This window comes from Micromonospora echinospora (assembly GCF_014203425.1).
GTDB lineage: Bacteria > Actinomycetota > Actinomycetes > Mycobacteriales > Micromonosporaceae > Micromonospora > Micromonospora echinospora_A.
In genome coordinates, this window is sequence record NZ_JACHJC010000001.1 from 5888257 (window position 1) to 6000374 (window position 112118).

General features: G+C 71.3%; 114 protein-coding genes, 1 tRNA gene, 1 other RNA gene and 3 pseudogenes (2 of these 119 only partly in view). 43 read left to right on the forward strand and 76 right to left on the reverse strand.

The features are described from left to right. The 5 genes from FHU28_RS26265 to glnA form a co-directional block, all read right to left on the reverse strand. A protein-coding gene (locus FHU28_RS26265) for a M28 family peptidase (protein WP_260413105.1) crosses the window boundary here: on the reverse strand, nucleotides 1–303 show its 5' portion. Its footprint begins 1056 nt before the window's first position; the window shows 303 of its 1359 coding nt (coding positions 1–303); it begins with the start codon at nucleotides 301–303; its stop codon lies beyond the left edge, outside the window. A gap of 375 nt (nucleotides 304–678) precedes the next feature. Beyond that, nucleotides 679–1044, reverse strand: coding sequence for a VOC family protein (locus tag FHU28_RS26270; RefSeq protein ID WP_184687044.1), 366 nt, complete (start codon nucleotides 1042–1044; stop codon nucleotides 679–681). 97 nt (nucleotides 1045–1141) lie between these two features. After that, entirely contained in the window at nucleotides 1142–1834 is a 693-nt protein-coding gene (locus FHU28_RS26275; protein ID WP_184687053.1) for a helix-turn-helix transcriptional regulator, read from the reverse strand. Nucleotides 1835–1866: 32 nt separating this feature from the next. Further along, nucleotides 1867–2292: a DUF350 domain-containing protein gene (locus tag FHU28_RS26280; RefSeq protein ID WP_184687055.1), complete on the reverse strand. Its 426-nt coding sequence runs from the start codon at nucleotides 2290–2292 to the stop codon at nucleotides 1867–1869. A 77-nt stretch (nucleotides 2293–2369) separates the two neighbouring features. Next, nucleotides 2370–3719, reverse strand: coding sequence for a type I glutamate--ammonia ligase (glnA, locus tag FHU28_RS26285; RefSeq protein ID WP_073831925.1), 1350 nt, complete (start codon nucleotides 3717–3719; stop codon nucleotides 2370–2372). Nucleotides 3720–3927: 208 nt separating this feature from the next. On the opposite strand from glnA, the gene FHU28_RS26290 reads away from it, so the two are divergent. Together FHU28_RS26290 and panB are read left to right on the forward strand one after the other, a co-directional pair. Continuing rightward, nucleotides 3928–5688, forward strand: coding sequence for an NAD+ synthase (locus FHU28_RS26290; protein ID WP_184687057.1), 1761 nt, complete (start codon nucleotides 3928–3930; stop codon nucleotides 5686–5688). A gap of 119 nt (nucleotides 5689–5807) precedes the next feature. Beyond that, nucleotides 5808–6653, forward strand: coding sequence for a 3-methyl-2-oxobutanoate hydroxymethyltransferase (gene panB / locus FHU28_RS26295; RefSeq protein WP_184687060.1), 846 nt, complete (start codon nucleotides 5808–5810; stop codon nucleotides 6651–6653). Between the two features lie 124 nt (nucleotides 6654–6777). On the opposite strand, the gene npdG is transcribed toward panB, so the two are convergent. From npdG to FHU28_RS26325, 6 genes are all read right to left on the reverse strand, one after another. Continuing rightward, on the reverse strand, nucleotides 6778–7476 hold the full coding sequence (gene npdG / locus FHU28_RS26300) for an NADPH-dependent F420 reductase (protein WP_116507680.1): 699 nt from the start codon (nucleotides 7474–7476) through the stop codon (nucleotides 6778–6780). A gap of 66 nt (nucleotides 7477–7542) precedes the next feature. After that, entirely contained in the window at nucleotides 7543–8979 is a 1437-nt protein-coding gene (locus FHU28_RS26305; protein ID WP_184687062.1) for an RNB domain-containing ribonuclease, read from the reverse strand. An 87-nt stretch (nucleotides 8980–9066) separates the two neighbouring features. Next, a complete protein-coding gene (locus FHU28_RS26310; RefSeq protein ID WP_184687064.1) occupies nucleotides 9067–9825 on the reverse strand; it encodes a histone in 759 nt (252 codons plus the stop codon). Nucleotides 9826–9903: 78 nt separating this feature from the next. Further along, nucleotides 9904–10107 (reverse strand): hypothetical protein, encoded by a 204-nt coding sequence (locus tag FHU28_RS26315; protein WP_018787041.1) that lies wholly within the window; start codon nucleotides 10105–10107, stop codon nucleotides 9904–9906. 123 nt (nucleotides 10108–10230) lie between these two features. Then, the gene (locus tag FHU28_RS26320) at nucleotides 10231–11196 is read right to left on the reverse strand and encodes a hypothetical protein (protein ID WP_311773657.1); all 966 of its coding nucleotides are present in this window, start codon (nucleotides 11194–11196) and stop codon (nucleotides 10231–10233) included. After that, nucleotides 11190–11519 carry a PadR family transcriptional regulator gene (locus FHU28_RS26325; protein ID WP_174536416.1) on the reverse strand — a complete coding sequence of 110 codons (330 nt, stop codon included), beginning with the start codon at nucleotides 11517–11519 and terminating at the stop codon, nucleotides 11190–11192. Before FHU28_RS26325 ends, FHU28_RS26320 begins: the two co-directional genes overlap by 7 nt. 68 nt (nucleotides 11520–11587) lie before the next feature. Between FHU28_RS26325 and FHU28_RS26330 the strand changes: the two genes are divergently transcribed. From FHU28_RS26330 to FHU28_RS26340, 3 genes are all read left to right on the forward strand, one after another. Next, nucleotides 11588–12655: a DNA glycosylase AlkZ-like family protein gene (locus FHU28_RS26330; RefSeq protein WP_184687069.1), complete on the forward strand. Its 1068-nt coding sequence runs from the start codon at nucleotides 11588–11590 to the stop codon at nucleotides 12653–12655. Between the two features lie 217 nt (nucleotides 12656–12872). Beyond that, entirely contained in the window at nucleotides 12873–13244 is a 372-nt protein-coding gene (locus tag FHU28_RS26335) for a hypothetical protein (RefSeq protein ID WP_030504201.1), read from the forward strand. Beyond that, nucleotides 13241–13726 carry a roadblock/LC7 domain-containing protein gene (locus FHU28_RS26340; RefSeq protein ID WP_184687077.1) on the forward strand — a complete coding sequence of 162 codons (486 nt, stop codon included), beginning with the start codon at nucleotides 13241–13243 and terminating at the stop codon, nucleotides 13724–13726. The genes FHU28_RS26335 and FHU28_RS26340 overlap by 4 nt, the downstream gene beginning before the upstream one ends. A 165-nt stretch (nucleotides 13727–13891) precedes the next feature. Here FHU28_RS26340 and FHU28_RS26345 read toward each other — a convergent pair whose 3' ends face one another. Beyond that, a complete protein-coding gene (locus FHU28_RS26345) occupies nucleotides 13892–14851 on the reverse strand; it encodes a threonine/serine dehydratase family protein (RefSeq protein WP_221453294.1) in 960 nt (319 codons plus the stop codon). 196 nt (nucleotides 14852–15047) lie between these two features. Beyond that, nucleotides 15048–15443: a VOC family protein gene (locus FHU28_RS26350; RefSeq protein WP_184687081.1), complete on the reverse strand. Its 396-nt coding sequence runs from the start codon at nucleotides 15441–15443 to the stop codon at nucleotides 15048–15050. A gap of 63 nt (nucleotides 15444–15506) precedes the next feature. Between FHU28_RS26350 and FHU28_RS26355 the strand changes: the two genes are divergently transcribed. After that, nucleotides 15507–15839, forward strand: coding sequence for a zinc finger domain-containing protein (locus FHU28_RS26355; protein WP_184687083.1), 333 nt, complete (start codon nucleotides 15507–15509; stop codon nucleotides 15837–15839). A 73-nt stretch (nucleotides 15840–15912) separates the two neighbouring features. Here the strand turns inward: FHU28_RS26355 and FHU28_RS26360 are convergent, their stop codons facing one another. The 12 genes and pseudogenes from FHU28_RS26360 to FHU28_RS26415 all read right to left on the reverse strand — a co-directional run bounded on the left by FHU28_RS26360 (nucleotide 15913) and on the right by FHU28_RS26415 (nucleotide 26351). Next, a complete protein-coding gene (locus FHU28_RS26360) occupies nucleotides 15913–16239 on the reverse strand; it encodes a DUF6331 family protein (protein ID WP_184687085.1) in 327 nt (108 codons plus the stop codon). A 605-nt stretch (nucleotides 16240–16844) separates the two neighbouring features. Next, nucleotides 16845–17417: a hypothetical protein gene (locus FHU28_RS26365; protein ID WP_184687087.1), complete on the reverse strand. Its 573-nt coding sequence runs from the start codon at nucleotides 17415–17417 to the stop codon at nucleotides 16845–16847. 363 nt (nucleotides 17418–17780) lie between these two features. Next, nucleotides 17781–18233, reverse strand: a complete 453-nt coding sequence (locus tag FHU28_RS26370) for a hypothetical protein (protein WP_260413106.1) — start codon at nucleotides 18231–18233, stop codon at nucleotides 17781–17783. A 380-nt stretch (nucleotides 18234–18613) separates the two neighbouring features. Next, entirely contained in the window at nucleotides 18614–19729 is a 1116-nt protein-coding gene (locus tag FHU28_RS26375; RefSeq protein WP_184687089.1) for a hypothetical protein, read from the reverse strand. Between the two features lie 211 nt (nucleotides 19730–19940). After that, nucleotides 19941–21146: pseudogene (locus tag FHU28_RS26380) on the reverse strand (tyrosine-type recombinase/integrase). After that, the gene (locus tag FHU28_RS26385; RefSeq protein WP_184687091.1) at nucleotides 21146–21325 is read right to left on the reverse strand and encodes a helix-turn-helix transcriptional regulator; all 180 of its coding nucleotides are present in this window, start codon (nucleotides 21323–21325) and stop codon (nucleotides 21146–21148) included. The pseudogene FHU28_RS26380 and the gene FHU28_RS26385 overlap by 1 nt, the downstream one beginning before the upstream one ends. Then, a complete protein-coding gene (locus FHU28_RS26390) occupies nucleotides 21325–23076 on the reverse strand; it encodes a replication initiator (protein WP_184687092.1) in 1752 nt (583 codons plus the stop codon). The genes FHU28_RS26385 and FHU28_RS26390 overlap by 1 nt, the downstream gene beginning before the upstream one ends. Beyond that, complete coding sequence (locus FHU28_RS26395; RefSeq protein ID WP_184687096.1) at nucleotides 23073–23618, reverse strand: DUF2637 domain-containing protein; 546 nt, start codon at nucleotides 23616–23618, stop codon at nucleotides 23073–23075. The genes FHU28_RS26390 and FHU28_RS26395 overlap by 4 nt, the downstream gene beginning before the upstream one ends. Further along, a complete protein-coding gene (locus FHU28_RS26400; protein WP_184687099.1) occupies nucleotides 23615–23806 on the reverse strand; it encodes a hypothetical protein in 192 nt (63 codons plus the stop codon). The genes FHU28_RS26395 and FHU28_RS26400 overlap by 4 nt, the downstream gene beginning before the upstream one ends. Before the next feature lie 5 nt (nucleotides 23807–23811). Continuing rightward, on the reverse strand, nucleotides 23812–24066 hold the full coding sequence (locus tag FHU28_RS26405) for a hypothetical protein (RefSeq protein WP_184687101.1): 255 nt from the start codon (nucleotides 24064–24066) through the stop codon (nucleotides 23812–23814). Next, on the reverse strand, nucleotides 24063–25601 hold the full coding sequence (locus FHU28_RS26410) for an FtsK/SpoIIIE domain-containing protein (RefSeq protein ID WP_221454544.1): 1539 nt from the start codon (nucleotides 25599–25601) through the stop codon (nucleotides 24063–24065). Before FHU28_RS26410 ends, FHU28_RS26405 begins: the two co-directional genes overlap by 4 nt. Before the next feature lie 354 nt (nucleotides 25602–25955). Beyond that, entirely contained in the window at nucleotides 25956–26351 is a 396-nt protein-coding gene (locus tag FHU28_RS26415) for a transcriptional regulator (protein ID WP_184687103.1), read from the reverse strand. 194 nt (nucleotides 26352–26545) lie between these two features. Here FHU28_RS26415 and FHU28_RS26420 point away from each other — a divergent pair, with 194 nt between their 5' ends. After that, nucleotides 26546–27004 carry a hypothetical protein gene (locus tag FHU28_RS26420; RefSeq protein ID WP_184687105.1) on the forward strand — a complete coding sequence of 153 codons (459 nt, stop codon included), beginning with the start codon at nucleotides 26546–26548 and terminating at the stop codon, nucleotides 27002–27004. Between the two features lie 3 nt (nucleotides 27005–27007). Here FHU28_RS26420 and FHU28_RS26425 read toward each other — a convergent pair whose 3' ends face one another. The 5 genes from FHU28_RS26425 to FHU28_RS26445 form a co-directional block, all read right to left on the reverse strand. Beyond that, a complete protein-coding gene (locus FHU28_RS26425) occupies nucleotides 27008–29605 on the reverse strand; it encodes an SEL1-like repeat protein (RefSeq protein WP_184687107.1) in 2598 nt (865 codons plus the stop codon). A 268-nt stretch (nucleotides 29606–29873) separates the two neighbouring features. Further along, on the reverse strand, nucleotides 29874–30653 hold the full coding sequence (locus FHU28_RS26430; protein WP_311773658.1) for a glycosyltransferase family 2 protein: 780 nt from the start codon (nucleotides 30651–30653) through the stop codon (nucleotides 29874–29876). Further along, the gene (locus tag FHU28_RS26435; RefSeq protein WP_184687110.1) at nucleotides 30641–31462 is read right to left on the reverse strand and encodes a GntR family transcriptional regulator; all 822 of its coding nucleotides are present in this window, start codon (nucleotides 31460–31462) and stop codon (nucleotides 30641–30643) included. Before FHU28_RS26435 ends, FHU28_RS26430 begins: the two co-directional genes overlap by 13 nt. 133 nt (nucleotides 31463–31595) lie before the next feature. Continuing rightward, complete coding sequence (locus FHU28_RS26440; RefSeq protein ID WP_260413107.1) at nucleotides 31596–31940, reverse strand: hypothetical protein; 345 nt, start codon at nucleotides 31938–31940, stop codon at nucleotides 31596–31598. Further along, a complete protein-coding gene (locus FHU28_RS26445) occupies nucleotides 31933–32274 on the reverse strand; it encodes a hypothetical protein (protein ID WP_260413109.1) in 342 nt (113 codons plus the stop codon). Before FHU28_RS26445 ends, FHU28_RS26440 begins: the two co-directional genes overlap by 8 nt. A 482-nt stretch (nucleotides 32275–32756) precedes the next feature. Between FHU28_RS26445 and FHU28_RS33290 the strand changes: the two genes are divergently transcribed. Continuing rightward, on the forward strand, nucleotides 32757–33236 hold the full coding sequence (locus FHU28_RS33290) for a GntR family transcriptional regulator (RefSeq protein ID WP_376700832.1): 480 nt from the start codon (nucleotides 32757–32759) through the stop codon (nucleotides 33234–33236). Between the two features lie 157 nt (nucleotides 33237–33393). Here the strand turns inward: FHU28_RS33290 and FHU28_RS26455 are convergent, their stop codons facing one another. From FHU28_RS26455 to FHU28_RS26470, 4 genes are all read right to left on the reverse strand, one after another. Then, nucleotides 33394–34578, reverse strand: a complete 1185-nt coding sequence (locus FHU28_RS26455; protein WP_184687115.1) for a hypothetical protein — start codon at nucleotides 34576–34578, stop codon at nucleotides 33394–33396. Between the two features lie 644 nt (nucleotides 34579–35222). Continuing rightward, nucleotides 35223–35631, reverse strand: an RNA gene (rnpB, locus tag FHU28_RS26460) — RNase P RNA component class A. 296 nt (nucleotides 35632–35927) lie between these two features. Then, nucleotides 35928–37574 (reverse strand): hypothetical protein, encoded by a 1647-nt coding sequence (locus tag FHU28_RS32865; protein WP_260413110.1) that lies wholly within the window; start codon nucleotides 37572–37574, stop codon nucleotides 35928–35930. Next, the gene (locus FHU28_RS26470; protein WP_184687117.1) at nucleotides 37571–38101 is read right to left on the reverse strand and encodes a SigE family RNA polymerase sigma factor; all 531 of its coding nucleotides are present in this window, start codon (nucleotides 38099–38101) and stop codon (nucleotides 37571–37573) included. The genes FHU28_RS32865 and FHU28_RS26470 overlap by 4 nt, the downstream gene beginning before the upstream one ends. Before the next feature lie 122 nt (nucleotides 38102–38223). Between FHU28_RS26470 and FHU28_RS26475 the strand changes: the two genes are divergently transcribed. Further along, nucleotides 38224–38985 (forward strand): sulfite exporter TauE/SafE family protein, encoded by a 762-nt coding sequence (locus FHU28_RS26475; RefSeq protein WP_184687120.1) that lies wholly within the window; start codon nucleotides 38224–38226, stop codon nucleotides 38983–38985. Between the two features lie 19 nt (nucleotides 38986–39004). Here the strand turns inward: FHU28_RS26475 and FHU28_RS26480 are convergent, their stop codons facing one another. After that, nucleotides 39005–40228, reverse strand: a complete 1224-nt coding sequence (locus tag FHU28_RS26480) for an MFS transporter (protein WP_184687122.1) — start codon at nucleotides 40226–40228, stop codon at nucleotides 39005–39007. 56 nt (nucleotides 40229–40284) lie between these two features. On the opposite strand from FHU28_RS26480, the gene FHU28_RS26485 reads away from it, so the two are divergent. Then, a complete protein-coding gene (locus tag FHU28_RS26485; RefSeq protein WP_116511573.1) occupies nucleotides 40285–40752 on the forward strand; it encodes a MarR family winged helix-turn-helix transcriptional regulator in 468 nt (155 codons plus the stop codon). 55 nt (nucleotides 40753–40807) lie between these two features. Here FHU28_RS26485 and mctP read toward each other — a convergent pair whose 3' ends face one another. The 7 genes from mctP to FHU28_RS26520 all read right to left on the reverse strand — a co-directional run bounded on the left by mctP (nucleotide 40808) and on the right by FHU28_RS26520 (nucleotide 47467). Beyond that, nucleotides 40808–42460, reverse strand: a complete 1653-nt coding sequence (gene mctP / locus FHU28_RS26490; protein WP_184687124.1) for a monocarboxylate uptake permease MctP — start codon at nucleotides 42458–42460, stop codon at nucleotides 40808–40810. Continuing rightward, nucleotides 42460–42702, reverse strand: a complete 243-nt coding sequence (locus FHU28_RS26495; RefSeq protein ID WP_073831908.1) for a DUF3311 domain-containing protein — start codon at nucleotides 42700–42702, stop codon at nucleotides 42460–42462. Before FHU28_RS26495 ends, mctP begins: the two co-directional genes overlap by 1 nt. Nucleotides 42703–42828: 126 nt before the next feature. Beyond that, nucleotides 42829–43980, reverse strand: coding sequence for a bifunctional RNase H/acid phosphatase (locus FHU28_RS26500; protein ID WP_184687128.1), 1152 nt, complete (start codon nucleotides 43978–43980; stop codon nucleotides 42829–42831). Nucleotides 43981–43985: 5 nt separating this feature from the next. After that, nucleotides 43986–44723 carry a zinc ribbon domain-containing protein gene (locus FHU28_RS26505; protein WP_184687129.1) on the reverse strand — a complete coding sequence of 246 codons (738 nt, stop codon included), beginning with the start codon at nucleotides 44721–44723 and terminating at the stop codon, nucleotides 43986–43988. Next, nucleotides 44713–45549, reverse strand: coding sequence for a Nif3-like dinuclear metal center hexameric protein (locus FHU28_RS26510; protein ID WP_184689945.1), 837 nt, complete (start codon nucleotides 45547–45549; stop codon nucleotides 44713–44715). Before FHU28_RS26510 ends, FHU28_RS26505 begins: the two co-directional genes overlap by 11 nt. 110 nt (nucleotides 45550–45659) lie before the next feature. After that, a complete protein-coding gene (locus tag FHU28_RS26515) occupies nucleotides 45660–46241 on the reverse strand; it encodes a flavoprotein (RefSeq protein ID WP_184687130.1) in 582 nt (193 codons plus the stop codon). Beyond that, on the reverse strand, nucleotides 46238–47467 hold the full coding sequence (locus FHU28_RS26520) for a helix-turn-helix domain-containing protein (RefSeq protein WP_184687131.1): 1230 nt from the start codon (nucleotides 47465–47467) through the stop codon (nucleotides 46238–46240). The genes FHU28_RS26515 and FHU28_RS26520 overlap by 4 nt, the downstream gene beginning before the upstream one ends. A 216-nt stretch (nucleotides 47468–47683) precedes the next feature. On the opposite strand from FHU28_RS26520, the gene FHU28_RS26525 reads away from it, so the two are divergent. Next, entirely contained in the window at nucleotides 47684–48355 is a 672-nt protein-coding gene (locus FHU28_RS26525) for a bifunctional DNA primase/polymerase (RefSeq protein WP_184687132.1), read from the forward strand. A 281-nt stretch (nucleotides 48356–48636) separates the two neighbouring features. On the opposite strand, the gene FHU28_RS26530 is transcribed toward FHU28_RS26525, so the two are convergent. From FHU28_RS26530 to FHU28_RS26550, 5 genes are read right to left on the reverse strand one after another with little or no spacing between them, the layout of a single operon-like run. Then, nucleotides 48637–49374: an FAD:protein FMN transferase gene (locus FHU28_RS26530; RefSeq protein ID WP_184689947.1), complete on the reverse strand. Its 738-nt coding sequence runs from the start codon at nucleotides 49372–49374 to the stop codon at nucleotides 48637–48639. Between the two features lie 38 nt (nucleotides 49375–49412). Then, the gene (locus FHU28_RS26535) at nucleotides 49413–50009 is read right to left on the reverse strand and encodes an FMN-binding protein (protein ID WP_184687138.1); all 597 of its coding nucleotides are present in this window, start codon (nucleotides 50007–50009) and stop codon (nucleotides 49413–49415) included. Nucleotides 50010–50020: 11 nt separating this feature from the next. Further along, complete coding sequence (locus tag FHU28_RS26540) at nucleotides 50021–51436, reverse strand: ferredoxin reductase family protein (RefSeq protein ID WP_184687149.1); 1416 nt, start codon at nucleotides 51434–51436, stop codon at nucleotides 50021–50023. Next, on the reverse strand, nucleotides 51433–52806 hold the full coding sequence (locus tag FHU28_RS26545; protein WP_260413656.1) for a DUF1501 domain-containing protein: 1374 nt from the start codon (nucleotides 52804–52806) through the stop codon (nucleotides 51433–51435). Before FHU28_RS26545 ends, FHU28_RS26540 begins: the two co-directional genes overlap by 4 nt. Nucleotides 52807–52820: 14 nt before the next feature. Beyond that, nucleotides 52821–54887, reverse strand: a complete 2067-nt coding sequence (locus FHU28_RS26550) for a DUF1800 domain-containing protein (protein WP_184687153.1) — start codon at nucleotides 54885–54887, stop codon at nucleotides 52821–52823. Nucleotides 54888–55330: 443 nt separating this feature from the next. Here FHU28_RS26550 and FHU28_RS26555 point away from each other — a divergent pair, with 443 nt between their 5' ends. Beyond that, entirely contained in the window at nucleotides 55331–55588 is a 258-nt protein-coding gene (locus FHU28_RS26555; RefSeq protein ID WP_043329246.1) for a DUF3040 domain-containing protein, read from the forward strand. Between the two features lie 51 nt (nucleotides 55589–55639). Here FHU28_RS26555 and FHU28_RS26560 read toward each other — a convergent pair whose 3' ends face one another. Then, a complete protein-coding gene (locus tag FHU28_RS26560; RefSeq protein ID WP_184687156.1) occupies nucleotides 55640–56605 on the reverse strand; it encodes an SWIM zinc finger family protein in 966 nt (321 codons plus the stop codon). Then, nucleotides 56602–59823: a DEAD/DEAH box helicase gene (locus tag FHU28_RS26565; RefSeq protein WP_184687158.1), complete on the reverse strand. Its 3222-nt coding sequence runs from the start codon at nucleotides 59821–59823 to the stop codon at nucleotides 56602–56604. The genes FHU28_RS26560 and FHU28_RS26565 overlap by 4 nt, the downstream gene beginning before the upstream one ends. A gap of 84 nt (nucleotides 59824–59907) precedes the next feature. Here FHU28_RS26565 and FHU28_RS26570 point away from each other — a divergent pair, with 84 nt between their 5' ends. Continuing rightward, nucleotides 59908–60768: a carbohydrate kinase family protein gene (locus FHU28_RS26570; RefSeq protein ID WP_184687159.1), complete on the forward strand. Its 861-nt coding sequence runs from the start codon at nucleotides 59908–59910 to the stop codon at nucleotides 60766–60768. 4 nt (nucleotides 60769–60772) lie between these two features. Here the strand turns inward: FHU28_RS26570 and FHU28_RS26575 are convergent, their stop codons facing one another. Next, entirely contained in the window at nucleotides 60773–61294 is a 522-nt protein-coding gene (locus tag FHU28_RS26575; RefSeq protein WP_184687161.1) for a DinB family protein, read from the reverse strand. 85 nt (nucleotides 61295–61379) lie between these two features. Here FHU28_RS26575 and FHU28_RS26580 point away from each other — a divergent pair, with 85 nt between their 5' ends. Continuing rightward, nucleotides 61380–61586, forward strand: a complete 207-nt coding sequence (locus FHU28_RS26580; protein ID WP_184687164.1) for a hypothetical protein — start codon at nucleotides 61380–61382, stop codon at nucleotides 61584–61586. Nucleotides 61587–61595: 9 nt separating this feature from the next. Here the strand turns inward: FHU28_RS26580 and FHU28_RS26585 are convergent, their stop codons facing one another. Continuing rightward, a complete protein-coding gene (locus tag FHU28_RS26585; RefSeq protein WP_184687173.1) occupies nucleotides 61596–62741 on the reverse strand; it encodes a polysaccharide pyruvyl transferase family protein in 1146 nt (381 codons plus the stop codon). An 83-nt stretch (nucleotides 62742–62824) separates the two neighbouring features. Next, on the reverse strand, nucleotides 62825–63403 hold the full coding sequence (locus tag FHU28_RS26590; protein WP_184687175.1) for a TetR/AcrR family transcriptional regulator: 579 nt from the start codon (nucleotides 63401–63403) through the stop codon (nucleotides 62825–62827). A gap of 92 nt (nucleotides 63404–63495) precedes the next feature. On the opposite strand from FHU28_RS26590, the gene FHU28_RS26595 reads away from it, so the two are divergent. Both FHU28_RS26595 and FHU28_RS26600 read left to right on the forward strand, forming a co-directional pair. Further along, nucleotides 63496–64071 carry a dihydrofolate reductase family protein gene (locus tag FHU28_RS26595; RefSeq protein ID WP_184687177.1) on the forward strand — a complete coding sequence of 192 codons (576 nt, stop codon included), beginning with the start codon at nucleotides 63496–63498 and terminating at the stop codon, nucleotides 64069–64071. Between the two features lie 41 nt (nucleotides 64072–64112). Then, nucleotides 64113–65044 (forward strand): annotated as a pseudogene (locus tag FHU28_RS26600) (phosphotransferase family protein). A gap of 135 nt (nucleotides 65045–65179) precedes the next feature. Here FHU28_RS26600 and FHU28_RS26605 read toward each other — a convergent pair. Next, a complete protein-coding gene (locus FHU28_RS26605; RefSeq protein WP_184687180.1) occupies nucleotides 65180–66394 on the reverse strand; it encodes an ROK family transcriptional regulator in 1215 nt (404 codons plus the stop codon). Nucleotides 66395–66532: 138 nt separating this feature from the next. Here FHU28_RS26605 and FHU28_RS26610 point away from each other — a divergent pair, with 138 nt between their 5' ends. Together FHU28_RS26610 and FHU28_RS26615 are read left to right on the forward strand one after the other, a co-directional pair. Next, a complete protein-coding gene (locus FHU28_RS26610) occupies nucleotides 66533–67036 on the forward strand; it encodes a SigE family RNA polymerase sigma factor (protein WP_073831933.1) in 504 nt (167 codons plus the stop codon). Beyond that, nucleotides 67033–68376: a TolB family protein gene (locus FHU28_RS26615; RefSeq protein ID WP_184687183.1), complete on the forward strand. Its 1344-nt coding sequence runs from the start codon at nucleotides 67033–67035 to the stop codon at nucleotides 68374–68376. The genes FHU28_RS26610 and FHU28_RS26615 overlap by 4 nt, the downstream gene beginning before the upstream one ends. Before the next feature lie 67 nt (nucleotides 68377–68443). Here the strand turns inward: FHU28_RS26615 and FHU28_RS26620 are convergent, their stop codons facing one another. Further along, nucleotides 68444–69295 carry a universal stress protein gene (locus FHU28_RS26620; RefSeq protein WP_184689949.1) on the reverse strand — a complete coding sequence of 284 codons (852 nt, stop codon included), beginning with the start codon at nucleotides 69293–69295 and terminating at the stop codon, nucleotides 68444–68446. A gap of 131 nt (nucleotides 69296–69426) precedes the next feature. Between FHU28_RS26620 and FHU28_RS26625 the strand changes: the two genes are divergently transcribed. Continuing rightward, on the forward strand, nucleotides 69427–69885 hold the full coding sequence (locus tag FHU28_RS26625) for a MarR family winged helix-turn-helix transcriptional regulator (protein ID WP_184687186.1): 459 nt from the start codon (nucleotides 69427–69429) through the stop codon (nucleotides 69883–69885). A 74-nt stretch (nucleotides 69886–69959) separates the two neighbouring features. Continuing rightward, the gene (locus tag FHU28_RS26630) at nucleotides 69960–71387 is read left to right on the forward strand and encodes an MFS transporter (RefSeq protein WP_184687188.1); all 1428 of its coding nucleotides are present in this window, start codon (nucleotides 69960–69962) and stop codon (nucleotides 71385–71387) included. A 1-nt stretch (nucleotide 71388) separates the two neighbouring features. Here the strand turns inward: FHU28_RS26630 and FHU28_RS26635 are convergent, their stop codons facing one another. Further along, nucleotides 71389–72186, reverse strand: coding sequence for an alpha/beta fold hydrolase (locus tag FHU28_RS26635; protein ID WP_184687190.1), 798 nt, complete (start codon nucleotides 72184–72186; stop codon nucleotides 71389–71391). 52 nt (nucleotides 72187–72238) lie between these two features. After that, on the reverse strand, nucleotides 72239–72823 hold the full coding sequence (locus FHU28_RS26640) for a helix-turn-helix domain-containing protein (protein ID WP_184687192.1): 585 nt from the start codon (nucleotides 72821–72823) through the stop codon (nucleotides 72239–72241). Between the two features lie 79 nt (nucleotides 72824–72902). Here FHU28_RS26640 and FHU28_RS26645 point away from each other — a divergent pair, with 79 nt between their 5' ends. From FHU28_RS26645 to FHU28_RS26665, 5 genes are all read left to right on the forward strand, one after another. Beyond that, nucleotides 72903–73868: an NAD(P)/FAD-dependent oxidoreductase gene (locus tag FHU28_RS26645; RefSeq protein WP_184687194.1), complete on the forward strand. Its 966-nt coding sequence runs from the start codon at nucleotides 72903–72905 to the stop codon at nucleotides 73866–73868. A 75-nt stretch (nucleotides 73869–73943) separates the two neighbouring features. Continuing rightward, nucleotides 73944–75791, forward strand: a complete 1848-nt coding sequence (locus FHU28_RS26650) for a glycoside hydrolase family 15 protein (RefSeq protein ID WP_184687196.1) — start codon at nucleotides 73944–73946, stop codon at nucleotides 75789–75791. 201 nt (nucleotides 75792–75992) lie between these two features. Continuing rightward, on the forward strand, nucleotides 75993–77708 hold the full coding sequence (locus FHU28_RS26655) for an ATP-binding cassette domain-containing protein (RefSeq protein ID WP_311773659.1): 1716 nt from the start codon (nucleotides 75993–75995) through the stop codon (nucleotides 77706–77708). A gap of 131 nt (nucleotides 77709–77839) precedes the next feature. Then, nucleotides 77840–78178: a hypothetical protein gene (locus tag FHU28_RS26660; RefSeq protein ID WP_184687198.1), complete on the forward strand. Its 339-nt coding sequence runs from the start codon at nucleotides 77840–77842 to the stop codon at nucleotides 78176–78178. Further along, nucleotides 78151–78348, forward strand: coding sequence for a hypothetical protein (locus FHU28_RS26665; protein ID WP_184687200.1), 198 nt, complete (start codon nucleotides 78151–78153; stop codon nucleotides 78346–78348). The genes FHU28_RS26660 and FHU28_RS26665 overlap by 28 nt, the downstream gene beginning before the upstream one ends. Nucleotides 78349–78352: 4 nt before the next feature. On the opposite strand, the gene FHU28_RS26670 is transcribed toward FHU28_RS26665, so the two are convergent. Beyond that, a complete protein-coding gene (locus FHU28_RS26670; protein WP_184687202.1) occupies nucleotides 78353–78592 on the reverse strand; it encodes a hypothetical protein in 240 nt (79 codons plus the stop codon). Then, complete coding sequence (locus FHU28_RS33135; protein ID WP_311773709.1) at nucleotides 78589–78927, reverse strand: hypothetical protein; 339 nt, start codon at nucleotides 78925–78927, stop codon at nucleotides 78589–78591. Before FHU28_RS33135 ends, FHU28_RS26670 begins: the two co-directional genes overlap by 4 nt. Nucleotides 78928–79216: 289 nt before the next feature. Here FHU28_RS33135 and FHU28_RS26675 point away from each other — a divergent pair, with 289 nt between their 5' ends. Both FHU28_RS26675 and FHU28_RS26680 read left to right on the forward strand, forming a co-directional pair. Further along, nucleotides 79217–79975 carry a helix-turn-helix domain-containing protein gene (locus FHU28_RS26675; protein WP_184687204.1) on the forward strand — a complete coding sequence of 253 codons (759 nt, stop codon included), beginning with the start codon at nucleotides 79217–79219 and terminating at the stop codon, nucleotides 79973–79975. 129 nt (nucleotides 79976–80104) lie between these two features. After that, complete coding sequence (locus FHU28_RS26680; protein ID WP_184687206.1) at nucleotides 80105–80662, forward strand: RDD family protein; 558 nt, start codon at nucleotides 80105–80107, stop codon at nucleotides 80660–80662. On the opposite strand, the gene FHU28_RS26685 is transcribed toward FHU28_RS26680, so the two are convergent. Next, a complete protein-coding gene (locus tag FHU28_RS26685) occupies nucleotides 80582–81409 on the reverse strand; it encodes a GNAT family N-acetyltransferase (RefSeq protein ID WP_184687208.1) in 828 nt (275 codons plus the stop codon). The genes FHU28_RS26680 and FHU28_RS26685 overlap by 81 nt on opposite strands. A 142-nt stretch (nucleotides 81410–81551) precedes the next feature. On the opposite strand from FHU28_RS26685, the gene FHU28_RS26690 reads away from it, so the two are divergent. Beyond that, entirely contained in the window at nucleotides 81552–82010 is a 459-nt protein-coding gene (locus tag FHU28_RS26690) for a hypothetical protein (protein WP_184687210.1), read from the forward strand. Between the two features lie 39 nt (nucleotides 82011–82049). Here the strand turns inward: FHU28_RS26690 and FHU28_RS26695 are convergent, their stop codons facing one another. After that, nucleotides 82050–82268 carry an e9imm peptide gene (locus FHU28_RS26695; RefSeq protein WP_184687212.1) on the reverse strand — a complete coding sequence of 73 codons (219 nt, stop codon included), beginning with the start codon at nucleotides 82266–82268 and terminating at the stop codon, nucleotides 82050–82052. A 123-nt stretch (nucleotides 82269–82391) separates the two neighbouring features. On the opposite strand from FHU28_RS26695, the gene FHU28_RS26700 reads away from it, so the two are divergent. Beyond that, complete coding sequence (locus FHU28_RS26700; RefSeq protein WP_184687213.1) at nucleotides 82392–82598, forward strand: hypothetical protein; 207 nt, start codon at nucleotides 82392–82394, stop codon at nucleotides 82596–82598. Between the two features lie 218 nt (nucleotides 82599–82816). Continuing rightward, nucleotides 82817–83578, forward strand: a pseudogene (locus FHU28_RS26705) (IS5 family transposase); the annotation flags it as partial. Between the two features lie 38 nt (nucleotides 83579–83616). Here FHU28_RS26705 and FHU28_RS26710 read toward each other — a convergent pair. The 4 genes from FHU28_RS26710 to FHU28_RS26725 all read right to left on the reverse strand — a co-directional run bounded on the left by FHU28_RS26710 (nucleotide 83617) and on the right by FHU28_RS26725 (nucleotide 86220). Next, a complete protein-coding gene (locus FHU28_RS26710) occupies nucleotides 83617–83853 on the reverse strand; it encodes an IS3 family transposase (protein WP_116509107.1) in 237 nt (78 codons plus the stop codon). 25 nt (nucleotides 83854–83878) lie between these two features. After that, entirely contained in the window at nucleotides 83879–84949 is a 1071-nt protein-coding gene (locus FHU28_RS26715) for an IS110 family RNA-guided transposase (RefSeq protein ID WP_116509105.1), read from the reverse strand. Between the two features lie 201 nt (nucleotides 84950–85150). Next, entirely contained in the window at nucleotides 85151–85864 is a 714-nt protein-coding gene (locus FHU28_RS26720; RefSeq protein WP_184687217.1) for an IS3 family transposase, read from the reverse strand. After that, a complete protein-coding gene (locus FHU28_RS26725; RefSeq protein ID WP_083791297.1) occupies nucleotides 85861–86220 on the reverse strand; it encodes a transposase in 360 nt (119 codons plus the stop codon). Before FHU28_RS26725 ends, FHU28_RS26720 begins: the two co-directional genes overlap by 4 nt. 2012 nt (nucleotides 86221–88232) lie before the next feature. On the opposite strand from FHU28_RS26725, the gene FHU28_RS26730 reads away from it, so the two are divergent. The 3 genes from FHU28_RS26730 to FHU28_RS26735 all read left to right on the forward strand — a co-directional run bounded on the left by FHU28_RS26730 (nucleotide 88233) and on the right by FHU28_RS26735 (nucleotide 89631). After that, nucleotides 88233–88862 (forward strand): hypothetical protein, encoded by a 630-nt coding sequence (locus FHU28_RS26730; protein WP_184687219.1) that lies wholly within the window; start codon nucleotides 88233–88235, stop codon nucleotides 88860–88862. Between the two features lie 161 nt (nucleotides 88863–89023). Next, nucleotides 89024–89158, forward strand: coding sequence for a hypothetical protein (locus tag FHU28_RS32875; protein WP_260413122.1), 135 nt, complete (start codon nucleotides 89024–89026; stop codon nucleotides 89156–89158). After that, entirely contained in the window at nucleotides 89152–89631 is a 480-nt protein-coding gene (locus FHU28_RS26735; RefSeq protein WP_311773660.1) for a site-specific integrase, read from the forward strand. The genes FHU28_RS32875 and FHU28_RS26735 overlap by 7 nt, the downstream gene beginning before the upstream one ends. A gap of 78 nt (nucleotides 89632–89709) precedes the next feature. Here the strand turns inward: FHU28_RS26735 and FHU28_RS26740 are convergent. The 6 genes from FHU28_RS26740 to FHU28_RS26765 form a co-directional block, all read right to left on the reverse strand. Further along, nucleotides 89710–89781, reverse strand: a tRNA-Val gene (locus FHU28_RS26740). 82 nt (nucleotides 89782–89863) lie between these two features. Then, a complete protein-coding gene (locus FHU28_RS26745; protein ID WP_184687221.1) occupies nucleotides 89864–90331 on the reverse strand; it encodes a peroxiredoxin in 468 nt (155 codons plus the stop codon). Between the two features lie 8 nt (nucleotides 90332–90339). Then, complete coding sequence (locus tag FHU28_RS26750) at nucleotides 90340–90774, reverse strand: DUF3052 domain-containing protein (protein ID WP_073831298.1); 435 nt, start codon at nucleotides 90772–90774, stop codon at nucleotides 90340–90342. Between the two features lie 111 nt (nucleotides 90775–90885). After that, nucleotides 90886–93693: a transketolase C-terminal domain-containing protein gene (locus FHU28_RS26755; RefSeq protein WP_184687223.1), complete on the reverse strand. Its 2808-nt coding sequence runs from the start codon at nucleotides 93691–93693 to the stop codon at nucleotides 90886–90888. 51 nt (nucleotides 93694–93744) lie between these two features. Beyond that, nucleotides 93745–94227: a MarR family winged helix-turn-helix transcriptional regulator gene (locus FHU28_RS26760; protein ID WP_184687225.1), complete on the reverse strand. Its 483-nt coding sequence runs from the start codon at nucleotides 94225–94227 to the stop codon at nucleotides 93745–93747. A gap of 57 nt (nucleotides 94228–94284) precedes the next feature. Further along, nucleotides 94285–94689: a secondary thiamine-phosphate synthase enzyme YjbQ gene (locus FHU28_RS26765; RefSeq protein ID WP_184687227.1), complete on the reverse strand. Its 405-nt coding sequence runs from the start codon at nucleotides 94687–94689 to the stop codon at nucleotides 94285–94287. 190 nt (nucleotides 94690–94879) lie between these two features. Here FHU28_RS26765 and aceE point away from each other — a divergent pair, with 190 nt between their 5' ends. Then, a complete protein-coding gene (gene aceE, locus FHU28_RS26770) occupies nucleotides 94880–97624 on the forward strand; it encodes a pyruvate dehydrogenase (acetyl-transferring), homodimeric type (protein WP_184687229.1) in 2745 nt (914 codons plus the stop codon). A gap of 136 nt (nucleotides 97625–97760) precedes the next feature. Here the strand turns inward: aceE and FHU28_RS26775 are convergent, their stop codons facing one another. Further along, nucleotides 97761–98207, reverse strand: coding sequence for an SRPBCC family protein (locus FHU28_RS26775; RefSeq protein WP_073831293.1), 447 nt, complete (start codon nucleotides 98205–98207; stop codon nucleotides 97761–97763). Between the two features lie 201 nt (nucleotides 98208–98408). Here FHU28_RS26775 and FHU28_RS26780 point away from each other — a divergent pair, with 201 nt between their 5' ends. From FHU28_RS26780 to gltX, 3 genes are read left to right on the forward strand one after another with little or no spacing between them, the layout of a single operon-like run. Continuing rightward, the gene (locus FHU28_RS26780; protein WP_184689953.1) at nucleotides 98409–99722 is read left to right on the forward strand and encodes a GH1 family beta-glucosidase; all 1314 of its coding nucleotides are present in this window, start codon (nucleotides 98409–98411) and stop codon (nucleotides 99720–99722) included. Continuing rightward, on the forward strand, nucleotides 99719–100996 hold the full coding sequence (locus FHU28_RS26785; protein WP_184687230.1) for an MFS transporter: 1278 nt from the start codon (nucleotides 99719–99721) through the stop codon (nucleotides 100994–100996). Before FHU28_RS26780 ends, FHU28_RS26785 begins: the two co-directional genes overlap by 4 nt. A gap of 50 nt (nucleotides 100997–101046) precedes the next feature. Further along, the gene (gltX, locus tag FHU28_RS26790) at nucleotides 101047–102456 is read left to right on the forward strand and encodes a glutamate--tRNA ligase (RefSeq protein WP_073831290.1); all 1410 of its coding nucleotides are present in this window, start codon (nucleotides 101047–101049) and stop codon (nucleotides 102454–102456) included. Between the two features lie 185 nt (nucleotides 102457–102641). Here the strand turns inward: gltX and FHU28_RS26795 are convergent, their stop codons facing one another. Then, complete coding sequence (locus tag FHU28_RS26795) at nucleotides 102642–103244, reverse strand: copper resistance CopC family protein (RefSeq protein WP_184687232.1); 603 nt, start codon at nucleotides 103242–103244, stop codon at nucleotides 102642–102644. A 191-nt stretch (nucleotides 103245–103435) separates the two neighbouring features. On the opposite strand from FHU28_RS26795, the gene FHU28_RS26800 reads away from it, so the two are divergent. Beyond that, the gene (locus FHU28_RS26800; RefSeq protein ID WP_184687235.1) at nucleotides 103436–104098 is read left to right on the forward strand and encodes a hypothetical protein; all 663 of its coding nucleotides are present in this window, start codon (nucleotides 103436–103438) and stop codon (nucleotides 104096–104098) included. An 81-nt stretch (nucleotides 104099–104179) separates the two neighbouring features. Here FHU28_RS26800 and FHU28_RS26805 read toward each other — a convergent pair whose 3' ends face one another. Further along, nucleotides 104180–104509 (reverse strand): hypothetical protein, encoded by a 330-nt coding sequence (locus tag FHU28_RS26805; RefSeq protein ID WP_184687238.1) that lies wholly within the window; start codon nucleotides 104507–104509, stop codon nucleotides 104180–104182. A 100-nt stretch (nucleotides 104510–104609) separates the two neighbouring features. Here FHU28_RS26805 and FHU28_RS26810 point away from each other — a divergent pair, with 100 nt between their 5' ends. From FHU28_RS26810 to fabF, 5 genes are all read left to right on the forward strand, one after another. Further along, nucleotides 104610–105884, forward strand: a complete 1275-nt coding sequence (locus FHU28_RS26810) for a PucR family transcriptional regulator (RefSeq protein ID WP_311773661.1) — start codon at nucleotides 104610–104612, stop codon at nucleotides 105882–105884. Nucleotides 105885–105981: 97 nt separating this feature from the next. Further along, the gene (locus FHU28_RS26815; protein ID WP_184687243.1) at nucleotides 105982–107151 is read left to right on the forward strand and encodes an acyltransferase domain-containing protein; all 1170 of its coding nucleotides are present in this window, start codon (nucleotides 105982–105984) and stop codon (nucleotides 107149–107151) included. Next, the gene (locus FHU28_RS26820; protein ID WP_184687246.1) at nucleotides 107152–108096 is read left to right on the forward strand and encodes a beta-ketoacyl-ACP synthase III; all 945 of its coding nucleotides are present in this window, start codon (nucleotides 107152–107154) and stop codon (nucleotides 108094–108096) included. Nucleotides 108097–108179: 83 nt separating this feature from the next. Continuing rightward, complete coding sequence (locus FHU28_RS26825; protein WP_007072348.1) at nucleotides 108180–108419, forward strand: acyl carrier protein; 240 nt, start codon at nucleotides 108180–108182, stop codon at nucleotides 108417–108419. Nucleotides 108420–108421: 2 nt separating this feature from the next. Further along, nucleotides 108422–109648 (forward strand): beta-ketoacyl-ACP synthase II, encoded by a 1227-nt coding sequence (gene fabF, locus FHU28_RS26830; RefSeq protein ID WP_184687248.1) that lies wholly within the window; start codon nucleotides 108422–108424, stop codon nucleotides 109646–109648. Nucleotides 109649–109737: 89 nt separating this feature from the next. On the opposite strand, the gene FHU28_RS26835 is transcribed toward fabF, so the two are convergent. The 3 genes in view from FHU28_RS26835 to FHU28_RS26845 are tightly spaced (at most 58 nt apart) and all read right to left on the reverse strand, a layout consistent with a single transcriptional unit that may run on beyond the window. After that, nucleotides 109738–109959, reverse strand: a complete 222-nt coding sequence (locus FHU28_RS26835) for a hypothetical protein (protein ID WP_184687251.1) — start codon at nucleotides 109957–109959, stop codon at nucleotides 109738–109740. 58 nt (nucleotides 109960–110017) lie between these two features. Next, the gene (locus tag FHU28_RS26840) at nucleotides 110018–111742 is read right to left on the reverse strand and encodes a glycoside hydrolase family 3 protein (protein WP_184687253.1); all 1725 of its coding nucleotides are present in this window, start codon (nucleotides 111740–111742) and stop codon (nucleotides 110018–110020) included. A gap of 33 nt (nucleotides 111743–111775) precedes the next feature. Further along, nucleotides 111776–112118, reverse strand: the 3' portion of a protein-coding gene (locus tag FHU28_RS26845) for a DUF3145 domain-containing protein (protein WP_184687255.1). Its footprint extends 149 nt past the window's final position; the window shows 343 of its 492 coding nt (coding positions 150–492); the start codon falls outside the window, past its right edge — the gene reads right to left on this strand; the stop codon is at nucleotides 111776–111778.

The window sequence follows — 112118 nt, forward strand, 5'->3', positions numbered from 1 at the left end:
GAGGAACTTGTCCGCCACCGCGAACGGCTCCAGCCGGACCTGGTAGCCGAGGCGGTCGAGCTGCTTGGCGATGTAGTCGGCGGCGCGCCGCTCCGAGGCGGTCCCGCCGATACGCGGTCCGATCTCCTCGCTGAGCACGCGCAGGTGCGCCAGGGCCCGCTCGGCCGAGACCTGAGCGATGATCTTGCGATCGTCCGACGTGAGTGCCGGCGCCCGCCGGGAGCCCGGTCGCTTGTCGTCGGCCGCCCAGGCGGGCGTGGGCAGGGCAACGGTGGCGGCGCCACCGAGAGCGATAGTCAGCATGCGGCGTCGGTTCACAGTGGATCCGATGATGTCCGTGGCGGGGGAAGAGGGGTAACCGTCGTTGGTCATACGCTTCTCCTGACTGTGCGAGTCGGGCGGTCGTCGCCCGCCCGACTCGGAGGATCTTGAACATAACCCGAGGTCGGGGGCGTATCCAAGATCCTCTCCGGTGATCGCCGGACCGACCGGCGCAGCCGGCTACCGCCCTGGCCGATCCGGACATCGACCGGTCTCTTGCCCGCCGCTGCTTCACGGTGCCGGCCGGCACGACGGTCCGGGCGGCCGCCGTCGCGACCGCCCGGACCGACGTGGCCCCGCCCCACCGACGCCGTCGTGTTCGGACGGACCGCCACGGTGTCACCGGCCGACCCGGGGTCAGCCGCCGACCGGCGGGGTGAAGACGCCGAGCAGATTGCCCGACGGGTCGCGCAACAGGGCCCGCACCAGACCAGCCGGCGTGGTCACCGGCGCCGTCACCACGGCGCCGCCGGTCGCCTCGGCCCGGCGGCAGATCTCCGCGACGTCCGCCACCTCGGCGTAGAAGATCGCGTAGTTGCCGGTGTCGGTGCCCCGGATCGCGCCGCCGATCCCCCGCTCACCGCCGGCCGCCGTCTGCCGGTACGACCCGGCCGGGCCGCCCTGCTCCTCGAAACTCCAGCCGAACAGGTCGGCGTAGAACCGCTGCGCCTCGTCCGGGCGGTCGGAGCCGATCTCGAACCAGGTCACGGGCGTGCTGGACATGCTTCCTCCTGAGGTTCGCGCCGGCGGTCGGCCGGCGTCGTCAGGATTCAGCGTGGTGCCGGGACACGACAGCGTCCTGTCGGTGTTTCCCCCCGAATCAGACCAGGGTGAGCGGGCGCACCCGGTCGACCGGCACGTCGAGGTCGCCCGGACGCCATTCCCGGGTCACCGGCTCGGCCAGCGGGCGCACCGTACGGATCCGGTCGGTGCGGAAGCAACGCACCCCGTCGCGCAGCCGGCACCAGGCGACCAGGTACCAGTGCACCGAGTTGCCCAGGTAGGCCAGCGGCTCCACGTCGCGCAGAGAATCAGCGCCGCCGCGGTCGGCGTACCCCAGGCGCAGCACCCGCCCGGCGGCGACCGCGTCGGCGACGACGGCCGGGACGGGCGAGCCCGGCCCGTCGCCCACCAGGTGCACCCGGCCGGCGAGCCGGTGCGCCTCGGCCACCGCGGCCGGCGGCATCACCGCGACCAGCTTGCGCAGCGCGGCGCCGGCCGCCGCGGCGAACGGGGAACCGCCGAGCCGGTGCAGCGCGACAGCCATCGCCACCGCCTCGGCCGCTGTCAGGTTGACCGGCGGGAGCGTGCGCGCCCGGTCGACCACATAGCCGCCGGTGCGACCCGGCTCGGCCCAGATCGGCACGCCCGCGCCCTGCAACGCGGAGATGTCCCGCTCGACGGTGCGGGTGCTGACCTCGAAGCGGCCAGCCAGCCAGCTCGCGCTGCGCGGGCGCGGCGACACCGCCCGCAGCTCCTCGACCAGGGCGTAGAGGCGGTCGGTGCGGTTCACCCCCGGAAACTAACCCCGGGGTACGACACCGCTCAGGCGATGCAGGCGCAGACGATCAGCGCGGCGCCGAAGTGGGTGGCGGCGCTGACCTTGGCGGCCGGGTGCGGCTCCTCGGCCGCGATGACGTCGCCCAGCCGGCCCGGGGTGAGCAGGTCCAGCACCACGAAGGCCAGCGCCATCACCAGCAGGCCGACCAGCCCGAAGACCACAGTGGAGGCGATCCCCTTGGTGAACGAGCTGTAGCTGGTCAGCACGGCGGTGAAGACGATGCCGGCGATGCCGAGCTGGTTCGCGGCGAGCAGCAACGCGGCGTTGCCGTTGCGGCGCACCCAGATCAGCTCCCGCAGCTTCCCCGGGGTGAGCAGATCCACGAGCAGGAACCCGGCGGCCATCAGCGCCACCCCGACGATCCCGAACACGATGCTCTGCCACGCCCCGTCGAGCAGGTCTCCCAGCACCAACGCCTCCCCGGCTCACCCGCCCGGCGAGGTGCCGGCGCGGTGCCGCAGACGATAGCGGCACCGCGCCAGGTGATCTAGAGAGACAGGTAGCGCTGCCGCTCGTACGGAGTGACCTCGCGGCGGTACTGCTCCCACTCGGCCCGCTTGTTGCGCAGGAAGAAGTCGAAGACGTGCTCGCCGAGCACCTCGGCGACCAGCTCGGAGCCGGCCATCACGTCGATCGCCTCGGCCAGGTTCTCCGGCAGCGCCTCGTAACCCATGGCGCGGCGCTCCGCGCTGCTGAGCGACCAGACGTCGTCCTCGGCGCCCGGCGGCAGCTCGTACCCCTCCTCGATGCCCTTGAGGCCGGCGCCGAGCATCACCGCGAACGCCAGGTAGGGGTTGGTCGCCGAGTCCAGCGAGCGGACCTCGACCCGGGCCGAGTTCGGCTTGCCGTACGCGGGCACCCGCACCAGCGCGGACCGGTTCAGGTGACCCCAGCAGACGTACGCGGGGCTCTCGGTGATCCGGTCCGGCAACGCCTGCGGGAACAGCCGCTTGTACGAGTTGACCCACTGGTTCGTCACCGCGGTGTACTCCCGCGCGTGGGTGAGCAGCCCGGCGATGAACGACTTGGCGACCTTCGACAGCTTCATCGGGTCACCGGCGTCGTGGAACGCGTTGCGCTCCCCCTCGAACAGCGACAGGTGGGTGTGCATGCCGTTGCCGGGCTGGTCGGTGAACGGCTTCGGCATGAAGCTGGCCTGCACGCCGGTGGAGAGCGCGACCTCCTTCACCACGTGCCGGAAGGTCATGATGTTGTCGGCGGTGGTGAGCGCGTCGGCGTAGCGCAGGTCGATCTCCTGCTGGCCGGGGGCGACCTCGTGGTGGCTGTACTCCACCGAGATGCCGATCCGCTCCAGCGCCAGCACCGCCTGGCGGCGGAAGTCCCGCGCCACGGCGTGCGTGGTGTGCTCGAAGTAGCCGCCGGTGTCCACCGGGACCGGCACCGAGCCGTCCTGCGGGCCGTTCTCCAGCAGGAAGAACTCGATCTCCGGGTGGGTGTAGAACGTGAAGCCCTTGTCGGCGGCGCGGGAGAGCATGCGGCGCAGCACGTGCCTCGGGTCGGCCCAGGACGGGCTGCCGTCGGGCAGCGAGATGTCGCAGAACATCCGGGCGCTCTCACCGCTGACGCCGCCCTCGAACGGGAAGACCTGGAACGTCGTCGGGTCCGGCATGGCGACCATGTCCGACTCGAAGACCCGGGCGAAGCCCTCGATCGCGGAGCCGTCGAAACCGATGCCCTCGTCGAAGGCCGCCTCCAGCTCCGCCGGGGCCACCGAGACGCTCTTGAGCGTGCCGAGCACATCGGTGAACCACAGCCGGACGAAACGGATGTCCCGCTCTTCCAGCGTACGGAGGACGAACTCCTGCTGACGGTCCACTTCCACCCCTCGTTACACGTACGTCCGCGCCGGCGCCGGGGCCGGCTCGGCCTGACCGCCCAGTCTCCACCGGGCTCGTTACGCCGACGTTACGCCTTCCCCGGCCGGCCGTCCCGCCGTGTCCGCCGCGCTGGGACGCGCGGGGCCGGCACGCCTGTCTGCCCCAACCGGTCGGATTCGGCCGGGACGGCTGGGGGAAGATGGGGACATGCCCACCCTGCGTCTCGCCCTGTGCCAGGTCAACCCGACGGTAGGCGACCTCGCCGGCAACGCCGGCCTGGTCCGCGAGTGGACCCGCCAGGCGGCCGGCTCCGGCGCCCAGCTCGTCCTGTTCCCCGAGCTGATGCTGACCGGCTACCCGGTCGAGGACCTGGTCTTCCGCCGCTCGTTCGTCGCCGCGTCCCGGGCCGCGCTGCACCGGCTCGCCGCCGACCTGGCCGCCGACGGCCACGGTGACCTGCCGGTGATGGTCGGCTACCTGGACGCCGACGGCCCGCCGCAGGTCAGCTCCGACGCGGAGCCGGGCCGGGGCGCCCGGAACGCGGCGGCGCTGCTGCACCGGGGCGAGGTCGTCGCCACCTACTTCAAGCACCACCTGCCCAACTACGGCGTGTTCGACGAGGACCGCTACTTCGTGCCCGGTGACACGCTCACCGTGGTGCGCGTCGGCGGGGTGGACGTGGCGCTGACCATCTGCGAGGACCTGTGGCAGGCCGGTGGGCCGTTCGCGGTGGCCCGGCAGGCCGGCGTCGGGCTGGTGCTGAGCATCAACGGCTCCCCGTACGAGCTGAACAAGGACGACGTGCGGCTGCCGCTGGTGCGCCGGCGCGCCGCCGAGGCCGGGGCCACGATCGCGTACGTGAACATGGTCGGCGGCCAGGACGAGCTGGTCTACGACGGAGACTCGATGATCGTCGCCGCGGACGGCACGCTGCTGGCCCGGGCGCCGCAGTTCGTCGAGCACCTGGTGGTGCACGACCTGGAACTGCCGGCGGCGGCGGACGCTCCCGGCGAGACCGGTGAGCCGGCCGGCGGGATGCGCGTGGTCCGCCACGAGGTCCCGGCGATCCCGCCCGCACCCGCCGGGCCGGCGGCCGACGGCGGCATCATCGAGCCGGTCGCCGACGAGGCCGAGGTGTGGCACGCGCTGGTGCTGGGCCTGCGCGACTACATCGACAAGAACCGCTTCCCCTCGGTGGTGCTCGGCCTGTCCGGCGGCATCGACTCGGCGGTGGCGGCGGCGATCGCTGTCGACGCGGTCGGCCCGGAGCGCGTCGTCGGCGTCTCGATGCCCAGCCAGCACTCCTCCGAGCACTCCCGCACCGACGCCGAGGACCTGGCGAAGCGGACCGGCCTGGACTACCGGGTCGAGCCGATCCAGCCGATGGTGGACACGTTCCTGGCGAACATGTCGCTGTCCGGGGTGGCGGTGGAGAACCTCCAGGCCCGGGTACGCGGCGTGATCCTGATGGCGTTGTCGAACCAGGAGGGCCACCTGGTGCTCACCACCGGCAACAAGAGCGAGCTGGCGGTGGGCTACTCGACGCTCTACGGCGACTCGGTGGGCGGCTACAACCCGGTCAAGGACGTCTGGAAGACGCTGGTGTGGCGGCTGGCGAAGTGGCGCAACGCCGACGCGGTACGGCGCGGACAGACGCCGCCGATCCCGGAGAACTCGATCGGCAAGCCGCCGTCGGCCGAGCTGAGCCCCGGCCAGCTCGACAGCGACACGCTGCCCGACTACGACGTGCTGGACCCGATCCTGATCGGCTACGTCGACGGTGACCTGGGCCGCGACGGCCTGGTCGAGTCCGGCCACGACCCGGCCGTCGTGGACAAGGTGCTGCGGATGGTGGATACCGCCGAGTACAAGCGACGGCAGTCCGCACCCGGCACCAAGATCTCCATGAAGGCGTTCGGGCGGGACCGGCGGCTGCCGATCACCAACCGGTGGCGCGAGGACGGCTGACCGCTCCCCCGGCCGGGGAGTGACATCCTCCACTCCGATCTGCCCGCGGGCCGTCGCCCGGTGCGACGATCGCGGGGAACCCGGGGACCGCGTGCGCGGCCTCGAGGAAGGAGATTGTCATGGTGGAGTCCACCCCGGCCGAGGTGACCGCCCTCTACGGCGGGCCGGCCACCCGGCGGGTACGCACCCGCGACCTGATCGCCGCCAAGGAGCGCGGCGAGCGCTGGGCGATGCTCACCTCGTACGACCAGTACACGGCCTCGATCTTCGACCAGGCGGGCATCCCGGTGCTGCTGGTCGGCGACTCGGCGGCGAACAACGTGTTCGGCTACGAGACCACGCTGCCGGTGACCGCCGAGGAACTGCTGCCGCTGGTCCGCGCCGTGGTACGGGCCACGAAGCAGTCGCTGGTCGTCGGCGACCTGCCGTTCGGCTCGTACGAGGAGGGCCCGGCGCAGGCGCTGCGCACCGCGGTGCGGTTCATGAAGGAGGGCGGCTGCCACGCGGTGAAGCTGGAGGGCGGGCGGCGCTGCGCCGCCCAGATCGAGGCGATCAACGGCGCCGGCATCCCGGTGATGGCGCACATCGGCTTCACCCCGCAGAGCGAACACACGCTCGGCGGCTACCGGGTGCAGGGCCGGGGCGAGGCGGCCGAGGAGGTGCTCGCCGACGCGCGGGCCGTCGCCGACGCGGGCGCGTTCGCCGTGGTGCTGGAGATGGTGCCGGGTGAGGTGGCCAAGCGGGTCACCGCCGAGTTGGCCATCCCCACCGTCGGCATCGGCGCCGGTCCGGACACCGACGGGCAGGTGCTGGTCTGGCAGGACATGGCCGGGCTGCGGACCGGCCGGGCGCCCCGTTTCGTGAAGCGCTACGCCGACCTGGCCGGCGCGCTCACCGACGCCACCCGCCGGTTCGCCGACGAGGTACGCGGCGGCGAGTTCCCCGCCGCCGAACACACCTTCTGAGGGTGTAAGGAAGGGCCCCTTCTTAACGCCTGGCGTAGAGGAGGGGCCCCTTCTTAACACGCGCCGCCGCCGCGCCGCGCCGAGCGCGCCACCCGCGCCCACGCGACGGCGCGCGGCGCGCGGTTCAGAGGTCGGTGACGCGGATGCCGGCGTGCGCCTTGTAGCGCTTGTTGATCGCGATCAGGTTGGCGGTGAACGCCTCGATCTGGTGGGCGTTGCGCAGCCGTCCGGCGTAGATGCCCCGCATGCCGGGGATCCGCGCGGCCAGCGCGGCGACCACGCCGGCCACCTCCCGGTCCTCGGTGCAGATCAGCACGTCGAGGTCGATCCGGTCGATCTGCGGGTCGGCCAGCAGCGGCGCGCTGACGTGGTTGAACGCGGCGCACACCCGGGACTCGGGCAGCAGCCCGGCGGCCTGCTGCACGGCGCTGCCCTCGGGCACGTCGAGCGCGTACGGGCCCTGCTTGTCGAAGCCGAGCGGGTTGACGCAGTCCACCACGATCTTGCCGGCCAGCGGGGCGGCGAGCGCGGCGACGGTGGCCGCGTGCCCGTCCCACGGCACCGCCACGATCACCACGTCGCTGCGCCGGGCCACGTCCTCGTTGTCGCCGCCGGAGACGACGGCGCCCTCCGGTACGCCGGGCAGGGCGGCGATCTCGGCGGCGGCCTGATTGGCCCGCTCTGCGGTGCGGGAGCCGATCAGCACGGTCTGCCCGGCGCGGGCGAACCGGTAGGCGAGACCTCGTCCCTGGTCGCCGGTGCCACCGATGATGCCGACGGTCAGCCCGGAAACGTCGGGCAGCGTGGTCGCGTCGTAAGCCATGGGCTCATCCTCGCAAAGCGAGGCCGCGTGCGGTGCATCCCGATGCTGTGACAATGGCCGCGCTGGTCACGCCCGTTCGAAGGCGACCCGGCGCTGGGCCGGGTCGGCGACGGTGAGCCGTACCCGGACGCGCTCGCCGAGCGGCAGCTCTCCGGTGCAGCGGGCGCGGACCGGCGGCTCGTCCAGCGCGATCGTGCCGCCGGGTGGACGGCCGGGCCGGCCGTTGCCCGCCGGGCGCGGTTCGTCCACGTCGAGCACCGCCGCCTCGAACGTCTCCCCCACCCGGTGCGCGAGCAGCACCGCCTCGGCCAGTTCCACGGCGCCCCGGCTGGCCGCGCCCGCGGTCCGGTCGGTAGTGGCCATCACCTCGGGCAGCTTCGGCAGCGCGGCCCGGACCTGCTCGGGCACCTCCCGGCCCTCGTGCAGCGCCAGGCAGACCTCGGTCGCGTACCGGTCGGCCAGCCGCCGCAGCGGCGCCGTGACGTGCGCGTACGCGGCGGCCACCCCGCCGTGCTCGGGCTGCTCGGGCAGGGCGCCGTCGAAGGCGGTGTACGCCGCGCCGCGCATCAGCTCGGCGGCCTGGTCGACGAAGGCGGCCACCCGGGGTTGGGAGGTGTCCAGCCCGTCGAGCACCTGACCCACTGGTGTGCCGTCCGGCCAGGGCACACCCAGCGGGCCGGCGGCCGTCCGCAGCCGCTGCACCGCCTCCGGGCGGGGGCGCGGCATGGTCCGCAGCAGCCCGATGCCGCCGGCCAGCATGATGTCGGCCGCGGCCATCCCGGTCAGCAGCGAGATCTGGGCGTTGTGCTCCTCCATCGGGCCGGGCCCGCGCAGCACCAGCCGCCACCCGTCGCCGTCGGGTTCGACGTCCTGCTCCGGCAGCGGCAGGTTGATCGCGCCCCGGCTCAGGCCACGGGCGGTGAGCAGCGCCCCGATCTCGGGCAGCAGGGCGATCGGCTCGGGCAGCCGACCGGCGTCGGCGTCGCGCTGCACGCCGCCGTAGTCGAGCTTGGCCCGGCTGCGCACGAGAGCCCGCTCCAGCGTGACCGCGACGGTGCCACCGTCGGCGTCGAGGTCGACGGTCCACAGCACCGCGGCCCGGTCGACGTCGGGCAGCAGGCTGGCCGCTCCCTCGCTGAGCGTGTGCGGGTGCAGCGGCACGTTGCCGTCGGGCAGGTAGACCGTCTGCCCCCGGCGCCACGTCTCGGCCTCCAGGTCACCGCCGAGGCGTACGTGGGTCAGGACGTCGGCTATCGCGTACCGGACGCGGTAGCCGCCACCGGGACGGCGGGCGAGGTGCATGGCCTGGTCGAGGTCGCGCGAGGTCGCCGGGTCGACGGTGACGAACGGGACGTCGGTCCGGTCGGCGACGGCCGGTGGCGGCGCGGCGGCGGCCGTGTCGGCCTCGCGCTGCGCCGCGGCCGGGAAGCTCTCGGGCAGTCCCAGCTCGCGGCGCAGCGCGCCGAAGTCGATGCGGGGCGCCAGTACGCGTCGGATCACCACGTGGTCAATCCTGACAGCGCCCCGCTCGTTCCGCCCTCCGGGGCGAGCGCCGTGTCCGCCCGGCGCCGCGCGGGAGGGCGGCGGGGGTCAGGCGCGGCGGGCCGGCGCCTTCCGGGCGGTGCTCTTGGCGGCGGTGGTCTTGCGGGCGGGCGCCTTCTTGGCCGCTGTGGTCTTCTTCGCCGCAGTGGTGGTCTTGCGCGCGGTGGTGGTCTTGCGGGCGGGCGCCTTCTTCGCCGCCGCCTTGCGCGCCGTGGGACGGGTCGAGGCGGTGGCCTTCTTCGCCGGAGCCTTCTTCGCCGCTGTGGTCTTCTTGGCGGCGGTGGTCTTCTTCGCCGCCGCGGTGACCTTCCGCGCTCCGGTCGTCTTCGTCGCCGCCGCCGTCTTCTTCGCGGTCGTCGTCTTACGGGCCGGCGCCTTCTTCGCGGTGGTGCTCTTGCGCGCGGTGACCGTCGACTTCGCCGCCGTGCTCTTGCGGGCGGCGGTGGTCTTCTTCGCCGCCGCCGTCGTCTTCTTCGCCGTCGTCTTCTTCGCGGTGGCCTTCTTGGCGGGCGCGCTCTTGGCGGCGGCCCGGCCGGCCGGCGCCGTCCGGGTGCCGGCCTTCTTCGCTGTGGTCTTCTTGGCTGTCGTCCTGGTGGTGGCCTTCGTGGCCGGGGCCCCACGGACCGCCGACACGACCTTCTTGGCGGCAGTCTTCTTCGCCACCGCCTTCTTCGCCGGCGTCCGTCCGGCGCCGGCGCCCGAGGCGTTCGGCGACGCCTTGGTGACCGTCGTCGACCTGCCCGCGGTGGTCCTCTTCGCGGTCGTCCGTTTCGCGGCCGGGCGGGTGGCCTGCTGTGCTTCGGCCATCTCGGTTCCCTTTCCTGGGGACGTGCTCCCGCCCTCGCGGAAGCACGGATCACCTCGACGCGGGCCCTCCCGCGCCGTCTAACGGCCCTCCCCGGCCCAACGGGCGTCCTCGGCGTCCCACGCGTCGTTCCGCTCCCGCACCGTCTGCAGGGCGTTGTCCGCGTCGGCGGCTGAGGCGTACGGTCCGAGAACGTGCCGGGCGGGACACACGTCGGCATCGGTCTCGACCCGGTGGTGTCGCGTGCACCAGTAGTAGTGCCCACCACTTCCGTCGTCGCTCATGCGATCACTGTGCACTGGTAACCGCCCGCCCGCCACCGGAACGGCCCAAATAGTCACGCTTCTCCACATTAGACCTGGTCGGGGCGGTTGTGGTGGGTAACCGCGGAAGACCTTCGGGCCGGCTCAGGCGGGCGCCGGGACGGGCTCCGAACCGGGTACGGCGGCGGTCGCCGGCCGGGCCGCCGCGATCGCGTACGCCAGGGCGTAGGGCGTGCACGCCAGGTAGAACATGGGCTCGACGAGCACCCGGTCGGTGATGAGGAACCGTTCCCACCCGGTCGGCCGAGGCAGCCCGAACGACGAGTCGGTCCAGCAGGTGAACAGCCACAGCGGCGCGGAGATCCGGTCCACCGAGTCCGGCGGCATGCCGTCCACCACCGGTGCGGTGGCCGGGATCGAAGTGACCACCGCGAGCACCACCGCCACGTCGGCCGCGACAAGCGCGCCCAGCAGGCCCACCAGCCAGGCCGCGCGGAACCGGCCCTGGCGCGCCAGTGCCCCGGCGGCCCACAGCGCCGCCGTCAGCAGCGCCAACCAGAGCAGCAGCCCTGGTGCGCTCTCCCACACCCGGCTCTCGCCCCGGCCGGCCAACAGCGCCAGCGTCGCGGTCACCGTCGCGCCGACCGGCAGCACCACGCCGAGCGCCGTGGGCAGCGCCCCCACGCGTACGGTCCGCCGGGCGGCCCGGGTCACGACGAGCGCGAGCGCCACGCCGAGCAGCGCGGTGAGCCCGGACCAGGTCGGCAGTTGCGCCGCGGTGGCCCACGGCACGCGCATCTCCAGCCAGCCGTGCGCCAGACCCATCGTCAGGCCCGCGAACACGAGGACCGCGAGGCAGAACGGCGGCGCGAGCAGCAACACCCCGGCGGTACGCCACAGCCGCCGCGCCCCGGCCCGGTCGGCGAGTGGCGTGGCCACCCGGCTGACCGCCAGGCTCCCGGCGAACCGGAGCATCCCCCATCGCCGGTCGGTCCGGGCCAGCTCGTGCAGCTCGGCGGCCCACTCCCGGGCCAGGTCGGCGCGCAGCTCCACCGGCCAGCGGCGCACCGCGACCCGCAGCAGGAGAACCGCGACCCGCCGGGTCACCACGCCGGCGCCCCGGCCGGGCCGGCGCCGCTACCGGCACGTTCCCCGGGTACGAGGGCGCGCAGCTCGGCCAGTGCCAGCCGGGCCGACCGGATGCCCTCGCCGGTCAGGCGGTAGTAGCGGCGGGCCGGACGGCCGGCGGCGACCGGGTCGACGTCCTCCCAGTCGGCGGCGAGCCAGCCGGCCGCCTGGAGGCGGTGCAGCACCGGGTAGAGCGTCCCGCTGGGCAGGCCGGTGAGGCGCATCAGGTCGAGGCCGTAGCGCGGCGCCTCGGGCTCGGCGAGCAGCGCCGAGAGCACCTTCGCCACCGGGATGGTCAGTCGCACAGCCGTACTCTATCGGAACTCTACATAGGGTGCTGTCCTCGGCGGGCCGACGGACTAGCCTCGCGGCTGTGACCCCGCACCGGCTCGACCGCGCCACCGCCCGCCGGATCGCCGTCCGCGCTCAACTGCTCGACGCCCACCAGCCGGCCGACCTGCTGTCGACGGTGGACCGGCTGACGTTCCTGCAGATCGACCCGACCGCCGCTGTCGCACCGAACGCCGACCTGGTGGCCTGGACCCGCCTGGGCGCCGGCTACCACCCGAGCGACCTGGTCCGCGCCCTCGAACAGAAGCGCAGCCTCTTCGAGCACCGGGCCATGATCAGGCCGATGGCCGACCTGGCCCTGCACCTCGCCGAGATGGCCGCCTGGCCCACCGACGCCCGACGCCGGGACTGGCTGGCCGCCAACGACAGCTTCCGCCGCTACGTGCTGGACGCGCTGCGCGATGCGGGCCCCCGGCTCAGCCGGGACATCGAGGACCGCAGCGTGGTGCCGTGGCCGTCCACCGGCTGGACGAACAACCGCAACGTCACCCAGATGCTGGAGTTCCTCGCCGCCCGGGGCGAGGTCGCCGTCGCCGGGCGGGTCGGCCGCCAACGCACCTGGGACCTGGCCGAACGGGTCTACCCGGCCACCGCCGCGGTTCCCGCCGAGGAGGCCGCGCGGCGGCGCGCGGAACGACAGCTGGGTTCGCTCGGCGTCGCCCGGGCGGCCGTGGTCGGCGACGCGGGCGAGCCGGCGCGGATCGAGGGTACGTCCGACGTCTGGCGGGTCGACCCGGCCGCGCTGGACGACGCGCCGTTCACCGGGCGTACCGCCCTGCTCTCCCCGTTCGACCGGCTCGTGCACGACCGGGTCCGCGCCAAGGACCTGTTCGACTTCGACTACCGGCTGGAGATGTACGTGCCGAAGGCGCGGCGGCGCTGGGGCTATTTCGCCCTGCCGGTGCTGCACCACGACCGGCTGGTGGGCAAGGTCGACGCGACCGCCGACCGCAGGGCGTCGGTGCTGCGGGTCGACGCGATCCACCCGGACGTGCCCTTCACCCCGGAGCTGACCGCCGCCGTGCACGCCGAGCTGGCCGCGCTCGCGTCCTGGTCGGGCCTGCGCGACCTGCGCCTGCCGACCGGCTGAGAACGGCGTCGTAGCAGCCCAGCCTGGAATCGGCCATCGGACGGCGCGTCCCCTTTACGGGGACCGGTGGCCGGTCCGGCGGGGACCGCTCAGGTGGATCATGGACCGCCCGGATGCAGGCCGGGACTCCATATGCGAGCCTCGACGGACCATATTCGCTGTCCATCCGCTACACGGTGGACAGCGGCCTTTCCCGTCAGAGCTGGGGAGAAGAATCGTGGGCAACCTCGACATCGCGCTGAAGAACGCGATGAACATCGACGGCGCGATCGGCGCCGCGCTCGTCGACTACACAAGTGGCATGACCCTCGGCGTCGCCGGGGGCACCGGCGAGATCGACCTGACCGTCGCCGCCGCCGGCAACACCGACGTGGTACGCGCCAAGCTGCGCACCATCGAGATGCTCAAGCTCGACGACGAGATCGAGGACATCCTGATCACGCTCGGCAGCCAGTACCACCTGATCCGGCCGCTGAGCAACCGCACCGGCAAAGGGCTGTTCCTCTACCTGATGGTGAGCAAGAGCCGGGCCAACCTCGCGATGGCGCGGCACCAACTGCGCATGATCGAGGAGAGCCTGGAACTGTGAGCCGGGTGGACGACCTCCCCCGCCGTGCGCGCGCCCAGACCGGCACCCTGCCGCCACCACGCGCGCTTCCGCCCTCGCTGGCCGGCAACCCGGCCCTGCCGTACCCGGCCATCGCCCAGGAACTGTCCGCGCTGCGGCTGCAGATCCCGGGCGTGCACGGGTGCGTCCTCGGCGGCGTCGACGGCCTGCTCGTCACGCACAACCTGCAGAACGGCGCCGACCCGGACGACCTGGCGGCACTCGCCGCCACCACGTACGGACTCGGCCGCCAGGTCGGGCTCCGGCTCGGACAGGGCGACTTCCAGCAGTCCACGGTGCGCAACGCGGGCGGCTACCTCAGCGTGTACGCGATCAACGGCCAGGCCCTGCTCGCCGTGGTCGGCACGGACAGCATCAACGTGGCGCGCCTGCACCTGCACGCCCCGACCACCGCGGCCAAGCTCGCCGAACTGCTCGACGAGGTCAGTCCGGCCACGTCCTGACGTACGCCGGCCGCTCGGTCCCACCCGTCCGAACCGAGCCGGCCGGCGTACCCCAGGTTCTGCGGCTCGTGCGCGGCGGTCGCGCGCCGTGGCGCGGTGGTCCCGTGCGCGGCGCGCCGGCCCGCGCGGTCGCGACGGTCACACCGGCCCGCGTGTCGCGGCGGGTCAGACGCCGAAGCGGCCGGCCCACGTGGTCACGTCGGCCACCGTGGCGTTGCCGCCGCAGACCACCAGGCCCAGCCGGGCGTCGCCGCCCACCCGCTCGACCACCCGGCGGGCGGCGGGCAGCAGGCAACCGGCGGCCGGCTCGGCCCACACCTTGGCATGCTCCGCCAGCTCCAGCGTGCCCCGCACCGCCTCGGCGTCGGAGACCACGAGGACGTCGCTGACCAGCGCTGTCACATGGTCGTAGGTGAGCTGCGAGACGGTCGGCGCGCTGAGCGTGGTGACGATCGAGGACAACGGAACCTCGACCGGGCCGCCCTTCGCGAGGGCCTGCGACATCGCCTGCGCGCCCTCGGTCTCCACGCCCCAGACGCGTACCCCCGGCCGGCGCGCCCGCAGCGCCGCCGCCACGCCCGAGATCAGCGCGCCCCCGCCGATGCTGACCAGCACGTCGGTCAGCTCACCGGCGTCGTCGGCCAGCTCCAGCCCGACAGTGCCCTGCCCGGCCAGCACAATCGGGTCGTCGAACGGGTGCAGCAGCGTCACACCCTCGTCCCGCAGCCGGTTCATCAGCGCGAACGCGCCGGCCATGTCCTCGGTCAACCGGACGTCCGCCCCGGCCGCGCGGGCGACCTCGACCGCACGGGCGGGCGCGCTGCGTGGCATCACCACAGTCGCCGCCACCCCGAGCGCGCCGGCCATCACCGCGACGGCGATGCCGTGGTTGCCGCCGCTGACCGCCACCACCCCGGCCGCCCGCTCCGCGTCGTCGAGCGCGAGCAGCTTGGCCGCCGCGCCCCGGGCCTTGAACGAGCCGGTACGTTGCAGCAGCTCCAGCTTGGCGGTGACCGGTACGCCGAGCAGCTCGGTCAGTCCCGGGCTGGGCAGGGTCGGGGTGTGCACCACGACGTCGGCGATCCGGTCGGCGGCCGCCTGGATGTCCGCAAGCTCGATCACCATCGCAGCGTGCCACACGTAGCCCGCCAGCCCGCTCGCCACCCGCACGGCGCCCCGCCGCCCTTGCCCTTCGCCGCTCTCCCCCGTCGATCTTGGAGTTGTGGCACCTGCCGAACTTCGCGGAACGGATGTTCTGGGCGCCACAACTCCAAGATCGCCGAAGCCGGTCGGGCGCCTCGGCGCCTGGGCTCGATCGCTGTCACGGCCGGGTGGCGGCCACCTCGGCGTCGCTGCGGAGGATGCAGAACTCGTTGCCCTCCGGATCGGCGAGCACCACCCAGCCGGTGCCGTCGTTCTCCCGCCGGTCGGCCACCACTGTCGCACCCAGCCCGGTCAGCCGGGCCAGTTCCTCGTCGCGTGTCCCCTCGACCGGGCGCAGGTCGAGGTGGATACGGTTCTTGACCTGCTTCGCGTCCGGCACCTCGATGAAGAGCAGGCGGTGCCGCCCGTCGCGCGAATAGATCATGCACTCCTCGTGGCCCGGCTCGTTCGGGTCCTCCGAGTCCTCCCGGTAGTCGAGGACGGCCGCCCACCAGCGGGACAGGGCGTAGGCGTCGGCACAGTCCACGGTGGTGTGGGACACGTAGGAGGTCACCACCTGATCATCGCAAGTCTGGAGGGAGAGGTTCCACCACGCCGAGGGCGGGTATTCCCGATCGTGCGTATCGACATTGACGAGCCGATGGCCGCAGAACTGTTCTGGGAGGGCATGCGGGAGGTGGCAGCCGGTGCCGCCCGGCATCAGGACGACGACCTGTACCGGGCGATCGTCAAGATCGGCCGGGATGCGCTGGCCCAGGGCAGCGAGTTGGTGCCGCAATGCGGCCTGTTCCTCCAGTGCCCGGTCTGTGAAGCGGTGGCGGGTCAACGGTGCATCAACGTGCCCGGCAACCCCCTCTCCGACGACGTACTCCACCCGGAGCGCGTTGAACTGGCCGAGATGGCGCTGCGGGGAGATGCGCCCCTTCCCCCGCCGCTACGGGATGAGTGAGCCGGCTTGAGGTCGAACGGCGACGCGACTCATCACCGACGTGAATCGAGCCCGGGTCGACAGGCTCGACCGCTCACGATGCGTCGCCGGCTGCCAGTCCGGCATCGAGCGCGGTCAGGAAGTCCAGCAACTCACGCCGTGCGGCCTCGTCATGTGTGCGGTGGTTCAGGAAGTCCGACGTGACGCAATGGGATCTGTCCTCGACCACCTCGATCAGCTCGGCTAGCTGAAGGCGGGCCTCGATCACCGCGGCCGAGCCCACCTGACGGCACCAGTCCCCGATGAGGGCGGGATCGGTGGAGACGGCGTCGATCCCGCAGCACAGGCGAACGCACTCGACTTCGCAGAAGATGACGCATTTGCGCAGGGGCGACGGCACGTCGACCGACACGTCCGCCATCGCCGCTCCCTTCCTGAGCCCGCCGACGGTGACGGGGTAGCCGATGCTAGCGCCGCCACCGCGCACCGCTCCTGCGAATTCGGCGGCCGATCCGGAGCCATAGCCTGGTGATCGTCGAGGAGGGCGCCGGGTGAACATCTCGTGGAGTGCCACGTCTCCGACGTCAGGCAGGTTCGTGCCGATGGAGCGGTCGGACGTCGCCGGTGAGCTGATGGGCGACGGACGAGTCGACCTGCACGCCGGACACTGGACGCAGCACCGGCGCTGAGCTGCGGAAGCACCACCGCAACCACCCGTCAGGGCGTCTGTAGGGCGTCACGCCTCCTCCTCGCCGCCGAACAGCTCGTCCATCGCCCGTCTTGTTCGCTCCTCGCTCGACAGCATCAAGGCGGCGCCGGCCCGGCCCCGGCCTGCTGGCGACCTCCGGCCGGCATCGGCCGGCCACGCTTGGGAATGACCAGGACCTTGAAGACCTCGGGGCTCGCCCCGAACCCCGACCCTCCTCAGAGATGCCGCCGCAGATCACCTCGCCGGGCACCACAAGGGCTACCAGCCTCCCCCGACGGGAAGATCCGCTTCAGCGCTTGGCCTTGGTTCGTTACGCGTCAGCCCACCGCGCCTATGCGTGAACACCTGCTCAGAGCATCGCGCTCCCAGTCGCTTCCGACGAGAGCGACGGGGTAGCTGACCTCTCTGCCTTGCTTGTCATCGGTCTCGACCGATAACCCTAGCGGCAGCGGCTCTCGCTGGAGGCGTGCGACCGAGCACTCGAACCACAGCTCGACCGCGAGCTGACCGGTGCTGCCAGCGGGTAACAGCCGGGGCGATCCGATGCTGTGTATGACGACGCCCGGCCTCTTTGCATGAACCCGACGAACGGTGATCGGCCCGGGGCCGGCGTTGGCCAACGCCAAATACCCGGACAGTCGGACGGATCCCTCGGAGGCCGCACTTCCAGAGTCGGCCGATTGAGGGAAGGCCACGAATGCGACCACGGCGTTCCGCTCCCGCTGATCACGCGAGTCCCGCAGTTGGCTGACACCGAAGCCGCCAAGCACAACGCCGACCACGAAAGCGGCGACGAGCCGCAGCGTCATCTTCTGTCGGACCACGAGACGGTCATGGACGCTGGTACCCGACTCCGCCGACTGGTGATTGTGCTCGTCCAGGTCGATCACCGCATGCTCCACGACATGGACGTCAGCCTAGGTCTCTTCACACCAGCAGGTCGCCCGGCCGTAGAGCCGCCCGTACAGCCAAGGCCATCCGCAGACGCCGACCAGGCCCGACAACGTTGGACAGGTTGACCAGGCGTGCAGTCGGCAGGGCTGCTCTGGTCGAATGGTCGGGGCTTCCGTCTACCGCGCCAGTCCAACCCCGGGACTGGCTTGCCACCGGATCAGCGAGTCGCGGCACCAGCTCCACCGCCAGGAGGTGCCCGGCCCTCCCCCACAGCCGACGGCTCCGCTCCGGAACCATCGAACGCCGGCCCTCAGGCGGCCCGCAGCGCCATAGCCAGTCCGACTCGGGAAGAGATCCCACTAGCTGCCGACACTGATGACCTTCCCGCCGAGCCCGGACCGGGACGTGGGCTGGCCGACCAGCTCGACGAGCACTTCGTCGCGACAATCCTCGCCGAACACGGCAGTAACGGCTTCGGTGAAGGCGGAGACGAGTTGTGCGATGACTCTGGCTGCGTCCTCTCGCGCGAACACTTCCTCCCGCATGCCGAAGGTGACCGAGGGGGCTGCTGCAGCGACCGCCGCTCCGCCGCGGGCCCATCGACCGGTAGGAACGCCGATCAGCCTGACATCCACCGAACTTCTAGCCCACGCGCCATACACGGAGGCGACGGCGTTGGTCAGTTCCTCGATGAGGTGGGGTTCATGCCCGACCAGTTCCTCTTCAAGCGCGTAAAGCGTCACGTGGGGCATCGGCAACTCCTCGGTGTCGGATTGCAGCGGCGGGCCAGTGACCGGATCGTCTGCGAGCAAGCAGGGTAGGGCCCGTCGTCCGCATGCCGGAAGCGATTTCCATCCTGTCGCCGAACTGAGCCGGCGCTCAGGGCGTCAGGGCGTCGTCATGGCATCAAACGCCCAATGTTGACCATGAACGACCATCGACACCCGAACATAGAACCAGCTCATAGCCTTGATCAAAGCTCTGAGCTGGTGGGCGACGGACGAGTCGACCTGTACGCCGGATTGTGGGTGTGAAACACCTGCTACCTGGGGCGAAGTCCAGCGGCAACCACTGTAGGCCGTCGCCAGGCCGTCAGACGTAGAACGAAGACCTCCTCAAAGCGTGACCGGCTGTCGCGTATCACAGATCAACCTTGATGAGGCCAGTGCAGCCGGCACCAACCTCAGTCCCGCTATGGACGGGAAGAAGGCGAGAGGAGCCACGCCACAACTCGCTTCAGCCATTGCATAACCATGATCATTTTCGCTCCGATGCCAGCCAGCGCCACACCCAGCGCTACCAGGGAGACAGTTAGTACGGTTCGGCGAGCAGAGAAAGCTATTACAGCTCCGAACAACGAAACCACGCTGCCCATCAAAAGGGTGACACCAGTCCAGGCTGGCCGCAGGGGAGCGCAGATCAGCAATGCCATCTGAAATACTCCGATGCTGATGAGCGGCCAGCCGATCTCGGGGGAACCAGGGGCGTGAGCGACACCGATACCAACAAGCAGCGCACTGAAGATGCCAGCAAGGGGAACGGCAAAGATAGCAAAAACTACAGCCAGATCCAAAGGAAGAGTGTCAAGCACTGACACGAATTCCTCCTCATCATCAAGCTCGCCAGAATCAAGCCACTCCGAGTACCACAACATCGCGTTTGCCGCAAGCAGCCCGACAAGCCCGGCGTCGAGCGCCGCCAGAGAGAACCCCCAATAGCCGTTGGCGAGCAGGAAGATGCCGATGCCTGCGATTGCGAAGCTGCTTGCTCCAAGCAGGGCCGAAGTGCATTTAGTCGCAAGCCCTCCGATCGCCAAACCTGCCACCACGCCAAGCAAGCCGATCGAAAGTGCCCCTAATCCAAGGGCCACGCTGCGCTGAATCACCGATGCCCCGTACCCGGCTACCGCAACGCCCGCTCCAACAAAGCCCACACCTAGGACGACAAAGGTGGCAGAGAGTGGGTCAGACGTCATCAAGACCGCAAGCATGACCAGCCCAACCGCCACGATAAGTAGATATGTCGCCGCTCGGGAATCAACCAAGACGATGATCGCCAGCAGAAGGGCCAACACCAGCGATCCGTACTGCGCCAGCTTGGCCAACCGGGTACGGGGGGCGCGTTGGCGGATCCATCTGGCAGCCATCAGGGCACCTGCCGCCACGAGCGCGGAAGCGAGTGCCGGAAAGCCGATACGGTCGCTAGCCAGATTAATCGCTATTCCGCCGGCAGCGCCGAGCGTGAGTGTCACCCACCTGTCGATAGGAACCGACTGGTACGAGGGATCTCTTTTATTGACCTCCGTCACGGCTGACAGCCTATGGTGCCGGCACCACAATCTGCTTGCGCCTTGCAGCGGGCGCCCTGGAGATGCCCGCTTTGTTCTATCTTGCAGCAGAAGCGATTCAGACCCTCTGGACCGGTGAAAGCGCGACACAAGCGGCGCGGCTAAGAGCCGGGCCATGCCCTGATGCACCGGCACGACGGCGCCGTCTATAGGCGAAGTACCGCCGCCCAGCTCAGGCATGCTGTCCATGAGGGTCGAATAGGTCGTCGATCGCGTTCCGGGTGCGTTCCTCGCTGGCGGGCATCAGGTGGGTGTAGACGCGAAGAGTGAACCCAGGGTCGGCGTGGCCGAGGTACGACGCCAGTGCCTTGATGCTCTCCCCCGCGTCGAGCAACGCCGAAGCGTAGAAGTGGCGCAGCGCGTGCATGCCGGTGGCCCGGGTCGGCGTGATGCCGGCGGCCCGGACGGCGGGGCGCCAACTCTTGTCGTCGAAGGTGTGCCGGTTGATCGCACCCCGCCGGGTCGTGGTGAACAGCAGCGGCACCCTCACCCGCTCCTCGTCGGCCGGGTTCTCCTACGGCAGGGTGAGCGACACCGGCGGGAAGTCGTCGATGTGCTGACGCAGCACCAGGGCGACGGAGTCCGGCAGCGGTACCCGGCGGTCCCGGTCGTTCTTGGGCAGGCCGAAGACGAGCCGGGAGCGGACGAGCTTGACCTGACGCGAGACGTGCACCCACCCGGCGTCAAGGTCGATGTCGTCGACGCCGAGCCCGAGGATTTCGCCCTGCCGCAGACCGCAGCCGGCGCCCAGGTCGACCATCGCCCGGTACCGCTGGGCGAGGCCACCGCGGATTGCCGAAACCTGGTCGTAGCGCAGCGGCACCACCCGACGCTGCACCGGTCGCGGCGCGGTGACCGACTTTGCCGAACACGGATTCTTCGCGATCCGTTCGTCGTCAACGGCCGCGCCGAGGATGGTGCGCAGATGCGCGAAGATCACGGCCCGGGTCGCCGGGGCCAGCTTGCCGACCAACGCGGCGTCCCACTCCCGGATGTGACCCGGCTTGATCGCCCCCAGTTGCCGAGAGCCGAAGAACGGCAACAGGTGCTTGCGTACCCGATGCTCGGTGACCTCCCGCGTCGACTCATCGAAGGAACGCGTGCGAAGCCAGGATTCGGCGTACTCGGCGAAGGTCAGGCGGCCGGCGGACGGGTCGACGTAGGAGCCCCGCAGCTTGTCCGTCTCGGTGGAGACGAGAAACGCGTCAGCGTCGCGCTTGGCCCGGTCCGGGAAGGACTGGCTGCGTTCCCGGCCGTCCGGGCCGATGTAGCGGACCCGATAGCGCATCCCCTTGCCGAACAGATCCGACTTGACCCGCTCCTTCCGGCCGCCGGGATGTTTGATCACCTTGTACCAGCGATCCTCGACGTGTCCCATCAGGCCGCCGCCTGCTCACGTACCCAGGCCCGGACCGCTTCCGGCTCGTAGCGCAGGTGTCGGCCGACCCGAGCCGCCGGCGGACCGTACTTGACCTTGCGCCAGCGGTACAGCGTCTCCTGCGGCACCCGGAGGTACGCCGACACGTCCCGAACCGTCCACAGCTCGTCCTCCACCATCACAGCCCCTCCCCCGTCTTGTCCGCTTCCGTCGTCGAGGAGTCCTCGGGGAGCTGGGCCGCGCGGTCCCTGGCAGCGAGCAGTTCGGAGCGCCAGCGGGCACGTTCGCTGATCGACCGCAGCAGCCGGTGAGCCATCGCCGGCACGTCGGGATCATCGGGACGGGCCAGTTCCCAGGCGTGGCGGACCGGTTCGACGGTGGCGCCCTGGTCGTCGACGCCATCGAGTCCGACGGTGACGCCGAGCAGCGCCCGCACCCAGGCCCGCACGTCGTGCTTGTGGTCGCTGAGCGTCTTGCCGGACCAGTCGCGGGAGATGAGGATGCGCCGACCGCCGATGCCGAGGGTGTCCCGCTGGTGGACCTTGCCCTTGCAGCGGCCCGGCTTGAGCTTCGCGTGCGCCTTCTTCGGCTGGACGCCGTAGAGCAGCCAGTTAGCGCACCGGTCGGTGCAGGGGATTACACGCAGTTCCCGCCACAGCCGGTCGAGGTGTGCCCGTTGCCGGTCGGTGGTCGCCTTGTGGCAGTCGCCGGTGTGCTTGGTGATGTACTTCGTGACGTACCGGATGGTCCGTTCGGCGTCCTCGGTGCCGGGCATGACGCCGCGGGCGTCGACCTGGGCGCCGAAGCGCACCACGTGCACCGGTTCCGCGTCGGGGTCCTCGTCGATGGCGTCGAGGGCTTCCGTCCAGGTCGTCAGCGGCTGGCGGGTGTCCGGGTCGACCCACGTCGAGGCGTCCTCGTCCCACACCGGGGGCCGCTCGACGGTGTACCGCTGGACGTCGACCGCCGGCCACCACACCTGGTGATACGTGGCCGCCGCGACGGTGCGCAGGATGTCCCGGGGGATCGTGCCCCGGATGGCGAAGTGCGCGTGCGGGGCCAGTCGGCGTTGCGGCTCAACACAGCCGGCGTACTGGACGTTCCAGCCCTCACAGCGCCGCAGGTTCTGCCAGAACCGATCGAGCAGCCGAGGGAAGTGCACCGCGTCCCACGCCGCACGGCGGTAGTCGTACCGATCGGGGTTGAGCGGCGTGCCGTCGGGACGGACCGGGCCGTAGGAGTCGAGGGTGAGCGTCAGCCACATCGACGGCCGGTAGGTGGCCCCGTCCGCAGCGGTGTACGTCCTGCCGACCGTGCGCGCCTCCACCTTGCGCCGAGGCAGTTCCGGGGCATCCTGCCGCCGCCGGGTAGAGCGCTTACGACGCGGGCCGGCGTCGTCGTCGCCCTGGTCCTCGTCGGCGCTCGCGTGCGGAGGGGCGACCCGTCCCCGGAGCCCTTCAGCCGCGATCGCCTCTTCCACTTCGCGGATCGCCTCGTCGAGGTCGTCCACCTGGTCCCACTGGCACGTCCGAGACGCCTCGTCACGGGAGAACTCCAGGTGCCCGCGCATCAGGACGAGCGCCCTCTGTTCCTCGGTCGCCGGCTCCGGTGGCGGTAGCGGCTCGTCGTCGCGGTGCCAGCCCTCCCGGATCTGGGCCTGCCGCAGCCGGCGGTTCTTCTTCGCGCACGGCGCGCACTTGTCCTCCCGGGTCGCCCCGCACGGCAGGTCGATGACCTCGGTCAGGCCGGTGTCGAGATCCGTGCGGCGCATCGCCAGGGGGCGCACGCAGACGCCGTACTCGGCGGCAATTTCCTTGAGCACGTCGACCGAACGAGGTAGCGCCATGCGGGCCGCCCGCGACCCCGGCCGAGGAGCAGCAGCCGGGGTCGGGGCGGCCGGCGCGAGGCCGGGCAGGATCGCAGCGGTCATCGAATGATCCCGACGACGTGCGGCCGGTTGGACTGGACAGCGCGCGGAGGCAGCACCGCCGAGACGACGGGCGACGTCGGCACAGTCGGGCGGACCGGTTCGACCTCGGTGGCTTCCGCCGGCTCTTCGTACCGGTACGCGCCCGGCTGGTCCGGCTCGACAGCCGGCGGCGTGACCGGGGCGTTGGACAGGACGACCTTCACCAGGGCGAGGAAGGCCAGCGACGGCACCGCCGCCACGACCCAGCCCCACACCGACGATTCGGCTTCCGCGACCTGGGCCGCGAGGGACAGCAACGCGAACGCCACCAGCAGCGAGCCCACCAGGCCGACCGGTCGACCGGCACGACGGCGGGCACGCAGCTCCAGGCCGAGGTAGATCGTCATCAGCTCGACCGCCACGGCGTTGGCCCAGCCGATCCAGTTCGGTTGGCCGTGGGCTACGGACAGGTCATGGACGTGGGTGAAAGCGGCGGCGCCGGCCATGGCGGCGATGGCGAGCAGGATCACCAGACGTACGCCCGATTCGGTGCGCTCGGTCATCGCCACTCCTGCAACGGCTTCTCGCGGATGGTCAGGTCGATGCGGATACGCCGGTCGGCCATGTCGGGGCGGCGGTTGACCATGTGCGCCAGGCCGTGCAGGGCGGCGGCGGTCTGGTCGGCCGGGCCAACCAGGCGGATGCGCAGCGGACGACGGAGCCGGTTGACGATGCGGGTGAGGGTGGTCATCGCGGTTACCTCCTGGCCGGTCGGATGTCGGTGCGGATGTAGTCGGGAGGGGCGCCGAGCGTGGCAACCGCTTCGGAGAGGCAGCGCCACAGCGCCCACGCCTCGTCGGGGGTCAGGGACATCCGTCGCCGGCCCGCACCGACCGCCAGATACACCGGGTACGGGTCGGGCCGTTCCGGGTCGACGCGAACGGACACGGCGGTGACCGGTTCGGGGGTTCGCAGCCGGTAGAACCGGCGACCAATCGGGGAGGTGGTCACCGCGGCTCACCCCCGCCGTCGGAGTCCAGGAGGTTGCGCAGCGCGTCGGGCAGCAGCGGCCCGGACGGCTTACGCGGCAACGGAAGGCGTACCGGTTCGGTGGCGGTTTCCCGGCCGACCTGGGCGAGGATGTCCGACGCGTCAGCCGGCGCCGGGAACTGCTGCGCCATGTCGCGGATGTCGTCGTCGCTGACGTACGAGAACCGGACCCGCATCGGGTCAGGGGTGCCGTCGAGGATCACGTACCCGACGCCCTTCGCCCACCGGGGCATCTGATCCGCCAACGCGCCCCGGTTGCGGGCACCGTCACCGAGGACCATGTCGACCTGTGACGCCTCGGTCAGGCCGAGCGCGATGCGGGTCGGGAACAGGTCCCGGAACGGCAGCACCTCCTTACGGGGGTCCTGCAACGCCGCCACCACGAGGACGCCGACGCCGGCACCCTGCGACAGCAGCAGCCCCAGCGAGCCGGTGATGCGCTTGCGCAGCTCGACATCCTGCAAATAGGCGGTCAGCGCCGCCATCTCGTCGACGACGACCACGACCAGGGGGTCAACCTCGGTCGGCGTGTGCACCCGCACCGTTCCCGCCAGGCGGGTCTGACGCTCCCGCAGCACCGTCACGGCCTCGTCGAGCAGGTCCGCCATCGCCTCGAACGACTTGCAGGCGAACCGGGCGAACATCGGCCGGCCGAGCGCGAACTCCATCCCGCCCTTCGGGTCGACCACCCACAGCCGCACCAGCCCGGAAGCGACACCGCCGCCGAGGACCCGGACCAGCGACCACAGCACCGAGCCCTTCCCCGACCGTGTGGCGCCGCCCACCAGGACGTGAGTCGCCAGCAGATGCAGCGACCAGGGACGCAGGTCCTCCCGCCGGGCCAACGGCAACGCGGTGAAGTCCGGCACCGCCGGCACCGGGAACGGCGGCACCACCGTGCGCAACGCATCGGTACGCACCAACGCCACGTAGACCACCGTCGGCCGGTCCCGATACCGCACCCGATCCACCAGCCGCAGCACCCAGCCCCATCGGCCGGCACGCGTCGGCGGGTCCCCCGGACGTTCCGCGTAGACCCGGGCATGCCGCCGGCCAAACGCGTACGCCAGATTCGCGCTCACCCGCTGGAAATGCTCCGGCGTCTGCCCCCGGACCATCCGCACCGTCAGCACATCCAGGGCCTGATCCGAGCGGACCCGCAACAGCTCAGGGAGCACGCGCCGCCGGTCGAACGTCTCGGCGAGCCCGCACAGCGTCATGGCCTCACGCCACACCCGTCGGTAGACGAACACCCGCCGAAACGCCCCCAGCAGCGGACCCGCCAGCCACGCCCACCAGGACGACTCATCCCGCCAGCGCCACACCGCCGACACCGCCGACACCACCACCAGCGGCACCACCAGGCCCAGCCAGTCGAACTCGACGTACAGCCACAGCGCCAGGACCACCGAGCCGGTAGCCACCGGATGCCGCAGGCACCACCACAACACCCGTCCGGACCAGCGCAGCACCAGGCCGAGCACGACCATCCACATCGGCAGCTCGAACCGCCTCGGACGGAACACCAGCAGGTCACCCGCCGAGGTGGTCACCACCTCACCGCGAGGCCGCCCGATCACTTGACGCCCCGCAGCGACACGAACCGGCCCGACGCATCCCGGACCGGAGGAAACGGAAGCACGAGCTGCCCCACGCAGCCCTCACACCGACCATCGGCACCCGTCGCCGGATCGAACCGCGACTGACACACACCACACCGAGGCCAGCCACGGCCAGCCGGACGCATACCCTTGGACACGTCACTACCTCTCTCGACAGAGCAGGGGAAGAGACAGAGGGCGGGGCTGCCGTCCGCCAAGACCTGACAGCCCCGCCCCCACCAGATGCGACTACGCCGCCGCCTTCTTGGCCACGCCCGCCGGGGCACGCAGCCCGGTCGCGCGCAGCGAGTACGCCATCCGGTTGTTGTTGCTCACGTACGGCGTGACCGTCATCCCGTCGAACTCCACCGCCTCGAACGGCGCACCCGTCGGCGGCACCGGCTGGTAGTCGGCGGAAATCTTCACCGTCGTCTCACGCGACCGCTTCCCCAGCTCGGGATCCAGGTCCATCACCCGGACCTGCCACACCCGCTGGCCGGTCAGCTTGTCCTTGGCCGGGGTCCGCCGGCCGGTCTTCTCGTCGTAGTCCTCGACCTCACCCATTGACTCGGGCACCAACGCGCACCCCGCCGGGAACACGTCTTCGAACCGCACGGCGAACCGGGTTCCGCCTCGCAGAGCCATCGCTCAACCTCCACGTTGTTGGCATGTCTGCCAAGTTGAGACTCCAAGGTAGACGGCACTTGGCAGACAAGTCAACGAGTTTGGTGCGCCGCTTGATGAACCCCGTACCGCAGGAGCTCTCGCCCCTGGTCCAGCCCGGTCCGACCTGACGATCCGCGCGGTATCAATCCTCGATCTCGGGTACGTGGGTCCCTATGCCAGGTGATGAGAGATCAGTGGATGAGGAACGCTCGCGGCCTGCGGGAGTCGACGACACGACCGTTGTGGCGCTGGGCGAGTTGAGCAAGGCGCTGGAGACGATCCACCGGGTGCGCGGCCACCTCTACTCCGCGCACCAGCTCGTCGGCGGCGCGGATCTCACCCTCGACCGGGTGGTGAAGCTGTTCCGCGAGGCCGGGCACGACGAGACGGCCGACCGAGTCGAGCACGAGCTGTTGGGGCGTAACCTACTGCCCGGCCGATGGACTTTCCAGATCATGGAGGAGTTCGATGACGGTTACTACGCCGCGTTTCAGGAGATTGAGCGGGATGCTCGGGAGATGCTTGCCGACGGCCGGCGCCACATCTATGAATCAGAGATGAAACAGCGCCGAAGAACTCACGGGAGAGTCGGCCACGAGGCAACGCCAAGAGATGCAACCGAGATGAGCTGAATACTAGGAGCAAGGCAGCTCTGCCAGCATGCGTTCCACACGCGCTTCCGCTTCAGTGAATCCCTTAGATTTGCACCAACCCGCAAGCTCATCGAGGCCTTCTCTATCCATTGCATGCACGAGCATAAACCCGAATCCGTATACCCAGTCCAGGTCTCCTGTCGATGCTGAGCGCCGCACACATACTCTGGACGATTCCAGTCTGCCCACATGCCGCAGCGCCTCGCAGGCAATGAGAAGCAATCCGCGTGATTCTTCTAAATCGGCCTCGGTCACCCATGCTTCCAACAGCTCTGCGCCTGTCGAATCTTGCACAAGCGAGCTAATCAGCATGGCGGCCAGCGAAGATTCTTTACTAGATATATGGCCGGCGACAGCCGCCAGACCTACAAACTCTCGAAGGACGACGCTCGCCCTCAGGCGTTTCACAAGAACAAAGGATAGGATAACAGCAAGTGTTACATTAAGTTCGCTTACGGAATCACGGAACCAGCCAACAGGAATCTCATCATTTCCGCTGGCTAGGTAAATTTTAGCGAGCGTCAGCGTTCCCAGTGGGCAGCCCTGATCATGCGACCGCTGAAGCCAATCCAACCCTTCTTCTAGTCGCTCTACACGCAACAGGCTAATACCAAGGTTGGCCATCGCTCGGGAATCACCAGCACGGGCTCCTGCCTCATAGCTCTGCAGGGCTTCTTGAGTACGGCCAGCGCGCTCCAAGATCCGTCCAAGATTGTTATGGGCTTTAATTTCGCCCAATTTCGCAGCGTCCGTATACCATCGAATCGCTTCGTCGAAGTCACCCCTATCGCCAGCAATGTTGCCGAGGCCTAGCATTCCGCCCGGATAGCTTTGGTGCGCCGCAAGGGTAAACCAACTCGTCGCCTCGTCAATATCTCCGCGCTTCTTGGCAATGACGCCCAGATTCGACATCGCCAAGGCGCTTCCAGCGTTAGCGGCAGACCTATAGAGTGTCTCGCTTCGCTCCAAATCGCCCTTTTTGTGCAAGATGTAGGCGAGGTTCACCTCCGAGTCAACATCCCCGAGCGAAGCGGCCCGTGCGTAGAATTCAACCGCCTCGGCTTCCTTTCCTAAATCCGTGTACAGAATGCCCAAATTGAACATAGCTCGCTGGCTTCCGTTGTCCGCAGCCCTTCTGTACCATGCCTCTGCTTCAGAGTTATTCGCCCTTTGCTGGAAGTGCAACCCGAGCTCAGTGGCACTGTCCGTCTGACCCGACTCCCATGACTTCTTGTGCCAGTGCAGGAAGTCATCCCGGTTGCCTTCCTGTTCAGCTAGCTTCGCTAGGTTGTACATCGCCGCAGACTCGCCACCTTCAGCCGCCTTCAGCCATGCCCGACGACAAGCAGACGTCATTCCCTCTTGGTAAGCGGCCCAACCTATTGACACACAAGAGTTGGCAGCGCTTTCGTCAATTAAATAGTCCCGAACGCTGGCTAAGCGGGCTCCATGTCCGCCAACGGCCTTCTGCGCAAAGTCAACCAAAATATCAGAGACGAAAACTCCATCGAGCCGACCGACTTGCGAAGCCGCAGGCTGCAATGCACGCACATCGCCGGATACGGGATGCAGCGCCCAGGACAAGGCTTCTTTAAACCAGTCCCTGGAGGCAGAAAGCCTTTGATTATCGTCCATGTAGAAGCGCTCCACGACTTTTGCTAGTAGATCTGGAGCCACCGGCGGCGGGTAACCCACAGACCTAAAGTCGATAGCGGCGGCCAATACAGCATGACCGAGATCGTCGTCGGGTGATGTCAGCTTGAGCAGGAGGGCAGGAGCCGCTGCCAAGATTCGAGTTATTTGTCCGTCATTACCAGCCAAATCAACAGCCTGAGCGATTCTCGGATCCAGTGCTGCCTTTACTTTGGCTCTCGCCAGCTCGCGTTCGCTGAATTGAGATGAGAGAAAGAAGGTTCGAGCAACCTTGGTTAGATCATTTGCCAGAAACTGTCCTTCAAGGTCGACGCTGGCTACCTCCACCTCCGGCTCGTTAAGTGCCGCATCAGTCGATGATGCCACGTCGACAGGTCGAACAGAGCGACGATTAGGCCTAGACGCCATCTCCGCATAGAACTTCGGCCACATTGTGGCAATAAATATGAGCCGACTTCGTCCACGGCTAATAATCGAACCCCGAATCAATCGACTAAGATTAGGCGACGAAGGGAGGAACCGCTCCGCATCGTCGATCCAAATCAATGCTTCCGTAGGCAACATCCCCTCCGCCACTAAGTATTCAAGTTCAGTCGGGGATGTTGGCACAACCAAGGGCCAATCGGGAAGGGATCTCAACGCGGCCTCATATGCGACGCGGGATTTCCCCGAAGCAGCGGGACCGACAAGGATTAACATACCCCCTGTTTCACTCAACGAGTGAAGCGCGTCGTCGATCTCTACATCAACGTCTCTTTCGATATAGAGCGGCAGACCTTCATCCAGGATGCCGGCCTCTGACGTAAGAGGTATTGCGGGATGCACCTCAAGCAGAGCCAGAAGCCGAGCGTCTCTGACGCGCGGGAATTTACCTTTGTGTCCGGCTAATTGGTTGAGAGAGGAGTTGGCCCGCCGGGAACGCTCCAACCGGCCGGCTGCTTCTTTGGTGATCGCCGATGACTGAGCAGCGACACGAGGAGCGACGAGTGAGAGGATCCCTCCGGAGCACGCCCCAAGTAGGGGGATGACCCATGCTGGAGAGCCCTGAGGCACCAAAGCCGGCAAAGTGGGCGCGAGGGCTGTCAGGGCGGCACCAAGGAACAGGCCCGCACTTGACCCGACGAAGATTCGCTGCGGTCGCACCTCTCTAGCATCGTCAATGACGGCCGAAAGGTCACGTCATGTCAGCCGCCAGCTATGGCCGCAGAGGGAGCATCTCGAGGCCTGCCGGGAGCATGCGAGCAAGGGCCTCAGCCCGTGCGCCGATGATCCGCATCCGCCCCACGTACTCAGTAGGCTCCCGGTGGGCGGCCTGGCTGGTGACCTGGCCGGGCCACTTGCGATAGAGCAGCCCGTACTCCCGCGTGAAGTAGCCGGCGCTGACGGCGTTCGCGGCGAGCAGCAGGCCCGTGTCCTCGGAGGCTGGAAGCGCCATCCAGCCGCCCAGGGCGAAGACGAGATCCCGCCGCAGGCACAGCGTGGCCGGGTGTACCGATGCCCGGTAGCCGTTGGCTTGCCAGAACGACAGGACCGTACCGCGGTCGACGACCCCGCCGGCCGGGTCCTTGTCCCAGCCGGCGGTTGACCCGTCGGGCAGCAGATCGAGTACCCGCGAGGTGGTCCAACCGATCTGCGGGTGAGCGTCGAAGGCGGCGATGTCCCGGGCGAGCGCGCCGGGTGTCAACTGGTCGTCGGCGTCCAACACTTTGATCAGGTCGCCTGAAACCCGGGAAAGGGCGAGTGTACGGGCGACGCCAGGCCCACCGGGGCGGCCGGTGCCGAGGCTGATCCGGGGGTCATCAGGCAGCGCGTCGGCCAGGGCGCCGGTTTGCCCGTCCTCCTGAACGAGCCATTGCCAGTCCCACCCGGTGGGCATTACCTGCTTGGCCAAGGACTCGTAGGCGCCAGCAAGGTGCTCGATGCTAGGCGCGTGGACCGGAGTGACGACCGAGACGAGCTGCGTCAAGTTTTCCACCGCTGGAGTTTGTGCGAGTAGACAAGCTCGGTGCGATCACCCGGCATTACGACGTCGGCAACCTCGACGACCCGGCCAGTGGTGTCGACAGAGGTCTTCCGAACGGTAAGGACGGAGACGCCCGGATCGATGTCCAGAAGCTCGGCCTCGTCCGGCGACGGCGGGCGGGCGCGGATCTCGTCGTCGATCCGGTCCAGCTCGATGCCAATCGTGTAGAGCTGGTGCTGTGTACCGCCCGGCCACGGCTCCTTGCCCTCGTCGAGAAGGTCCGGGTTCGCGGCCACCAGGTCGTACGGCAGGTACGAGTACGACACCGTCAGCGGCGCGTTCTCGTGCCGGGAGGAAGTCCAGTAGACCCGGCGCAGCAGCGTCGTGCCCGGGTCAACCTGCAAGGCCGCCGCCATCTCCGCATCAGCCTGCACGCGCGTGTACTCGGCGTGGAACTTGAGATCGTCAACGGTCAGGCCGGTGTCGTGCTCGGTCGCACCGGTCTTCAACCGCTCGTCCTCGTCGAGCAGGACACGGTCCTTTTCCCACTGGTAACGCTCGGCGTTGCGTCGGCGTACGCGTTGGCGGGGTGCCCGGACGTAGGTGCCGCGTCCCTGCTCGGCGCGGACCAGGCCCCACTCGCGGAGCTGTCGGATCGCGTTGCGCACGCTGGTGCGGGACAGGCCGGAGGAATCGGCAAGCTCGGTCTCACTCGGCATCAGGGTGCCGGGGGCCAGTTCGCCGCCCATGATCTTCGCCCGCAACTCCTCCGCGAGTTGCAGGTAGCGAGGGCGCCAGTCCCGGCCTTGCACACCGGTCACCGTACCCCCTAGACGTTCCAACGTCTGCCAGGTGGTCCCTCCGGCCGGGCGTTCGGGGACGGGAGCGACTGGCGCCGCAGGCCGCTTGGTCTGTCGCCCAGTAAGCGAGGAAGCCCGGCCGGGGCGCAGGCGGTCAGGAGTGCTCATCATGCTCTTCCAGATGCTGACCCTTGGTCATCATCACTAGCCGGGCATAGGTCAGTTCGTAGATGAGCCGGTCCAGACGGATCCGATCAAGCAGGACGGCTTGCGTCGCGCCGTTGCGGGTGGCGTCGAGCTTCACGACCAGGTCTCGCCGCGCGAACCGGTCAAGCAGCATCTGAACGTTGACCCAACCGGTTCGTTCATGGCCAACGGTGGCGAGGAAGCCTCGGTGCATCGGGTCGTTCGGTCCGCACCCTCGGCACCACGCCGGACATCCGAGAGCGCCCGTCACCGATCTCATGCCGTTCTCCTGCTCGCTCTTCCGCTCAGTCACTGTGGCTCCCGGGACCTCTACCGGCCTCGACCACCAGGCCGCTGAGGCGCTCGATCAGTTGGGCGGTCTGCGTCAGGGACAGTTCAGCCCAGCCGATGCCGGCCCGACACGTCGCATGCACCGCGATCAGGGGCGTCCGAGCGTCAACGCCGATGAGGTAGGCGACCACCATCCCGCCCGCGCGAGCCTCGCCGATCCGGTGCGTCGGACCGCGATGGTGGCGGGCCATCTCCGACATCAGCGGCGGGACCAGGTGACCGCAGCGATCAGGGGCACACCAGTCCGGATGGTTCACGACGTCGGCGCGCTTGTTCGTAGGCGTCACCGTGGCCACCGCCCGGCACCGTCCCGGTAGATCTGAACTCGCGTGATCGGCGGGCTGAGCCGCAACATCGACGACTGCTCCGTCTCTTCCACCGACCATCGCAATGCCGGTGGGAAAACCGCCGGCCGCGTGCGCGGTGGGACCTTCCCTCTGGCTGGACGCGCGGGGTGCCGCTTCCGGGGCCACCACGGGAAGAGCCGGCGGCGTCGATGAGGACGGCTGGACATCGCACCTCCACAGGTAGAAGAGAGCCGGTGGCCGACTACGGGGGAATGCAGCCGGCCACCGGCTCGAATGAAGGCACGGCGCACCGCCCGACGGGGAACGGGTCGGGTATCGCCGAGCCAACTTGTCCGCGCGGCTACCGCAACCGGTCCGACAGGACGCCGCGCGTCAGATGCGACCAGGGCTGGCGCGAGACCACCCCTGACACGAGCCGTCACCCTGGCCGCACACTACGAAGCGTATCTACAAGTGGACGAGTTGTCTAGATGTCGAATCAGCGCTTCTGGTTGGCACTTGGTAAGACAAGTGCCAGGTACGGTAAGCAGGTGCCCACCCCGCACTACAGACAGCCCCGCTACCGCGCCATCGCTGACGCATTGAGAGAGCGAATCGAAGGTGGCATCATCCCGCCAGGCGGCCTCCTGCCGGCTGAAAGTGTCCTCACTGCTGAGTTTCGGGCAAGCCGCGGCACCGTCCGTCAAGCCATAGCTGTCTTGCGGGATGAGGGCGTAGTTATCACTCAGCACGGCAGAGGCACATACGCTGACCCACGTCAACAAGGGTGGGATCCCACTGACGATACTGAGCCGGAGGCACGGCAGCGCCGGATCATTGCGGATAGGGAACTCGCTGAGCTATTCGCGGTTGAGGTCGGCACTACGTTGATTGAGCGAGAAAGCGTCACTCGATCAGATGGAGTTGTGCACCTGGTGGTCAGGGCGTACCGCTTACCTCGGACCGAATAGTCTTTTAAACATTCTATCCTTGCTTCCATTGCCGGCATCCGCGACTCGGGAGTCAACTCCCGGCATCCAGACTCACGGTGCCACGACAACTTCCACGACAGGGCGGCAAGTTACGCATATCCGCAAAGGGACGAGCCCTGATCGCCGCTCCCATCCACTACTTTGCAATCCCTACGAGTGAGTCAAGACTGAGCTTGCCAAAGGCAAACGCAGCCAGGGCTAGAACGATTACGATCGTCTTCCAAGAGTCCTGCACGAAGAGATTGACTTGGTTGACAAGTCTCCCAAATTCAATAAGTGACTGCTTGAAGCGGCCAGGATATGGTGCCGTTTGGAGCGCCCGAGGCTTACCCTCCTCATCGAACACATCCAAATGTCGCGTGAGGTAGTTCCGCCATGTGGGCGAATCTGAAATGCTCACCGCTTCAATCGATATTAGAATCGCTACCATCGAGAATGGAAGCGTGCTGTTTAGCGACGCGGGTGAGGCACAGTATCGTCGCATATGGTCGGCAGCTGCCTTGTAAAGTGCAGCAAGAGGGTGGTGCGACCCTAGGCCAGCACCTGAATCGACGCGGCGCGCTAGGCGCTCTAAGATCCGCGCAACGCGAATCATTTCAGACCTCCCCCAGCCGAATGGGTCAGACTTCCGCCGACTTATGGATATGCGATGCTCCTGCGATTTGGAGTTCGCTGACACTAGATAATTGACTTTGGCCAACAACGCAGCCTGGGACGGATAATTCAGAATAAGCTCCCTTGCCCAGGTCGCAACCACTGCGGCAATAGCCAAGCCGGCTAAGAAGATCCAAACAGCTTCGACATCCGGCGTATCGGAGGAAGATCCTCGCGCCGCAAGCATAAGATGACAGGGAAGCAGGGCAAACACGCAGAACGTTGTGGCAGTGTTAAGAGTAAACAAGCGAATCCAGAGGTGTCTAACCACTTGAGGGTTATTTCTATAGATAGGCTTGGGGAAGATGAGCGAGCTGCGACCGTTAAATTTTGTCACACCCGTCATGCTGTAGTGGAAAGTTAAACCCATAATCAGCAGGCTCAAACTGGCCAAAATGCCGATAATCCAAAGCTCGGCTACATGCCTGACGCCTGGCTCGACCATTGCACTTAGAACAGGCGCCACTACTTTTCGATCATATTCCCACACTGCCGCGATACCAAGCATTGCAGAGAGGAGGCTCAATTGCTTGCCATCCAGGATGCCACGGACGATGCGCGTCTGAACAAAATAGAGTATGCCCAAATGCGCCATCAGAAGAACCAGCGACAAAAGCCAGATAAGCAGTGGAGCTAAGAGCAAGAGAACAGCTCTGCCAACGGTCATCGGACTCTTCTATCACTGTTGTCGCCATCTTGACAATCAACAAGGCGACAGCGGATAGTCCGGATCTCCTGCTCCAAGCTCCGTGCCCCAAGCTCAGGCCCCAAGCGGTTGCCGATTTCCTCTGTTCTGGATCAAGGCACCGCGCTCCGCGCGGTGCGGGCGGCAAGCCCGGCCGGCGGCAAGCCGCCCCGGTCGCCTACGGCGCCGGGGCGGTGAGCCACCGACAGCCGCCGGGACACCGCCCACAGGTGAAGGAACCAGCCTCAGCGAGGCCGTGACGGAAGCCGGCGGGGCGATCTGGTCGGATGTCAGGGCTTCCGCCTGCCGCGCCAGTCCAACCCCGGGACTGGCTTGCCACCGGATCACCGGGTCGCGGCACCAGCTCCACCGCTAGGACGTGCCCGACCTCCACGACAGCCGGCGGCACCCGCAGCAGAGCCACGCACCGCCGGAAAGGCCCTCAAGACCAAGCCGCGGAGTAGACCGCATCCGAGGTCCGCTGAGCCGGCACTCAGGCCGTCGCCAGGCCGTCTCAGGCCGTGGCCAGGCCGTCAAACGCCACCCAACGATGACCAAGGTCAACCAACGGCACCAGACAAAGAACCAGCTCAGAGCCTTGATCAGGTCTCTGAGCTGGTGGGCGACGGACGAGTCGACCTGTACGCCGGATTCTGTGCCCGGCACGCCCGTAGGCGCACCGGCGGCGGCCATCCATCTCGGCCTGCCGTTGCCGGCAGGCTCCAGCGGCCTACCCGCAGACATCGGGCGGGCAGCCCTCAAGCGTCTGCGCGGGTCGTCATCTTGCGGTGACGGCCCTTTCTTGGCCTTGCTCCGGGTGGGGTTTACCGAGCCACCCCGGTCACCCGGGGTGCTGGTGGGCTCTTACCCCACCGTTTCACCCTTACCGTCCCGTTACGGGGCGGCGGTCTGTTTTCTGTGGCACTGTCCCGCGGGTCACCCCGGGTTGCCGTTAGCAACCACCCTGCCCTGTGGAGTCCGGACGTTCCTCGGCGACGGGCCGGAGCCCGTCGACGCGACCGCCCGGTCGACTCGTCCGTCGCGCCCTCATCCTAACGACGCTCCCCCGGCCGGCGATTCCGCCCCGAGGCGCACCGCGGTTCAGCGGGCGTCGGCGCGGACGACCTGCTCCAGCAGCGCAAGCGAGCCTGCCACTGCTCGCGGTGGTCGTCGTTGTCGGCAGTGACGGCGACGACGCGGTCCCGGTCGGGCAGGACACACAGGCGCTGGGGCCGACCCGTTGGGCTCCGTCCGGCCGATCGCGCACCCGCATCCTCCCGTACGACATCCACGCTCGCCATACCGGATCCGGATCAACCGGTACGGGGTTCTCATCCCCAGTCGGAGATGAGCGGCTCTTCGAAGAGTTGCGGCCCGGCGGAGCCGTCGCTCACGCCGCGAAGGGCGATGACGACGTTGTCCCGGTCGAGCACCAGTAAGGTGAAGGGCCCCGCCCCGGGCGGCGAGGTGAGGATCGCGGAGCCGTTCGCCAGCGGTGCCACCGTCGAGGCGCCGTCCGGCCCGATCAGTTTGACCCGTACCGCGTCCGCGGCTTGCGACACCACCAGCAGGCGATCGGTGAGGACTGCCTGTCCGTCGGACCAGGCGGGCACCCGTACAGCGGTCAGGTCATTGGAGCCGCCGACAGCGGTCGCGGCCAGCGCCCAGCCGGCGCGGCTGGCGCCGCGGGTGCCGGTGTCGTCCGGGCGGGCGTTCGCGGCTGACGCCGTGGCCAGGAGCGTGTCATGGCTGGCGCCCACGTGCAGGACGACCGGGCCGACGCCGGAGGCCGAGCCGGAGATCGAGGCCGGTCGGCCGTCGCCGGGAAGCCGGCCGGACCAGCGACGGACCGGGGCCGGGCTGGTCGGCAGCCCGGCCGCCGCGGCGAGCAGGAGATGATCGCGTATGGCTGCCTGCCCCGTCCGCCGGACCTCGTCGCTGTCCGGTGCTTCGGTGGCCGTCCCGTCGGGCAGGGGCAGCTTGCTGCTGAGTTCCCCGTCGCGCAGGGCGACAGGGCCCTGCTCCCGGATGGTCCCGTCGCACTCGACCCGCCACCAGCCGCGCGGGTGCTCCTCGTTGAGCAGGACATAACCAGGCGTGAGGGCGGGTTGCCAGCCTCGCCGGATCCGGCCGGTCTCGCCGACCGGCTGCCGGTCTCGGGCCTCGTGAGCGACGGTCGCGGTGGGGGCGGTGGAGACCGCGCAGCCGGCCGGGGCGAGGCCGAGGTGCCAGCGGACGCCGTCGAGGCTGTCGTCGAGCACGGTGAACGGTGCCACCGGCAAGTTCACCAAGCCGCCCGCACGGACCAGTTCCAACGGTCTCGAGCCGATCGGGGCGGTCTTCGCGACCAGACCGGCAGCGCGGTCGGAGCGATAGGCGACCACCACGACGCGTACCCCGGTGGAGTCGTCGGCGAAGAGGATCCTCACGGTCGGCAGCGACGCGCTCATCCCGGCTTCGTCGCGATCGGCGTCGAAGACCCGGGTCAGCTCGCCGACCAGGGACCGGTCACCGGCGAGGCTGCCCCGAGTCGGCGAGTCGAGCAGCCGTCGGGCCCAATCGTTGGTGATCGCATATCCGGTGCCGCCTTCGGGGTCGCGGAACCAGGTGCGGAGGTCTCCGACGCCGATCGCCGGCCCGGCCACGGCGGCGGCGAGCAGAGCGGCGAGGAACGCGCCGACGCCGGCCCCCCACCGGCTGCGGCGGCGGCGCCGCGCGTGACGCAGCACCGACGTGTACGGGTCGGCGTCCGCCACGACCGTTCCGGCGAGCCGGGCCAGTCCGGCCCGCAACTCCTCCAGGCTCATGCCGTGCCGGCTGGGCATGCCCTCACGGCCGTCGCTTCGCTCGGTGCGTTCGCTCATGCCGTGCCCGCTGGGCATGCCCCCACGGCCCTCGCTTCGCTCGGTGCGTTCGCTCATGCCGTGCCCGCTGGGCATGCCCCCACGGCCCTCGCTTCGCTCGGTGCGTTCGCTCATGCCGTCCCTCCCAGAATTTCGCCGGTCAGCCCGGCCCGCTCCCCGTCCAGCACGACGCGGAGCCGGGCCAGCCCTCGCGCCGCCTGGCTCTTCACAGTGCCCACCGCGCATCCCATGACGGCCGCGACCTCCGCCTCCGGCAGGTCCTCCCAGTAGCGCAGGACCAGCACCGTGCGCATCCGGACCGGCAACCGGTCCAGCGCGGTGAGCAGTTCGTCGCGTACCGCGACGTGCTCGGTGCTGTCCGGACCCGGTCGCTCCGGCACGCTGGAGGTGAGCAGCTCGCGCAGTCTGAGCCGTCGCCACCGGCTGGTGCGTTCGTTGACCATCGCGCGGCGGACGTACGCCATCGGCTCGTCCATCCGGCGCCAGTTCCGCATCACCTTGATCAGCGCTTCGTGCACCAGGTCGGCCGCGGCGTCGCGGTCGCCGGTCAGGAGGTACGCGGTACGCGGTACGCGGTACGCGGTACGCAGCAGGTCGGTGTAGCGGACTTCCACGAAGTCGCGGAATCCCGCGTCATCCATCGGCCTGTCCCCCGTCGTGACACTGCACGGCGCGCTCCCCTCGTCCGGCTCCGTCACCGGGAAGAACGCCGGCCGGTGCCGGAAGGTTGAGTTACCGACGGGCCGTACTAGCCTCGGGGACCATGGATTTCTCCGACGCCGCGCTCCTGCTCGCCGCCGGTCTCGCCGCGGGCACTGTGAACGCGGTGGCCGGAGGTGGCTCACTGATCACGTTTCCGGCGATGATCGCGACCGGCCTGCCGCCGGTGGCGGCGAACGTCTCCAACTCGGTGTCGGTCTTTCCCGGGTACGTGGCGAGCGTGGCGGGCAGCCGGGTGGACCTGCCGCGCGGGCGGGAACTGTGGTCGCTGCTGCCCACCGCGGTGCTCGGCACGATCGCCGGGTGCGCGCTGCTGCTGGCGACCCCCGCGCGCGCGTTCGAACTGGTGGTGCCGTTCCTGGTGCTCGGCGCGACCGCCGTACTCGCGTTCCAGGGTCCGCTGCGCCGGCTGGTCGGCCATCCGGAACGGCTGGGCGCGCGCCGCCGTACCGTCACGGTTCAGACCATGGTCGCGCTCGGCACTGTGTACGGAGGCTACTTCGGCGCGGCCCTCGGGGTGATGCTGGTGGCCGGTTTGGCGCTGGTGCTGGACGCGACGCTGGCCCGGGTGTCGGCGGTGAAGAACCTGCTCTCGGCCGTGGTGGGGTTGACCACGCTCATCGTGTTCGCCCTGTTCGGCGCGGTGAACTGGGCGGCGGTTGCGGTGGTCGCGCCGGCCACCCTGTTCGGTGGGTACGCGGGCGCGCGGCTGGCCCGCCGGCTTCCGCAGGTGGTGTTGAAGACGGTGATCGTCGTGTTCGGCACGGTCATCGGGTGCTACCTGCTGTGGCGGGCGCTGACCTGACGCCCCCGGGCCGGGCCGGTCAGTAGGCCTCCCCCACCGGCTCTTCCGGGGCGTGCTCGGCGCGGCGGGCGGCCCGGTTCCAGATCACCCGTTCGCCGTAGCCGGCCGCCATCAGGTGGCCGAACGCCAGGTAGACCAGCACACCGGCGGCGAGCACGCCGAAGCCGACCCAGAACGGCAGCGCGAGGCTGTGCTCGGCCAGCTTGCCGGAGATGATCGGCGCGGGCGCGGCGGCGCCCCAGCGGACCAGGTTGAACGCGCCGGTGGCAACGCGGCGGTCGGCGGAGCCGAGCCCCAACGCCAGGTCGGTCAGGTTGGCGTTGGCGAGGCCCATGAACAGGCCGGCGACGACCAGGACGACGAGCGACATGGCGGTGCCGGTGGAGGTGGCGAACAGGACCATGCAGACCAGCAGGCCGAGCAGCGCGACGCCGACGGTCTGCACCGCGCCGATGCGGTGGGCGAGCCGGTGCCCGATCAGCAGGATGCCGGCGGCGAGGCCGAGGCCCCAGCCGGTGAACGCCAGGCCGAGCGGGATGACGTCGAGGCGCAGGAACAGCGGCGTGTAGCCGAGTACGACGAAGAAGACGAAGTTGTACGCGGCGGTGACCACGCAGAGCGTCACGAACGCGGGCTTGCGGTAGGTGGCGAAGATCTGGCCGAGGCGTACCGGCTGTTGCTTGTGGGCCGGTTCGCGCAGCTTGCGGGCGGCGACGCCGAGCGCGAGCACCATGAACACGCCGCAGACGAAGAACGGCAGCCGCCAGCTCACCTGGCCGAGCAGGCCGCCGATCAGCGGGCCGACGGCGAAGCCGAGGCCGAGGGCGGTCTCGAACAGGCCGACCACCCATTCCCTGTCGTTCGCCAGGCTGACCAGCACCACCATGGCGGTGGCGAAGAACATCGCGTTGCCCAGGCCCCAGACGCCGCGCAGCACGGAGAGCTGCACGATGTCGTTGCTGAACGAGGCGCCGATGGCGGCGAGGCCGACCACGGAGACGCCGGTGACGAGCACCGGCTTGAAGCCGAACCGCCCGCTGGCCAGCGTCGCCGGGATCATGCCGACGGCCATGACCGCGATGTACGCGGTGAAGAGCAACTCGACCTGCCAGGCGGTGACGCCGATCGCCTCACCGATGGCGGGCAGGATCGGGTCGACGACGGCGATGCCGGCGATGGCGAGGAACGCGACGAGCGTGGTGGCGTAGATGGCACTGCGGTTGGGCTCGGATCGGCGATCCACTCCGCAACCTCCCAGATAGCTGTATCATACAGGCATTTTCCTTGTATGATACAGCTATGAGCGGTGACGACCACACCCACGAGGCCACCCTCGGCCGGATCGAAACCGAGGTCGCGTTGCTGATGCGGCTGGGCGAGGCCACCCGCCGGGGCACCGGCACGACGGAGCACCGGCTGCTCGACCGCGCCGCCTACGTGATCCTGCGACACCTGGACGCGGCCGGCCCGCAGAACGTCTCGGCGCTCGCCGCGCGGCTGAGCCTGGACGGCTCCACAGTCACCCGGCAGGTCTCCGCGCTCCAGCGCGACGGCCTGATCTCGCGTACCCCCGACCCGGCCGACGGGCGCGGCACGGTGATCTCCGCGACGGCGGCCGGCCTCCAGCGGATGGCCGCCGTGCGGGCGGCCCGTACCCGGCTGTACGGCGACATCCTCGCCGCCTGGCCCGAGGCGGACCGGGAGACGCTCGCGGACATGTTGCACCGCCTCAACGAGGCGCTCGACGCACGCAACCGCCGCCGCTGAGGTGTTAGGAAGGGCCCCTTGTTATGCAGAATGCGTTAACAAGGGGCCCTTCCTTTCACGCGACCGGTTCCGGGGCGGAGTCGGCGCGATCGGCGGAGGCCGTGACGCGCGGATCGCCCTCGTCGGCGAAGTAGTCGTCCGGCGTGGTGCCGTCGGGGCCGTCGGCCACCTTCGCGGCGCGCAGCACCAGCGTGAGCAGCGCGGCCACCACCAGGTTCACCAGCACCGCCACGACGCCCACGTAGATGGTCTTCGGCGTGTCGAAGCCGAACTTCTCCAGCGGGAACGCCGACCCGGCGAAGTGCTTCTTCCCGGTCGCCGGGTTGCCGATCTGGTAGAGCATCCACATGCCCAGGCCCATGCCGGCCGCCCAGCCGGCGATCAGCGCGCCCCTGTGGAACCAGCGGGTGTAGAGGCCCAGCGCCACCGCCGGCAGCGTCTGGAGGATGATCACGCCGCCGATGAGCTGCAGGTCGATGGAGAACTGCGGGTCGAGGAAGACGATGCAGGCCACCGCGCCGACCTTCACCACCAGCGAAGTGATCTTCGAGACGTTCGCCTCCTGCGCCGGGGTGGCGTCCCGCTTCAGGTACTCCTTGTAGATGTTGCGGGTGAACAGGTTCGCCGCCGCGATCGACATGATCGCCGCGGGCACCAGCGCGCCGATGCCGATGGCGGCGTACGCCACCCCGGCGAACCAGTCCGGGAACTGCTGGTCGAACAGCAGCGGCACGACGGTGTTGCCGTCGGTCGTGCCCTCCTTCGCCCCGGGCAGCGGCTTCACGTTCGCCGCGATGGCCATGTAGCCGAGCAGCGCGATCAGCCCCAGCAGCAGGCTGTACGCGGGCAGCGCGGACATGTTCCGCTTGATCACGTCGCGGTTCCGGCTGGCCAGCACACCGGTGATGCTGTGCGGGTAGAGGAACAGCGCCAGCGCCGAGCCGAACGCCAGCGTCACGTACTGGATCTGGTTGTTCTGGTTGAGCAGGATGCCGTCGCCGGGCGCCGGTGACGCCTGGAACTTCGCGTCGGCGGCGTCGAAGATGGCGCCCCAGCCGCCGAGCTTGTACGGCAGCCAGATCACCGCGACCAGGATCACGATGTAGATCAGCGAGTCCTTGACGAACGCGATCAGCGCCGGGGCGCGCAGCCCGGACTGGTACGTGTACGCGGCCAGGATCGCGAACGCGATGATGATCGGCAGGTGCCGGGCCAGCGCGCTGTCCCCGGTGACGCCCATGGTCTTGAGCACCGCCTCGATGCCGACCAGTTGCAGCGCGATGTACGGCATGGTGGCGACGATGCCGGTGATCGCGACCAGCAGCGCCAGGATCGGCGAACCGAACCGGTTGCGGACGAAGTCGGCGGGCGTGACGAAGCCGTGCCGGTGCGAGACCGACCAGAGCCGGCACAGCACCAGGAACACCAGCGGGTAGATGACGATCGTGTACGGCACCGCGAAGAACCCCGCCGCGCCGGCTCCGAAGATCAGCGCCGGGACCGCCACGAACGTGTACGCGGTGTAGAGGTCACCGCCGACCAGGAACCAGGTGATCCAGCCGCCGAAGCTGCGCCCACCCAGTCCCCACTCGTCCAGGTGGGCCATGTCTCGTGGTCTGCGCCACCGGGCCGCCACGAAGCCCATGGCGCTGACCAGCAGGAACAGCAGCGTGAAGACGATGATCTCGGTGAGGTGGTCCCGCCACATCAGCGGTCACCCCGCTTCTTGGTCATCTGGTAGACCAGCGTGGTGGTGGCGACACCCAGCAGGATCCAGGCCAGTTGCAGCCAGTAAAACCGCGGGAAGCCGAACAGCCGGGGCGAGTCGGCGTTGAACAGCGCCGGGATCAGCGGCACCACGATCGGGATGAAGAGCAACCAGTTCCAGGGACTCTTGTCCTTCGCCCTGGATCGCGCCGTGTCGAGCGCCTCCGGTTCCGGTTCGGACATGTGACACCCTCCGGGCATTCGTAGCGGGCCATGTGACGGCCGGAGGCTACGACCCTGTGACGGGGGTCACGTCCGATCGGGTGATGTCGATGCGCTGAACGGCCGCCGGCATGCGCCGAACGGCCGTCACGCGTCCGTGAGGTGCGAGGTGTCGTTGACCGAGCGGACCGCGACGCCGCCGTCCGGGTACAGGTCCAGCACCGAGATGCCCGCGGTGTCCAGGTAGAGCCGGTGCAGGAACGCGTCGCCGGCCGCGAGCGCATCGCGCAGCACCAGCTTGATCGGCGAGACGTGGGAGACCACCACGACCGTCTCCCCCGGGTACGCCGACCGCAGCCGGTCGACGGCCCGCCCGGTGCGCTCGGCGACTGTCACGAACGACTCGCCCCGCGGCGGAGCGACCCGGGTGGAGGCGAGCCAGGCGTCCAGTTCCGCCGCCCAGCGCTCGCGTACCTCGGCGAACGTGTGCCCCTCCCAGACGCCGAAGTCGCATTCGATCAGGTCGTCGTCGGTGCGTACCGGCGGGTTGCCGACCTGGGCGGCGATCGCCTCGGCGGTGGCCGTGCACCGGGACAGCGGCGAGCTGACCACTGCCGCGACGGACGGGGCCAGCGCGGCCACCCGGGCGGCGCTGGCCCGGGCCTGGGCCCGGCCCCGGTCGGTCAGCGGCACGTCGCCCCGGCCGGAGTAGTGCTTCTGCACGGTGCGCTCGGTCTCGCCGTGCCGCACCAGGATCAGCCGGGTGGCCTCCTCGGTCGGGCGCGGCTCCCAGGAGGCGGGCGTGGTGGCCGGGTCGGTGCCGGTGGCCCGGACGACAGCGGCCTCCCGCGCCGCGGCCTTCCCGGCGCCCGCCGGGGCGGCACCCGAGGCGGCGGCGTCCATGGCCGCGTTGGCGAGGGCGTCGGCGTGCCGGTTGCGCTCCCGGGGCACCCAGGTGAACCGTACGGCGGTGAACCGGCTGACCAGCCCCGCCGCCTGGGCGGCGAGCGGACGCAGCCCGGGGTGCTTGATCTGCCAGCGGCCGCACATCTGCTCGACCACCAGCTTGGAGTCCATCCGCGCCTCGACCTCGGCCGCGCCCAGCTCGGCGGCGGCCTCCAGCCCGGCGATCAGGCCCCGGTACTCGGCCACGTTGTTCGTGGCAGTGCCGATCGACTCCGACCGCTCGGCCAGTACCTCGCCGGTCTCCGGGTCCCGGATCACCGCGCCGTAACCGGCCGGGCCGGGGTTGCCCCGGGAGCCGCCGTCGGCCTCGATGACGACCGCGCGCACCGCCACGGCGGCTACAGTCCCGACTCGTTGGTCCGGACCATGATCCGCCGGCACTCCTCACAACGGACCACGTCGTCCGGGTCGGCCTTGCGGATGCGGGCCAGGTCGGCGCCGGACATCTCCAGCCGGCAGCCGCCGCAGCGGCCACCGGTGAGCAGCGCGGCGCCCATGCCGGTGTCCTCGCGGATCTTGTCGTAGAGGCCGACCAGGTCCGAGGGGAGGTCACCGGCGAGCGGCTGGCGGGCGGTGCGCTTGAAATCCTCCTCCTTGGCGATCTCGGCCAGGGTCTCGTCGCGGCGCTGCTCGGTCGCGGCGCGGCGGTCCCGGGCCTCGACGAGCCAGCTCTCGATGCCGTCGAGCACGCCCTGCGCGGTCTCCCGCTGCTCCATCAGCTCCAGCTCGGCGTCCTCCAGGTCGCTCTGCCGGCGGTTCAGCGAGACCAGCTCGTGCTGGAGCGCCTCCAGCTCGCGGGCCGGGCCGCTGCCCGAGGCCAGCCGCGCCTCGTCCTTGCTCTTGCGCGCCCGTACCTGGTCGACGTCCTTCTCGATCCGGGCGATGTCCCGGTCCAGGTCGTCGACCGCAACCTGGGCGCGGACCCGCTCGTCCTCCAGCGCGGACAGCTCACGCGCCAGGGCCTCCAGCTCGGCCCGTTCCGGCAGGCTGCGGCGGCGGTGCGCGAGCTGCGCCAGCGCGGTGTCGATCGCCTGGAGGTCGAGCAGGCGGCGCTGCACCTTCGGGTCAGCCTTCACGTCGGGGCTCCTTGTCGTCCGGCCGGGGCGCGGCGGCGTGCACGGTCCACGGGTCGGTGTCCAGGTCGGACACCACGGTCTCGACGCCCAGCTCGCCGGCCAGGTGGGCGGCCAGGTCGTCCAGCCAGGGTCGCTCCGTCGCCCAGTGGGCGGCGTCCAGCAGCGCCGGGCCGCCCGCGGCGAGGTGTTCCCCGGCCGGGTGGTGACGCAGGTCCGCGGTGAGGAACGCGTCCACCCCGGCCGCGGTCGCCTCGGCGAGGAAACCGTCCCCCGAGCCGCCGCTGACGGCGAGGGTACGAACCATACGCCCGGGATCCCCGGCGGCGCGAACGCCCCAGGCGGTGACCGGGAGCACGGCGGCGGCCAGCCGGGTCAGCTCGGCCAGCGTCATCGGCTCGGGCAGCTCGCCGATGCGGCCGATGCCCCGGCCGGGGCCGTCGGCGGGCGAGCCGGGGCGGGGCGGGTGCAGCGGGCGCAGTCCGGTCAGCCCGAACCGGGCGGCGAGCGCGTCGGACACGCCGGGATCGGCCACGTCGGCGTTTGTGTGCGCGACGTACAGCGCGACGTCCGCCTTGATCAACCGGTGCACGATCCGGCCCTTGTACGTGGTGGCGGCCACCGAGGAGACGCCGCGCAGCAGCAGCGGGTGGTGCGCGACGATCATGTCCGCGCCGGCTTCGAGGGCCTCGTCCACGGTCTCCGGGACCACGTCCACCACGCAGGCGATCCGGCGTACCGGGTGGTCGGGCTCGCCCACCACCAGGCCGACCCGGTCCCATTCCTCGGCCCAGGCGGGCGGATAACGGCGGTCCAGGGCGGCCACCACGTCGGCGACGGTTGTGCTCACGGGCGGCCAGCTTACCGGCGTCCGGGCCGGTACACGCCGACCGCCGTCGGGCGTGGCTCCCGGGCGCGCCGGGAGCCACGCTCACACCGTCAGCCGACCGGGGCTACCGGCCGGTCCGCGCCGCGCAGGGCGGCCAGGCCGGCGTCCCAGGGGAAGGCGTCCGCGCGCCGCTCCCCCATGCCGGGCGGATGCAGGCGTACGACGTGGTCGCCGAAGACCACCCGGACGCCCCACCCGGCCAGCCGGTCGAGGCTGGCCCGGAACGCCGGGTGCCCGGCCATCGCCTCGTTCGTGTACGGGACGGCAGCGATCGGCACCCCCATCCCCTGCGCCTCGACCAGCAGGCCGAGCGCGAGGGTGTCGGTGATGCCGACCGCCCACTTGTTGATCGTGTTGACGGTGGCCGGGCACACCAGCATGGCGTCCGCCGGGGGCAGCACGTCCAGGTCACCCGGGTTCTTGTAGTGCGTACGGACCGGGTGGCCGGTCTGCCGGGCCAGGGCCGCCCGGTCGACGAACTTCGCGCCGTCCGGCGTGGTGACCACGCAGACCGTCCACTCCTCCTGCTGGGCGAGGTCGACCAGCCGGCCGACGTGACGGGCCAGCGGCGAACCGCAGGCGATGACGTAGAGCACCCGCCGGTGCCCGCTCGCGGTCTCCGGACCGCTCATACTCCGACTCCCATGTGCTCAGCCAACTCCGCGATCGGCGGAGGCGGCGCACCACGTGTGCGACGGAGAATCTCAGACATCAATTCGTGCGCTATCGGCCGGCACCGGATCTCGGAGGGTGCGAGCCGGTCACCGCGCAGCAACATGTCCCCGGCGTTGGCGACGTCGCCGATCTGGGAGTAGCCCCGGGCCAGGTCGAGCAGGTGGTGCGCGCGGCGTTCCGGCAGCAGCGCGTTGAACGCGGGCTCGGACAGCCGCAGGTGCGTCTCCACCGCCCGGCCGCCGTCGCCCAGTTCGACGGCGGCGGCGGCCCGGTGCAGCTCCAGGTTGGTCGGCCCGAAGGAGGTCCAGTAGTAGTTGTGGTCGCCGCCGAGCATCGTCGCGGCCTCGGCCGCGCCGGCGAGCAGGTCGTCCACTGTCGCCGAGTCGCCGATCCGGGCGGCGGCCATCGCGCCCTGCAGCAGCAGCATGCCGTAGACGGAGAGACGTTCCGGTCGGACGTCGTTGTCGCCGCCGGGCGCGAGCCGGCCGGCGATGCGCACGTTGAGCTCCAGCGCGGGGCGGGGGCGGCCCATCGCGACCAGCGCGTTGCAGACCCTCGTGGTGGCGATCCCGGCCAGCAGCGGGTCGTCGGCGCGTTGGGCCACCGCCATCGACCGGTCGGCGGCCAGCCAGGCGAGGTCGCACTCGCCGAGCTTGCGCAGCACCGAGGAGGCGATCTGGTAGACCTGCCCGAGCAGGTGGGCGGCCTCGCGTACCTGGTCGCCGGTGGCGTACCCGGCGTCCGCCGCCTGGGCGTCGCGCAGCAGCTTGGGCAGCGCGCGGGTGAGCATGCCGTACCGGCCGTACTGGTAGGTCAGCCAGGCGTGGTTCACGGCCTTGCGCATGTCGGCCAGCGGCGGGGGGCAGGGCGCCGCGTCGAAGTAGGCGCTCATCGAGTCGTACCGCTCCAGGGCGGTGCGGATTTCCTCCACCTCGACCTGGTCGATGCAGTTGAGCGCGTCGGCACGCCGCTCCGGGTCCTTGCCGTGCAGCAGCTGCACGTCGATCTGGAGGATGTCGGCGATCTCGTAGAGGACGGAGAATTTGTCCAGCCGGCGGACGCCACGCTCCACCTTGTCCACCCAGCTCTTGGACTTGCCGAGCCGGTCGGCGAAGACCTGCTGGGACATCTTGCGCCGGCTCCGCCAGTACGCCACCCGCCGGCCTATGGGCAGTTCGTCCATCCCTGCTCCCTCCCCCTCACGGCGCCGGCCGCTCCTCCCACGTCTCCCAGGCTTGCCTGGTCGCACAGGTTGTGCGTCCACCGACCAGCCAGTTCTCGTAGTTTTCGTGCAAGTTGCACCGACCGTTAGTCACCACAACGAGTGTGGGTTACGGCAGTGACGGCTTTCTACGTGTGGCATGTGGACGGTTTGGCGGGACGAGAGGGGATGTCAGACATGTGGAGGAATGTCCGACCGCGCGTCGCTCACCTGTCCCCGCTGGAACGGGTCCGGCTGCGCCGCGTCGCGGTACGGTACGCGCTGCACGGCTGGCCGGTCACCCCTGGCGCCTGCCTGGCCAACAGCCGCTTCGTCTGCGGCCGGGCCGGCTGCCCCACAGTGGGCTGCCACCCCGCGCTTGAGGACTGGGAGCACGCCGCCAGCACCGACGCGGCCCGGGTGGCCACCTGGTGGCGCAGCCGCCCGCACGGCGTCCTGCTCCCCACCGGGCACGCGTTCGACGTGCTCGAGGTCGCCGCCCACCTGGGCCGGCAGGTGCTCGACGCGGTCGCCACCCATCCCGCCGGGTTCGGCGTACGCGGACCGGCGCTGGTCACCCCGACCGGCCGCTGGATGTTCCTGGTCCGCCCCGGCGACCCGCTGCGCCCGGAGCTGGAGCACTGCTTCCACGTGGTACGCCACGGACCCGGCTCGTGGATCCCCGCTCCGCCGACCCGGCTGCCGGAGGGGACGGTGCGCTGGGCGGTCGCCCCGGAGCAGGCCCGCTGGCAGCTGCCCGACTCCTACCTGGTGCAGAACGCGCTGATCGCCGCGTTACGCGCGGCCGGCGTGACACTCGGCGCGGACCTGTTCCCCGGCCACCTCCCGCTCCCCCGGCGGGGCCACTGACCTCCCCGTCCGCCCCGGACGGGTGCCTGACAGCGACCTCCCCGGCACCGCACTCGTTGTTCCTGCCGAGGGCGCATGCGCGCCAGAGCGGGGGTTTTGACCATGTCCAGGGACGACGCTGCCCGCCACACCGGCGGTACCGAGCCGGCGCGGCCCCGCCGCCGTCTGCACCCGTGGGCCTTCACCCGTCCTCTGGGCGTCCGCCCCGGCCACCCCCGCCCCACCGGCTCCCGTCCCGCCATCCTCCACCGCCCTCTCCGCTGACCCACCCACCCCGGTGATCAGGTGGGGACGGCAGGAAGGGTGGGGAGGGTGCGGGAGTGGTGTTGGTGGGTGTCCTCGGTGACCACGGCGTGCTGCCAGGGGGACGGTAGGCCGTCCAGCCAGATGAGGCCGGGTCCGCCCATGGCCACCGCAGCTGTCGCGTACGCGTCGGCGACGCCCAGGTCCGGGCCCACCACAGTCACCGAGCGCAAGCCCTTCGCCGGGGCGCCCCGGCGCGGGTCCACCACGTGGTGCCCGCGCTCGTACACGCCGGAGGTGGCGACCGCCAGGTCGGTGCCGGTCAGCACCAGACAGGTCGCCGCCGGGTCCCAGGGATGCCGCACCCCGATCCGCCACCGTTCCCCGGCCGCGTCGTGGCCGCGTACGCGCACGTCGCCGCCCGCGTTCACGCAGTGGTTCGGTGCGCCGGCGGCCACCAGCCGGTCCGAGGCGACCTGCGCCGCCCAGCCCTTGACGTAGCCGGACGGGTCGAGCCGCCCGGTCGCGTACACGTCGAAGTAGCCGTCGGTGGCGGTCCACAGGTCGGCGCAGGCCGCCAGCACGGCGCGCAGGTCGGCGGAGGCGTCGGCGGGCCGCAGCTCGCCCCGGTCCACCCGGCACACCTCGCTGTCGTCCCGGTACGTGCTGAACCGCGCGTCGACCTCACGCAGCCAGCCGAACGTGTCCTCGGCCAGCTCGTGCAGGGTCCCCTGGGGCAGGTCGTCGGCCAGGTCGAGGCTGATCGCCGTACCCATGACGTGTGCGACGCGGCGCAGGCCAGGACGAACCGTGGTCACGCCTTGTCCAGCGCGGCCTGCAACGACTGCTTGTACGCGGTGCTGGTGTAGGTGGCCCCGGAGACGGTGCTCAGGCTGGCGCTCTGCCGGGCCACCACCTCACCCGAGGTGCCGCTGTAGCGGGCCTGCACGTCGTCGCTGCGCTGCCCGGACTGCCCACCCAGCGGCAGCCCGATCGCCGTGGCGTCGACGATCCGGCTGCCGCTGAGCGTGATCCGGACGCGGAGCGAGCCGTACTCGTAGGTGACCGACGGCCCGGTCACCGTGCGGGTGGTGACCTTGGGCGCGCTGGTGGTGGTCCGGGGCGCGGCGGGCGTGGTGCGCGTACGGGTGCCGCCCTGGCTGGCCGGGCTGCGGTCGGCGGACGGCTTCGGGGTGGGCTTCGCCGAGGCGCGCGACGACGGCGTGGCGCTGCCGGACGCCGCGGCGGTGGGCGACGGCGGCTCGGGCGCCGCCGAGCCGCCCGGGGTGACCGGCGCCAGCGCGACGGGCACGTCCGGCACGGTCTGCCCGCTGCCCGGCGCGCCCTTGAGCACCACGAGTGCGGTGGTGCCGGCGGCCAGTCCGGTGATCGCGAGGAGCGCGCGACGCATGGGGTGCCTTCCTACAGCTCGAACGCGGTCAGGTGGATCTGCCGGCGGGGCACGCCGGCCGCCCGCAGCGCGGCGACCGCCTCGTCGACCAGGCCGCCGGGGCCGCACAGGTAGACGTCGCGCCGGGTCAGGTCGGGCACCAGGCGGCGCAACCCTTCCGGGTTCATCACCTGGCGGGGGCCGGGGTCGTCGCGGCTGCCGACGACGTACCAGACGGAGGTCTGCCGGGCCTGCGCGAGCCAGTCCAGCTCCTGGTGCAGCAGCACGTCGGCCGGGGTACGGGCGCGGTAGATCAGGGCCGCGCCGGGCGGCAACTCCTCCAGCATGGCCCGCAGCGGGGCGATGCCGCTGCCACCGGCGATGAGCAGGGCCCGTTCCCGGGTACGGTGCGCGGCGGTGAACGTGCCGGAGGGGCCCTGCGCCCAGACCCGGGTGCCGGGCGTCAGATCGCGCAGCTCGGCGGTGTACCCGCCGACGACCTTCACCGTGATCCGCAGCCACCTGTCGTTCGCGGCGGCGGAGACGGAGAACGGGTGCGACTGCCACCAGCAACCGGGGTTGAGGAAGCGCCAGCGGAAGAACTGGCCGCCGAGCAGGTCGATCTGGTTGAGCCGCTGCCCGGTCAGGTAGACCGACACGGTGTCCGGGCTCTCCGCCACCACGTCGGCCACGCGCAGCCGGTGCCGCAGGTTGAACGCCAGCGGCGCGAGCACCCGGCCCCACACCAGCGCGGCCACCACCAGCACGTACCCGGCGATCCAGCCGGTACGCACCAGGCCCGGCTCGTGCAGCTGCGCGCCGTTGCTGAACTGGTGCGCGTACCCGAGCAGCAGCGTCAGGTAGCCGGCCGCGTGCAGCACGTGCCACAGCTCGTACGGCAGGCGACGGCGCACGGCGCGTACCGCGGTGACCGCGACGGTGACCAGGACGCCGGCCGCGGCGAACGCGGTGATCATGTCCTCGTAGTCGGTCAGCAGCACGCCGACCTCGCCGAACACCGAGTTCTGCTCCTGGCGGGAGTAGCCGACCACCAGCAGCGACATGTGCGTGAGCACCGTCACCAGCAGCGTCGCGCCGAGATCCCGGTGCAGCCGGGAGATCCGCTCGCCGCCGAGCGCGCGTTCCAGCACGCCGAGCCGGCTCATCATCAGAACCTGGACCAGCAGCAGGTAGCCGGCGATCAGGCCGGTGATCCGGCCGCCCGCGGTGAGCAGGTCGGCGGTGTCGGCGAGCGACCCGGCCGGGGTGTCCAGCCACCACGGCAGGACCGCGGCGACCAGACCCAGCCAGAAGAGCGCGGCGAGCGCGCGCCGGCCGCCGGGTCCGCGGCGCGGACGAGCCGGGGGTACGGGAGCAGCCGGACGGCCGCCGTACGGGGCGGAGTGCCCGGTACGACGGCCGGCGGCGCGGGTTTCCTGGTACGTCACGCGTAGATCTTGACCGGGGTGAACTTCTGCCGGGGGAAGACCTTGTCCACTTCGGCGTTGGTCAGGCCGAAGCGGCCCTGCGCGACGGATCCGTAGACGTTGAACATGTTGTTGTACTCCGGCACGTCGCCGCTGTCCAACTTGTCCAGCCCGTTCCAGGTGCCGAGCAGCGAGCTGGTCAGCTTGCGGCCGGACAGCACGGTGACGACGCCGCCGTGGCCGTGGTCGGTGCCGCCGCTGTTCGAGGCGACCCGCCGGCCGAACTCGCTGGACACCATGATCGTCACGTCCGCCGCCTGGTCGCCCAGGTCGGTGAAGAACGCGGCCATCGCCTTGGCCAGCTCGTTGAGCCGCCGCCAGAGCTGGCCGCCCTCGCGGGTGCCCTGGTTCTCGTGGGTGTCGTAGCCGCCCATGCCGACGGTGGCCACACGCACGTTCGCGCCGCCCTTGATGAGCTGGGCGAGCTGCTTGAACGCGTTGCCGACGCCCTGGTACTGGACGCCCTCCGCGGCGGCGTACGGCTTCGCGGCGAGCTTCTGCGCGGTGGCCAGCGCGCCCATGCCCTCCTGCACCGCCTCCTCGACCGGGTGGTTGATGCCGGTGAACAGGCCGCGGATCGCCTTCTCGGTGGCCGCGCGGTACTTGTCGGCACCGTTGAGCCGCAGGTCGCCGACGCTGTTGAGGGAGATCGCGCCGTTCACGCCGACGAGCGAGCGGGGCAGCGTGCTGCCGATGCCGACGCTGCGGAACGCGGTGCCCTTGCCGAGCGCGTCGACCAGGCTGTCCAGCCAGCCCCGGCCGCCGGTCTCGCCGGGCAGGCCGCCCAGGTTGCAGGCGTCGGCGGCCTGGAAGTGGCTGCGGGACAGCCGCGGGTCGGACACGGCCGGCACGAAGCCGAGCTGACCGGCCTTGAGCCACTTGTCCAGCGGCGCGAACGCGCTGGTCAGCTTGAACCCGCGGGCCAGCGCCAGCGAGTCCTCGGCGAGCAGCAGGTCGGGGCGGGCCTTGGCGAGCACCGGGTCGCTCGCCGGGGCGACCAGGCTCAGCCCGTCCAGCCCGCCGTAGAGGAAGACGTGGATCAGCGTGCCGGTCTTCGTCGCCGCGAACGACGCCGACGTGGTGACGAACTGGGCGGTGGCCAGCGCGGTCGCGGTGGCCGCGGCGCCCGCGACGAAGGTACGCCGGGTGACGCCCCGGCCGTCCTGCTGGGCCTCCTCGATCTCCTCCAGCCGGCGGTACCGGTCGGCCTCGGCCGCGTTCTCGGCCGCGACGATGTCCGCCTCCGCGCGCAGCAGCGCCTCGGCCGGGTTGTCGGCCAGCCGCCGCAGGTCGGGGCATTCGGGGTGCAGGGGGTACGGGTTCACGGTCATCTCCATCGAATGCCTCACCGGAGGTGGTGCTGGGGGGACGCGAGGATCGTCCGCGCGACCGCGGCGATGGCCCCGTTGAAGGTGGCGTCGACCTTGGCGCTCTCGGCGACCCCGGCCACGGCGAGCACGAGCTTCTTCTCCTTGGCGCTGAGCTTCTGGTGCACCAGCCGCTGGGCCAGCGCGTCCACGTACGCCCCGGCGGTGGCCGGCGGCTTCGCCACCAGCTTCTCCGGCTTGACGAAGGTGAACTGCTTGCGGTAGCCGGCGATCAGGTCACCCGCCTCGTTCCAGCCGTCGATCATCGTGCCGGCCGAGGTCCAGGCCAGGTAGACGTCGGCGTAGCCGTCCGGGGTGGGCTTGCCCATCGGGTACTGGCCGAGTTCCCGCATCTTGTCCTGGATCTGCCGCAGGCCCTGCGCGAACGGGGTCCGCCGCTGGTCGCCGGAGTAGCCGGGGGCCGCTTCCGGCGAGACGCCGAGCGCCCGGTACGTGGCGACCAGGTACTCCATCGGGCGGCGTACCTTCTGGCCGACCGCGGCCCAGAACTCCGAGGAGCTGAACAGCGTCGCCAGCACCGGGCGGATCTGCCCCTTGTTCGTGGTGTACGCCTTGGCGAGCCGGTCCACCACGGACTTCGGCGGAGTGTCGGAGACGAACCGGGTGGCGAGGTTCTGCGCCACGTACCGGGCGGTCGACGGGTGCATCGCGATGTAGCGGATGTACGAGTCGATGACCTTGTCGGCGGCCACCGGATCGTCGGAGTTGTTGGCGTGGCTGAACCCGAGGATCTTCACCTTGCCGAGGTAGTGCCGCTCGGCGAAGAACTTGTACTTGCCGTCGGCGACGCCGCGTCCGGTCTGGAGCAGCGCGGCCTGGCGTACGTCCTTCTCGGTGTAGCCGCCGTCGACACCGACGGAGTACAGCTCCAGGTTCTCCCGGGCCAGGTTCTCGTTGACCGCGTCCTTGCGCGAGTCGACCTGGTTCAGGTAGAGCAGCAGCGCCGGGTGCTTGTTCGCGGCGACGAGCATGTCCGGGTAGCTGCCGAGCGCGTGCTTGCGGATGACGTCCCGGTCGAACGCGTTGCGGTAGTTCTCCCCGCCGTCGAAGTCGGCCGCGACGTGCAGGAAGTCGTTCCAGAAGTCGACCATCACCTCGAACAGCTGGCGGTCCGACCAGACCTGCCGGGCGATGGTGGCGTCCACCGTCTCCCGGGCCGGGGCGACGCCCTTCTCGTTGAGCTGCTCGCGCTGGTCGCGAAGCTGGGTCGGGCTGAGCTTGAGCGAGGTCAGCTCGGCCAGCTTCAGCTCCGCCTTCGTCGGGGCGATCTTCTCCGGTTCGAGCTGCAGGCGCAGCCAGTCGTCGATGCCGAGCCGCTTGATGTCGGCGAGCACCTTCGGGGTGGCGCCGAACGTGGTGCGGGTGGCGAGGTGCCGGATCGCGTCCTTGGCGAGCACCGTCTTCACAGTCACCTTGGTCGCCTCGGCGGCGGCGGCCGGGCTGCCGTAGAGCCGGCCGCCGGAGGGCGCGTTGCGCTTGAGCGCCTCGCCCGCCCGGGAGCCCATGTAGCTCTCGTTCTGCTCGGTGTAGGTGCGTACCGTGCTGGGCTGCTGGCCGCTGGGCCGCGCGGCGTTGCCGTCGGTGGTCACCGTGCCGGTGGCGTCACCGGCCGGGGCGTCACCGGTGAACAGTCCGCGTACCTGCGGGGACAGCGCGAAGGCCGCGCCACCGGCGACCACCGCGGCGCCGCCGAGGGTGGCCAGCGCCCGGCGGCGGCCCCGGTTCGGGGGCTCGTCGCGGTCGTCGTCCAGGGTGGGCAGTCCCGGGCCGGGCGGCGGGCCGTACCCGCCGGCGGGCTGGGCGTAGCCGCCCTGCTGGGGGAAGCCGCCCTGCGGAGGGTAGCCAGCGGCGGCGGGGGCGAAGCCGTCCGGCCCGACCCACTGCGGGCCCGACGCCGGGGCGGGGTGCCCGCCGGCGTACGGCGCGGCGTGCGGGTCGCGGTACCCGTCCGGATGGGGGTGCTGGTATCCGTCCCAGCCGCGGTCGTCCCGGGGTCGACGCGGTGGCACGTTCAGGTCGGCCATGTACCTATCCCGTTTTCTTCGAGCGCCGGCACGCCTGCCACCCGGGGGTTGGGTGGCGCAGGGGCGGCGACGGTTGCCGGAGAGTTGCTACGGCAAGGTAGCCATGCGTTCCCGGCCACTCAAGGCACGCCGAACGGGCCCGCGAGCGCACTTAAGACAGTGCTCATGCCCGCCGCCGGAGCCGGTCACCGCGGCGGGTGATCCGGCGACGTCCGGAGCAGGGCCGACCCGGGCGGGCACCGCCCGGACGCGAGGTTTCACACGCCGGCGACGCCGCCGGGGGCGTTCACCGCCTCACCGAAACTTAAGGTACGGATAAGCCTGCGCTGAGAACCTCGTTCCGCCTGTCCGATCCGGCGAAACAGCAGCAGCGGCGGTGCGTGACCGGCCTCCGATCCGGGTATGCCGCCGAACCGCTGAAGCCGTGAGGGGAAGGCACCGCCATGCTCAGCCAAGAGGATCAGCGCAGGTTCGAACAGATCACCCGCCGTCTGCGGGAAAGTGACCCTCGGTTCTTCGCCCGGTTGGACAGCCGGATCAAGGGGCGCCGGGGCCGATACATGATGCTGCTGACGATCGTGCTGTGGGCATCGCTGCCGGCGATGACAGTACTGGTCGGACGGCTGGCCGGGGCGATCTGCGCGGTGGTGCTGGTCGCCAACGCCGCCGTGATGTGGCGTTTCCGCCGCCGCTTGCTGTAGGTGTAAGGAAGGGCCCCTTCTTAACGCATTCGGTAGAGGAAGGGCCCCCTGTTAACACTCGCCTCCGCCGCTGCCGAACTCCCGGAACGCCCGGCGCAGCCGCTCGGCCAGCCCTGGCCCGCCGATCGCGGCACCGGGTGACCCGAGCTGGCGCAACAGCAGCTCCGGGCCGGTGGCGAGCGTGGGCGGCCGGTCCGGCAGCGCCACCGGCGCCAGCCAGAACCGGTCCAGCTCCGCGTCCGGCTCGACCGCCGGCAGCCCGGCCAGGGCCCGCGCCGCGCCGACCACCGGTGCGGTGGCGCCCGTCGCGTCCGGCTCCCGTCCGGCGCCCGGGCCCGCCAGGACAGGCGTCCCGCCGCTCCCGTCCAAAGACGCCGACCGGTCCGCCGCGGTGCCGGTCGGGCCCGGCGCCACCTCGGTGGTACGGGCGCCGCGCAGCGTACGCAGCCGGTCGAGCAGTTCGGCGCGGGATCGGCCGCGCCAGTGCAGCAGGTGGAACGGGTCGGCGTCGAACGCCTCGGCGAGCAGGTAGAACGTGGCGGCCAGGTGTTTGCACGGCACCGCGAAGTCGGGGCAGCCGCAGCTCTGGTCCAGCTCGCCGATCTCGGCCGGGAACAGCGGCGCGCCCGCCTCGGCGAACAGCTCCTCCAGTTCGGCCGGCAGGTCACCGGCGAGCAGCCGGGCGCTGAAGAACGCCTGCCCGGCCAGCTCCGACTCCAGCCGCCGCCACACCTTCTCCGGGTACGCGGCCAGCCCGATCCGGACCGGGTAGGGACGCGGCCGGGACCCCTGCACCTCGGCGGTGACCTTTCCGGGCGACACGTCGAGCCGGAGCACCTGCCCCCGGCGCGCGTACGCCCGGCCGCGGGTGAGCCGGGAGCCGAGCGCGAACGACTCCAGCACCTCCACGAAGCGCCGGGACCACCAGGACTGCCCGATCGCACCTCTGGTGCTGCGCGCCCGCAGGCCGCCCTCGACCCGCAGCGGCGGACCGTAGTCGTCGAAACCTGGGCTCACTCGACCACCGCCGCCCCGGACTCCAGCGTGAACAGGTCGCGCAGCGTGTCGGTGGACAGCTCGGTGATCCACTGCTCGCCGCTGCCCACCACGGACCGGGCGAGGCTGCGCTTGTCCGCGATCATCGCGGCCACCTTCTCCTCGACGGTGCCGGCGCAGACGAACTTGCGTACCTGCACGCGGCGGCGCTGTCCGATGCGGAACGCCCGGTCGGTGGCCTGGTCCTCGACGGCCGGGTTCCACCACCGGTCCACGTGCACGACGTGGTTGGCGGCGGTCAGCGTGAGACCGGTGCCGCCGGCCTTGAGCGACAGGACGAACAGGGGCGGCCCCTGCGGCGTCTGGAACCGGGTCACCATGGCGTCCCGTTCGGCCTTGCCGACGCCGCCGTGCAGCAGCAGCACCTCCCGGCCGGTACGCGCCGACAGGTGCCCGCGCAGCATGCCGCCGAATTCGGCGTACTGGGTGAACAGCAGCGCCTTCTCCCCCGCCGCGAGCACCTCGTCGACGATCTCGTCGAGGCGTTCCAGCTTGCCGGACCGGCCGTCCAGCGCGGAGCCGTCGTGCAGCAGCTGCGCGGGGTGGTTGCAGACCTGCTTGAGCCGGGTCATGGTGGCCAGCACCAGCCCGCGCCGCTCGATCCCGTCGCTGGACTCGATCTTCGCCATCATGTCGTCCACCACGGCCCGGTAGAGGGCGGCCTGCTCGGCGGTGAGGTTGCAGACCACCTCCATCTCCAGCTTCTCCGGCAGGTCGGTGATGATCGAGGGGTCGGTCTTGAGGCGGCGCAGCACGAACGGGCCGGTGATCCGGCGCAGCCGCTCGGCCACCTCGGCGTCGCCGTGCCGCTCGATCGGTTCGGCGAAGCGCTTGCGGAACGTCGCGGCCGGCCCGAGCAGCCCCGGATTCGCGAACTGCATGATGGACCAGAGGTCGGCGAGCCGGTTCTCCACCGGCGTACCGGTGACCGCGACCCGGTGCCGCGCGGGCAGTGACCGGACCGCCTCGGCCTGCCGGGTGGCGGCGTTCTTGATCGCCTGCGCCTCGTCCACCACCACCCGGTGCCAGTCGATGCCGGCCAGCTCGAACGCGTCCCGGGCCGCCACCGAGTACGTGGTGAGCACCAGGTCCGCCTCCCGCACCGCGGTGGCGAAGCCCTCACCCCGGGCGCGCTCGGCGCCGTGGTGCACGTGCACCCGCAGCCCGGGGGCGAACTTCGCCGCTTCCCGCTGCCAGTTGCCGACGAGCGACATCGGGCAGACCAGCAGCGTGGGCCCGGCCTCCGGCGGGTCACCGGCGAGCAGCGCGAGCAGCTGCACGGTCTTGCCCAGGCCCATGTCGTCGGCGAGGATGCCGCCGAGCCCGAGCGACTGGAGGAACGCCAGCCAGGCCAGTCCGCGCCGCTGGTACGGCCGTAGCGTCCCGGTGAACCCCGGCGGCGGGTCGGCCGGGGTGAGCCGCCGTTCCGCCTCACCGGCGAGCAGTTCGCCCAGCGCGCCGTCGGCGACCACGTCCAGCACCGGCAGCTCACCGGCCCGGTCGTCACCGGACAGTCCCATCCGCAGCAGGTCGGCCACGCTCAGCTCGCCGGAGGAGCGCAGCAGCTTCAGCCCGGCCTCCAGCCGCTGCGGATCCAGCTCGACCCACCGGCCGCGCAGCCGGACGAGTGGGGACTTCAGGTCGGCGAGCGTCGCCAGTTCCTCGGCGGTCAGCGGCTGGTCGCCGAGCGCCAGCTCCCAGCGGTAGTCGACGAGCGCGTCCAGCCCCAGCTTGCCGTCGGTGGTGGCGACCGCGCCGGGCGCGCTACGGCTGCGCGCCCGCAGCCGCGCGCCGAGCCGGGACGAGGAGCGCCGCCACCACGACGGCAGCAGCACCCCGAACCCGGCCGCGTGCAGCACCGGCGCGCCCTCGCGCAGGAACCGGTGCGCGCCCTCGGCGTCCAGTTCCATCCCCTCCGGCGCGGCGGTACGCAGAGCGGCGTCCACCTCGGGCCAGAGCCGGCTGGCCCGGCCCAGCTCGGCCAGGAGCGTCTCCTGCGGCTCGACGCCCCGGGCGGTGAGCGCGGGCGCGGGCCGCTGCCAGATGTGAGCGGCGTCCACCACGAGCCCCGGCTCGTCGGCCGGGTGCAGGCCGAACTCGACCCGCCAGGCGGCGTCCTCGACCAGTTCGGCGACCGGGTCGACGTCCGGCTCGACCAGGCGGAACGTGGCCCGTACCGCGCCGCCGGCGGCGTCGCGCTGCCAGGCGTCCAGTTCGTCGCGCAACGTCTTCAGGGCGGCGGGCTCGGCCGGGAACGCGCGCTCCGGGCCGGTCAGCGCGGCCAGCCAGCGCGGCACCGCGCCGACCGGGCGCATTCCGCGGTGCAGCCGGGTGTCGGCCAGGGCCACCCGGGCGGTGGTGTCGACGAGCGCGTCCAGCGCCTCGGCGACCAGCTCACCGGCCCCGATGTCGTCGGCCCGCCCGGCCCACGCGTCGTCCGCCGGCGCTCCCCAGGACCCGGGCCGCCATTCCCGGGCGGCGCGGGCCGCCGGTGGCAACGCCATCGCCAGGTCGCGCGCCCACGCCGCGTCGGTGCCGGTGAGCAGCGGCCGCCAGAGCGCCCACGCCGTCACCACGTCGTCCGCCCCGACGGCCCGCAACCGCCGCGCGGACCCCGCGACCGGACCCGGCTCGCCCGAGGCCGCCGGCAACCGCCGCGCCGAGGTTCCCCGGCCGGCCGCGGCCGGCTCACCGCCCGCGCCGGGCCCGCCACCACCGGGGTACGCGTCGAACACGCCGGGCAGCAGCCGGCCGCGTGCCACCAGATCGGCGGCGAAGTCGGCCAGCTCGCACAGGTGGCGCAGGCTCGCACCGACCGGGCCCGGCATCGGCGCGCGCAGCAGCTCGTACGCGGCGTCCGGCGCGTACCTCAGGGCCGGGACCCGCCATCCGGCGCGGGTGACCGGGCCGCGGACCGGTTCCCCGACGGTGGCCCGGACCAGCTCCGGCGAGTCCAGCGGCGAGCCGGCCCGGGTCGGCAGGTCCAGCAGGACGGAGATCGGCTCGCCCGGCATGGCGTCGAGCGCATCGGCGAGCGTGGCGTGGTCGGCGGCGAAGGGGTGCGGGCGCTCGCGCGGGACGCGACCGGGCCGGCGAGGCGCGCGGGCCGGGCGCGTGCTGTCCTCGGCCCACAGGGCGAGCCCGGCGCGGGGCAGCCACAGCCCGTGGATGACCAGCACTGCTCCCCCTCGACGACGCCCGGTGCCGGAAGACGGCGCCCGGGGAGCCAGGATAGGCCGCCGGGCGCGGATATCGTCGGCGCCATGGTCGACCTTCTCGTGATCGGCGGGCTCGGCGTGGACGTCCGTGTCCAGGTGCCCGCTCTGCCGCCGCCCGTCGCCGACTCGCTGCTGGTGCCGCCGATCGACATGCGGATCGGCAACACCGGCGCCGGGGTGGCGCTGGCCGCGCACGCGCTCGGCCTGCGGGTGGCGCTCGTCGACGTGCTGGGCACCGACCCGGCCGGTGACGTGGTGCGGGCGGCGCTGGCGCGTACCTCGATCCGGACCACGCTCGCCGACGCGCCGGCCGGCACCCGGCGCTCGGTGAACCTGGTCGACCCGGCCGGACGGCGGATGTCGCTGCACGACCCGCGCCCGTGGTCGGGGCCGGCACCGTTCGCCGACGCGGAGCTGGCCGCGCTCGTGGCCGAGGCCGCCCACGTCCACCTGTCGATCATGGACTGGGCCCGGGACTCGCTGGCGACGCTGCGCGCCGCCACGTCGGTCTCCACCGACCTGCACGACTGGGACGGCGAGAACGACTACCACCGCCCGTTCGCCCGGATCGCGGACCTGGTCTTCGTCAGCGACACGCGGCTCGGCGAGCGCGCCGGGGCGGAGGCGGCCCGGCTGGCGCCGCGCACGGTGCTGGTCACCGGCGGCGCGGCCGGCGCGACGCTGCACACCCCGGACGCCCCGCCGGCTCACGTGCCCGCCGCCACCGCGCCGGGCCCGGTGGTGGACACCAACGGCGCCGGGGACGCGTTCGCCGCCGGGGTGATCGCCGCCCGGCTGCGCGGCGCGGACGTGCTAGACGCGGCCCGGTACGCCGCCCGGGTGGCCGCCGCGGCCTGCGCACACGACGGGATGGAGTACCCGGACGGGCTGCTCCCCCGCGCCTGAGGCGTCAGATCGCGCCGGTCTCGCCGTCGGTCAGCTCGCGCAGGATGTCGGCGTGCCCGGCGTGCCGGGCGGTCTCCTCGATCAGGTGCACAAGCACCCAGCGCAGCGACACCTCGCCGAGCTGCGGGTGCGGCACCACGTGGTCGAGGTCGAACCGCGCGGCCACCTCGCGGGACCGGTCACAGGCCGCCTCGTACGCGGCGGCCAGCGAGGCGACCGTGTCGCCGGCTGACAGCGTGAAACTGGCGTCGGCGTCGGCCTGGGAGGTGACGTAGACGTCGCCCGGCTCTGGGGCGAACAGGCAGCGGAACCAGTTCCCCTCGACCACTGTCAGGTGCCGGAGCAGCCCGGCCAGCGTGGTGAGCGAGGGCACCAGACGCCGGGCTGCGTCGGCATCGGTCAGGCCGCGCACCTTGCGCAGCATGTTGCCGCGGTGGAAGTCGAGGAACGCGTCGAGGATCGCCCGTTCGCCGCCCGTACGGGCGAGGACCGGACCGAGAGTCGGATCGATCGTCGGGTGCGCCATTCCCGGACCCTAGTACGCGCTGTACCCGTTTCGCTGCCCCGCGTGATCCCCTGCGCGGGCGGGCCGGCCGGGGCAGGATGGGCGCATGGCTTCCACGGTGCAGATCCCCCTGGTGGGCGGCGCGGCCGACGGCGAGACCGTCACCGTCGAGCTGGACAGCAACGGCCGGCCCCCGCTGACCCACCACCACCTCGGGTCGAAGGGGCTCGCGGAGGCACAGATCTACGAGCTGGAGTCGGGCGAGCAGCCGGGCCGGGAGTGGGTCTACTCCTGGCGCGGCCCGGCGGTCTGACGACCCGGCTCAGACCGCGGGGGTCAGCGACCGGGCCCGGATGCTGTCCAGCACGCTGCGGGTCACCTGCGAGGTTCCCCGCGCCTGCTCGCAGACCTCCGCCACCCGGCGCGCGGTCTCGTCGGCCCGCGCCGCCCGCTCGTCCCACAGCCGGTCCACCTCGGCCAGCAGCGGACCCTCGACCTCCCGTTCCACGCCGCGCAGCGCCGGCACCCCGAGCCGCTGGGCCAGGTCGAAGACCTTTCCGGCGTACGGCAGCGGCAGGAACGGGGTGCCCATCATGGCCGCGAAGATCAGGAAGTGCAGCCGCATGCCGACCGCGAGGTCGAAGTGGCGCATCAGGCCGAGGATCTGCGCCGGGCGGTAGTCGCCGTGCAGGATGCGGCCCCGGTCGGCGGCGGTCATGTGCGACAGCACGCCGTGGGAGTGCCGGATGTCGTCGCGTTCCATCGGCACGAACAGCACGTGCGCGTCGATCCGGTGCACCAGGAAGTCGCCGATCTGGGCGAGCAGGCGGTGGTAGCCGTCCACATCGAGCCGTTCGGCTGCCCGGCCCGGCTCACGCACGCTCAGCCCGACCAGCCGGGAGCCGGACGGCACGCCCTCCTCGCGCAGCCACTGCTCGGGGAACTCCTCCGGTTTCAGCAGGAACGCCGGATCGGCGGTGACGGTGATGGGGTTGACCAGGCCCGCCTCCTCCAGCACCATCCGCGACTCCTGGTCGCGGACGGTCACCTCGACGGCCTGCGCCAGCGTCTCGCGCACCATGCCGCTGTCGAGCGTGTCGCTGAGCGGGCCGACCCCGACCGCGTACGTGAGCAGCGGCAGCCCGCGTTCCTGGGCGACCCGGACCACCCGCAGGTAGCGCCGGGCCTCCTTGTCGTAGAGGATCCCGCCGCCGCCGAGGACGAGCAGGTCGAGCTGGTTGAGCACCGGGGACGAGTCGACGCGGCTGACGCCCTCCCACGGCACCGCCTCGACCTCGGGGTGGGCCAGCGCGGTGTGCGCCGGGTTGCGGGAGAACACGATGATCCGGGCGTTCGGCTCGTGCCGGCGCAGGTCGTCCAGGAGACCCGTGAGGATCGCCTCGTCGCCGAGGTTACGGCCGCCGTACGACCCGAGCACGCCGATGGTCAGTCCGGTGCGATCCCTCATCCGTTGCTCCTTCCCAGGGGCGTCCGGCCCAGCGTTCCCGCTGGTCGCCCCGGCTTAACGTGCGCCGGGAGTGGCGAGGGCGCTCAGTCGGCGGCGCCGCCGACCAGACGGGAGACGAGGTCGGAGACCACCTGATCGGTGTCGAACCCGGCGTCGATAGAGGTGGTGAGCAGGTCGAGCAGGAGCCCGTCGACGGCGTAGTGCAGCAGCGCCACCTCGTACGCCCCGCCCGGCAGGCCGGCGGCGAGGTGGTGGGCGGCGTCGTCGGCGTACCCCTGGCGGAGCACGCCGCCGAGCGCGGACCGCAACTCGGGGCGGCGGGCGGCCTCCAGCCGCAGTTCGAACAGCGCCCGGGTGAGGCCCGGCTCGCGGGTGGTGCGCGCGACGATGTCGCGCAGGTAGTCGGTCATCAGCGCGAGCGACGGCTCGCGGCGCCCGAGGTCGGCGAGCACGGCCGGGTCGGGCGCGATCCGGGCGAAGATCCGTTCGGCCAGGCCGGCGAGCAGCGCCGCGCGGGACGGGAAGTAGTTCGAGGTGGTGCCGGTGGGCACGCCCGCCTCGGCGTCGACCGCCCGGTGGGTCAGGCCGCGCGCGCCCGCGTCGGCGAGCACCCGCAGACCGGCGTCGGCGAGCAGGGTACGGCGTTCCGGGTTCCTGGCCACGCGAACACACTAGCAATAACCACGACAGGTGTTGTACATTCATCTCCGAACCACGACAGCCGTCGTGGATAACCTCGGACATCGGAGCCGGTTTGCGCAAGCTCGTCTATTTCGTCGCCAGCACCCTCGACGGCTTCATCGCCGCGCCCGACGGGTCGTTCGACTTCCTCCCGCTGACGCCCGACCTGGCGCCCCACCTGGTGGCCGAGTGGCCCCAGACGCTGCCCACGTTCGCCCACGCCCAGCTCGGCATCGAGTCCCCGCCCAGCGGCCGCTTCGACACCGTGCTGATGGGCCGCGGCAGCTACGAGCCGGGCCTGAAGCTCGGCGAGGCCAGCCCCTACGCCCACCTGAAGCAGTACGTCTTCAGCCGCTCTCTTCCCGCGGCCGACTACCCGGACGTCGAGGTCGTCGCCGGTGACGCGGCGGCCCTCGTCCACGAGCTGAAGACCCGGCCCGGACGCGACATCTGGCTCTGCGGTGGCGGGCAGCTCGCCGGCCAGCTTCTGGACGAGATCGACGAGCTGGTGGTCAAGGTCAACCCGGTGGTCGTCGGCAGCGGCATCAAGCTCGTCGACACCGGCTTCGATCCGCGGCGGCTCACGCTCACCTCGGCGCGCCCGTTCGACGCCGGCGTGGTCGTCCTGCACTACACGCGCAACGGTTAACCCGGTTGCCCCGGACGGCGGGCGGCACGCACCGTGGGACGGTGACGAAGACTCGGCTGCACTGGCACGAACTGCCCGCACACGTACGCGACGGGGTCGAGGCCGTCCTCGGCGACCGGGTGGTGGCGGCGCACTCGCAGCCGGGCGGCTTCTCCCCCGGCACCGCCGACCGGGTCCGCACCGCCGGTGGTGGCCGGGCCTTCGTCAAGGCGGTGAGCCCGGCGCAGAACGACCGCAGCCCGACGCTGCACCGCGCCGAGGCCCGGATCGCCGCCGCCCTGCCCCCGGACGCGCCCGCACCCCGGCTGCTCGGCAACTACGACGACGGCCACTGGATCGCGCTCGTCTTCGCCGACGTCGAGGGCCGGCACCCCGCCACCCCGTGGCGTACCGGTGAGCTGACCGCCGTGCTGTCCACGCTGGAGACCATGGCGGCGGCGCTCACCCCGGCGCCCGCCGCCGCCGGTACCACCACCGCCGCCGAACACCTCGCGCACGACTTCGACGGCTGGCGGCGCATCGCCGCCGACCCGCCGGCCGACCTCGACCCGTGGGCCCGGTCCCACCTGCCCGAACTGTGCGCCGCCGCCGACCGGGGCCTGGCCGCGCTCGCCGGTGACACGCTCTGCCACGTCGACGTCCGCGCCGACAACCTGCTGCTCGGCCCGGACGGATCGGTCACCGTCGTCGACTGGCCCTGGGCCTGCCGGGGGCCGGCCTGGCTGGACACCCTGCTCACCGTCGTCAACGTGCAGGTGCACGGCGGCCACGACCCCGACGCGCTGCTGGCCGCCCAGCGACTGACCGCGAATGTCGACCCGGCCGACCTGACCGGTGCGCTGGCCGCCTCACCGGGTTCTTCCTCGACGGTGCCCGCCAGCCACCACCACCCGGCATCCCGACGGTACGGGCGTTCCAGCGCCTACAGGGCGAGTCCCTGCTCCCCTGGCTCACCCACCGCCTGACCCCCTGACCCCCCGCCCCGCCCCGCCTCGCCCCGGTGATCTTGCAGTTTCGGCCCCTGAAATGCCCCTTTGGTGCACTTCGTCGGGGCTGGAACTGCAAGATCAACGCGCTCAAGAGGCCGCGGACGCGCGGCGGTGCGGCCTCACCCGGAAGTGGGGACGCCCAGGGGGTCGGCGAACAAGGGGGTGAAGCCCAGTTCGGCGGCGCCGATCAAGGTGGCGTCGTAGCCGAGCGCGGACACGCGCAGCCGGGCCTTGTCGCGCGAGATGGGCAGCACGTTGGCGGCGATCCGGCTGCGGACGTGGGCGGCGCAGACCGGAAAGACCTCGCTGAGCGTGCCCCCGAAGATCACCACGCCGGGGTTGAACAGGTTGATCACGTTCGCCACGCCGATGCCCAGCCAGTCGCCGATGTGCCGCAGCGCGTCCTGGGCGGCCGGCTCGCCCCGCGCGGCGGCTGCGACCACGGCCCGTACCGCCTCGCGCCCCTTCTCCCCCGCCGGGCGGCCGGCGGCGTCGAGCAGCGCCCGCTCACCGACCTCGGCCTCCAGGCACCCACGCGAGCCGCAGCCGCAGGGCCGCCCCTGGTACGGGTTCACGAGCATGTGCCCGACCTCGGAGGCGTACCCGCCGTCGCCGTCGAGCAGCTCACCGCTGACGATGATCCCGCCGCCGACACCCACGTCACCGTGCAGGTAGACCACGTTCTGCACTCCGGCACCCGCGCCGCGCTGGTGCTCGGCCAGGGCTCCGAGGTGCGCCTCGTTGCCGACCAGGACGGGCAGGCCCAGATCCAGCCGCCCGGCCAGCTCGGCGCCGAACGCCTGGTCCACCCAGCCCATGTCCGGTCCGAAGCGGACCATGCCGTCGCCGGGCCGGATCATCCCGCAGTACGACGCGCCGACACCGACGCACACCGATCCGGGTGGCGCGGCGTGGTGCAGCGCCCGCCCGAAGTCGGCGAGCACCGAGACCACGGAGTCCAGGTCGGCCCCGGCCCGTGGCCGTTCCGCCTCCAGGCGAGCCGACACCACGCCGCCGAGCCCGACGCGGGCGGCCACGAGCCGGTCCACGGCGATGTCGAAGGCGAGGACGTAGACGGTGTCCGAGGCCGGGCGGACCACAAGCGAGGGTCGTCCCGCCCGTCCGCTGCCGCCGGCCGCCACCTCCCGGACCAGGCCGGCCGACGCCAGTTCCGCGGTGAGCGCCATGACCGTGCTGCGGTTGACGCCCATCCACTCGGCCAGCTCGACGCGCGTCACCGGGCCGGTCAGGTGGACGCGCCGGAGCAGCGCGCCGAGGTTGCCTCTGCGGCCGTCCCCCTGCGCATGCCGATCCGCGACCAGGCCCTTACGCATCGACCACTCCGTCAGACGGCGACTGGCTTGTGACCCGAGAATAGTTGCCGCACATCGACGGGTGCCAGCGACCGCCTCCGGACGGCTGCCTCAACCATCGAGGGCTCGACCGGCGTTCATTGCGGTGAGGGGGTGGGCATGTCGGAGTCGTTCCGCGAGTTCGTGGTGCAGCGGTCACCCGCGTTGTCGCGGACCGCGTACCTGCTGACCGGCGATCACCAGCTCGCCGAGGACCTGTTGCAGAGCGCGCTGGCCCGCACCTACCGCCACTGGCGGCGGATCCGCGACGGGGATCCGGAGGCGTACGTGCGCCGGGTCATGTACCACCAGCAGGTCTCCTGGTGGCGCCGTCGGCGGGTGGCCGAGCGGCTGGACCCGATGCCGGCCGAGCGCGGCGGCGGCGACCACACCGACGCGACGGCGCTGCGGCTGAGCGTGGTGGCGGCACTGCGGCGGCTCACCGCCCGGCAGCGGGCCGTGGTGGTGCTGCGGTACTACGAGGATCTGACCGAGGCGCAGGTGGCCGAGGTGCTCGGCTGCTCGGTGGGCACCGTGAAGCGGCACGGGCACGACGCCGTACGCCGGCTGCGCGAGCTGGCCCCCGAGCTTCTGGAGCGGACTCCGGAAAGGAGCGAGCGATGAGCGTACGGCTGCGGGAGGCGTTGCGGGAGGCGGCGGCCGGGGTGCCCGCGTACCCGGTGCACGACCGGGCGGTGCGGACCGCGCGGCGCACGCGGTGGCGGACCGCCGCGGTGGTCACGGCGGTGCTGGCGCTGGTGGCGGCCGTGCCGCTGACGGTACGCGGGGAGGGCCGGACCGCGCCGGCGGGCTCGGGCGGTGCGGCGCTGCCGGACCGGCTCGGGCTGCCGCCGTTCGGCGCGTTGAAGGCCACCGACCGGCCCGCGCTCGGCCCGGCGTCGGTGGTGTTCAGCGGGCAGGCCCGAGGGCTGACCGGCCTGGTCGACGAGAACGGCACTGTCGGCATCGTCGGGGCGGACGCGGACCGGTACCGGACGTGGACTGTCGGTTTCGAGGCGCCGGCCGGGGAAGGGGTCCTGCTCTCCCCGGACGGGCGGTTCCTCGCGGCGCCCGACGGGTCGCCCACCAGCCCCGGCGTGGACGTGATCGACCTCGCCGGCGGCACGGTCCGGCGGCTGCCCAGCCCTCGGCCGGGCAGTGTGGCGACCGCGCCGGCCGGGTGGGCGCCGGACGGGTCCGCGCTGGTGGTCGTGGACACCACTCCGGCGAATCCGGAGCGCAGCTCGTACGTCAACACGCTCAGCCTGGTGCGGCTGGACACCGGCCGGGCGGTCCGCCTGCTGGAGACCACGCAGCTGCCGGTGTTCGGCTCGCCGGTGGCGTTCGCCGCCGACGGGTCGCGGCTGGCCTACCAGGTCGGCACGAAGGTGCTCGTGAGCAGCACGGACGGGCGGCAGATCTCCTCGTTCGCGTTGCCGACCGGCACCGCGCTGGCCGGCAAGGGGGCCTGGCTGCCCGACGGCTCGCTGACTCTGGTCGCCCACGAGGCGACCGGCGACCGGTGGCGGCTGCGCCGGGTCGACACCGACGGGCGGGAGCTGTCGGCACCCGCGCTGGCAGCCGTCTCCGGTATGACGGCGATCCGGCTGCTGGGGTGGCAGCCGGACGGGAGCGCGTGGGTGGTCGCGTACCGGCCCGAGCCGAACGCGCCGGGCTGGTACGCCGACGGGCTGGCGATGGACCAGCGGACCGCGTACGCCAACGTGCGCTCGATCCGGGTGCTGAGCCTGACACCGGGCGCCGCTGCCCCGGTCACGCTGCTCACCGCGCCGGACCAGGTGCTCGCCGTGGACGTGGCGGACTCGGTGGTGCGCGCCGGCCGGGTCCGGGAGGCCGATCCGCCGTCCGGTCCCGGCGGCCGGGCGTGGTGGGGGGCGGGCCTGGTGGCGCTGGCGCTCATCGGGCTGGCGGCGTACCGGCGGCTGCGCCGCGGGCGCCGGTGACGAAGCGGGTGCCTCCCCGGCCGGGAGGCACCCGTGATGCTTGCGTCGTCTCGGGCCGCGCCGACTGTTACTCCGCTTCGCGGACCGGGCTCTGCGGCACCACCATCACCGGCCGGTGGGCGCGGTGCAGGGTGGCCATGGCGACGCTGCCGAGCAGGATCTTGCGCATCGCAGTCCGTCCGCGCGAGCCGACCACCACAGTGCTCGCCTTGTGCTCGGTGGCGACGGCGGCGAGCGCCTCGGCCACCGCGCGCCCCTGGGCGCCGCGCCCGGCGCTCACCCGCACGGTGGTGACCTGTCCACCGGCCGTGTCCGGCGTGGGCGTCTCGCCCTCGTCGCCGTCGACGGCGACCAGGGCGACGTCCCGCTCGGGGAAGAGGCGCCGGGTGGAGTCGAGCGCCGCCTCGGCGCCGGCGGAGGCGTCCCAGCCGACCACGACCGGTCCGGCGGCGAGCGCGTCGTGCTCGTCGGTGAGCAGCGGGTGCGGCACCACCAGGACTGGCCGCGGGCTGTAGTGCACCGCCATGTCCGAGACGCTGCCGAGCACGGCCCGGGCGCCGCCCAGCCCGCGCGAGCCGAGCAGCAGCACGTCGGTCTGCTTCTCGTCGGCCAGTTCGGCGAGCCGGAGCCCTTCCCCGCCGTAGCTGCGGCACACGAGCGGCTCGGCGTCCCAGCCGGCCGCGCGGGCCAGCATCACGCCGACGGAGGTGAGCCGGTCGGCCTCCCGGCCGCCCTCGCGCTCGATCGCCTCCACGAACGCGTTGATGTTGCGCTTGCCGGTCCAGAGGCGCTTACGCAGTTCTTCGCTGGCGAACGGTGGCGTCCACAGATGCCCGATCCATGCGTGCGCGCCGGGGAACAGCAGCGCACCCGCCTCGATGGCGGCGCTCGCGGCCGGAGACCCGTCGTAACCCACCATCACTTGCCTGCTGTGCACGTCGCTCACCGCACCAAACCTCTCTTGCCGACGACATCCCACAAGATCGTATCCGCGGTCGGAGCGGGTCCGCGTCGGATCATCCGGCACGGACCCGTCGGTACGCTGGGCGGATGAGCACCCCGGACCTGTCGTACCTGCTCGACCACACCAGTCACGTGCTGCGCACCCGGGTGGCGGCGGCCCTGGCCGAGATCGGGCTGACCGCGCGGATGCACTGTGTGCTGGCGCACGCGCTGCCCGAGGAGCGTACGCAGATCCAGCTCGCCGAGATGGGCGACATGGACAAGACCACGATGGTGGTGACGGTGGACGCGCTGGAGCGGGCCGGCCTGGCGGTGCGGCGTCCGTCGCGTACCGACCGGCGGGCCCGGATCATCGCGGTGACCGAGGAGGGCGCCCGGGTCGCGGCGCGCAGCCAGGAGATCGTCGACCGGGTGCACGCCGAGACGCTGGCGAGCCTGCCGGACGAGGAGCGGGACGTCTTCCTGCGCGCGCTGGAGCGCCTGACCGCCGGCCACCTGGCCAATCCGGTGCCGAGCCCGAAACCGGCACGCCGCGCCCGCCAGTAGTTCCCAAAGAGATTGTCTGTAACGGAACTATCCGCTACGGTCCCTCCTGTCGCACCTCTCGACAGGAGGACTCCATGTCCGCTCCCCGCTCGCGTCAGATCGCGCTCGGCGTGCTCGCCACCAGCGCCCTGATGACCATTCTCGACGGCAGCGTCGTCACCGTGGCGATGCCGGCCATACAGCGCGACCTGCGCTTCTCCCCGGCCGGCCTGAGCTGGGTGGTGAACGCGTACCTGATCGCCTTCGGCAGCCTGCTCCTGCTCGCCGGTCGCCTCGGCGATCTGCTCGGACGCCGGGCGATGTTCCTCGGCGGCACCGCGCTGTTCACCGCCGCGTCGGTGCTGGCCGGGGTGGCCGGCTCGCCCGCCACCCTGGTCGCGGCCCGCTTCCTCCAGGGCGTCGGCAGCGCGGCGGCGGTCGCGGTGAGCCTCGGCATCCTGGTCACGCTCTTTCCCGACGCCGCCGAGCGGGGCCGGGCGATCGCCGTGTTCGCCTTCACCGGCGCCGCCGGGGCGGCCATCGGCCAGGTCGCCGGCGGCCTGCTCACCGATGCGCTGGGCTGGCACTCGATCTTCCTGATCAACCTGCCGATCGGCCTGGCCACTATCGCGATCGCGGTCCGTACGCTGCCCGCCGACCGGGGCCTCGGCCTGGCCGCCGGGGCCGACGTGGCGGGTGCGCTGCTGGTCACCGCGGGACTGGTGCTCGGCATCTACACGGTGGTCACGATCGAGCGGTACGGGGCGACGTCGGCGCGCACGCTCGGCCTCGGCGCGCTCGCCGTCGCGCTGGTCGCCGGGTTCGTCGTCCGGCAGGCGACCGCACGCCGCCCGCTCATGCCGCTGCGGATCCTGCGCTCGCGCGGCGTGGCGGTGGCGAACGCGGTCCAGATCCTCACCGTGGCGTCGACGTTCGCGTTCCAGGTGCTCGTCACGCTCTACCTCCAGCAGGTGCTCGGCTACGACGCCACCCGCACCGGGCTCGCTCTGCTGCCGGCCGCCGTCACCATCGGCGCGGTGTCGCTGGGCGTCTCCGCCCGGCTCAACGCCCGCTTCGGCGAGCGGGCGGTGCTGCTGGCCGGGCTCGTCCTGCTGGTGGCCATGTTCGTGCTGCTGGCCCGGGTACCGGTGGACGGTCGCTACCTGCCCGACGTGCTCCCGGTGATGCTGCTCGCCGGCGGGTTCGGGCTGGTGCTGCCGGCGCTGACCGCGCTCGGCATGTCCGCCGCCGGCGCCGAGGACGCCGGCCTTGCCTCCGGGCTGTTCAACACCACCCAGCAGCTCGGCATGGCGTTCGGCGTCGCGGTGCTGTCCACGCTGGCCGCCGCCCGTACCGCGGACCGGGTCGCGCTCGGCGACGACCGGGCCGCCGCGCTGACCAGCGGATTCCACCTCGCGTTCGCGATCGGCGCCGGGCTGCTCGTGGTCGCCGTCGGGCTCGCGTACGCGCTGCTGCGCCCGCGCACGACGGCGGGCGCGGACACTCCGGCGCTGGTGGGCTGAGTCAGCCGGGGGCGCGCGCCGGGTGGGTGAGGAACGGCAGCACCGCCGCCGGCAGCGCGGGTGAGGTCAGCACGTCGTAGTGGGTCAGTCCGGGCAGCACCGCCAGCCGGGACGCGGGACGGTCGGTTCCGTCGCCGCCCGCGTCCCGGTGGCCGCCGCCGAGCAGGCCGAAGAACTCCGCCGCGTGGCTCACCGGGATTTCGTCCGCGTCGGCGAACACCAGCAGCACCGGCATCGGCAGCGCGGCCACCTCGGCGGACCAGTCGTAGTCCCGTCGCAGCAGCTCGCCGCCGCGGGCCCAGAGCGCCTGCCAGTCCTGCGGGCGGGGCGCCACCCGCGCATATCGCTCGTGGAGCGGGGTGCCGCGCATCTGTTGCGCGACGCGCTCGTCGTGCGCGGACATCGCGGCGAGCGTGCGCGGGTACCAGCCGTGCCGCCGGAACGGCGTGGAGACCAGCACCAGGCGCCGGACCAGGCCGGGGTGCTGGATCGCGGTACGCAGGGCCACCCCGCCGCCGAGGGAGTAGCCGAGCACGTCGGCCCGGGGCAGGCCGAGGTGCCGCAGCAGCGCGGCGACGTCGTCGGCCATCGACTCGTACCGCAGCGGCCGGTCCACGTCGGCGGTGCGGCCGTGGCCCTGCAGGTCGACGGCGATCAGCCGCCGGCGTGCGGCCAGCGCCGGGCGGATCGGCGCGAACGTCTCCGTCGAGCCGTACTCGCCGTGCAGCAGGACCAGCGGCTTGCCGGTCCCGTGCTCCTCGTACCAGATCCGCAGCCCGCCGGCCTCCGCATAGCTCACCCGCCGATCGTCGCGCCGCCCGCGCCGCCGTGGGCGTGTTTGCGGTCGCCGGTCAGCTCGACGCGCGGGGGCGGGCGCGCAGGTGGGCGCGTTCGCCCTGACTGCCGAAGAGGCTGAGGAACTCCACCGCCTCGCTGTCGGCACGCCCGAACCAGTGCGGCACGCGGGTGTCGAACTCGGCCGCTTCACCGGGGACCATCACCAGGTCGTGCTCGCCGAGCACGAGCCGCAGCCGCCCGTTGAGCACGTACACCCACTCGTACCCCTCGTGGGTCTTCGGCTCGGGCTCGGACCGGCCGCCGGCCGGGATGATCAGCTTGTACGCCTGGATTCCCCCGGCCCGGCGGGTGAGCGGCAGCATGGTCATCCCGTACGCGGCGACCGGCCGCAGGTGGATGCGCGGGTCGCCGGTGGGCGGGGCGCCGACCAGCTCGTCAAGCGTCACGCCGTGCGCGCGGGCGAGCGGGAGCAGCAGCTCCAGCGTGGGCTTGCGACCGCCGGACTCCAGCCGGGACAGCGTGCTCACCGAGATGCCGGTGGCGGCGGACAGGTCGGCGAGCGTGGTCTCCCGCTCACGTCGCAGCGCGCGCAGCCGGGGACCGACCGCGTCGAGGGCCTGGTCGAGCTCGTCGTCCATGCCACCAGTTTGCCACATCAGCAAGAGGGTTTGCGGTTCTGCCCTTCCCCGCCGCAGTCTGGTCGCGGAGGTGGTCACGATGACCGAGGTACGTGAGGACTACGAGGTACTGGTGATCGGCGGCGGCGCGGCCGGGCTGAGCGGCGCGCTGATGCTGGCGCGGGCACGCCGGTCGGTGCTCGTGGTGGACGGCGGCGAGCCGCGCAACGCGCCCGCCGACGGGGTGCACGCGCTGCTGGGCCACGACGGCGTCCCACCGGCCGAGCTGCTGGCGCGCGGCCGGGACGAGGTACGCGGCTACGGCGGGCACCTGACCGAGGGCCGGGTCGAGGCGGTGAGCCGCGACGGCGACGGCTTCGAGGTGACGCTCGCCGACGGCCGGCGGGTACACGCCGCTCACGTGCTGGTCGCCACCGGCCTGGTCGACGAGCTGCCCGAGGTGCCCGGCCTGCGCGAGCGCTGGGGCCGGGACCTGGTGCACTGCCCGTACTGCCACGGCTGGGAGGTGCGGGACCGGCCGATCGGGGTGATCGGCAGCGGCCCGATGTCGGTGCACCAGACGCTGCTGTTCCGGCAGTGGAGCGACGACGTGGTCTACCTGCGGCACACCGCGCCGCCGCTGACCGACGAGCAGGCCGAACAGCTCGCCGCCCGCGGCGTGCCGGTGGTCGAGGGCGAGGTCGCGGCCGTCGAGGTGGCCGGGGACCGGGTGACCGGGGTACGCCTGCGCGACGGCCGCACCGTCGACCGTGAGGTGCTGACCGTCGCGCCCCGGATGGTCGCGCGGGCCGGGTTCCTGGCGGCGCTGGGCCTGCGCCCGCAACCGCACTCCAGCGGGATGGACGAGTATCTGCCGGCCGACGAGTCGGGGCGTACCGAGGTTCCCGGGGTGTGGGTCGCGGGCAACGTGACCGACCTGTCGGCGCAGGTCGGGGCCGCCGCGGCGGCGGGCGCCCGGACCGCGGCGATGATCAACGCGGACCTGGTGAACGAGGAGACCCGGCGGGCGGTCGAGGCCCGGCGTGGCGCGCGGGAGGGCGGGTGACCACGAATCCCCTCTAACCTGACAATTCTTCCCCTAGGTTGAGTCGGAGAGGGCAGTCGGAACCTGGGGGGCGACGTGAAGAGCTATCCGGCGATCGAAGATCACGGGCTCATCGGCGACCTCCAGACCGCGGCGCTGGTGACCTGTGACGGGACGATCGACTGGTTCTGCGCGCCGCGCTTCGACTCGCCCAGTGTCTTCTGCGCGTTGCTGGACAAGGACAAGGGCGGCTTCTTCCAGATCGCCCCGCACGACGTCCGGTACGTCACGAAGCAGCTCTACCTGCCCGGCACGCCGATCCTGATCACCCGGTTCATCAGCGCGGACGGCGTCGCCGAGGTGATGGACTTCATGCCTGTGACCGGCGAGCGGGTCACCGACTCGCACCGCGTCGTGCGCATGGTCAACATGGTGCGGGGCACCATGCGCTTCCGGGTGGAGTGCCGGCCGCGCTTCGACTTCGCCCGGGAGAGCCACGAGCTGGAGCGGCACCGCAACGGCTACCTGTTCCGGAGCCGGTCGACGACGCTCGCCTTCAACCCGATCGATCCGGTGCGGCAGCTCTGGGCCAAGACCGGCGAGATCCGCATGGAGGACGGCGACCTGATCGCCTACGGCACGTTGCAGGAGGGTGACACCGGCGGGGTGGTCCTGGAGACCGGCAGCGAGGAGCCCCGGATCATCCCGCCGGAAGAGGTCCAGGGCATGTTCGAGTGGACCCGGGACTACTGGCGGCGCTGGGTCGAGCGCTCCCGCTACACCGGGCGCTGGCGGGAGATGGTCGAGCGCTCGGCCATCACGCTCAAGCTCATGACGTACGCGCCGACCGGCGCGATGATCGCCGCGCCGACCGCCGCGCTGCCCGAGCTGGTCGGCGGCTCCCGCAACTGGGACTACCGCTACACCTGGGTACGCGACACCTCGTTCTCCGTGCACGCGCTGCTCGGCCTCGGGTTCACCGAGGAGGTCAGCCGGTACATGGACTGGCTCGACGAACGCATCCGGGAGGCCGGCGACCACCAGGACCCACTGAAGATCATGTACCGGGTGGACGGGTCCTCGGACCTGCACGAGGAGGTGCTCGACCACCTGGAGGGCTACCGCGGCTCCCGTCCGGTGCGGATCGGCAACGGCGCGGCCGACCAGATTCAGCTCGACATCCACGGCGAGGCGCTCTACGCCATGCACCTCGCCGACGAGCAGGGCATCCGCGTGTCGCACCAGGTGTGGAAGAGCACCGTGCGCCTGATCGACTGGCTCTGCCACAACTGGGACCAGCGCGACGCCGGCATCTGGGAGAGCCGCCACCACCCCCGCAACTACACGTTCGGCCGGGTGATGTCCTGGGTGGCGCTGGACCGGGCCATCCGCCTGGCCACCCGGACCGGCCGTCCCGGGGACATGAGCTGCTGGACCGAACAGCGCAACCGGATCTACAACCAGGTCATGGCCCGCGGTTTCCACCGGGAACGCGGCAGCTTCGTGCAGGCGTACGACGAGAACGTGCTCGACGCCGCTCTCCTCTACATGCCGGCGGTCGGCTTCGTCACGCCCACCGACCCGCTGTGGCTGTCCACCCTTGAGTCGATCGAGCGGGACCTGGTCTCGGACAGCCTGGTCCACCGCTACGACCCGGTCCACTCCCCCGACGGGCTCCCCGGCCACGAGGGCACGTTCAACATGTGCACGTTCTGGTACGTCGAGGCGCTGGCCCGCTCCGGCCGGCTGGACGACGCCCGGCTCACCCTGGAGAAGATGTTCACCTTCAGCAACCACCTCGGCCTGTACGCCGAGGAGATCGCCGCCACCGGTGAGCAGATCGGCAACTATCCGCAGGCGTTCAGCCACCTCGCCCTGATCAACTCGGCGCTGGCGGTGAACGACCTGCTCGACGCCGAGGCCGACGCCCGCCGCCGCCGATAACTCCGGCGGTCTCCGGCCCGGCCCCGGGTAGTGTCGACCGCATGAGGTTCTACGCCGCTGTCATGAAGCCCTGGTCCCTCCGCTGACGGCGGCAGGGTGACCGGCTTCTTCTGACGTACCAGCTCTGCTCCGCCGTCCTGGCGTTCCCGCCGGGCGGTGTCCTCGCGCTGCCCGGCTCCACGACGAGCCGAAGAGCGGACTGTGCACAACCTCGACAACATTCCTTCCTCCCCGTCCACCTCGGGCGGTTCGCTGCCCGCCGGGCACCGGGCGCACGTCCGGGCCGCCGGCGTCCGCGTCGTACGCGGCGGCCGGGTCGTGCTGTCCGATGTCAGCGTGACCGTGTCCGCCGCCTCCCGCCTCGCAGTCGTCGGCGAGAACGGCCGCGGCAAGACCACCCTGCTGCACGTGCTGGCCGGCCTCATCGCGCCCGACCAGGGCGTGGTGGAACGGCTGGGCACGATCGGCGTCGCCCGGCAGAACCTGGAGTCGCGCCACGGCGAGACAGTGGGCACGCTCGTCCGGGAGGCGATCCGGGAGTCCGAACGCGCCTTGCGGGCGCTGGACGCCGCCGCCGACGCGCTGGCCGAGGGCCGGGCGGGCGCCGACGACGCGTACGCGGCCGCCCTGGACGCGGCGACCCGGCTGGACGCCTGGGACGCGCAGCGGCGCGTCGACGTGGCGCTGGCCGGCCTCGACGCGTGCCCGGACCGGGACCGCCCGCTGGCCACGCTGTCCGTCGGGCAGCGCTACCGCGTACGGCTGGCGTGCCTGCTGGGAGCCCGGGTCGACCTGCTGATGCTGGACGAGCCGACGAATCACCTCGACGCCGACAGCCTGGCCTTCCTCACCGCCCGGCTACGCGACCACCCGGGCGGCGTCGTGCTGGTGACCCACGACCGCGCCCTGCTGCGGGACGTGGCCACGGAGTTCCTGGACCTCGACCCCAGCGCGGACGGGTGCCCGCGCCGCTACGCCGGGGACTACGCCGCCTGGCAGGACGGGCGCCGCCGCGACTTCGCGCACTGGGTACGCGACCACGAGGCACAGCAGGCCGAGCACCAGCGGCTGGCCGACGGGGTACGCGAGGCGCGTGACCGGCTCAGCACCGGCTGGCGTCCGGAGAAGGGACACGGCAAGCACCAGCGCCAGTCCCGCGCGCCCGGACTGGTCCAGGCGCTGCGCCGCCGGCAGGAGGCGCTCGACGCGCACCGCGTCACCGTGCCGGAGCCACCGCAGCCGCTGCGCTGGCCACCGCTGGACACCCGTGCCGGACTGCCGATCCTGCGATGCCACGACGTCACGGTGGCCGGGCGCCTGCGCCACCGGGTCACGCTCACGTTGGGCGGCGGTGACCGCCTGCTGGTGACCGGACCCAACGGCGCGGGCAAGTCGACGCTGCTCTCCGTGCTGGCCGGCGACCTCACCCCGTCGACCGGGGAGGTCCGGCACCTGTCCGGCGCGCGCGTCGCGTACCTCGGTCAGGAGGTGCCCGACTGGCCACCGGCGCTGCTCGCGCACGACCTGTACGAGCAGCACGTGGGCCGGCTCCGCTCCAGCGGGCGCGTCGGCTCCGGCACGACCCTGCCGCTGAGCGCGACGAACCTGCTCGACGCCGAGGCCCGGCGTACCCCCGTGGGCCGGATGTCGCACGGACAGCAACGGCGGCTGAACCTGGCGCTGCGCCTGGCCGAACGTCCCGACCTGCTGATCCTCGACGAACCGACGAACCACCTGTCGGCACCGCTGGTCGACGACCTCACCGCCGCCCTGCTGACGACCCGGGCCGCGGTGGTCGTCGCCACCCACGACCGGCAGATGCTCCAGGACCTCGCGGCCTGGCCCACGCTGCCACTGACCGAGCCGGAGGTGCCAGGTCGTTCGGTCACGGAGGGTCATGCCCGGCCGGAAGACTGACACTCCGAGCGATATGACTGGCAGTCATAAATATGCCTCTCAGTCATATCGACTTCTCGCCACGCCTTCCTCACCGGGCTGGACTCGCTGGCTACCGTGGATGTCGGGGCAGTCAGCGAAGGAGCGGCGGGATGGCTGTCGACGGAGCGGGCGCCGGCCCCGTCGGCCGCCCCTCGCGCTACGAGGAGGTCGTCCTCGGCCTGCTACGGGGCGAGGGGGCGACCGTGCTGACAGCCGGTCTCTGGCTGCTCGTCACGTCACTGTTCACCGCGCTGTTCCTGACCTTCGCCGGCTGGCAGGTGTGGGAGAACCGCATGCTGGAGACCAGGGGCCGGGTCGGCGACGCGCAGGTGGTGCGGGCCAACTACGAAGGGCGCGGCAAGTCCCTGAACGTCGTCTACCTGTCGGGCCGGTGGGCACGGCGGCGATCCTGGAGAACCCGGTGCACCGGCCGGCCGCGGGCGACGTGATAGCGGTCCGGTACGACCCCTGGCACCCCACCCACCTGCGGGAAGCGGACGCGCCGATCTGGCGGTGGCCGGACTTCCTGGTGACCGTGCCACCCGCGGTGGCGGGCTGCCTCGTCGTACCGGCCGAGTGGATGCGGTTCCGACGGCGGCTGCGGGAGCGGCGAGTCTGAGCAGTCACCACCCCTGCGGACCGGTCTCCCGGGTCCACCCGACGAAGCGGCGGTGCAGTGCGCCGGCAGGTGCCCAGGGCATGTCCTCGGAGGCTTGCACGAGGTAGGCGCCGAGATACAGAGCCAGTGACACCGGCGCACCGGCGTACTCCGCCCGCAGCTCCCGCCTGCGAGTGGGGCACGGCCACGGCAGGTCGCAGCCGCCGCAGCTCCAGACCGGCATGACCGGGCCGTGGGTGGTCACCGCGCACCCTCCAAGAACCGCGCGGTGATCGCCCGCGCCTGCCGACTCGTCGCCCATTCCGCCTGCCAGCATGGATACGGCGTGAGCCGCGACCACCACGCCCGGCACCCGGCACACATGCCGTCGAGTCCCCGCAGGTGTACCGCGAGGATCATCTCCTCCGGCCCGGGGATCACTCGTCGCTCGCCTGTGGCCAGTGACCGCGATTGATCGGAATCCGATGCCGCGAATGACAGGGCAACTCGGCTCCGCACCGGCAAACCCGTCGCCACCGCCGCCAGCACCACACCGGCCGATGCCGCCGGGCGAACGTCAACGCGGCGGCCGACAGGTATGCGTCGTACGAGACGCGGCGCTCCCGCGAGGCATCGCCGCCGCTCAGCGGTTGCTGCCCGCCTCGCGCCTGGCCCAGCAACCACCGCCGGAGCAACGCGATCTCGTACCGGGACAGTGCGGTCGATGGGTCGTCGCCAGTGCTCGGCATCTTCACCTCCGCCAGGGAAACGCGGCGACACCCCGTCCGCCGCCTGTCTACAGTGACGCCCTGGCGTCACTGATCGCGACGGCACAAGAACCGACAATCCGACTACATCGGTGGCGACATTTAGGCGACATAGCGTTATCGTGACGGGCATGACCGCCCCCAACACGGTTCTGCGCGCCGTCCGTACCGGCATGCGCATGAGCCAGGACGACTTCGCTCGCGCGCTCCAAGCCGCCGGCCACCGCGTCGGCGAGCCCAACGACGCCAACAAGCGACTCGTCCAGCGATGGGAGTCCGGCGTGATCGCCGCACCGCGCCCCGTCTACGCCCGCGCGCTGGAGGTGGTCACCGGCCTGCCCATCTCACTGCTCGGCTTCGCCGCAGTGCCCGGCGGACACGTCGCCGACGACCAACACGGTGGCCACGACCTGACCTCACCCGTATCGAGCCTGGCCACGCCGACGCCGTCCGCCAAGCCGGCCACGGCACACAGGTCATACGAGGGCGTGTGGCTCAGCCGCTACCAGTACTACTCCAGCGGCCGGGAGGAGTCCTTCGCCGGACAGCACTTCGTCGTCCTGCTGCAGCACGGCGACAGGCTGACCGCGCGCAGCTTGCCCGGATCGGCGTCCTCGTCTCTGTCGCTGGACCTGACCGTGGACGGTGCCGTCATCACCGGCACCTGGGTGGAGCAGACCGACCCGGCCGGCTACTACCGGGGCGCCCGCTATCACGGGGCGATCCAGCTTCTGGCCGAGCCGACGGGCCGACGGATGGCCGGTAAGTGGGTCGGATTCGGCAAGGACATGGACGTCAACACCGGCCCGTGGGAGCTTGTCTTCCGCGACGCGTCGACCTCCAAGGCGACGCTGGACCGGTACAACACGCCAGCGACGTAGAGAGCCGCGCCATCGCCTCGACGCCGGACAGGATCGGTGCTCGCGTCGACTACTCTGCACCGGAACACGGCACGGCGCCCGTATCCAGCGAAGCCGCATGTCGTGCCCGCGATACAACAGGAGAACGCTGTGACAGTCCGCGCCACGGGCCGGCCATCGACCCGGCTGGAAGCCGCCCAGGCGCACGCGGAGCACGTGCTCGGCGTCCGGAAGGCGAAGCGGATCGCGACGTTCGGCAACGGCGGCCTGTACGTCCGGGCCGGCACCGGGGCGCAAATCATGGCCTGGCTCGTCGACTTCACGGTGTTCCTGTTCGGTGTCGGGGCGGGCGTCGTCGCCCTGTCCCTGGTGGACCGCGCGGTCACCCTGTCCGACAACCTCGCCGCCGGGGCGAGCCTCTCGTTGCTCGTGGTGGTGCCGGTGCTCTACGGCCTCTGCTACGGCAACGGCCGAGCGCTCGGCGGGGTACTCACCGGCACACAGCTCGTGCGGGTCAAGGACGGCGGCCGGATCGGCCTGAAGGCGTGCTGGGCCATGCTGGTCCGGACGCTGTTGATGCCGGTGCTGGTCGTCGTACTGCTGGTGACCGCGTTCAGTACCGGATCCTCAGACGCGCCCGGTTCGCTCGTGCGGACCACCATCGACCCCGACGCCACCCGGCGGCTCCACGAGGCGGGCATCCGGTGACCCGTCGCGCGGCCGCGCCCCGAGGGCGGACGCCGCCAGCCTGATGCTCACCTGGGCTCCGAGCTCACGGAAGCCGAGCCGGCGAGCGAGCCGTCGTGAGGGCTCGGGGCGTGCGCGCCACTGCGGCATCAGTCGGTTCGCAAGCGCCTCCGCCACCGCGGCGGACGCCACGGCACGGGCCAGTCCGCGGCCTCGGAAGTGGACGCTGGTCAGCACACAGAGATGAGCGACCGCGTGTGGCCAGTTGTCGTACCCCGCCGCCGCGACGACTCGTACGCCGTCCCGGACGACGAACACCGGAGAGGTGATCTCACCGATTCCGCTCTCCGCGACGTCGTCCGCGGAGATGTCCGCGACCAGCCGATCGAGGTCCGGGTGCCCCGGCGACAACCGGGCCACCTCAACGATCGCCGTCTCCGGCCGGAACTCACGCTCGTCGAGGTACGCCAGCGAGGCAGGACCGAGCACGTCCACCACGCCGTGCTCCCCGTCCCACCGCCCGTCCTCGACGGCCGACCGGAGTGGCCGTCCCATGAGCGATTCGCGTAAGAACCGGGCGGCGGCAGCGTCCGGCGCGGTGGCGATCCCTGATCCCCCCAGCACCACGATGCCGGCCCAGGCCGGCGGGCACAGCCGGGAACCGGCGGAGACAACCACCCGAACGCCGTCCGCCGGGAAGCTGGTGGCGACACCGGCGAGGCCGACCCAGAGGTCCTGGACGCGGTGTGACACATCCGATCGAACCATCGACGCATTGTCCCCGGCTGCCGCCTCGGCCGCTGTCCGACCGCACGACCCGCGCGGCATACGACGCGGGCATTCGCTGACCCGTCGCGCAGCCGCGCCCCAAGGACGGACACCGCCCCGCGTACCGCCTAGCCTCTCGGGGATGGAGCGACTGCGCGACCTTGCCGTCCGGCTGGCGATGGATGAGCCGGTCGGCGACGACCTGGCGATGGCGGCCGCGCACGCTCTGGCCCGTGGTGTCGACTCGCCGAGCCTGCGGGAGCTCGCCGGTCTGTCGAAGGGCCAGTCCCGGGAAGCCGTCGACCTGTTCCGGCAGGCGATGGAGGAACTCGGCTCGCCGGTCCCGGACGAAAGCGGCGCCCGGTTGCACCTCATGCGTGCGGCAGCGGCGAGCATCGTCGCCGGAGAGGGCGATCCCGAGGACCTGGCGCACGAGATCTACTGGCAGTCGTCCCACTTTTCCTCACCGGAGCTGCGCGAGGTGGGCTACCGCTTCCTGTACCTGTACGCCGATTGCGGCGCAGCGCCGGATCAGACGGTGCAGGCCGTGGCGGCCATGAAGGATGCGGCGCGGTCGTTCCTGCACGATCATCCCGCCTGACCAGACCCTGCTCGCACCGTCTCTGTCGTGGCGCGGTGCTCAGAGGGCAAACGGCTCGTACGCGAGGGCTTCCGCTATCACCTCCTCATCGGTCAACTCGGGCTCGTTGAAGAACATCAGGGTAATGACGTGCGGACAGCGCAGGATCCGCTTCAGCTCATCGAGCTTCGCCCCCGTCTCCTCGTCAGGAATGGCGGGGTCGCGCAGTTCTCGAACGAGGGCCAGCGCCCTGCCTCGCGATGCATCGTCCAGTTCCACAGCCCCGGAGGGTACGGCTCCGAGCCTGATTTCCGGCGGCTCATTCGTTGTCGAGATGCCCTGGAACCAGCCTTGACCGGCTGCCCCACACTGGGGGCAGGCATCTCACCCAGGGAGGTCGAAGTGCGCTGGCTCATCGTCCTGATCATCATCGCGGCGGCCGTGGCTGCGGTCGCACTGTGGCGCCGTAGCCGGCAGACACCAGTCGACGGCGGCCAGGTGCGTGACTTCCAGGCATCTGCGGAGGCCCGCCGCAGGCTCGACGACCATCGGAACCGGACGGACGGCGGCAACACCGGCAGCGGTGGCGTCGGTGGCTGGAGCGCCTGACCTCACGGCAGGTCAGCTCAACGGGCGACTCGTGCTGTCACCGCACCGGCGGTTTGGCTGGCGTGAGCGGCGGGTGGGGCCGGTTCGGAGCTGAGTGACCACCGCTCAGGCGTAACCTCTGCTCGAAGTCCTACGGAAGCCGACCAGGCGTTCGGCCCGAGCAACTGATCTCAGTGCGTGTTTGAGAAGGTCTGTTGTGGACGGCGTGGCGGCATGACATCCAGCGATGGGGCGGGCAGGGTGGCGCGGTGTCTGCGCGTCGTGGTTACCCCTCGGACTTGACTGATGCCCAGTGGTCGCTGATCGAGGCGCTGTTGCCGGAGCCGAACACGGATGGTCGTCGGGAGAAGCATCCGCGGCGGGAGATCGTCAACGCGATCCTGTACGTGGTGCGGTCGGGGTGCCCGTGGCGCTATCTGCCGGCTGACCTGCCGCCGTGGCAGACGGTGTACTGGTACTTCACCCGGTGGGAAGAGGCCGGTGTGACGGAGAAACTCCTGGCCACGCTGCGGATCAAGGCCCGGGTGCAGCAGGGCCGCCAGCCGGAGCCGTCGGCGGGGATCATCGATTCGCAGAGCGTGAAGGGCGCTGACACCGTCGGCCGGGACAGTCGGGGCTACGACGCGGGCAAGAAGATCAACGGCCGGAAACGGTTCATCATCACCGACACCCTGGGACTGCTGGTCACCGTAACCGTGCTCGCCGCGAGCTGGCAGGACCGCGACGGAGCCAAGACGGCCCTGCTCAGCGCTTACATGGTCACCCCGATCCGGCACGTCTTCGCCGATCAGGGATTCGCTGGGCGACTCGTCGACTGGACCCGCGACACGCTGCGCACCACGCTGGAGATCGTCCGCAAACCCGCCGACCAACGCGGCTTCGCTGTCCACCCACGCCGCTGGGTCGTGGAACGCACCCTGGCCTGGCTCACCGCCTGCCGCCGGCTCGCCCGCGACTACGAGCGCCAACCTGCCGTCTCCGCAGCCCTTGAGTTCCCCCCGCTTTGATGGAGCGGTGGTTACCTGCTGCCGGCTGGTGCAGGGGTGGCGATAGGTGGCTCGGCTGGCTCGGTTCGGTGGCTGTGCCAGGCGGTCTCGTACTCGTTTGGGCTGAGGTAGCCCAGTTCCTTCTGGATGCGGCGGGTGTTGTACCAGCCGTCGATGTAGGCGAAGATCGCGTTCTCGGCCTCGTCGCGGGTCCGCCATGAGGTGCGGTAGACGAGTTCGATCTTCAACGTCGACCAGAAGTTCTCCATCAGCGCGTTGACGCTCCTATAGCTGTCAAGTGGCGATGGTGGTCGTGCGGAGAGGGCGGAGCAGGGCCCAGATCTCGCGGGCGAGGAGTCGTTTCAGGCAGCGGATGATCTCAGCTTTGGTCTTGCCGTCTGCGGTGCGGCGGGCGACGTAGGCGCGGGTGGGTTCGTGGTGTTGCATGCGGACGATGACGGCGCGGTAGAGGGCGGCGTTGGCTTGGCGGTGACCGCCGCGGTTGAGTCTGTGCCGGTTGGTCATGCCGGAGGAGGCGGGGATCGGTGCGACGCCGCAGAGCCTCGCCCAGGCGGGTTCTGAGCGGACCCGGTCGATGTTGTCGCCGGCGACGATGAGCATCTCGGCGGCGGTGTCGGCGCCGACGCCGAACGCGGCGACCAACTGCGGCACGAGCTGGCCGGTGAGCTCGACGAGTATCGCTTCGTGGGTTTTGATCTCGTCGTTGAGCTGTTGCCAGCGGCGGGCGATCGAGCGCAGGGTGTGTTTCGTTGCGGCGAGCACGGTGGTGACCGGACCGGGGCGCAGGCCGGCGCACCGTTCGATCAGGGCCATCTTCGACAAGGGCTGCAGAGGTTCACGTAGCTCGGGGCTGGCGGTGACCAGCACTGCCTTGAGGGTGATCATCGCGGCGGTGCGGGCCTTGACCGCGACGTCTTTGGCGACCTTGATCTGGCGGATCATCTCCACGATGCCGTCGTTGGTCTTCGGGACGCTGGTGGAGTTACCGGCCAGCACCGAGCGAGCGGCGTTCTCGGCGTCGAGGGTGTCGCTCTTGCCGCGTAGCCGACGGTCGCGGCGGTCGGTGCGCAGGACCTCGATGACTCCGAGGCCCCGTCGTCGGACAGCGGAGGTCAGTCCGGCGCCGTAGGAGCCGGTGCCCTCGATCGCGAAGATCAGCCTCTTCGCCTCGAAGCCGGCCGCCCAGTCGAGCAGCTGTTCATAGCCGCCTCGGTCGGCGGGGAATGAGCGGGCGTCGAGGCGGCCGCCGATGTCGTCCAGGGCGACGGCGACGTGGACGTGCTTGTGGGTGTCGACGCCGATGACGACTCGACGTCGACGCGGGTCGGGGCTCATGCTTGACATCGCGGGCTCCAGCTCAGACCAGGGCGACAGGGGTTCGTGACGCTGGCCGGCCGGGTGGACGGGACTGTGACGGGACCTGCTGCGATCAGGCTCCTATGAGGTCACTGCCCGCCCGGCCAGCACCACTGGTGCTGCACCGCCAGGCAGACGACAGATCAACAGCAAGGACACCCGAACTGCGGGGTCAGTCGTAAGCAAGAGTCAGGCCGCCTGACGGCGCCTCAAAGTCTCACAGTCGTAGGAGTCGCCGACGGATCCCATCAAGGGCAGGATCCCGTTGTCCTGTAAGCGTTCCGCGAAGCGAAACGACGTGTAGTTCGACCCGCGATCTGAGTGGTGGATCAACTGGCCGTCGCGGACGTCGCGCGACCAGATGCCGTATTCGAGGGCGGCGAGGATCAGGTCGGTGTCGCAGCGGTCGGAGGTCTTCCACCCAACGATCCGGCGGGAGAACGCATCGCGGACCGCAGCCAACCAGAACACGCCCTCACCGCAGGGGATGCGGGTGGCGTCGGCGACCCAGAGCCGGTTCGGCCCGTCGGCGGTGAACTGCCGGTTGACCAGATCCGGCGCCGGCGTGTGCCGGGGATCCTGCTTCGTGGAGCCGCCGCGCCAGCCCCGACGCAGAAACGCCCCCTGCCAGCCCTGCTGCACCATCAACCGCTCGACCCGCTTACGGCCCACGCGGATGCCGTCACGGCGTAGCTGCCGGTGGACCCGGTCCGCGCCGTAGGTGCGCCCCGATGTCTCCCAGATCTCGTGGATGTTGGAGACCAGACCCAGGTCGACCACGTCGCGGTCGCAGGGCTGCTCGACCTGCTTCACCCACGCGTAGTAGGTCGAGGCGCCGATGTTCAGGACCCGTAGCAGGAGCGCGACCGCGAACTGGTCACGGTGTTCGTGGATGAACCTCATGACCGTCGCCGGGTCGGGTCGAGCTCCGCCGCGAAATACGCGCTCGCGGCCTTCAGGATCTCGTTCGCCCGCCGCAACTCGGCGACCTCCCTGCGCAGCCGGCGGTTCTCCTCCGCCATCTCGCTGGTCGGCCGGTCGTGACGCTCGTCGGCGTCGGCCTCGGCCTGACGGATCCAGTTCCTGAGCGCCTCGTGATGCACACCAAGCTGCTCGGCCAGGCGCCGGATCACCGGCTTCGGATCCGACTCGCGGTACAAACGCACAGCGCGCTGACGTAGCTCATCGGGGTACTTCTTCGGTGCTGCCACGGACAACTTCCTCCCCACGGCCATCAGACCATGATCAAGAAGCTCCATGAAAGCGGGGGTAGCTCAGGATGGGCAACACCTTGTTGGCTGCCTCTGGCACACGTTGTATCGTACGAAGCGTTACAACGTGATGCACTGTGATGCACTGTGGTGCAGAAGAAGACCCCCGCCCTTCTGGTGGCAACCGCGAGGCGAGGGCCTTCCGTCTGGCGTGGGTCCAACGACGATCGGTCAGTTGGGCCCACAGCCGTTTCCGGCCAGCGTTACCGCCAGCCCTACGGCGTAGGCGAACAGCTTGAGTACGACTGCCACCCCCTCCGCAGCGTCCCGCCACCGGTTGGCGTTGGTCCGCCGGTTCTTGCTCGGGCCCAAGGGCCCCTTGCGGCGCCTTGTCACTGCCACCTCTTCTCAACTCGTCGGATCGAGGGCGGATGAACCCCCGGCCGCCGGAGCCATCCGGACCCTCAATCAGCTTGAGCTGGGGTCCAAGTTGGTCAGTGCCGTGCGCAGGAGACACCATAGCGAGCCAACCCGACGGATGGCGTGTCGCACTACATCTTCATACACAGGTTCGATAGGCGTAGGCACGTCATGCGTCCCAAGCACGCGGCTTAGCGCGCTGCAACTTAGGGACACAGCGTGCCGCTTATGGCCTTGAGCTGCGCCGATAACATCTGATCTGGCTGCTTGGAAAATCACCAAGCGCCGCCAAGGCTGGGTAGGTGTACATACAGGACCGCATGCGGACTACGTCGACGAACTTTTTGTGCATGCTCAGCTCGTGGCTGAGGTCGAACTTGCTACCTCAGGACACACAGACGACCCGGAGGGGTTTTCGTCGGGCGTTCCGTCATGGCCGGCAAGGCGGTAGCGCGGCCGAATCGCCGCCAGGCTGTCGCGCCCCAGGTTAAGGTTGTAAGGTCCGAACCGTTAGGACGTGCTGGCGTTTCACGCACCAGCACCAGCAGGAAGACCCCCGCCCCAGCTTGGAGGCCCAAGGCGGAGGCCCTTCCCCACCGGTACGGGCCTGGTTGGCGTTAGGTCAACTAGGCCCGCATCCGTTCCCGACCAGCGTCGCCGCCAGCCATGCTGAGTGGGCAAGCAGCTTCAGCGCTGGAACCACCCACTCGTTGGCATGCTCGCAGCGCTTACTGCCAGCGTGCCGGTTCCTTTTCGGGACCTGAGATCCCCTCTTGCGCGCGGACATCGCCCTCCTGTCGATGAGAACTGCTGACCTCCGAGGGGTTTGACCACCCCCCGGCCGGAGGGCTGGTCGACACCGTCCGAGTACGACAGTCAGGGCATCGGTCCGTGCGCTGACACACCATACCGGGAACCACGCCCACGCATGGCAAGTCCGTTACACAGGTGGAAAGGCTTTCCCATGCTGCTAGAGACAGGACACATGCAACGCCAAGAGCAGAAGTTGGGCCGGAGGCACCGCTCAACCGACACCCCAGCCACTCCTGGCCACATAGCTTGAGCTGGCAGTTCTCTAGCAATACACCAAGACACCCCCTCCGAACTAGCCGCGACAGGGGAACCGATAGGGGCATCTACATAAGCAGGTCAATCTTCCTCATTTCCCATGTGCGGGAATCCCATCCGCACAAATTGCAGTACCGTCGAAGAGACTTACAGAACTCGGATCGATGCCAGCCAGCCAGACGCATCGACGTCCCCCGTATCGACGGACCAGGTTCCGCTCACCTGGCAGGCAGAACGTGCCATGGCTCTTGGTTGATAGCCTGCAGCTCGTCTGTCGTGGGCCAATCCGACACGTCGAACGACGTTCGCTCCGCGGCATGCCTGAGGAACTGGACGGCTCTCGGCGACAACCCGGAAGGATCGTCCAGGACGTGATGCATGGATTCCATGATCGAGGACACGCTCACCAGACTTAGCCGAGGGTGTCACGCAACCATCTGACAGCGATCCGAAACGCATCAAGTGGAGCCCGACATCGCCGGCAGCCGGTGTCGGGGATCAGGACCTGTGTGACAGATCGGTATCAGGACCTGCGTGACACGTCTTGTTGCCAGAGGCGGATCATGAGAAGCATGGCCGTATCCGAGCCCACCGCCCCCAATGCTCTTGCCGCGGCTGTCCGGCAGGAGTTGATGGTGGCCGGCCTGCCCGTGCTGCCTTGGCAACCTCGTGAGGCCCTTCACAGCACCGGCGTGTCCATCGAAGGCTCCGAACATGACCCTGGGGTATGGATCGATTGGGTTGTCAGCGGCGCTTTGCGCGACGCGGCCCTCAGGGCCCTCGAAGCGGGCGCCTACCGGCGTGGCGGCTCGGAGATGCACCCCGCCATTCGGCATTCCTCGACGGTCAAATTCGCGATGATGGCGGCGATTGCCGAGATCCTTGAAGCGGCTGGGTACCGGGTCGAGAGGGACGCCGACGACTATCGGCCGGGTGAGTTGCTGGTGCTGGAGCAGCAGTCCGGGCCAACCTGGCGTGACCCGATAGGTCCACCGCTCGCCGGGTTAGGCGGATACATGCCTGGCGTGCGGGTGCGGCTGACCGACGGCGCCTACGCCGGTTCCATCACCAGAGTTGTGGAAGCCTGGCACACCACATCGCTGGACGAGCCGTCAGACGTTTATCTCGTCGAGCACCCGCAGGGGACTGGCGAGCTCCAGGTCCCCGCGACGGCAGTCGAGCTGGCCTACGAGGACAACTAGGAGTGTCGCTCACGTCCCGTCGCCGCCTACGTCACCGACCTCAAACCCACCACCGCACGCGCCGCTGCTGCTGCTGCCAGCGCTACCCGAGTGCTCGGCAGATCCAATTCGTGCATGCAGTGCTGCGGAACGCCCTGCAACACGCCATGCGGAAAGAGTTCATGTCGCGCAACGTCGCCAAGCTGGTCCGCGTACCAGCGCCCCGCTACCGGGTCGGTAAGGGCCCGTCGGTCGAGCAGGTCCGCAAGCTCCTCGCCGCCACGGAGGGCAGCGGCTCCACGCGCTGTACGTGGTAGCCGCGACTCTCGGACTGCGGCGGGGAGAACTGCTCGGGCGCCGCTGGTCGGACCTTGACCCCGACAACGGCACCGCCACCATCGGGCAGACGGTGCAACGTGCCGGCGGCGAACTGCGCCTACAGGACACCAAGACCGAGGACTCGGACAGCATCCTCCCGCTCCCCGACTGGACCTGGCTGGCGCTGCTCGACCACCAGGAGCGCCAGCGCGAGGTCCGTACCCCGATGGAGCCACGCAACCTCAACCGACACTTCGCCGGCCTCCGAGAGAAAGCCGGCTGCCCTGACATCCGCCTGCACGACCTGCGGCACACCGTCGTCTCGCTGCTGATGGAGTTGGGCGTCCCGCCGCACATCGTCCAGGCCATCGCCCGGCACGCCGATGTGAAGATCACGCTGAAGGTATACTCGCATGCCAACCTCGACGCGATGCGTCAGGCGCTCGGCAAGCTCGACGGGCGTCTTTCATAGACCCCTGTTGCTGTCAGCGTTGCTGTCACCGCCCCGAGAAACGATCTTCTCGGGGCGGTTTCTGCTGATGATGAAGGGTGGGCGCGGCAGGTTTCGAACCTGCGACCCCTCGCTTGTAAGGCGAGTGCTCTCCCACTGAGCTACGCGCCCGGAACGCCCGTACGGCGGGCCGGAGCGGCCAGCTTACCTGCCCGCCTCCGGCCCGGTCGAACGACGTACCTGGGTGTGGGACTCAGGCGGCGACGGCCTCGGCCAGCGCCTTGCGCCAGCCCTGCTGGTCGCGCGCCTCACCGGGCATGTTCATCTCCGCGAAGCGGACCACTCCGGCCTTGTCGATGACGAAGGTGCCCCGGTTGGCGATGCCCGCGACGTCGTTGAAGACGTCGTACGCCTGGGCCACCGCGCCGTGCGGCCAGAAGTCGGCCAGCAACGGGAACTGGAAGCCCTCCTGCTCGGCCCAGATCTTGTGGGCGTACACGGAGTCGACGCTGACGGTCAGCACCTGGACGTCGTCGTTGGCGTACTCGTCGAGGTTGTCCCGCACCTCGGACAGCTCGCCCTGGCAGACGCCGGTGAAGGCGAGCGGGTAGAAGACGAGCAGCACGGTCTTGCGGCCACGGAAGTCGGCGAGCCGTACCTCCTGGTTGTTCTGGTCCTTGAGCAGGAAGTCGGGCGCCTCGGCGCCAACCTCGACGGGCATGTGCGCTCCTACTTCTTGCTCTTGGAGCCGCGCCGCATGACGAGGCGGGCGCCGCTCCAGTCGCGGCCGGCGTTGATGGTGGAGGTCTGCTGGAGCCCGGCGGTCTGCGCGCTCTCCGCGACCTCGCTCGGCTCGACGTGGCCGTCCCGGCCGGCCTTCGGGGTCAGGAGCCAGACCACGCCGTTGTCGGCGAGCGGCCCGAGGGCGTCCACGAGGAGCTCGAAGAGGTCACCGTCGCCGTCTCGGTGCCAGACCAGAACCGCGTCGACCACCTCGTCGGTGTCCTCGTCGACGAGATCCCCACAGCGGTCGGTCAGGGCGTCCCGGAGATCGGTGTCGACGTCGTCGTCGTAGCCCATCTCCATGACGACCATGCCCGGCTCGATACCGAACCGGTCCGCCAGGCTGCGTACCCCGTCGGCCTGACCAGCGGTCGCGCTCACTGTCGAGTGCCTCCTCATCTCATGCCTGCTCGTGGCGTCGGGTGACACCGTCGGGCTCAGTCCACACAGTTGCGGCTCGCCGCGCAAGTGGCGCACCGGGTGGAACGGAATTTACCGTGCCAGCAGCGTACGGGCACCCTGGGTGATGGCTTCCTCCGAGACCAGTACCTGACGAGCAGCCGGACCTAATGGTACAAACGAGTCAAGTCCGGCCACACGGCGCGCGGCGCCGACGTACCCGGTGTCGACGAGCGCGGACAGCACGCCCTCGCCCACCCCGCCGGAGCGCCGCGTCTCGTCCACCACCAGCACCCGGCCGGTCGCCGAGGCCTCCCGGATGATGTCGGCCACCGGCAGCGGGGCCAGCCAGCGCAGATCCACCACGCGGCTGCCCACGCCCTCCGCGGCGAGGGTGGCCGCCGCGCGCAGCGACATCCGCACCCCGCTACCGAAAGTGACAATGGTGAGGTCCTCGGACGAGCCGATCCCGTAGACACGGGCCCGCCCGATCGGCACGTGCCGGTCCGCCCAGGCGCCCGGCTCGGCGTACTCGGCCGTCCACTCTCCGTCACCGTCGGTGTAGAGGTCGCGGGCGTGGTAGAGCGCGGCCGGCTCCAGGAAGACGCAGACGCTGCCGTCCACCCGGGCCGCCGCCAGGCACGTACGCAGCATCGGCGCGGCGTCGTCCGGCCGCGCCGGCACGGCGACCACGAGCCCCGGCACGTCCCGCAGTACCGCCACCGAGTTGTCGTTGCGCGCGTTGCCGCCGAGCCCGTCCTCGCCCGCCAGGGCGGCCACCCGCACCACCATCGGGTTGCGGAACGCGCCCCGGGAGAAGAACCGCATGGTGGCCGCCTCGCCGCGGAGCTGGTCCTCGGCGCTGTGCAGATACGCCAGGTACCGGATCTCCGGCACCGGCAGCATCCCGGCCAGGCCGGCGCCCAGCCCGAGCCCGAGGATCGAGGTCTCGTCCCGTGGCGTGTCGAACACCCGGGCCGCCCCGAACCGGTCCCGCAGCCCCTCGGTCACCCCGTGCGCCCCGCCGCCGGCGGCCACCCCCCGGCCGAACACCGCCATCCCGGGGTGGTCGAGCATGCCGTCGGCGAGCGCCGCGTTGATGCTCTGCGCCAGCGTCAGCGGCCCGGTCAGCTCCGGCGGCTTGCCGCCGAACGCCTCCGCCCGCGCCCCGGCGCCCGGACCGGCCGCCCGCGCCGCCGCGTCGGCCACCGCCCGGGACACCCGGACCGGCCGGCGTGGCGCCAGCTCCCGCACCACGTCGACCGCGGACGCCAGTTTCGGCTCGTCCAGCACCTCCTCGGCGATGCGGCGCAGCTGCCAGCCCCGCTCGTCGTACCGGCTGAGAAGTTCCTCGCCCCCGGCGTACCCGGAGGTGACCAGCAGCCGCGCGGTGGCCAGCAAAGGGTCGCGGACCTCGCCCCCGTCGCCCTGGCCCATCAGCCGGACCGCGCCCAGATGCAGCACGGCGGGCCGGCGGTGCCGGCGCACCCAGGCGGTCGCCTCCGCCGCCACCCGGTAGCTCTCGGCCACGTCCGTGCCGTCGGCCGCGAAGTAGCGGATGCCGGGCCGGGACCGCAGCGTCGTCGCCACCCACCCGTCAGCGGAGCCACAGCTGTCCTCGCACACGAACAGGACCGGGATACGCAGGCCGGTGTGGTCGTACCAGCCGGCGGTGTTGAGCGCGGCGGTGACCGTGGCGTGGTTGACCGAGGCGTCGCCGAAGGAGCAGACCACCACGGCGTCGGCGGGCCAGGCCGCCGCCTCCGGCTCACCGTCCGCGGGCCGGGCGCCCCGGCGCAGCCGCTCCAGCGCCAGCCCCAGGCCGACCGCGCGGGGCAGGTGCGAGCCGGCGCTCGCGGCGGTCGGCACGACCGCGAGGTCGGCGCGGCCGAAGAGCTTCTGCCGGCCTCCGGCGGCCGGTTCCTCGGCGGACGCCACAATGCCGCGCAGCACGTCGCGCGCCGCCGCCGCGAACGCGTCGTCGGGGGCAGGCGGCGGCAGATCGGGTACGCCGACAGTCGCGCCACCGTCCGCGTCCACCACGATCCCGGCTCCCACGGGAAGGCTGCCCGCCTCACCCGCCGCCGCGTTCGTCCGACCGCTCGCGCCGCCCGGCGCAGCGACGGCACCCGCCTGGCCAGCGTCGCCTCCCGCGCCCGGCCGTTCGAGATCTTGGTACGAAACGGCCCCCATAGGGGCACTTTCGCTCCAAGATCTCTCCGGTTCCCGGAGCGCGGAACGCTGCTCCTGAGAGGTGGGATCGATGGGGGGATCCTGGCTGGTGCCGCGCTGGGCGGGCAGGTCGTGCGATTCGTGGGTGGCGTCCGGCAGGGCCGGGGTGGCCGACGGGTCCGGGATGACAGCCGACGGAGCGGGGGAAACAGCCGACGAGGCGGGGGTGGCTCGCTGCGCGGAGGATGCGGCCGGCTCGTCGGGCGAGACGCCGCTTGAGGCGCCGGGGACGGCACCGGGCGAGCCGTCGACGGCGGCGTCGGGAGCGGTCTCCGGGTCGGGTGTCGGCGGGGCGGGCGGCGGCGGGGCGGCGGGGAAGGCCCCGGCGGCCTGGGCGGCGCGCAGGCAGTAGAACGCCCCGGAGCGGTGGTGCAGCAGCGCGGGGTCCGTCGGCCGCAGCGCGGCGGCCACCGCGGCGTTGCCCTCGTGCCCCGCCGACTCGATGGTGTGGTACCCCTCACCGAAGCCGTGCAGCCACTGCCCGGCCAGGTCGAGCAGCCGGCTGGTCAGTTGCGCGTCGAACAGGGCCAGCGCCTGCGCCCCGGTCAGCGGCCCGCCGTCGGGCAGTCGCTCGCCCAGGTCGCGCCGCTGGTCGGGCGCCCCGAGCGCGGCCAGTTCGGCCCGGAGCCGGTCGTCGAGATCGTGCGGGGTGGTCACGTCGGACAGCATTACCGACTCGGGCCCGCCGCGCCCAGTCGGACACGTTCCGCCCGGCGTGGTTCAGACCTCGCCGCACTCCTCCGGGCAGCCGCCGTCGGAGACCTTGAAGACGAGTTCACGCAGTGCGGCCAGTTCGGCGGTGCTCAGGTCGTCGAGCAGTCGGGAGTCCGACATGACCTGCCCGACCCGCGCACGGACCTCCCGGCCGCGCCCGGTTACCACAAGCGTCTTCTGCCGCCGGTCGGCCGGATCGGTGCGTCGTTCCACCAGCCCGGCCCGCTCCAGCCGGTCGGCCAGGCCGGTGACGTTCGACCTGTCGCAGCCGAGCTGCTCGGCGAGGTCGCGGGCCGGCTGCGGGCGGTCCGGGTCCAGTTCGTGCAGCGCGCGAGCGGCCGCGGGGGTGAGCCCCAGCCCGGCGAGCGCCTCGTCCTGGTGGTGGCGCAGCGCGGCGGCGACGTGCAGGATCCGGCGCACGGTGTCCCCGGCCAGGCTCGGCCGGTCACCGGAGCCGGGCTGATCAGCGGAGACAGTGGAGTGCGCCATCAGCCAATTCTACGTGACTGGTCAATAATTGATGCACTCCACTATCCGCGCCACCGCTCAGCCGGGCAGGAACGAGAAGCGCACCTGCCGGTCGGGGTTGTCGCCGTTGGTGTCGACCAGGCAGATCGACTGCCAGGTGCCGAGCTGGATCCGCCCGCCGAGCACCGGCAGCGTGGCGTACGGCGGGACGAACGCGGGCAGCACGTGGTCGCGGCCGTGCCCGGGCGAGCCGTGCCGGTGCCGCCACCTGCCGTCGGTGGGAAGCAGGTCGTCGAGCGCCCGCAGCAGGTCGTCGTCGGAGCCGGCGCCGGTCTCGATGATCGCCAGCCCGGCCGTGGCGTGCGGGACGAAGACGTGCAGCAGACCATCGCCGGCGCTGGCGACGAACCGCTCGGCCTCGCTCGTGATGTCCCGGACGGTCGGCCGGGAGCCGGTCCGGACGGTGATCACCTCACTGCGCATACGGCGCATTCTGCCGCAGTGCCCGGTTCCCCCGCCGCGCCCGCCGATAGCGCACCCGGTGATCGCGCAAAGTTACTGATGGGTACCTGTGTTCAGCGTCGCGTCTGAGGGTGGGAGAGGTGACGACACGCGCCACCAGGGGGCAGGATGGCGCTAGAGACCTATCCCACACGAAACCGAGGGAACGCCTGTGGCTACGGAACGCAAGCGCCCGGTGATCACCGCTGGTCTGCCGAGCCAGCTTCCGGACATCGACCCTGAAGAGACCAGCGAATGGGTCGAGTCGCTCGACGGTGTCATCGACGAGCGCGGGACAAAACGAGCCCGGTACGTCATGCTGCGCCTGCTGGAGCGGGCCCGCGAGCGGCAGGTCGGGGTGCCGTCCCTGACCACCACCGACTACATCAACACGATCCCGCCGGAGCGCGAACCGTGGTTCCCGGGTGACGAGCACGTCGAGCGGCGGCTGCGGGCGTACATCCGGTGGAACGCTGCCATGCTGGTGCACCGGGCGCAGCGCCCGGAGATCGGCGTCGGTGGCCACATCTCCACGTTCGCCAGCTCCGCGTCGCTCTACGAGGTGGGCTTCAACCACTTCTTCCGGGGCAAGAACCACCCGGGCGGCGGCGACCAGATCTTCTACCAGGGCCACGCCTCCCCCGGCATGTACGCGCGGGCGTTCCTGGAGGGCCGGCTCAGCGAGTCCCAGCTCGACGGCTTCCGGCAGGAGCTGTCGCACCCCGGTGGCGGGCTGCCGTCGTACCCGCACCCGCGGCTGATGCCGGACTTCTGGGAGTTCCCGACCGTCTCCATGGGTCTCGGGCCGCTGAACGCGATCTACCAGGCGCGGTTCAACCGCTACCTCCAGCACCGGGGCATCAAGGACACCTCCCAGCAGCACGTCTGGGCGTTCCTCGGCGACGGTGAGATGGACGAGGTCGAGTCGCTCGGCGCGATCGGCGTGGCCGCCCGCGAGGAGCTGGACAACCTCACCTTCGTGATCAACTGCAACCTCCAGCGCCTGGACGGACCGGTCCGCGGCAACGGCAAGGTCATGCAGGAGCTGGAGGCGTTCTTCCGGGGCGCCGGCTGGAACGTCATCAAGGTCGTCTGGGGCCGGGAGTGGGACCCGCTGCTCGCCGCGGACACCGACGGCGCGCTGGTCAACCTGATGAACACCACGCCCGACGGCGACTACCAGACCTACAAGGCGGAGTCCGGGGCGTACGTGCGGGAGCACTTCTTCGGCCGCGACCCGCGGACCCGCAAGATGGTCGAAGGGCTGACCGACGACGAGATCTGGAACCTCAAGCGGGGTGGCCACGACTACCGCAAGCTCTACGCGGCCTACAAGGCGGCCACGGAGCACACCGGCCAGCCGACAGTGATCCTCGCCAAGACGATCAAGGGCTGGACGCTCGGTTCGCACTTCGAGGGCCGCAACGCCACGCACCAGATGAAGAAGCTGACGCTGGAGGACCTGAAGCTCTTCCGCGACCGCCTCTACCTGGACATCCCGGACAAGCAGCTGGAGGAGAACCCGTACCTCCCGCCGTACTACACCCCGGGCGAGAAGTCGGACGAGATCACCTACCTGAAGGACCGGCGCCAGCAGCTCGGCGGCTACCTGCCCACGCGCAGCACCGCGCGCAAGACGCTGGCCATCCCGGGCAGCGAGCGGTTCGCCGACGTCAAGCGCGGGTCGGGCAAGCAGAAGGTCGCCACCACGATGGCCTTCGTCCGCCTGCTCAAGGACATCATGAAGGACAAGGAGTTCGGCAAGCGCTGGGTGCCGATCATCCCGGACGAGGCCCGTACCTTCGGCATGGACTCGCTCTTCCCGACCCAGAAGATCTACTCGCCGCACGGCCAGCGCTACACCGCCGTGGACCGGGACCTGTTCCTGTCCTACAAGGAGTCGACCACCGGCCAGATCCTGCACGAGGGGATCAACGAGGCCGGGTCGGTGGCCTCCTTCACCGCCGCGGGAACGGCGTACGCCACGCACGGCGAGCCGATGATCCCGCTGTACATCTTCTACTCGATGTTCGGCTTCCAGCGCACGGGCGACGGGTTCTGGGCGGCGGCGGACCAGATGGCGCGGGGTTTCGTGCTCGGCGCGACCGCCGGCCGGACCACGCTCAACGGTGAGGGCCTCCAGCACGAGGACGGCCACTCGCTGCTGCTCGCCGCCACCAACCCGGCGGTGGTCTCCTACGACGCGGCGTTCGCCTTCGAGCTGGCGCACATCGTGGAGAACGGCCTGCACCGGATGTACGGCGAGGAGCAGGAGAACATCTTCTACTACCTCACCATCTACAACGAGCCGATCTTCCAGCCGGCCGAGCCGGAGGGCGTGGACGTCGAGGGCATCGTCAAGGGCATCCACCGCTACTCCCCCGCGCCGCAGGTCGGCGACGACGCGCCGAAGGCGAACATCCTCGCCTCCGGCACCGGCATGCAGTGGGCGCTCAAGGCCCAGCAGCTGCTCGCCGAGGACTGGGGCGTCTCCGCCGACGTGTGGTCGGTGACGTCCTGGACCGAGCTGCGCCGCGACGCGGTGGAGTGCGAGGAGTACAACCTGCTCAACCCGGGCGAGGAGCCGCGGGTGCCGTACATCGCGCGGAGGCTGGCCGACGCCGACGGGCCGAAGGTCGCGGTCAGCGACTGGATGCGCGCGGTACCGGACCTGATCGCCCGCTGGGTACCCGGCGACTACACCTCGCTCGGCACCGACGGCTTCGGCATGTCGGACACGCGGCACGCGCTGCGCCGCCACTTCCACGTGGACGCCGAGTCGGTGGCGGTCGCCACGCTGCGCCAGCTCGCGCTGCGCGGCGTGGTGCCGGCCCACGTCCCGGCCGACGCGGCCCGCAAGTACGCGCTGGACGACGTCAACGCCGCCCCGGTCGGCGAGACCGGCGGCGACAGCTGAAAGGAGGGGCCCCTTCTTAACGCCTCCGGCAGAGAAAGGGCCCCTTCTTAACACCTCGGGTAGCAAAGACGGCCCGGCGTCCCTGGCGGGAACGCCGGGCCGTCACCATCGCGGGCGACGCCGGGACTGGGCTCGGTCAGCCGACGGCGGCCAGGTCGGTCAGCCGGGCCAGCGAGTCCTCCAGGTCGGCGCCGACCCGGCGCAGGCCGAGCCGGAGCAGGGCCGCCTTGACGGGTCCGGCGGGCCACCGCACGACGATCAGCCGTACGACGGTGCCGCCGGCTTCCTCGTCCGGGGTCAGCTGGACGTAGATCTCGGTGCGCGCCTCGGCCCGGGCGCCGGCGCCCTTTGCGCGTTCGCGCCAGCCGATCAGGGTCGGCTCCTGGAAGGCGATCACCTCGGCCTCGTGCGCGGCGCCGCGTCCGGCCTGGACCAACTGCCGCCGCCCGAATCCCTCCCCGGACAGGACCTCGGCCGCGCGGACTCCCGCCAGCCAGGCCGGCAGCTGCTCGGCGCGCTGCACGACGTCCCAGACCACTTCTACCGGCGCCGCCACGTGTGCGCTGCGTTCCACGAGGATCATGAGTATCTTTCCCCCACTTAAATCACATCCGCGATATTCGGCACTCTATGTGTAAATCGGACTTAAGCGGACGGGTTCGGAAAAGACACGCCGAACTCCCTTGCATCAAGCAGTCATCACGGCCTATGGCGCGGCGGTCCGCCGAGCCCTAGAGTCGCGAGCACGCTTCATGTCTTGGAGGGTGACTTGACGACCGCGCCGATGCCCGAGTTCCCCGCCGGCTTCCGCTGGGGGGTCTCCACCTCCGCGTACCAGATCGAGGGCGCGACCACTGCCGACGGTCGCGGTCCGTCCATCTGGGACACCTTCGCCCACGAGCCGGGCCGGGTCACCGACGCCAGCACCGGCGACCAGGCGTGCGACCACTTCCACCGGTACGCCGAGGACACCGCGCTGCTGGCCGGGCTGGGCGTGTCCGCGTACCGGTTCTCGATCGCCTGGCCCCGGATCCAGCCGGCCGGCACCGGCCCGGCCAACGCCGCCGGGCTGGACTTCTACGACCGGCTGGTGGACGGCCTGCTCGCCGCCGGCGTGGACCCGGTCGCCACACTGTTCCACTGGGACCTGCCGCAGCCGCTGGAGGACGCCGGCGGCTGGCTGAACCGGGACACCGCGGCCCGCTTCGCCGAGTACGCCGACCTGGCCGCGGCCCGCCTCGGCGACCGGGTGAGGCTCTGGATCACGCTCAACGAGCCGTTCATCCACATGAGCATGGGCTACGGCATGGGCGTGCACGCCCCCGGCCGGATGCTGCTGTTCGACGCCTTCCCGGTGGCCCACCACCAACTCCTCGGGCACGGTCTCGCGGTCTCCGCGCTGCGCGCCCGCACCACGTCCCCGGTGGCGATCGCCAACAACTACTCCCCGGTGCGGGTCGCCGGCGACACCGACGCGGACCGGGCCGCCGCGATGGCGTACGACGCGCTGCACAACCTCCTGTTCACCGATCCGCTGCTCGGACGCGGCTACCCGGAGGCGCCGGGTGTGGACCCGGCGGTGATCCGCGATGGGGACCTGGACGTGCTGGCCGCCCCGATCGACGTCCTCGGGGTCAACTACTACAACCCGACCGGCATCCGGGCACCCGAGGCGGACTCGCCGCTGCCGTTCGACATCGTGCCGCTGGACGGCTACCCGCGTACCGCGTTCGACTGGCCGGTGGCCCCGGACGGCCTGCGGGACCTGCTGCTCCAACTGCACCAGCGCTACGGCGACGCGCTGCCGCCGATCCAGGTAACCGAGAGCGGCTGCGCGTACGACGACGCGCCGGACGCCGACGGCCGGGTGCACGACCCGGAGCGGATCGCATACCTGGACGGGCACGTCCGCGCGGTGCGCGAGGCGATGGCCGCCGGTGTGCCGGTGACCGGGTACTTCGTCTGGTCGCTGCTGGACAACTGGGAGTGGGCCGAGGGCTTCACCAAGCGGTTCGGCCTGGTGCACGTCGACTTCGACACGCAGCGGCGGATGCCGAAGTCGTCGTACACCTGGTTCCGGGACCTGGTGCGGCGATGACCACTGTGAACCCGACGCCGGCGTCGCTGCCGGCGGCGCTCGCCGAACCGACAGTGCCGGTACGGCGGAGCTGGATCGCGCTGATCTTCGCGGCCAACCTGGGCGTCTGGATGGCGTTCTTCACCCCGATCCAGGTGCTGCTGCCGCAGCAGGTGGAACGCATCGCGCCGGCCGACAAGGAGGCGATGCTGGCGGTGGTGACCGGTCTCGGCGCGCTCGCCGCGGTGCTGGCGAACCCGCTCGCCGGGGCGTTGTCCGACCGCACCTCGCTGCGGCTGGCCAACCGCCACTTCGGCCGGCGGCACGTCTGGACCGCGTTCGGCGCGGTGATCGGCGCGGTCGCCCTGGTGCTGCTGGCCCGGCAGAACACCATCGCCGGGGTGGCGGTGGCCTGGGTGGCCGCGCAGGTCTGCTTCAACGCGATGCTGGCCAGCCTCACCGCCGCGATCCCGGACCGGGTGCCGGTGGCGCAGCGTGGCGGCGTGTCCGGCTGGGTGGGCATCCCGCAGGCGCTGGGCCTGGTACTGGGCGCGGTGCTGGTGACGGCTGTGGTGACCGGCAACGCCGCCGGGTACGCCGCGATCGCGCTCGCCATGCTGCTGCTGTCGCTGCCGTTCGCGCTGCTGACCCAGGACGACCACCTGCCCCGGGAGCACCGCTCGCCGCTGCGGCTGCGCTCGCTGTTCTCCTCGATGTGGATCAGCCCGCGCCGCCACCCCGACTTCGCCTGGGCGTGGTTCACCCGGTTCCTGGTGCAGACCGGCAACGCGCTGGGCACGCTCTACCTGCTCTACTTCCTCACCGACGGGGTACGGGTGGCCGACCCCGAGGGCTCGCTGCTGATCCTGATCCTGCTCTACACGGTCGGAATGATGCTGACCGCGGTGGTCGCCGGGCGCATGTCCGACCGCTCCGGCCGGCGCAAGGTCTTCGTGATCGCCTCCGGGCTGATCATGGCGGTGGCGGCGCTGCTGCTCGCGGTGGCGCCGACCTGGCCGATGGCGATGGTGGCGGCGCTGCTGCTCGGCGCGGGCTACGGCGTCTACCTGGCGGTGGACGCCGCGCTGATCACGCAGGTGCTGCCCGCCGCCACGGACCGGGCCAAGGACCTCGGCGTGATCAACATCGCCAACTCGGCGCCGCAGGTGCTCGGCCCGGCGCTGTCCGCGCCGATCGTGGTGCACCTCGGCGGCTACCCCACCCTGTACGCGGTCACCGCGGTGGTCACCGTGCTGGGCAGCGCCCTGGTAGTGAAGATCAAGTCGGTGCCCTGACCCGGCCCCCCTGCCGGAAACCCGTCGCGGGCCGCCGTAGGCTGGGGGACGTGACGGTACGTGTACGCTTCGCCCCCTCCCCGACCGGTATGTTCCACGTCGGCGGCGCCCGCTCGGCGCTGCAGAACTGGATCTTCGCCAAGCAGCAGGGCGGGGTGTTCGTGCTGCGCATCGAGGACACCGACGCGGCCCGCAACAAGCCCGAGTGGACCGAGGGCATCCTGTCCGCGCTCGAGTGGATCGGCATCGACCGGGGCAGCTACGAGGGCCCGTACTTCCAGTCCTCGTACGCCGGTGAGCACCGGGCCGCCGCGCAGCGGCTGTACGAGGGCGGCCGGGCCTACTACTGCGACTGCACCCGCGAGGACGTGCAGGCGCGTACCGGCCCGCAGCAGCGCGGCTACGACGGCTTCTGCCGCGACCGCGGCCTGGGGCCGGGCGAGGGCCGGGCACTGCGCTTCCGTACGCCCGACGAGGGCGAGACGGTGGTGGTCGACCTGGTGCGCGGCGAACCGACGTTCGAGAACAAGCTGATCGAGGACTTCGTCATCGCCCGCGGCGACGGCTCCCCGGTGTTCCTGCTGGCGAATGTCGTGGACGACATGTCGATGGGGATCACCCACGTGATCCGGGCCGAGGAGCACCTGCCGAACACCCCGAAGCAGCAGCTTCTCTGGGACGCGCTCGGGGTCAAGCCGCCGATCTGGGCGCACGTGCCGGTGGTGGTGAACGAGAAGCGGCAGAAGCTGTCCAAGCGGCGGGACAAGGTCGCGCTGGAGGCGTACCGGGACGAGGGCTACCTCGCCGACGCGATGCGCAACTACCTGATGCTGCTGGGCTGGGCGCCGTCGGGCGACCGGGAGATCGTGCCCTGGTCGGTGATCGAGCAGGAGTTCCGGCTGGACGAGGTCAACCCGTCCCCGGCGTTCTTCGACGAGAAGAAGCTGCGCGCCTTCAACGGCGACTACATCCGGGCGCTGCCGGTGGAGGACTTCGTCGCCGCCTGCCAGCCGTGGCTCACCGGCACCGGGACCATCGCCCCGCCGCCGTGGCAGCCGGAGGAGTTCGACCCGGCCGCGTTCGCGGCGGTGGCCCCGCTGGCGCAGACCCGGATCGCGGTGCTCAGCGAGATCGTGCCGAACGTCGACTTCCTCTTCCTGGCCGACCCGCTGATCGACGAGGCGGCGTGGGCGAAGGCGATGAAGGAGGGCGCGGCCGACCTGCTGGACGCGGCGATCGTCGCGTTCGAGGCGCTGGAGTCCTGGGACGCCGAGTCGCTCAAGGCCACACTGGAGGCCGTCGGTGCGGAGCGCGGGCTGAAGCTGGGCAAGGCACAGGCGCCGGTACGGGTCGCTGTCACCGGCCGCACCGTCGGGCTGCCGCTGTTCGAGTCGCTGGAGGTGCTGGGCCGCGACCGTACGCTGACCCGGCTGCGTGCCGCCCGCGTACGCCTGGTCTGAGCGGCAGGTCCGGCGCCGGTCGCCGCCGGCCCGGGCGTGTCGTGGCCGGGAACCGTACCCCTGTTGAGCGATATGCCTCTGAGTCATGATTATGACTCAGAGGCATATCGGCTCTCGGCGATCGTTGTGCCAGCCGCGTCACGCAGAGTGTTCCCCGCGAGCCGGCTCCCGCTGACCGGCCGGCGTCAGCGGCGGGCGGCCCGGCGGCGCAGCAGCAGCCCGCCGCCCAGCGCGGCCAGCACCACCACCGCGCCGGCCGCCCACAGCCAGCCCGTACCCCCGTCGTCGTTCGCCTCGGCGGCGGCCGGCGTCGGGCTCGCCCGGGTCGGCGCGGCGGTGGTGGGAGCGGCGGTCGGCGCGGCGCTGGTCGGCGGCGCGCTCGCCGACGGCGCCTCCGCCGGGGTGCCGGTGGTCAGGGTGAACCGGACCTCCCCTTTGATCGGATGGCCGTCGTCGGACGCCAGCCGGTAGGTGACGATGTAGAGCCCGGCCGCGCCCGGCCGGAACGGCACTATCACCCGCTTGCCGGAGAAGGTCGGCGCGCCGCCGGTCGCGGCCACATTGTCCGGTCCGGTGACGGTGACCTCGGTCGTGGCCTCCTTCGGCGTGGCCAGGAACCGCAGCTCGATCCGCTCCGGCGCGGCGGCCAGCCGGGCCCCGTCGCGCGGGTCGCTGCCGGTCAGTGAGTTGTGCGCGGCGGCCGGCGCGGCCGGTAGCACCGACACCGCCGCCGCCACCCCGAGCACGACCAGCCAGGTACGCGCCACACGAGCGACCCTGCCCCCCATGGTTCCCTCCGTCCGGGTAAGATCCGGCCGATGATCATCGGCCGCTCATTGGTCGGTCTCAGCTCGCAAATAGTTCCAAATACTCTTCCACCTGCTGCAACCAAGCGCCGTTCTGCGGAGTCTTTGTGGTGGACACCGGTCCAGTGTGACTGCAGCGGAAGCCAGCCATCGAACGGGGCGAGGAGGCGGCGATGATCCGGAAGGTGAGACGGCTGCTGATCGCCGTGACCGGGACGATGGCGGCCCTCGCGTGCACACTGGCCCTGACCGGCACGACGGCGGCCCAGGCCGCCCCGAAACCGAAGCCCGCGCCGACCGGCGTCGACATCACCGGCGACAAGCTCGACGAGCCGCTGCGGCTGCGCACCGACAGCCGGTCGGCCGAGGTCCACCTGGTGATCGACCAGATCAAGTGGCTGGGCACGACCGGCCAGCTGCGCGGCCCGGCCGCCGCGGACCTCGGTCCGAAGTACACGGTGGTGGTGCACGTCGCCGCCGGTCCGCAGCGCACCTACGACCTCTTCCCCCTGGCCAAGGGCGGCCCGCGCGTCTACCGGCCGGCCAAGCAGCCGGACAGGAGCAACCCTCGCGCGGGCTGGTTCTTCGGGCGGCTCAACATGCCGGAGACGCTGCGGTCGGTAGGGGTGCCGATGCCGGCGCAGTTCGACACGCTCGCCGGTGGCATCGGCGGCGGCGACCGGGTGCTCCCAGAGGAGGCGCTCGACCCGGTGGGCGATCTCGACACCGCCCTCGGCGAACTCCAGCGGCTGCTGCTGCTCAACGTGGGCGTCGTGCTGGTCATCACCGCCGGACTCGCCGGCATCGCGCTGCTGGTGCGCCGCCGCACCCGCTGAACCCGGCTGCGACGCCAGGCCCGGCGTCCGCGCGGGCGGCGTCAGCGCGGGCGGCTCCGCGTCAGACCCGGCAGCTCCGCCTCAGCACCAGCGGCTCGGCGGCCGCTCCCGGCGCGACCGGCGATTGAGCGGGCGTACCGCGCCGTGGCGGTGGGCGCCCGCCCAGCCCGCCAGGTCGCTGCGACAGCCCTGCTCCGGCGACGGCTCGTCCGCGAGATGCGCCGGCTCGGCGGCCCGCTGACGGGGCACCGCCGGCTCGTCCTCGGCGCGCTCCGCGGCCCGGCCGGCGGCCTGCTCGCCCTGGTGGTGCAGGCACGGCCGACGTGGGTGCGTGGCCGTGACCGGCTGGTCGTGGCCACGCCGGCACGCTTCGCCCTGGGCGCAACCGTGCTCGGCCTCCCCCTGCGCCATCCCGGCCTCCTCACCGTCGCCCTCGCGCGCCCGCCGGAACGGCCCGGGCGCGCCCTGACACCGTACTGGCCCGCCCGGACAAGATCGCCAGCGCGTACCGGTGGAGATCGTCACGCCACGGCGACGCCGCCACCTCGGGGTGGAACCGCTGCTCAGCGCGTGTCAGGCTGGTGCGGTGAGCGAACCGGGCGGCACGGAGACGTCGGCGACGCTGCGCCGCATCGAACGGGCGGCGGGCAGCCTGGCCACCGCCAGCGTGGCCCGGATGGACGAGACGCTGCCCTGGTTCCGCGGCCTGCCCGCCGACCAGCGCTCCTGGGTCATGCTCGTGGCCCAGGCCGGCGTGCGGTCGCTGGTGCAGTGGCTGCGCCAGGGCGGCGGCGCGACCGACCGCACCCAGGAGGTGTCGGACGAGGTCTTCGCCGCCGCGCCGCAGGCGCTGGCCCGCTCGATCAGCCTCCAGCAGACCGTGGCGCTGATCAAGGTGACCATCGACGTGGTCGAGGAGCAGGTGTCGGAGCTGGCCGTGCCGGGCGAGGAGCAGTCGCTGCGGGAGGCGGTGCTGCGCTTCTCCCGGGAGATCGCGTTCGCCGCCGCGCGGGTCTACGCCCGGGCCGCCGAGAGCCGCGGCTCCTGGGACGCCCGGTTGCAGGCGCTGCTCGTCGACGCCCTGCTGCGCGGCGACTCCCCGGACGTGCTGGCCAGCCGGGCCGCCGCGCTGGGCTGGACGGACGCGCCGCCGGTCGCGGTGGCGGTGGGCCGCTCGCCGGGCGGCGAGGTGGCCGCCGTGCTGCACACCGTCTACCGGCAGGCCCGGCGGATCGGCGTCGAGGTCATCGGCGGCGTGCACGGCGACCGCCTGGTGATCGTGCTGGGCGGGGCGGCCGACCCGGTGGCGGCCACGGAGAAGCTGCGTACCGCCTTCGGTGAGGGACCGGTGGTGGTCGGCCCGGCGGTGCCCAGCCTGGACGAGGCCACCGAGTCGGCGCGGGCCGCGCTGGCCGGGTTCCGGGCCGCGCCGGCCTGGCCGACCGCGCCGTGCCCGGTCTCCGCGGACGAACTGCTCCCGGAGCGGGCGCTGGCCGGCGACACGGAGGCCCGCCGCCGGTTGCGCCACGACGTGTACGCGGCACTCGCCCGGTCCGGCGGTGAGCTGCTGGAGACGCTCGACGCGTTCTTCGCCGCCGGTGGCACGCTGGAGAGCGCCGCCCGGGCGCTGTTCGTGCACCCGAACACCGTGCGCTACCGCCTGAAGCGGATCGCCGAGGTGACCGGCTTCTCGCCGCTGGCCCCGCGAGACGCGTTCGCGTTGCAGGTCGCGCTGACAGTGGGACGCCTCGACCCGGTGGTGCCGACGGTCTCCGACCGGCGATGATCGCCGACGATCTTTGTAGGTTTCCTCTAAAGGTTCTAGTGCGGTTTGGTGCCGTACGTTACAGCGCGGCACGCCGGTATCCGTCAGAGTCGTACACGTGCTCGCCGTACTCTCTCCCGGACAGGGTTCACAGAAGCCCGGCTTCCTCGCGCCGTGGCTCGACCTCCCCGGCGCCGAAGCGCGTCTGCGCTGGTGGTCGGCCCTGGCCGGGGTGGACCTGATCCACCTGGGCACCGGGGCCGACGCGGACGAGATCAAGGACACCGCCCGCACCCAGCCGCTGCTCGTCGCCGCCGCGCTGCTCGCCGCCGAGCACCTGCCGATGCACGACGTCGCGCTGGTCGCCGGGCACAGCGTCGGTGAGCTGGGCGCCGCCGCCCTGGCCGGGGTGCTGCCCGCCGAGGCCGCCGTGACGCTCGCCGGCGTACGCGGACGCGAGATGGCCGCGGCCTGCGCGTTGGAGCCGACCGGGATGGCCGCCGTGCTCGGCGGTGACCCGGACGAGGTGCTCGCCGCGCTGCGGGCCCACGGGCTGCACCCGGCCAACCGCAACGGCGCCGGTCAGGTCGTGGCCGCCGGCGCTGTCGACGGGCTGGACAAGCTCGCCGCCGAACCGCCGGCCCGCACCCGGGTCATCCGGCTCCAGGTGGCCGGCGCGTTCCACACGCCGTACATGGCGCCGGCCGAGGCCGCGCTGGCCGGCGTCGCCGCCGGTGTCACCGCCTCCGCCCCGGCCCGGATCCTGCTGTCCAACCTCGACGGCGCGCCGGTCGGGCACGGCCCGGAGACGGTGCAACGGCTGGTCCGGCAGGTCACCGCCCCGGTCCGCTGGGACCTGTGCATGCGCACGCTCGCCGACCTCGGGGTCACCGGCGTGATCGAGCTGCCGCCGGCCGGCACCCTGGCCGGGCTGGTCAAGCGGGAACTCAAGGGCGAGGGCGCGCCGGAGATCGTCACCCTGAACACCCCCGCCGACCTGCCCGCCGCGCGGCGGCTGATCGCCCGCCACGCCGGTCCCGCCGCCCGGCCGTCCGCGCCGTGGTTCCGCGTGGTGGTCTCCCCCGCCGCCGGTCGCCTCACCCGGGCGGCCGAGGCGACGGTGGGCGTCGAGGTACGCGCCGGCCAGGTCCTCGGCCACGTCGCCGGAGGGCGAGGGCCGGTCGAGGTGACCGCGCACGACAACGGGCTGCTCACCGAGTGGCTCGCGCACCACGCCGACCCGGTCGCCCCGGGCCAGCCCCTCGTCCGCATCGGAGGAACGCACTAAATGGCCGGCAGCCGGATCGTCGCGATGGGGCACTATCAGCCCTCCCGCGTCGTCACGAACGACGAGATCGCGCAGATGGTCGACACCAGCGACGAGTGGATCCGGGACCGGGTCGGCATCGTCACGCGGCGGATCGCGGGCGACGAGACGGTGGCCGACATGGCCGCCGCCGCCGCCGGCAAGGCGCTCGCCAACTCCGGCCTGACCGCCGCTGACATCGACCTGGTGGTGGTGGCCACCTGCTCGTCGGTGGACCGCAGCCCGAACGTGGCCTGCCGGGTCGCGGCGAAGCTCGGCATCAACGCGCCGGGGGCGTTCGACCTCAACACCGCCTGCTCCGGCTTCGCGTACGGGCTGGGCACCGTGGACCACGCGATCCGGGCCGGCGCGTCGCGCAACGCGATCGTCGTCGGCGCGGAGAAGCTCTCCGACTTCACCGACTGGACCGACCGCTCGACCTGCATCATCTTCGCCGACGGCGCGGGCGCCGCGGTGGTCACCGCGACCGCCGACGACGAGCCGGCCGGGATCGGGCCGGTGGTCTGGGGTTCCGCCCCGGAGAAGAGCGACGCGGTACGCATCGAGGGCTGGCAGCCCTACATCGCGCAGGAGGGGCAGTCGGTGTTCCGCTGGGCCACCACGGCGATCGCCCCGCTCGCGCTGCAGGCCTGCGAGCGGGCCGGGGTGGACCCGTCGGAGCTGGCCGCGTTCGTGCCGCACCAGGCCAACGGCCGGATCATCGACGGCATCGCCAAGCGGCTGAACATCCCGGACGCGATCATCGCCAAGGACATCGTCGAGTCCGGCAACACGTCGGCGGCGAGCATCCCGCTGGCCCTGTCGAAGCTGGTCGAGCGGCGTGAGGTGCCCTCGGGCGCCCCGGTGCTGCTGTTCGGCTTCGGCGGCGGCCTGACCTACGCCGGTCAGGTCGTGCGCTGCCCCTGAGACCCCCTCGGGCGCGAACGCGCCGAGGCGTGTGGCCGGCGACGCCGGTCACCGGTAACCCCCGATGAGAGGAACCAACCGCAATGACCCGTGACGAGATCACCGCCGGCCTCGCCGAGATTCTCGAAGAGGTTGCCGGCGTGAACCCGGACGACGTGGCCGAGGGGAAGTCCTTCACCGACGACCTCGACGTCGACTCGCTCTCCATGGTGGAGGTCGTGGTGGCGGCCGAGGAGAAGTTCGGCGTCAAGATCCCGGACAACGAGGTGCAGAACCTCAAGACGGTCGGCGACGCGGTCAGCTACATCGAGGCGCAGTCCTGATCATGAGTCGTCCCGACGTCGTCGTCACCGGGCTCGGCGCGACGACCCCGCTCGGCGGGGACGTCGCGTCGACCTGGGACGCCATGCTCGCCGGCCGCTCCGGGGTGAGTGCGCTCACCCAGGAGTGGGCGGCGGACCTGCCCGTCCGGATCGCCGCCCAGCTGGCGGTCGACCCGTCCGAGGTGCTGGACCGGGTGAAGCTGCGCCGGCTGGACCGCTCCGAGGCGATCGCCATCATCGCCGCCCGGCAGGCGTGGGCCGACGCCGGGCTGGCCGAGACCGGGCCGGACCCGGAGCGCCTGGCGGTCAGCGTCGGCTCGGGCATCGGCGGCGCCACCACCCTTCTCGCCCAGGACGACATCCTGGAGGCGTCCGGCCCGCGGCGGGTCTCCCCGCACACCATCCCGATGCTGATGCCGAACGGTCCGGCCGCCTGGGTCGGGCTGGAGCTGGGCGCCAAGGCCGGCGTACACACGGTCGCCAGCGCCTGCGCGACCGGCGCGGAGGCGATCGCGCTGGGCCTGGACATCATCCGCGCCGGCCGGGCCGACGTGGTGGTGGCCGGCGGCACCGAGGCGGTCATCCACCCGCTGCCGATCGCCGGCTTCAGCTCGATGCGGGCCATGTCGACCCGCAACGACGAGCCGGAGCGGGCCTCCCGGCCGTGGGACTCGGGCCGCGACGGCTTCGTTCTCGGTGAGGGCGCGGGCGTGGTGATCCTGGAACGGGCCGAGCACGCCGCCGCCCGGGGCGCCCGGGTGTACGCGCGCCTGGCCGGCGCGGGGATCACCTCGGACGCGTACGACATCGTGCAGCCGCACGCGGAGGGCGAGGGCGCGATCCGGGCCATCGCCCGGGCGGTCGCCGACGCGGACGTGGCCCGTACCGACATCGTGCACGTCAACGCGCACGCCACCTCGACCCCGGTCGGGGACATGCTGGAGATCGGCGCGCTGCGCAAGGCGGTCGGCGACCACCCGGTGCTCACCGCCACCAAGTCGATGACCGGGCACCTGCTCGGCGCGGCCGGGGCGCTGGAGTCGATCGCCACCATCCTGGCCATCCGGGACGGCGTGATCCCGCCGACGATCAACCTGGACGACCCGGACGAGGGCCTCACCCTGGACGTCGCCGCGCACAAGTCGCGGCACATGGAGATCCCGGCGGCGCTGAACAACGCGTTCGGCTTCGGCGGGCACAACGTGGCGCTGGTCTTCACCCGCCCCTGATGTAAGGAAGGGCCCCTTGTTAACAGGCGACTGTTAACAAGGGGCCCTTCCTCTACCGCAGGCGTTAACAGGGGGCCCTTCCTTACACCTCAGCCGCCGTTGCGGGGGTGTAGCCGGGCGGTCCGCTCGTTGCCACGCCGGTAGTTGCCGGTCCACCGGGCCATGGTCAGCTGCGGATCGTCGCCGACCTCGGCCAGGAACTGCGCGGCCCGGCCGCCGCGAAGCGTGCTCGCGACCCGCCCGTGATGCGTGATGACCACTGTCCCGTCGGCGCGCTCGACGTAGCGGAAACCCTGTGCTGCCTCTCCCATGGGCGCACACCCTGCCAGCCGGGGCCGCCCGGCCGCATCCGACTTAAGCCGCTGAGGATCAGGTGCGGCAGGTGGTGGCCGGCAGGCCGGCGACCGGCACCGGGGAGCGGCCGGCCGGGGGGGCCTTGCCGGCGAGCACGGCTGCCAGCCCGGTCATCGAGGCCCGGGTGGACGAGTAGGTAGCCATCAGCGTCGGGGACTTCGCCCCGGACAGCACGTACGGCGTGTCCATCGCCACCGTCACGGCGGCGTCGGCACGCAGGTCCTTCGCCCCGTCGCCGTACCCGACCAGGTGCACCACTGTGCCGCCGGAGGGCACCACCTTGACGCCGGCCGCAGTGAGCGCCTCGGTGAGCAGCTTGCGGGTGCGTTCTCGGCCGCCGGATGAGGTCACGCTGACCGGCCCGGTCACCGCGCCGCCGCACTTGCCACGCAGCACCGTCACCGCGGCGGTGGCGAGGTCGTCGGCGGCCTTGCGGTGTGCGGCGCCGTCGAGCGTGGACAGCGCGGGCGTGTCCCGCCCGGCCAGCCGGAACTTCATGGTCAGCACCCGGGTGACCGCCTCGACAAGGCGGGCGCGGGGCAACGAGCCGTCCTTGAGCGCGGCACGCAGCCCGTCGTACGCCTGCTTGACGTTCGGCGTCATCAGGATGAGGTCGTTGCCGGCGTTGAGCGCGCGCACCGCGGCCTCGCCCGGCGACCACTTCTTCGCCGGGGCCATGTTCATCCCGTCGGTGATCACCACGCCCTGGAAGCCGAGCTGGCCGCGGAGCACGTCGGTGAGCAGCTTGCGGGAGAACGTCGCCGGGGTGCCCGGGTCGACCGCCTTGACGTCCAGATGGGCCGACATCACCGCCAGGGCCCCGGCGCCGATCCCGGCCCGGAACGGCGGGAACGCGAGGCGGTCCAGGTCGGCGCGGGACTGCTTGATCACGGGCAGCTCGGTGTGCGAGTCCTCGGCGCTCAGGCCGTGCCCGGGGAAGTGCTTGACCGCCGCGCCGACGCCCTCGGCCTGCAGGCCGCGTACCGCGCCGGCCACCTGCGGGGACGCGGTCGCCGGGTCGGCGCCGAAGGACCGGGAGCCGATCACCGTGCTGCGGGTGACGAGCACGTCGGCGACCGGGGCGAAGTCGAGGTTGATGCCCATCGCGGCCAGCTCGGCCCCGGCGGCCCGCCACGCGGCCTCGGTCAGCGCCGGGTTCCCGGCGGCGCCGGCCGCGAGCGGGCTCGGCAGCAGGGTCACCCCGTCGGTGATCCGGGTGACCACGCCGTACTCCTGGTCGGTGCCGATCAGGAACGGCGCGGCGCCGGCGGGCAGCTTGCCGGCGGCGGCGCGCAGCCCGTCGGTGAGCGCCCGGACCTGCTTCGGGTTGTCGACGTTCGTGGTGGCCTGGTTGGCGGAGGTCGGGTCGTCGGCGCTGAAGCCGACCAGGATCACGCCGCCGAGCCGGTACTTCGCCACCATCTCGGCGGGGGTGTCGACGCCGGCGAGCGCCCGGTTGCCGGCCGCCGAGCCGGCCGAGACCTCGGTGGCCGAGCTGCCGTACGCGTACGGCATCAGCACCTGCCCGACCAGGTCCTCGTCGGAGAGCGTGCCGACCAGCGCGGCGGCGCGGGCGGCCGGGTCAGCGGCCGGCGGGTCGCTCGGCGCCGGCGCGGCCGACGACGGCGCCGGACTCGACGGGGTGGGACGGGGCCGGTCCGGCCCGTCCGAGCACCCGGAGACGAGCAGCGCGGTCAGTGCGGCGAGCGCGACGGCGGAGCGCCGCGAGGAAATCGACACGCGGCCCACCGTATCGGGGCAACTCGACCGCCGTCACCCGACCCGGGTGAGCAGCGTCACCGGGGCGCCGTCGCCGGCGTACCGGTAGGGCTCCAGCTCGGCGTCCCAGGCGGTGCCGAGCGCCTTGTCCAGCGCGTGGGCCAGCGCCTCCGGGCCACGCGCGGCGGCCATCAGGCTGCGCAGCCGGTCCTCGCCGAGCTGGATGTCGCCGGCCGCGCCGACGGCGGCCCGGAACAGGCCGCGGCCCGGTACGTACATGAAGCGCTCGCCGTCGACGCCGGAACTGGGTTCCTCGGTGACCTCGAAACGGATCATGGGCCACTGCCGGAGGGCAGCGGCCAGCTCCGCGCCGGTCCCCGGGCTGCCGGTCCAGCCG

Coding starts and splice junctions, on each gene's coding strand:
- FHU28_RS26495 (WP_073831908.1), bottom strand. CDS start 42,702: ATGTCCGAACCGGAACCGGAGGCGCTCGACACGGCGCGATCCAGGGCG.
- FHU28_RS26785 (WP_184687230.1), top strand. CDS start 99,719: ATGACCACTGTGAACCCGACGCCGGCGTCGCTGCCGGCGGCGCTCGCC.
- FHU28_RS26315 (WP_018787041.1), bottom strand. CDS start 10,107: ATGAGCGACGACGGAAGTGGTGGGCACTACTACTGGTGCACGCGACAC.
- FHU28_RS26775 (WP_073831293.1), bottom strand. CDS start 98,207: ATGATCCTCGTGGAACGCAGCGCACACGTGGCGGCGCCGGTAGAAGTG.
- FHU28_RS26535 (WP_184687138.1), bottom strand. CDS start 50,009: ATGCGTCGCGCGCTCCTCGCGATCACCGGACTGGCCGCCGGCACCACC.
- FHU28_RS26385 (WP_184687091.1), bottom strand. CDS start 21,325: ATGGTGGAGGACGAGCTGTGGACGGTTCGGGACGTGTCGGCGTACCTC.
- FHU28_RS26745 (WP_184687221.1), bottom strand. CDS start 90,331: ATGCCCGTCGAGGTTGGCGCCGAGGCGCCCGACTTCCTGCTCAAGGAC.
- FHU28_RS26290 (WP_184687057.1), top strand. CDS start 3,928: ATGCCCACCCTGCGTCTCGCCCTGTGCCAGGTCAACCCGACGGTAGGC.
- FHU28_RS26715 (WP_116509105.1), bottom strand. CDS start 84,949: ATGTCAAGCATGAGCCCCGACCCGCGTCGACGTCGAGTCGTCATCGGC.
- FHU28_RS26390 (WP_184687092.1), bottom strand. CDS start 23,076: ATGACCGCTGCGATCCTGCCCGGCCTCGCGCCGGCCGCCCCGACCCCG.
- FHU28_RS26555 (WP_043329246.1), top strand. CDS start 55,331: ATGCTCAGCCAAGAGGATCAGCGCAGGTTCGAACAGATCACCCGCCGT.
- FHU28_RS26415 (WP_184687103.1), bottom strand. CDS start 26,351: ATGGCTCTGCGAGGCGGAACCCGGTTCGCCGTGCGGTTCGAAGACGTG.
- FHU28_RS26395 (WP_184687096.1), bottom strand. CDS start 23,618: ATGACCGAGCGCACCGAATCGGGCGTACGTCTGGTGATCCTGCTCGCC.
- FHU28_RS32865 (WP_260413110.1), bottom strand. CDS start 37,574: ATGAGCGAACGCACCGAGCGAAGCGAGGGCCGTGGGGGCATGCCCAGC.
- FHU28_RS26730 (WP_184687219.1), top strand. CDS start 88,233: ATGGCCGTATCCGAGCCCACCGCCCCCAATGCTCTTGCCGCGGCTGTC.
- FHU28_RS26765 (WP_184687227.1), bottom strand. CDS start 94,689: ATGCGCAGTGAGGTGATCACCGTCCGGACCGGCTCCCGGCCGACCGTC.
- FHU28_RS26685 (WP_184687208.1), bottom strand. CDS start 81,409: ATGGTTCGATCGGATGTGTCACACCGCGTCCAGGACCTCTGGGTCGGC.
- FHU28_RS26720 (WP_184687217.1), bottom strand. CDS start 85,864: ATGAGGTTCATCCACGAACACCGTGACCAGTTCGCGGTCGCGCTCCTG.
- FHU28_RS26585 (WP_184687173.1), bottom strand. CDS start 62,741: ATGAGGGATCGCACCGGACTGACCATCGGCGTGCTCGGGTCGTACGGC.
- FHU28_RS26755 (WP_184687223.1), bottom strand. CDS start 93,693: ATGCTGTCCGACGTGACCACCCCGCACGATCTCGACGACCGGCTCCGG.
- FHU28_RS26725 (WP_083791297.1), bottom strand. CDS start 86,220: ATGGAGCTTCTTGATCATGGTCTGATGGCCGTGGGGAGGAAGTTGTCC.
- FHU28_RS26710 (WP_116509107.1), bottom strand. CDS start 83,853: ATGGAGAACTTCTGGTCGACGTTGAAGATCGAACTCGTCTACCGCACC.
- FHU28_RS26530 (WP_184689947.1), bottom strand. CDS start 49,374: ATGGGTACGGCGATCAGCCTCGACCTGGCCGACGACCTGCCCCAGGGG.
- FHU28_RS26610 (WP_073831933.1), top strand. CDS start 66,533: ATGTCGGAGTCGTTCCGCGAGTTCGTGGTGCAGCGGTCACCCGCGTTG.
- FHU28_RS26475 (WP_184687120.1), top strand. CDS start 38,224: ATGGATTTCTCCGACGCCGCGCTCCTGCTCGCCGCCGGTCTCGCCGCG.
- FHU28_RS26545 (WP_260413656.1), bottom strand. CDS start 52,806: ATGACCGTGAACCCGTACCCCCTGCACCCCGAATGCCCCGACCTGCGG.
- FHU28_RS26625 (WP_184687186.1), top strand. CDS start 69,427: ATGAGCACCCCGGACCTGTCGTACCTGCTCGACCACACCAGTCACGTG.
- FHU28_RS26825 (WP_007072348.1), top strand. CDS start 108,180: ATGACCCGTGACGAGATCACCGCCGGCCTCGCCGAGATTCTCGAAGAG.
- FHU28_RS26835 (WP_184687251.1), bottom strand. CDS start 109,959: ATGGGAGAGGCAGCACAGGGTTTCCGCTACGTCGAGCGCGCCGACGGG.
- FHU28_RS26550 (WP_184687153.1), bottom strand. CDS start 54,887: ATGGCCGACCTGAACGTGCCACCGCGTCGACCCCGGGACGACCGCGGC.
- FHU28_RS26410 (WP_221454544.1), bottom strand. CDS start 25,601: ATGTGGATGGTCGTGCTCGGCCTGGTGCTGCGCTGGTCCGGACGGGTG.
- FHU28_RS33290 (WP_376700832.1), top strand. CDS start 32,757: ATGTCGAATCAGCGCTTCTGGTTGGCACTTGGTAAGACAAGTGCCAGG.
- FHU28_RS26780 (WP_184689953.1), top strand. CDS start 98,409: ATGCCCGAGTTCCCCGCCGGCTTCCGCTGGGGGGTCTCCACCTCCGCG.
- fabF (WP_184687248.1), top strand. CDS start 108,422: ATGAGTCGTCCCGACGTCGTCGTCACCGGGCTCGGCGCGACGACCCCG.
- FHU28_RS26575 (WP_184687161.1), bottom strand. CDS start 61,294: ATGGCGCACCCGACGATCGATCCGACTCTCGGTCCGGTCCTCGCCCGT.
- FHU28_RS26800 (WP_184687235.1), top strand. CDS start 103,436: ATGATCCGGAAGGTGAGACGGCTGCTGATCGCCGTGACCGGGACGATG.
- FHU28_RS26820 (WP_184687246.1), top strand. CDS start 107,152: ATGGCCGGCAGCCGGATCGTCGCGATGGGGCACTATCAGCCCTCCCGC.
- FHU28_RS26570 (WP_184687159.1), top strand. CDS start 59,908: ATGGTCGACCTTCTCGTGATCGGCGGGCTCGGCGTGGACGTCCGTGTC.
- FHU28_RS26470 (WP_184687117.1), bottom strand. CDS start 38,101: ATGGATGACGCGGGATTCCGCGACTTCGTGGAAGTCCGCTACACCGAC.
- FHU28_RS26690 (WP_184687210.1), top strand. CDS start 81,552: ATGGAGCGACTGCGCGACCTTGCCGTCCGGCTGGCGATGGATGAGCCG.
- FHU28_RS26525 (WP_184687132.1), top strand. CDS start 47,684: ATGTGGAGGAATGTCCGACCGCGCGTCGCTCACCTGTCCCCGCTGGAA.
- FHU28_RS26455 (WP_184687115.1), bottom strand. CDS start 34,578: ATGACCGTTGGCAGAGCTGTTCTCTTGCTCTTAGCTCCACTGCTTATC.
- panB (WP_184687060.1), top strand. CDS start 5,808: ATGGTGGAGTCCACCCCGGCCGAGGTGACCGCCCTCTACGGCGGGCCG.
- FHU28_RS26360 (WP_184687085.1), bottom strand. CDS start 16,239: ATGGCGGACGTGTCGGTCGACGTGCCGTCGCCCCTGCGCAAATGCGTC.
- FHU28_RS26485 (WP_116511573.1), top strand. CDS start 40,285: ATGAGCGGTGACGACCACACCCACGAGGCCACCCTCGGCCGGATCGAA.
- FHU28_RS26310 (WP_184687064.1), bottom strand. CDS start 9,825: ATGGCCGAAGCACAGCAGGCCACCCGCCCGGCCGCGAAACGGACGACC.
- FHU28_RS26640 (WP_184687192.1), bottom strand. CDS start 72,823: ATGGACGACGAGCTCGACCAGGCCCTCGACGCGGTCGGTCCCCGGCTG.
- FHU28_RS26645 (WP_184687194.1), top strand. CDS start 72,903: ATGACCGAGGTACGTGAGGACTACGAGGTACTGGTGATCGGCGGCGGC.
- mctP (WP_184687124.1), bottom strand. CDS start 42,460: ATGTGGCGGGACCACCTCACCGAGATCATCGTCTTCACGCTGCTGTTC.
- FHU28_RS26615 (WP_184687183.1), top strand. CDS start 67,033: ATGAGCGTACGGCTGCGGGAGGCGTTGCGGGAGGCGGCGGCCGGGGTG.
- FHU28_RS26420 (WP_184687105.1), top strand. CDS start 26,546: ATGCCAGGTGATGAGAGATCAGTGGATGAGGAACGCTCGCGGCCTGCG.
- FHU28_RS26805 (WP_184687238.1), bottom strand. CDS start 104,509: ATGGCGCAGGGGGAGGCCGAGCACGGTTGCGCCCAGGGCGAAGCGTGC.
- FHU28_RS26630 (WP_184687188.1), top strand. CDS start 69,960: ATGTCCGCTCCCCGCTCGCGTCAGATCGCGCTCGGCGTGCTCGCCACC.
- FHU28_RS26580 (WP_184687164.1), top strand. CDS start 61,380: ATGGCTTCCACGGTGCAGATCCCCCTGGTGGGCGGCGCGGCCGACGGC.
- FHU28_RS32875 (WP_260413122.1), top strand. CDS start 89,024: ATGTCGCGCAACGTCGCCAAGCTGGTCCGCGTACCAGCGCCCCGCTAC.
- FHU28_RS26515 (WP_184687130.1), bottom strand. CDS start 46,241: ATGAGCGGTCCGGAGACCGCGAGCGGGCACCGGCGGGTGCTCTACGTC.
- FHU28_RS26520 (WP_184687131.1), bottom strand. CDS start 47,467: ATGGACGAACTGCCCATAGGCCGGCGGGTGGCGTACTGGCGGAGCCGG.
- FHU28_RS26345 (WP_221453294.1), bottom strand. CDS start 14,851: ATGGTGATCGAGCTTGCGGACATCCAGGCGGCCGCCGACCGGATCGCC.
- npdG (WP_116507680.1), bottom strand. CDS start 7,476: ATGGCTTACGACGCGACCACGCTGCCCGACGTTTCCGGGCTGACCGTC.
- FHU28_RS26620 (WP_184689949.1), bottom strand. CDS start 69,295: ATGGTGGGTTACGACGGGTCTCCGGCCGCGAGCGCCGCCATCGAGGCG.
- FHU28_RS26795 (WP_184687232.1), bottom strand. CDS start 103,244: ATGGGGGGCAGGGTCGCTCGTGTGGCGCGTACCTGGCTGGTCGTGCTC.
- FHU28_RS26760 (WP_184687225.1), bottom strand. CDS start 94,227: ATGGCGCACTCCACTGTCTCCGCTGATCAGCCCGGCTCCGGTGACCGG.
- FHU28_RS26270 (WP_184687044.1), bottom strand. CDS start 1,044: ATGTCCAGCACGCCCGTGACCTGGTTCGAGATCGGCTCCGACCGCCCG.
- FHU28_RS26400 (WP_184687099.1), bottom strand. CDS start 23,806: ATGACCACCCTCACCCGCATCGTCAACCGGCTCCGTCGTCCGCTGCGC.
- FHU28_RS26605 (WP_184687180.1), bottom strand. CDS start 66,394: ATGCGTAAGGGCCTGGTCGCGGATCGGCATGCGCAGGGGGACGGCCGC.
- FHU28_RS26660 (WP_184687198.1), top strand. CDS start 77,840: ATGGCTGTCGACGGAGCGGGCGCCGGCCCCGTCGGCCGCCCCTCGCGC.